Source organism: Photorhabdus akhurstii (assembly GCF_018448925.1).
In the GTDB taxonomy this organism is placed as follows: Bacteria; Pseudomonadota; Gammaproteobacteria; order Enterobacterales; family Enterobacteriaceae; genus Photorhabdus; species Photorhabdus akhurstii.
This window is the reverse complement of sequence record NZ_RCWE01000006.1, coordinates 1-115,343: the sequence shown is the minus strand read 5'-3', so window position 1 is coordinate 115,343 and position 115,343 is coordinate 1. Positions and strand designations below refer to the sequence as shown.

99 protein-coding genes and 5 pseudogenes (1 of these 104 running past the window's edge) are annotated in these 115,343 nt (G+C 40.3%); 37 read left to right on the top strand and 67 right to left on the bottom strand.

Translation table 11 applies throughout. The features are described 5' to 3' along the window. Positions 1–1,004: the 3' portion of a glycosyltransferase family 9 protein gene (locus EAE93_RS09800; protein ID WP_214039584.1), read on the top strand. It extends 82 nt beyond the left edge of the window; the window shows 1,004 of its 1,086 coding nt (coding positions 83–1,086); its start codon lies beyond the left edge, outside the window; its stop codon occupies positions 1,002–1,004. A gap of 111 nt (positions 1,005–1,115) precedes the next feature. On the opposite strand, the gene EAE93_RS09795 is transcribed toward EAE93_RS09800, so the two are convergent. Beyond that, positions 1,116–2,117 (bottom strand): glycosyltransferase family 8 protein, encoded by a 1,002-nt coding sequence (locus tag EAE93_RS09795; protein WP_214039583.1) that lies wholly within the window; start codon positions 2,115–2,117, stop codon positions 1,116–1,118. Positions 2,118–2,298: 181 nt separating this feature from the next. On the opposite strand from EAE93_RS09795, the gene EAE93_RS09790 reads away from it, so the two are divergent. Further along, positions 2,299–3,258 (top strand): polysaccharide deacetylase family protein, encoded by a 960-nt coding sequence (locus EAE93_RS09790; RefSeq protein WP_214039582.1) that lies wholly within the window; start codon positions 2,299–2,301, stop codon positions 3,256–3,258. 376 nt (positions 3,259–3,634) lie between these two features. Here EAE93_RS09790 and rfaC read toward each other — a convergent pair whose 3' ends face one another. Genes rfaC through rfaD form a run of 3 tightly spaced genes read right to left on the bottom strand, consistent with a single transcriptional unit; the run spans position 3,635 to position 6,598 of the window. After that, a complete protein-coding gene (gene rfaC / locus EAE93_RS09785) occupies positions 3,635–4,600 on the bottom strand; it encodes a lipopolysaccharide heptosyltransferase RfaC (protein WP_110085732.1) in 966 nt (321 codons plus the stop codon). Next, positions 4,600–5,649, bottom strand: a complete 1,050-nt coding sequence (gene rfaF / locus EAE93_RS09780; RefSeq protein WP_040149776.1) for an ADP-heptose--LPS heptosyltransferase RfaF — start codon at positions 5,647–5,649, stop codon at positions 4,600–4,602. The genes rfaC and rfaF overlap by 1 nt, the downstream gene beginning before the upstream one ends. Before the next feature lie 10 nt (positions 5,650–5,659). Further along, on the bottom strand, positions 5,660–6,598 hold the full coding sequence (gene rfaD, locus EAE93_RS09775; RefSeq protein WP_040149775.1) for an ADP-glyceromanno-heptose 6-epimerase: 939 nt from the start codon (positions 6,596–6,598) through the stop codon (positions 5,660–5,662). Positions 6,599–6,831: 233 nt separating this feature from the next. On the opposite strand from rfaD, the gene kbl reads away from it, so the two are divergent. Both kbl and tdh read left to right on the top strand, forming a co-directional pair. After that, the gene (gene kbl / locus EAE93_RS09770; RefSeq protein ID WP_214039581.1) at positions 6,832–8,028 is read left to right on the top strand and encodes a glycine C-acetyltransferase; all 1,197 of its coding nucleotides are present in this window, start codon (positions 6,832–6,834) and stop codon (positions 8,026–8,028) included. Between the two features lie 9 nt (positions 8,029–8,037). Next, positions 8,038–9,063: an L-threonine 3-dehydrogenase gene (gene tdh / locus EAE93_RS09765; RefSeq protein ID WP_040149772.1), complete on the top strand. Its 1,026-nt coding sequence runs from the start codon at positions 8,038–8,040 to the stop codon at positions 9,061–9,063. Between the two features lie 100 nt (positions 9,064–9,163). Here the strand turns inward: tdh and EAE93_RS09760 are convergent, their stop codons facing one another. Together EAE93_RS09760 and envC are read right to left on the bottom strand one after the other, a co-directional pair. After that, positions 9,164–10,072: a divergent polysaccharide deacetylase family protein gene (locus tag EAE93_RS09760; RefSeq protein WP_250150968.1), complete on the bottom strand. Its 909-nt coding sequence runs from the start codon at positions 10,070–10,072 to the stop codon at positions 9,164–9,166. A 5-nt stretch (positions 10,073–10,077) separates the two neighbouring features. After that, entirely contained in the window at positions 10,078–11,385 is a 1,308-nt protein-coding gene (gene envC / locus EAE93_RS09755; protein WP_214039580.1) for a murein hydrolase activator EnvC, read from the bottom strand. A 356-nt stretch (positions 11,386–11,741) separates the two neighbouring features. Here envC and EAE93_RS09750 point away from each other — a divergent pair, with 356 nt between their 5' ends. From EAE93_RS09750 to cysE, 4 genes are all read left to right on the top strand, one after another. Next, the gene (locus EAE93_RS09750; RefSeq protein WP_036811242.1) at positions 11,742–12,179 is read left to right on the top strand and encodes a rhodanese-like domain-containing protein; all 438 of its coding nucleotides are present in this window, start codon (positions 11,742–11,744) and stop codon (positions 12,177–12,179) included. Positions 12,180–12,248: 69 nt separating this feature from the next. Then, positions 12,249–12,725: a protein-export chaperone SecB gene (secB, locus tag EAE93_RS09745; protein ID WP_036811245.1), complete on the top strand. Its 477-nt coding sequence runs from the start codon at positions 12,249–12,251 to the stop codon at positions 12,723–12,725. Next, positions 12,725–13,747, top strand: coding sequence for an NAD(P)H-dependent glycerol-3-phosphate dehydrogenase (gene gpsA, locus EAE93_RS09740; protein WP_040149767.1), 1,023 nt, complete (start codon positions 12,725–12,727; stop codon positions 13,745–13,747). The genes secB and gpsA overlap by 1 nt, the downstream gene beginning before the upstream one ends. A gap of 44 nt (positions 13,748–13,791) precedes the next feature. Then, positions 13,792–14,613, top strand: coding sequence for a serine O-acetyltransferase (gene cysE / locus EAE93_RS09735; protein ID WP_036811250.1), 822 nt, complete (start codon positions 13,792–13,794; stop codon positions 14,611–14,613). A 79-nt stretch (positions 14,614–14,692) separates the two neighbouring features. On the opposite strand, the gene EAE93_RS09730 is transcribed toward cysE, so the two are convergent. From EAE93_RS09730 to EAE93_RS09655, 18 genes and pseudogenes are all read right to left on the bottom strand, one after another. Continuing rightward, entirely contained in the window at positions 14,693–15,391 is a 699-nt protein-coding gene (locus tag EAE93_RS09730; protein WP_214039579.1) for a class I SAM-dependent methyltransferase, read from the bottom strand. A 553-nt stretch (positions 15,392–15,944) separates the two neighbouring features. Continuing rightward, positions 15,945–16,433, bottom strand: coding sequence for a tRNA (uridine(34)/cytosine(34)/5-carboxymethylaminomethyluridine(34)-2'-O)-methyltransferase TrmL (trmL, locus tag EAE93_RS09725; protein ID WP_214039578.1), 489 nt, complete (start codon positions 16,431–16,433; stop codon positions 15,945–15,947). Positions 16,434–16,629: 196 nt separating this feature from the next. Then, positions 16,630–17,328 carry a class I SAM-dependent methyltransferase gene (locus EAE93_RS09720; RefSeq protein WP_214039577.1) on the bottom strand — a complete coding sequence of 233 codons (699 nt, stop codon included), beginning with the start codon at positions 17,326–17,328 and terminating at the stop codon, positions 16,630–16,632. Positions 17,329–17,929: 601 nt separating this feature from the next. Further along, entirely contained in the window at positions 17,930–18,958 is a 1,029-nt protein-coding gene (galE, locus tag EAE93_RS09715; protein WP_214039576.1) for a UDP-glucose 4-epimerase GalE, read from the bottom strand. A 724-nt stretch (positions 18,959–19,682) separates the two neighbouring features. Then, the gene (locus tag EAE93_RS09710) at positions 19,683–20,774 is read right to left on the bottom strand and encodes a glycosyltransferase (protein WP_110091476.1); all 1,092 of its coding nucleotides are present in this window, start codon (positions 20,772–20,774) and stop codon (positions 19,683–19,685) included. 15 nt (positions 20,775–20,789) lie between these two features. Beyond that, entirely contained in the window at positions 20,790–21,830 is a 1,041-nt protein-coding gene (locus EAE93_RS09705) for an EpsG family protein (RefSeq protein ID WP_110091477.1), read from the bottom strand. 217 nt (positions 21,831–22,047) lie between these two features. Further along, positions 22,048–22,831, bottom strand: a pseudogene (locus EAE93_RS09700) (IS30 family transposase). Between the two features lie 105 nt (positions 22,832–22,936). Beyond that, complete coding sequence (locus EAE93_RS09695; RefSeq protein WP_110091478.1) at positions 22,937–24,067, bottom strand: glycosyltransferase family 4 protein; 1,131 nt, start codon at positions 24,065–24,067, stop codon at positions 22,937–22,939. Between the two features lie 516 nt (positions 24,068–24,583). Next, positions 24,584–24,682 (bottom strand): hypothetical protein, encoded by a 99-nt coding sequence (locus EAE93_RS25060; protein ID WP_269468831.1) that lies wholly within the window; start codon positions 24,680–24,682, stop codon positions 24,584–24,586. Positions 24,683–24,755: 73 nt separating this feature from the next. Continuing rightward, entirely contained in the window at positions 24,756–24,905 is a 150-nt protein-coding gene (locus EAE93_RS25055) for a GDP-mannose 4,6-dehydratase (protein ID WP_258152052.1), read from the bottom strand. Between the two features lie 20 nt (positions 24,906–24,925). Then, positions 24,926–25,888 carry a glucosamine inositolphosphorylceramide transferase family protein gene (locus EAE93_RS09685; protein WP_105397481.1) on the bottom strand — a complete coding sequence of 321 codons (963 nt, stop codon included), beginning with the start codon at positions 25,886–25,888 and terminating at the stop codon, positions 24,926–24,928. A gap of 310 nt (positions 25,889–26,198) precedes the next feature. After that, the gene (locus EAE93_RS09680; protein WP_105397482.1) at positions 26,199–27,011 is read right to left on the bottom strand and encodes a LicD family protein; all 813 of its coding nucleotides are present in this window, start codon (positions 27,009–27,011) and stop codon (positions 26,199–26,201) included. Between the two features lie 9 nt (positions 27,012–27,020). Next, on the bottom strand, positions 27,021–28,226 hold the full coding sequence (locus EAE93_RS09675; protein ID WP_105397483.1) for an oligosaccharide flippase family protein: 1,206 nt from the start codon (positions 28,224–28,226) through the stop codon (positions 27,021–27,023). Positions 28,227–28,382: 156 nt separating this feature from the next. Continuing rightward, positions 28,383–28,615, bottom strand: a pseudogene (locus EAE93_RS24485) (transposase); the annotation flags it as partial. A 13-nt stretch (positions 28,616–28,628) separates the two neighbouring features. Beyond that, the gene (locus EAE93_RS09670; RefSeq protein WP_146110569.1) at positions 28,629–28,790 is read right to left on the bottom strand and encodes a transposase family protein; all 162 of its coding nucleotides are present in this window, start codon (positions 28,788–28,790) and stop codon (positions 28,629–28,631) included. A 363-nt stretch (positions 28,791–29,153) separates the two neighbouring features. Then, a complete protein-coding gene (locus EAE93_RS09665; RefSeq protein ID WP_105397484.1) occupies positions 29,154–29,543 on the bottom strand; it encodes a ParB N-terminal domain-containing protein in 390 nt (129 codons plus the stop codon). Positions 29,544–29,556: 13 nt separating this feature from the next. Beyond that, entirely contained in the window at positions 29,557–31,356 is a 1,800-nt protein-coding gene (locus tag EAE93_RS09660; protein WP_105397485.1) for an aminotransferase class I/II-fold pyridoxal phosphate-dependent enzyme, read from the bottom strand. Between the two features lie 50 nt (positions 31,357–31,406). Then, entirely contained in the window at positions 31,407–32,339 is a 933-nt protein-coding gene (locus EAE93_RS09655; RefSeq protein ID WP_105397486.1) for an ornithine cyclodeaminase, read from the bottom strand. A 240-nt stretch (positions 32,340–32,579) separates the two neighbouring features. Between EAE93_RS09655 and EAE93_RS09650 the strand changes: the two are divergent. Beyond that, positions 32,580–33,232, top strand: a pseudogene (locus EAE93_RS09650) (IS6 family transposase). 844 nt (positions 33,233–34,076) lie between these two features. Here the strand turns inward: EAE93_RS09650 and EAE93_RS09645 are convergent. The 17 genes from EAE93_RS09645 to cpxR all read right to left on the bottom strand — a co-directional run bounded on the left by EAE93_RS09645 (position 34,077) and on the right by cpxR (position 53,604). Beyond that, on the bottom strand, positions 34,077–35,036 hold the full coding sequence (locus tag EAE93_RS09645; RefSeq protein ID WP_214039575.1) for a DMT family transporter: 960 nt from the start codon (positions 35,034–35,036) through the stop codon (positions 34,077–34,079). Between the two features lie 213 nt (positions 35,037–35,249). Continuing rightward, positions 35,250–37,124, bottom strand: a complete 1,875-nt coding sequence (locus tag EAE93_RS09640) for a polysaccharide biosynthesis protein (protein ID WP_214039574.1) — start codon at positions 37,122–37,124, stop codon at positions 35,250–35,252. Between the two features lie 9 nt (positions 37,125–37,133). Further along, on the bottom strand, positions 37,134–37,745 hold the full coding sequence (locus EAE93_RS09635; RefSeq protein ID WP_214039573.1) for a sugar transferase: 612 nt from the start codon (positions 37,743–37,745) through the stop codon (positions 37,134–37,136). Beyond that, entirely contained in the window at positions 37,746–38,903 is a 1,158-nt protein-coding gene (locus EAE93_RS09630; protein WP_214039572.1) for a DegT/DnrJ/EryC1/StrS family aminotransferase, read from the bottom strand. Positions 38,904–38,913: 10 nt separating this feature from the next. Beyond that, the gene (locus EAE93_RS09625; protein WP_214039571.1) at positions 38,914–39,924 is read right to left on the bottom strand and encodes a glycosyltransferase family 2 protein; all 1,011 of its coding nucleotides are present in this window, start codon (positions 39,922–39,924) and stop codon (positions 38,914–38,916) included. Positions 39,925–40,100: 176 nt separating this feature from the next. After that, positions 40,101–41,291, bottom strand: coding sequence for a glycosyltransferase family 4 protein (locus EAE93_RS09620; protein ID WP_250150967.1), 1,191 nt, complete (start codon positions 41,289–41,291; stop codon positions 40,101–40,103). 44 nt (positions 41,292–41,335) lie between these two features. Further along, entirely contained in the window at positions 41,336–42,406 is a 1,071-nt protein-coding gene (gene wecB / locus EAE93_RS09615) for a non-hydrolyzing UDP-N-acetylglucosamine 2-epimerase (RefSeq protein WP_110085748.1), read from the bottom strand. Positions 42,407–42,411: 5 nt separating this feature from the next. Further along, positions 42,412–43,500, bottom strand: a complete 1,089-nt coding sequence (locus tag EAE93_RS09610; protein ID WP_250150966.1) for a glycosyltransferase — start codon at positions 43,498–43,500, stop codon at positions 42,412–42,414. A gap of 11 nt (positions 43,501–43,511) precedes the next feature. Continuing rightward, a complete protein-coding gene (locus EAE93_RS24475; protein ID WP_250150965.1) occupies positions 43,512–44,057 on the bottom strand; it encodes a hypothetical protein in 546 nt (181 codons plus the stop codon). Positions 44,058–44,730: 673 nt separating this feature from the next. Then, positions 44,731–45,843: a D-glucuronyl C5-epimerase family protein gene (locus EAE93_RS09600; protein ID WP_214039567.1), complete on the bottom strand. Its 1,113-nt coding sequence runs from the start codon at positions 45,841–45,843 to the stop codon at positions 44,731–44,733. A gap of 1 nt (position 45,844) precedes the next feature. Further along, positions 45,845–47,068 carry a lipopolysaccharide biosynthesis protein gene (locus EAE93_RS09595; RefSeq protein ID WP_036780947.1) on the bottom strand — a complete coding sequence of 408 codons (1,224 nt, stop codon included), beginning with the start codon at positions 47,066–47,068 and terminating at the stop codon, positions 45,845–45,847. A gap of 5 nt (positions 47,069–47,073) precedes the next feature. Continuing rightward, positions 47,074–48,144 carry a DegT/DnrJ/EryC1/StrS family aminotransferase gene (locus tag EAE93_RS09590; protein ID WP_214039566.1) on the bottom strand — a complete coding sequence of 357 codons (1,071 nt, stop codon included), beginning with the start codon at positions 48,142–48,144 and terminating at the stop codon, positions 47,074–47,076. Positions 48,145–48,158: 14 nt separating this feature from the next. After that, the gene (locus EAE93_RS09585; RefSeq protein ID WP_250150964.1) at positions 48,159–48,746 is read right to left on the bottom strand and encodes an acyltransferase; all 588 of its coding nucleotides are present in this window, start codon (positions 48,744–48,746) and stop codon (positions 48,159–48,161) included. 18 nt (positions 48,747–48,764) lie between these two features. After that, positions 48,765–49,814 (bottom strand): Gfo/Idh/MocA family protein, encoded by a 1,050-nt coding sequence (locus EAE93_RS09580; RefSeq protein ID WP_214039565.1) that lies wholly within the window; start codon positions 49,812–49,814, stop codon positions 48,765–48,767. Between the two features lie 14 nt (positions 49,815–49,828). Next, positions 49,829–51,139: a nucleotide sugar dehydrogenase gene (locus EAE93_RS09575; protein ID WP_214039564.1), complete on the bottom strand. Its 1,311-nt coding sequence runs from the start codon at positions 51,137–51,139 to the stop codon at positions 49,829–49,831. Positions 51,140–51,541: 402 nt separating this feature from the next. After that, positions 51,542–52,912: an envelope stress sensor histidine kinase CpxA gene (gene cpxA / locus EAE93_RS09570; RefSeq protein WP_214039563.1), complete on the bottom strand. Its 1,371-nt coding sequence runs from the start codon at positions 52,910–52,912 to the stop codon at positions 51,542–51,544. Then, positions 52,909–53,604 carry an envelope stress response regulator transcription factor CpxR gene (cpxR, locus tag EAE93_RS09565; protein WP_036780962.1) on the bottom strand — a complete coding sequence of 232 codons (696 nt, stop codon included), beginning with the start codon at positions 53,602–53,604 and terminating at the stop codon, positions 52,909–52,911. Before cpxR ends, cpxA begins: the two co-directional genes overlap by 4 nt. Before the next feature lie 157 nt (positions 53,605–53,761). Between cpxR and cpxP the strand changes: the two genes are divergently transcribed. Then, the gene (gene cpxP, locus EAE93_RS09560; protein WP_036811327.1) at positions 53,762–54,253 is read left to right on the top strand and encodes a cell-envelope stress modulator CpxP; all 492 of its coding nucleotides are present in this window, start codon (positions 53,762–53,764) and stop codon (positions 54,251–54,253) included. A gap of 219 nt (positions 54,254–54,472) precedes the next feature. Here the strand turns inward: cpxP and EAE93_RS09555 are convergent, their stop codons facing one another. From EAE93_RS09555 to EAE93_RS09530, 6 genes and pseudogenes are all read right to left on the bottom strand, one after another. Then, a complete protein-coding gene (locus EAE93_RS09555) occupies positions 54,473–55,456 on the bottom strand; it encodes a phage integrase (protein ID WP_214039562.1) in 984 nt (327 codons plus the stop codon). A gap of 66 nt (positions 55,457–55,522) precedes the next feature. Next, complete coding sequence (locus EAE93_RS09550) at positions 55,523–55,789, bottom strand: helix-turn-helix domain-containing protein (RefSeq protein ID WP_036811439.1); 267 nt, start codon at positions 55,787–55,789, stop codon at positions 55,523–55,525. A gap of 296 nt (positions 55,790–56,085) precedes the next feature. Continuing rightward, complete coding sequence (locus tag EAE93_RS09545; protein ID WP_214039561.1) at positions 56,086–56,358, bottom strand: type II toxin-antitoxin system RelE/ParE family toxin; 273 nt, start codon at positions 56,356–56,358, stop codon at positions 56,086–56,088. Further along, entirely contained in the window at positions 56,351–56,593 is a 243-nt protein-coding gene (locus EAE93_RS09540) for a type II toxin-antitoxin system ParD family antitoxin (RefSeq protein WP_036780161.1), read from the bottom strand. Before EAE93_RS09540 ends, EAE93_RS09545 begins: the two co-directional genes overlap by 8 nt. A 341-nt stretch (positions 56,594–56,934) precedes the next feature. Continuing rightward, positions 56,935–57,293, bottom strand: a pseudogene (locus tag EAE93_RS09535) (tyrosine-type recombinase/integrase); the annotation flags it as partial. Then, positions 57,178–57,502, bottom strand: a pseudogene (locus EAE93_RS09530) (transposase); the annotation flags it as partial. The pseudogenes EAE93_RS09535 and EAE93_RS09530, both read right to left, overlap by 116 nt. Before the next feature lie 72 nt (positions 57,503–57,574). On the opposite strand from EAE93_RS09530, the gene EAE93_RS09525 reads away from it, so the two are divergent. Next, positions 57,575–57,853 carry a hypothetical protein gene (locus EAE93_RS09525; RefSeq protein WP_040148767.1) on the top strand — a complete coding sequence of 93 codons (279 nt, stop codon included), beginning with the start codon at positions 57,575–57,577 and terminating at the stop codon, positions 57,851–57,853. An 85-nt stretch (positions 57,854–57,938) separates the two neighbouring features. Then, positions 57,939–58,166: a hypothetical protein gene (locus tag EAE93_RS09520; protein ID WP_052739627.1), complete on the top strand. Its 228-nt coding sequence runs from the start codon at positions 57,939–57,941 to the stop codon at positions 58,164–58,166. Positions 58,167–58,393: 227 nt separating this feature from the next. On the opposite strand, the gene EAE93_RS09515 is transcribed toward EAE93_RS09520, so the two are convergent. Continuing rightward, a complete protein-coding gene (locus EAE93_RS09515) occupies positions 58,394–58,597 on the bottom strand; it encodes a hypothetical protein (RefSeq protein ID WP_036814561.1) in 204 nt (67 codons plus the stop codon). 505 nt (positions 58,598–59,102) lie between these two features. Between EAE93_RS09515 and EAE93_RS09510 the strand changes: the two genes are divergently transcribed. From EAE93_RS09510 to EAE93_RS09485, 6 genes are all read left to right on the top strand, one after another. After that, positions 59,103–59,777 carry a CDP-alcohol phosphatidyltransferase family protein gene (locus EAE93_RS09510; RefSeq protein ID WP_036780157.1) on the top strand — a complete coding sequence of 225 codons (675 nt, stop codon included), beginning with the start codon at positions 59,103–59,105 and terminating at the stop codon, positions 59,775–59,777. After that, entirely contained in the window at positions 59,770–60,411 is a 642-nt protein-coding gene (locus EAE93_RS09505) for a lysophospholipid acyltransferase family protein (protein ID WP_036780155.1), read from the top strand. Before EAE93_RS09510 ends, EAE93_RS09505 begins: the two co-directional genes overlap by 8 nt. Beyond that, positions 60,408–61,352: a phosphatidate cytidylyltransferase gene (locus EAE93_RS09500; protein WP_181150209.1), complete on the top strand. Its 945-nt coding sequence runs from the start codon at positions 60,408–60,410 to the stop codon at positions 61,350–61,352. Before EAE93_RS09505 ends, EAE93_RS09500 begins: the two co-directional genes overlap by 4 nt. A gap of 93 nt (positions 61,353–61,445) precedes the next feature. Continuing rightward, positions 61,446–61,748 (top strand): hypothetical protein, encoded by a 303-nt coding sequence (locus EAE93_RS24470; RefSeq protein WP_040148769.1) that lies wholly within the window; start codon positions 61,446–61,448, stop codon positions 61,746–61,748. 96 nt (positions 61,749–61,844) lie between these two features. After that, the gene (pfkA, locus tag EAE93_RS09490) at positions 61,845–62,816 is read left to right on the top strand and encodes a 6-phosphofructokinase (protein ID WP_036814555.1); all 972 of its coding nucleotides are present in this window, start codon (positions 61,845–61,847) and stop codon (positions 62,814–62,816) included. 171 nt (positions 62,817–62,987) lie between these two features. Then, entirely contained in the window at positions 62,988–63,983 is a 996-nt protein-coding gene (locus tag EAE93_RS09485; protein ID WP_040148770.1) for a sulfate ABC transporter substrate-binding protein, read from the top strand. Positions 63,984–64,035: 52 nt separating this feature from the next. Here the strand turns inward: EAE93_RS09485 and tpiA are convergent, their stop codons facing one another. Both tpiA and EAE93_RS09475 read right to left on the bottom strand, forming a co-directional pair. Continuing rightward, entirely contained in the window at positions 64,036–64,803 is a 768-nt protein-coding gene (tpiA, locus tag EAE93_RS09480) for a triose-phosphate isomerase (RefSeq protein ID WP_214039560.1), read from the bottom strand. Between the two features lie 121 nt (positions 64,804–64,924). After that, positions 64,925–65,533 (bottom strand): DUF1454 family protein, encoded by a 609-nt coding sequence (locus EAE93_RS09475; RefSeq protein WP_214039559.1) that lies wholly within the window; start codon positions 65,531–65,533, stop codon positions 64,925–64,927. Between the two features lie 61 nt (positions 65,534–65,594). On the opposite strand from EAE93_RS09475, the gene EAE93_RS09470 reads away from it, so the two are divergent. Then, positions 65,595–66,029, top strand: a complete 435-nt coding sequence (locus tag EAE93_RS09470; RefSeq protein ID WP_036814548.1) for a DUF805 domain-containing protein — start codon at positions 65,595–65,597, stop codon at positions 66,027–66,029. Between the two features lie 2 nt (positions 66,030–66,031). Here the strand turns inward: EAE93_RS09470 and fpr are convergent, their stop codons facing one another. Beyond that, positions 66,032–66,778, bottom strand: coding sequence for a ferredoxin--NADP(+) reductase (gene fpr, locus EAE93_RS09465; protein ID WP_036814547.1), 747 nt, complete (start codon positions 66,776–66,778; stop codon positions 66,032–66,034). Between the two features lie 334 nt (positions 66,779–67,112). Between fpr and emrD the strand changes: the two genes are divergently transcribed. Continuing rightward, positions 67,113–68,297 (top strand): multidrug efflux MFS transporter EmrD, encoded by a 1,185-nt coding sequence (gene emrD, locus EAE93_RS09460; RefSeq protein WP_214039558.1) that lies wholly within the window; start codon positions 67,113–67,115, stop codon positions 68,295–68,297. Positions 68,298–68,356: 59 nt separating this feature from the next. On the opposite strand, the gene glpK is transcribed toward emrD, so the two are convergent. Both glpK and EAE93_RS09450 read right to left on the bottom strand, forming a co-directional pair. Next, the gene (glpK, locus tag EAE93_RS09455; protein ID WP_036780134.1) at positions 68,357–69,880 is read right to left on the bottom strand and encodes a glycerol kinase GlpK; all 1,524 of its coding nucleotides are present in this window, start codon (positions 69,878–69,880) and stop codon (positions 68,357–68,359) included. 30 nt (positions 69,881–69,910) lie between these two features. Continuing rightward, positions 69,911–70,741 (bottom strand): MIP/aquaporin family protein, encoded by an 831-nt coding sequence (locus EAE93_RS09450; RefSeq protein ID WP_046397084.1) that lies wholly within the window; start codon positions 70,739–70,741, stop codon positions 69,911–69,913. 303 nt (positions 70,742–71,044) lie between these two features. Here EAE93_RS09450 and zapB point away from each other — a divergent pair, with 303 nt between their 5' ends. Further along, positions 71,045–71,287: a septal ring assembly protein ZapB gene (gene zapB, locus EAE93_RS09445; protein WP_036780129.1), complete on the top strand. Its 243-nt coding sequence runs from the start codon at positions 71,045–71,047 to the stop codon at positions 71,285–71,287. 67 nt (positions 71,288–71,354) lie between these two features. On the opposite strand, the gene rraA is transcribed toward zapB, so the two are convergent. The 7 genes from rraA to priA form a co-directional block, all read right to left on the bottom strand. Then, entirely contained in the window at positions 71,355–71,864 is a 510-nt protein-coding gene (gene rraA, locus EAE93_RS09440) for a ribonuclease E activity regulator RraA (protein WP_036780127.1), read from the bottom strand. A gap of 146 nt (positions 71,865–72,010) precedes the next feature. Then, the gene (locus EAE93_RS09435) at positions 72,011–72,928 is read right to left on the bottom strand and encodes a 1,4-dihydroxy-2-naphthoate polyprenyltransferase (RefSeq protein ID WP_036814570.1); all 918 of its coding nucleotides are present in this window, start codon (positions 72,926–72,928) and stop codon (positions 72,011–72,013) included. A gap of 95 nt (positions 72,929–73,023) precedes the next feature. After that, positions 73,024–74,355, bottom strand: coding sequence for an HslU--HslV peptidase ATPase subunit (gene hslU, locus EAE93_RS09430; protein WP_110085780.1), 1,332 nt, complete (start codon positions 74,353–74,355; stop codon positions 73,024–73,026). An 11-nt stretch (positions 74,356–74,366) separates the two neighbouring features. Then, a complete protein-coding gene (gene hslV, locus EAE93_RS09425) occupies positions 74,367–74,897 on the bottom strand; it encodes an ATP-dependent protease subunit HslV (protein WP_036780122.1) in 531 nt (176 codons plus the stop codon). 124 nt (positions 74,898–75,021) lie between these two features. After that, positions 75,022–75,849: a cell division protein FtsN gene (gene ftsN / locus EAE93_RS09420; RefSeq protein WP_036814541.1), complete on the bottom strand. Its 828-nt coding sequence runs from the start codon at positions 75,847–75,849 to the stop codon at positions 75,022–75,024. A gap of 69 nt (positions 75,850–75,918) precedes the next feature. Continuing rightward, positions 75,919–76,947 (bottom strand): DNA-binding transcriptional regulator CytR, encoded by a 1,029-nt coding sequence (gene cytR, locus EAE93_RS09415; RefSeq protein WP_046397081.1) that lies wholly within the window; start codon positions 76,945–76,947, stop codon positions 75,919–75,921. A 326-nt stretch (positions 76,948–77,273) separates the two neighbouring features. After that, positions 77,274–79,472: a primosomal protein N' gene (gene priA / locus EAE93_RS09410; protein WP_040148778.1), complete on the bottom strand. Its 2,199-nt coding sequence runs from the start codon at positions 79,470–79,472 to the stop codon at positions 77,274–77,276. A 220-nt stretch (positions 79,473–79,692) separates the two neighbouring features. Between priA and rpmE the strand changes: the two genes are divergently transcribed. Next, a complete protein-coding gene (gene rpmE / locus EAE93_RS09405) occupies positions 79,693–79,908 on the top strand; it encodes a 50S ribosomal protein L31 (RefSeq protein ID WP_036780114.1) in 216 nt (71 codons plus the stop codon). Positions 79,909–80,036: 128 nt separating this feature from the next. Here the strand turns inward: rpmE and metJ are convergent, their stop codons facing one another. Further along, positions 80,037–80,354 (bottom strand): met regulon transcriptional regulator MetJ, encoded by a 318-nt coding sequence (gene metJ, locus EAE93_RS09400; RefSeq protein ID WP_036780112.1) that lies wholly within the window; start codon positions 80,352–80,354, stop codon positions 80,037–80,039. Between the two features lie 298 nt (positions 80,355–80,652). Here metJ and metB point away from each other — a divergent pair, with 298 nt between their 5' ends. From metB to tcbA, 4 genes are all read left to right on the top strand, one after another. Beyond that, positions 80,653–81,813, top strand: coding sequence for a cystathionine gamma-synthase (gene metB / locus EAE93_RS09395; RefSeq protein WP_040148779.1), 1,161 nt, complete (start codon positions 80,653–80,655; stop codon positions 81,811–81,813). A gap of 2 nt (positions 81,814–81,815) precedes the next feature. Beyond that, a complete protein-coding gene (locus EAE93_RS09390) occupies positions 81,816–84,251 on the top strand; it encodes a bifunctional aspartate kinase/homoserine dehydrogenase II (RefSeq protein WP_040148780.1) in 2,436 nt (811 codons plus the stop codon). Between the two features lie 381 nt (positions 84,252–84,632). Then, positions 84,633–85,517, top strand: coding sequence for a methylenetetrahydrofolate reductase (metF, locus tag EAE93_RS09385; RefSeq protein WP_036780106.1), 885 nt, complete (start codon positions 84,633–84,635; stop codon positions 85,515–85,517). Between the two features lie 644 nt (positions 85,518–86,161). Further along, positions 86,162–93,676, top strand: coding sequence for an insecticidal toxin complex protein TcbA (gene tcbA / locus EAE93_RS09380; protein ID WP_214039557.1), 7,515 nt, complete (start codon positions 86,162–86,164; stop codon positions 93,674–93,676). Positions 93,677–95,224: 1,548 nt separating this feature from the next. Here tcbA and EAE93_RS09375 read toward each other — a convergent pair. Further along, positions 95,225–95,494: a type II toxin-antitoxin system TacA family antitoxin gene (locus EAE93_RS09375; RefSeq protein WP_052739647.1), complete on the bottom strand. Its 270-nt coding sequence runs from the start codon at positions 95,492–95,494 to the stop codon at positions 95,225–95,227. A gap of 477 nt (positions 95,495–95,971) precedes the next feature. Here EAE93_RS09375 and EAE93_RS09370 point away from each other — a divergent pair, with 477 nt between their 5' ends. Beyond that, entirely contained in the window at positions 95,972–96,751 is a 780-nt protein-coding gene (locus EAE93_RS09370) for a hypothetical protein (protein ID WP_250150963.1), read from the top strand. A gap of 2 nt (positions 96,752–96,753) precedes the next feature. Then, the gene (locus tag EAE93_RS09365; RefSeq protein ID WP_214039555.1) at positions 96,754–97,149 is read left to right on the top strand and encodes a type III secretion system chaperone; all 396 of its coding nucleotides are present in this window, start codon (positions 96,754–96,756) and stop codon (positions 97,147–97,149) included. Positions 97,150–97,443: 294 nt separating this feature from the next. On the opposite strand, the gene EAE93_RS09360 is transcribed toward EAE93_RS09365, so the two are convergent. The 3 genes from EAE93_RS09360 to argE all read right to left on the bottom strand — a co-directional run bounded on the left by EAE93_RS09360 (position 97,444) and on the right by argE (position 102,405). Further along, positions 97,444–98,022: a YolA family protein gene (locus EAE93_RS09360; protein ID WP_036814526.1), complete on the bottom strand. Its 579-nt coding sequence runs from the start codon at positions 98,020–98,022 to the stop codon at positions 97,444–97,446. A 307-nt stretch (positions 98,023–98,329) separates the two neighbouring features. Continuing rightward, entirely contained in the window at positions 98,330–100,966 is a 2,637-nt protein-coding gene (ppc, locus tag EAE93_RS09355; RefSeq protein ID WP_214039554.1) for a phosphoenolpyruvate carboxylase, read from the bottom strand. A 281-nt stretch (positions 100,967–101,247) separates the two neighbouring features. Continuing rightward, positions 101,248–102,405 carry an acetylornithine deacetylase gene (gene argE, locus EAE93_RS09350; RefSeq protein WP_110085785.1) on the bottom strand — a complete coding sequence of 386 codons (1,158 nt, stop codon included), beginning with the start codon at positions 102,403–102,405 and terminating at the stop codon, positions 101,248–101,250. 101 nt (positions 102,406–102,506) lie between these two features. Here argE and argC point away from each other — a divergent pair, with 101 nt between their 5' ends. The 5 genes from argC (at position 102,507) to oxyR (ending at position 108,180) form a co-directional block, all read left to right on the top strand. Continuing rightward, positions 102,507–103,511: an N-acetyl-gamma-glutamyl-phosphate reductase gene (argC, locus tag EAE93_RS09345; RefSeq protein ID WP_036782564.1), complete on the top strand. Its 1,005-nt coding sequence runs from the start codon at positions 102,507–102,509 to the stop codon at positions 103,509–103,511. Positions 103,512–103,536: 25 nt separating this feature from the next. Beyond that, entirely contained in the window at positions 103,537–104,310 is a 774-nt protein-coding gene (argB, locus tag EAE93_RS09340) for an acetylglutamate kinase (RefSeq protein WP_036782567.1), read from the top strand. A gap of 68 nt (positions 104,311–104,378) precedes the next feature. Continuing rightward, the gene (locus tag EAE93_RS09335; RefSeq protein WP_036782569.1) at positions 104,379–105,593 is read left to right on the top strand and encodes an argininosuccinate synthase; all 1,215 of its coding nucleotides are present in this window, start codon (positions 104,379–104,381) and stop codon (positions 105,591–105,593) included. A gap of 152 nt (positions 105,594–105,745) precedes the next feature. Beyond that, positions 105,746–107,125, top strand: coding sequence for an argininosuccinate lyase (argH, locus tag EAE93_RS09330; protein ID WP_214039553.1), 1,380 nt, complete (start codon positions 105,746–105,748; stop codon positions 107,123–107,125). Positions 107,126–107,274: 149 nt separating this feature from the next. Next, the gene (oxyR, locus tag EAE93_RS09325) at positions 107,275–108,180 is read left to right on the top strand and encodes a DNA-binding transcriptional regulator OxyR (protein WP_036782575.1); all 906 of its coding nucleotides are present in this window, start codon (positions 107,275–107,277) and stop codon (positions 108,178–108,180) included. On the opposite strand, the gene sthA is transcribed toward oxyR, so the two are convergent. Further along, on the bottom strand, positions 108,172–109,569 hold the full coding sequence (gene sthA, locus EAE93_RS09320) for a Si-specific NAD(P)(+) transhydrogenase (RefSeq protein WP_036782578.1): 1,398 nt from the start codon (positions 109,567–109,569) through the stop codon (positions 108,172–108,174). The genes oxyR and sthA overlap by 9 nt on opposite strands. A 391-nt stretch (positions 109,570–109,960) precedes the next feature. Between sthA and fabR the strand changes: the two genes are divergently transcribed. Continuing rightward, entirely contained in the window at positions 109,961–110,605 is a 645-nt protein-coding gene (gene fabR / locus EAE93_RS09315; RefSeq protein ID WP_036782581.1) for an HTH-type transcriptional repressor FabR, read from the top strand. A gap of 23 nt (positions 110,606–110,628) precedes the next feature. Then, positions 110,629–111,000, top strand: coding sequence for a YijD family membrane protein (locus EAE93_RS09310; RefSeq protein WP_036782597.1), 372 nt, complete (start codon positions 110,629–110,631; stop codon positions 110,998–111,000). Between the two features lie 64 nt (positions 111,001–111,064). On the opposite strand, the gene trmA is transcribed toward EAE93_RS09310, so the two are convergent. After that, positions 111,065–112,165: a tRNA (uridine(54)-C5)-methyltransferase TrmA gene (gene trmA / locus EAE93_RS09305; RefSeq protein ID WP_040148786.1), complete on the bottom strand. Its 1,101-nt coding sequence runs from the start codon at positions 112,163–112,165 to the stop codon at positions 111,065–111,067. 181 nt (positions 112,166–112,346) lie between these two features. Between trmA and btuB the strand changes: the two genes are divergently transcribed. Together btuB and murI are read left to right on the top strand one after the other, a co-directional pair. After that, positions 112,347–114,206, top strand: coding sequence for a TonB-dependent vitamin B12 receptor BtuB (gene btuB / locus EAE93_RS09300; protein ID WP_040148787.1), 1,860 nt, complete (start codon positions 112,347–112,349; stop codon positions 114,204–114,206). Beyond that, positions 114,151–115,014 carry a glutamate racemase gene (murI, locus tag EAE93_RS09295; RefSeq protein ID WP_036814513.1) on the top strand — a complete coding sequence of 288 codons (864 nt, stop codon included), beginning with the start codon at positions 114,151–114,153 and terminating at the stop codon, positions 115,012–115,014. The genes btuB and murI overlap by 56 nt, the downstream gene beginning before the upstream one ends. The last annotated feature ends 329 nt before the right edge of the window (positions 115,015–115,343 follow it).

Below are 115,343 nucleotides of genomic sequence, written 5' to 3'. Positions count from 1 at the left end.
TAAAATTATTTGTCGATAAAATCAGAAGAGATAACTTTATATCATCAGACATCAAAAAAGTTTTATTTTTGCGAGATGATGATAAGATTGGTGATATGATTGTATCCACGCCTGTTTTTAGAGAATTGGATAAAAAAGGGATAAAGCTCCATGTATTATCAGGGAAAGCGAACTACTGTGTGATTGAGAGTAATCCATATATTGGCAGAGTATATTTTTATCCCCAAAAAACTTTTGCTATTATAAAATTAGCATTTTCCTTAAGAAAGGAAAACTTTGATCTGATCATTGATATGGGTGAACAGATACCCATTATCTATCTTTTATTCATAAGAATAATTAATGCTAAATATGTTATTGGATTTAATAAAGAAAATATTAACACTTATAGTAAGAGCATTAAATATTTGGAATATAACTCTCATATTACAGAAAGATATAAACTTCTTTTGCACGCTATGGATATTAATCAATATAATATGAGATATGATATTCATATTCCAGAGGATACAATTGAAAAAGTAAATAACTTTTTATTAGGGTTATTAGATGGTATTACCGTAGTTATTAATCCGTTTGCCGCGGAAAGGAGAAGAGATATATCTAGAGAGCAATTAGTTGGTATTGTTGATTATTTCAAAGGTCTAGATAGTAAAGTTAATATTATTCTTATTGGTAAATTTGATAAGTTAAAATCGCTTTCTTATTTGAATGGATGTATCTGTAACCCTTTTGGTGATTTTTTAAGTGCTGTGGAAATAATAAAGAGTGCTGATTTAATAATCTCTCCGGATACATCAATAGTCCATGTGGCAGCTGCTTATGAAAAAAATACAATTGCATTGTATGGTAATGATCTTCATGGTAAATTTGTAAATAATGATGTTTGGGGGCCTGGAAATAAAAATGCAGTCCAACTCATTAGTAAAAATGGGAAAATAAGTGATATCCCATTGTCTGATATCTACATAGCGATAACGGATAAGATACTATCAATCCATTAGATATTATAATATTGCATACATATTGGATTTCCATTTATTGGGATTATTTAATAAAGATATAGTAATAAAAGCACTGATGACTTTATCAGCGCTTTTATAGAGACAAGATATCTATAATTTTATTTTATAGTATCGGTACTTTGCATAATATTTTAGAAAATGGATAATCATTTTATTTTTGGCGTAAAATTTATAAGCTGCTCTTAATTGTACTATATTTTTAGTTTCTAAAATATAAGGTGAGTTTTTCCAGGGAGAATAGGCTGTGGCTTTTATGTAGAGTTTTGAACACGGTAATTCTGAATACCATGGGAACCAGGGCTTCTTATCACCAGCAAAATGTAAGAATACAATTTTATCTGTATTTAATATGTTTGAATTTACTTCTTGCGAGTTTACTAAACAATTGTATTTGTCATCTAAACATTCTATCTCGTTGGACAAGCAACCATTTATAGCATCTTGATCGGGGAAATCAAATTCTCTAGTATCATTTAAAACAAAATTAATGATTTTTTTAGTTAATTGCTTTTCTATCCAGGGTTTATTATTAAAAACAAGAACTCCTGAATTGAAATAACTCTTATCTTTTAGACCTAAAAATTCAATTCTTGATTTTGCCGAAGAATAGCAATCTCTGACAGCTTTTAATGTACTGTTGCTTGATTTTATGAATAGGTCTTCTATATTATTTATACATATGACATCACTGTCAACGTATAGAGAGTAGTCATTATTAGAAAAGTAAGGACATAATATTCTGAAAAAGGCAGCGATTGAGTATTTACTATCGAATTCCTTATTGTTAAGTATAGTATCCTTTAATTCATGAATGATTATTTTTATTTTTTTATCTTTAACCCATTCTTCAATGGAGTATTGGTAATTTAATAAATCATCAGAAGAAATAAAGTGATATACAAAACTAATGTTTCTGTTATTCTCAATTATTGAGGCAGTAGTCGTTATTGCATGCCTTAAATAATCATTGGTTACGCCAAAGAAGACATCAAAATGTTCCACAGAGGGATCAAATTTATCGCCTGGGAAAGCAAAATTTGTTACTTTACAGTCACCGAAACCGAAATTAATAATATTCTCTGATATTTCCATATGTTGCTTAATAGTAAGTGTATTATGAGCTGAAATAACATCTATATTGTTGATTTAACAATGCGAAGCATGAAATTTAATTAAGATATAGAGCTACTATACGTATGATAAGATAATTGCACTATTTTATAGATCTGCGTACTATAAAGCCATCATTTTATTCTATTGTGGGCATATTCTGATGACTCGACCTGCATTTATTATCACTATTGATACTGAGGGCGATGACCTGTGGCAAAATCACGGTCAGATCTCGACAAAAAATACCCATTATTTACCAAGATTTCAGCATTTATGTGAGCATTTTGGTTTTAAGCCAGTTTGGTTGACGAACTATGAAATGGCAATGGATGATTTATACATTGAATTTGCCAAAGATATTATTGCCAGAGGGCAGGGGGAGATTGGTATGCATTTACATGCCTGGAATAACCCACCACTTGTTCCTCTTACAGACGATGACATGCGTTATAAACCTTATCTGATTGAATTTCCAAAAGAACAAGTTAGAGCCAAAGTTGATCTCATGACTAAGTTATTGGAAGACAAACTACAGGTTAAAATGTTAAGCCATCGGGCAGGTCGTTGGGCATTTAATGAATATTATGCTGAATTGCTGGTGGAATATGGTTATCAAGTCGATTGTTCAGTAACGCCACGGGTTAATTGGCGTTTCACCAAAGGCGATCCTAATGGCAACGGTGGAACTGATTATCGTTACTTTCCATCTTATGCCTATTTTATGGACTTGCAGAATATTGCTAAAGAGGGGGATTCTTCTTTGCTGGAAGTCCCTATGAGTATTCAATATAAACATCCTCCGTTGATGAATTTCCTTAAACAAAAATATGACAGCTTACGTGGGAAACAGCGTTCTCCCTCTGTTAACTGGCTAAGGCCAAAGGGGGGAAATTTGGAACAAATGAAAAAAGTGGTTCAACAGACATTAGCAGAAGGCTGTGATTATGTTGAATTTATGCTGCATTCATCTGAATTTATGCCTGGAGGTAGCCCGACATTTAAAAATGAAGAACAGATTGAATTACTTTATCAGGATCTAGAGGCACTATTTAACTACTTACAGCCACAGGTTAAAGGAATGACATTGGCTGAATATTATCAATTTAAAAAGTCATCGTGATTAATAAAATAGCATTAACATAAAGATATTAATAGAGATTCACTTAATTTTGGGCAGATAATACTGCCTAAATTAGGTTAAGTGTTAAATATATTATTTTGTTTAAATTAGTGTTCATTTTGTTAATAAGATTAAGTTGAAAGAAATTTTTTTATAGTATAATTTACGATAAAAATAGTTAAATGATATATTTGCTATCATTATATTAATGGAAGAATATGGCTTGAAATTATTTTAATTTATTATAAATCGCTTATTTTAGCGTTTGAATAGGAAAATAGATAATATGGGATAGGGTTTATAGCAAATTATCTGTTTTCAGTTAACAAATAAAAAATCAGGCGTTTACCAGAAACGCCTCAGATTTAATCATTAATCAGCCAATATTTTTTTGAAGATGAGCTAATACTTTCGATGGCATAATACTTTTGATATTCCCATCCTCCGCTTTTAACGATATTTGTTCTTTGCCATAGCCACCAATTAGTCCTGGATCTGTCGGACCAAACAACGTGATATTAGGGCGATCCAATGCAGCAGTGAGGTGGCTCAGGCCAGTATCAACAGAAACAACCGCTTTTGCACCGGCCAACTCTTGGGCTACTTGTGCTAAAGTCAGCTTTGGTAGTACTTCCACGTGAGGGAAGTTTTCTGCCAGTCTCAGCGCACGTTGGTATTCATGTTCTGCGCCCCAAGGGAGCTTAATGCGTACACCTGTCGGCTGAATTTCAGTAATAAGTTGTCGCCAATGGCTTTCCGGCCAATGTTTTTCATCGCGAGTTGTAGCATGAAGAAAAACCAGATAATTGCTCTGGTTTTCTGGGGGCTGATTCAGAAAATGACGGGCAATCCCATAATCGCCCTGTGCTGCCGGTTTGGTATAACCCAGGCTGACAGCAAACAGTTCCCGGATACGTTCTACGGCGTGCTGTTGCTTGCTGACTGCATGACAACAATCATAAAAAAAACTTGCTAATGGCTCACGGATACTTCTGCGGTCGTAACCATGTTTAGGGCCATAAGCTAATCGAGTGACTAAAAATGCGCTTTTCAATAACCCTTGGGCATCGATGATGGCATCATATTGATGTAATTTTAATTTTTCTCTGAATAAACGGCGTTCTGTACGAATTTCTGGACTAAACCAGTTTTTACGCCAGCGGCGAATAGCAACAGGAATAATGTGATCAACAGTGCTGTGCCAGCCAGGGATTTGGGCAAAACCTTCCTCTACTACCCAATCAAAACGGACGTCAGGTAAGCTTTTTTCTGCATCCGTCAGTGCAGGGAGCGAGTGGAGGACGTCGCCCATAGAAGAAGTTTTAACCAGTAAAACCCGCATTAACTCTGGTTCTCCGCTTGTAATAATTTTTCCAGGGAAGCTATCACCTGCTCTGGTTGGATATCAATCAGACTCTGATGATAGCCATGTGCGCTGTCGCCTTTTCTGACTTTGTGATAACCAGTAATAAGACGGATAATTTCCGCTTTATCGGATAATGGTGGAGTAAAATCTGGGCTACTTGGGCCGTAAAGTGCAACCAGAGGGCGATTAAGCGCTGCGGCGACATGCATTAAACCAGAATCGTTGGTCACAATAGCATCACAGGCGGCGATAATATTGACTGCCTGTTCAAGAGAGGTTTGTCCAGCAAGATTAATACAGTGTTCACGAGCTTCTTCCGTCAGTGACTTGCGGATATCCTCTCCACCTTCGTGATCTTTGGCTGAGCCAAATAGCAGAATTTGATAGCCCTTTTGAGTAATAAGCTGTTGAGCTAACGCGGCATAGTGATAATGCGGCCAGCGTTTCGCCGGGCCAAATTCTGCGCCGGGGCAGAAACCGATGATGGGCCGATGATCAGAAATATTGAATGCCGCGGTGGATTCAGCAATATCTTCATCACTGACATCTAGTTGAGGCCAAAGTAATGGTTGAGGCAGGTCTGCCGCACTACTGAGTTTTGCATCGTAAGCCAATGCGGCATAGCGTTGAACCATTAATGGGAAGGCTTCTTTATTCAATGTGCGAATATCATTGAGTAATCCATATCTCATTTCACCGCGCCACCCAGTGCGCAGAGGAATATTGGCGAAAAAAGGCACCAAGGCAGATTTGAAAGAATTTGGTAGCACATAAGCGCGATTATATTTACGTTCACGCAGGGCGACCCCTAAACGACGGCGTTCGCCTAGTGCTAATGCGCCATGACCTAACGGCATAGCCAATGCTTGATTGACCTCCGGCATTTTGTCCAGCAGTGGGCGGCACCAGGCTGGGGCCATCACATCAATTTCTGCATTAGGATGCAAAGCCTTTAATGTCCGGTAAAGGCTCTGCGACATCATCATGTCACCCACCCACGAAGGGCCGATCACCAATATTTTCATAGCGAGTAGATTATTTATCCTGATTAAGCCAATGCATATATTCCGTTACTCCTTCGGCAACGGTTTTGAATGGCTTATCATAACCCGCCGCCCGAAGTTTAGTCAGATCTGCTTGCGTGAAACGCTGATAACGGCCTTTCAAATGTTCAGGGAAATCAATACGCTCAACAGGCAGTGATTTATCTTTATGGAATTCAACAACCGCATCTGCAACCGCCTGGAAAGACTCAGCACGACCCGTTCCACAGTTATAAATCCCGGAAACGCCGTTTTTCCAGAACCAAAGATTAACCGCCGCGGCATCACCGACATAGATAAAATCACGTTGAAAGCCTTCACTGCCAGCGAAGAGTTTTGGGTTTTGTCCCTGATTGATTTGATTATTCAAATGAAAGGCGACACTCGCCATACTCCCTTTGTGCCCTTCACGTGGTCCATATACATTGAAATAACGGAAACCACAAATTTGTGAATCAGCTTGAGGCAAGATCTCCCGGACGTATTGGTCGAATAGAAACTTAGAGTAACCATAAACGTTGAGTGGTTTCTCATACTGACGCTCTTCGATAAAATTATCAGTGCGGCCGCCATAGGTTGCTGCTGAGGAGGCGTACAGGAAAGGAGTGCCGCGTTCAAGGCAATAGTGCAGCAATTCTTTGGAATATTGATAGTTATTATCCATCATATATTTGCCATCCCACTCGGTTGTGGATGAGCAAGCGCCTTCATGGAAAATAGCGTCAATATCACCGAAATCATCACCGGCCAGAATACTGGCAATAAACTCTTCCTTGTCCATGTAATCAGCAATATCCAAGTCAACCAGATTGGTGAACTTAGTACCATCTTTTAGATTATCTACGATCAGAATATCTTTATATCCTTCGTCATTTAGTGCTTTGACAATATTGCTGCCAATAAATCCAGCACCGCCAGTGACAATAATCATCCGACTCACCTCTACAATCGGGTTAATGAAGCAAATTGCGTCTATAATAACATCTAACATCCATGACGACAGCAGCTTAAGCAGGGGAATATACTGAAATATCATGGTAATTCAGGTCGCATGACGTGACGGATACAGCAAAGTTAATATTATCTGCCTGATAGTGTCGTCAGTAGCCTGATCAATGAGTAAAATATCTAACGACCCTTCATTTATAAATCAGGAGAAAATAAATGTCAGCATCATTTTATCAGCAAATTAATGAACAATTAGAACAAGCCCATTCGGAAGGGTTGTTCAAAAATGAACGTATCATCACTTCTGCACAAAATGCTGACATTGCTGTAGCCGATGGCAGCCACGTTATTAACTTCTGTGCAAATAACTATTTAGGTTTGGCTAATCACCCTGAGCTGATTGCCGCTGCTAAAGCTGGGATGGATAGCCACGGTTTTGGTATGGCCTCTGTTCGTTTTATTTGTGGAACTCAGGATACTCATAAAGAGCTGGAGAAAAAGCTGGCAGAATTTTTGGGTATGGAAGATGCCATTCTTTATTCTTCTTGTTTTGATGCTAATGGTGGTTTATTTGAAACGTTGTTTGGGCCGGAAGATGCCATTATCTCTGATGCGTTGAACCACGCTTCTATTATTGATGGTGTCCGTTTATGTAAAGCGAAGCGTTATCGCTATGCTAATAATGATATGCAGGAACTGAGAGCACAGTTAAAACAAGCCAAAGCAGATAATGCACGTCATATTGTGATTGCAACCGATGGTGTGTTCTCGATGGATGGTGTGATTGCTGATTTGAAATCTATCTGTGATCTGGCTGATGAATTTGATGCCCTGGTCATGGTGGATGACTCCCATGCTGTGGGTTTTGTTGGTGCTCATGGCCGTGGTACCCATGAATATTGTGACGTTATGGATCGTATTGACATCATTACCGGCACTTTAGGTAAAGCATTAGGTGGTGCTTCCGGTGGCTATACCGCGGCACGTAAAGAAGTTGTTGAGTGGCTGCGCCAACGTTCACGCCCATATCTGTTCTCTAACTCACTGGCTCCGGCGATTGTAGCGGCATCCATTAAGGTGCTGGATATGCTGAAAGAGGGGGATGCATTGCGTGATCGTCTGTGGAAGAACGCTAATCTGTTCCGTGAAAAAATGACCGCAGCAGGTTTCACGTTAGCAGGGGCTGACCACGCTATTATTCCTGTCATGTTAGGCGATGCAAAATTGGCACAGGAGTTTGCCGCAGAATTATTGAAAGAAGGCATTTATGTTACCGGTTTCTTCTATCCGGTAGTCCCTAAAAATCAGGCCCGTATCCGCACGCAAATGTCAGCCGCGCATACGGAAGAGCAAATTGAACGTGCAGTTGCGGCGTTCACGCGAATTGGTAAGCAATTGAGCGTAATTGCATAAGGCATCTCTATGAAAGCATTGTCAAAGTTAAAACCAGAAGAAGGCATCTGGATGACCGATGTGCCCGAGCCGGAGTTGGGGCACAATGATGTGATGATAAAAATCCGTAAAACAGCGATTTGTGGTACGGATGTGCACATCTATAACTGGGATGATTGGTCACAAAAAACAATTCCTGTACCAATGGTTGTTGGTCATGAATATGTTGGTGAAGTTGTCGCTATTGGTCAGGAAGTAAAGGGTTTTAAGATTGGTGACCGGGTGTCTGGCGAAGGACATATCACTTGTGGTTACTGTCGTAACTGTCGTGGTGGCCGTACTCACTTATGCCGTAATACCATTGGCGTAGGGGTAAACCGCCCTGGTTGTTTTGCTCAATACTTGGTTATTCCTGCATTTAATGCGTTCAAAATTCCAGATAACATCTCTGATGAGCTGGCTTCTATTTTTGACCCATTTGGCAATGCTGTTCATACCGCGCTTTCGTTTGATCTGGTTGGCGAAGATGTGCTGGTTTCTGGTGCAGGCCCAATTGGTATTATGGCTGCGGCAGTGTGTAAACATGTTGGCGCGCGTCATGTTGTTATCACAGACGTTAACGAGTATCGCCTTGAGCTGGCACGTAAAATGGGTGTCACCCGTGCGGTGAACGTCAGTCAGGAAAATCTGACCGATGTCATGGCGGAATTGGGCATGACGGAAGGTTTTGATGTTGGTTTGGAAATGTCCGGCGCTCCGGCAGCATTTCGTACCTTATTAAATACCATGAATCACGGCGGCCGTGTTGCACTGTTGGGCATTCCGCCATCAGATATGGCAATTGATTGGAATCAGGTAATTTTCAAGGGCTTGTTTATCAAAGGTATTTATGGCCGTGAAATGTTTGAGACCTGGTATAAAATGGCTACATTGATTCAGTCTGGTTTGGATCTGACGCCCATTATCACTCACCGGTTCTCTATTGATGATTTCCAGAAAGGCTTTGACATCATGCGTTCAGGGCAGTCTGGTAAAGTTATTCTGAATTGGGATTAACCGATCGAATCAGTTATCACTAAAATTAATAGGCGCTTTTAGTTCTTGAGCGCCTATTTGAAGTATTAGAAGATAATTGGCTATTTCTTAAAATGAATTTCTATTCTGTTTTATCCTGAGACTTATCTCCGGTCAGTTTCTGGATATATCGGCTCACCGTGTTCACAATAGGATTATCAACCAGAGTATCGCCAATAACTGCCAGATAATCTTGGCTGGTAACCGTGACGGGTGCCTCTTTTATTTCACACAGCTTGCCCCATTTACGTTGGTTATCACCAACAGGTTTACCACTTAACAACCTACTTGGGCTGACTAACTCAATATCGGCTGGCAGCGTTGGCAGCATCTGTTGTAATGCGCGAATGGTTGTTGAATGAGGATGACCGATAGCAATAGCGGAACCATTTTTACGAGCAATGGAAATCGCCCGATTTAGCTGATGGCGAGTTTCCGCTTCTGATTGCACATCATCAAGGAAAACATTACGGCGGATAACGCGAACAGGCGTGCCTTGCGCTGCCTTTGTTGCCTGAGAATTGCCAATCGTCACGCTGTCGAGAAAATAGAGATTATAACGAGACAATGAGCGCATCACTTTCTGCATGCCCGGCAAGCTCGAAGTCATAGCGCTACCCATATGGTTATTGATTCCTACAGCATAAGGGACTTTTTGTATTGCACGCTGGATGATGCGGTCAATTTCTTCACTGCTCATGGTTGGCTGGAGAGTATCCGGTTCTAGCAGTTGTTTACTTAAAGGCGCCATTGGCAGATGGATTAAGATCTCCCGCCCTTGTTTATAGGCTTTTTCAGCCATTTCCCTGCCATGCGGTGAATCCGGCAGAATGGCGATAGAAACCGCAACAGGCATCTGCAATATTTTGTTTTCGTTATGAGGACGGTAACCAAAATCATCAATAACAATTGCCAGACGGGCTGCACTGGCTTGTAGGCTCAAGAGAAGCAGAGCGGTAATACCAATTTTTGTGAACCTGTGTTGTCTCAACTGATTCATCTCCCAAGCCACGGTTGTGGGTTTACCGCTCTTCCTTGGCGGCGGATTTCAAAATAGAGTGCGGATTGTTGCTGACCGCCACTGTTACCGACCAACGCAATAGGTTGTCCGGCCCGAACTTGCTGGCCGACCTTGACCAGAGCGCTCTGATTATAGCCATAGAGACTCATATCACCTTTACCGTGCTCTATCACGACAACCAGCCCATAGCCTTGTAACCAGTCAGCCAGCAGTACCCGGCCATCGGATATTGCTTTAACTTCAGTACCTTCTTGCGCAGAAATCACCATGCCTTTCCAGCGCAATTCACCTTGTAAGGCTTCGCCAAACTCATGTATCACTTTACCGTGGACAGGCCAGATTGCCTGACCCGCCGGACGGCCAAGGCCACCTGTACGCGCCATCAATGCGCGTTCATCTTCAGTGGGTTTATAGCTGGAACCTTTTTGCTGCGCTTGCTTCTGTTTCGCTGCAATCTGAGCACGAACACGGGCAGCTTCTCTGGCTTCTCGTTCAGCACGTGCTTTCGCTTCCCGTTCTGCTTTAGCAATTTTATCTCGCAGACGGGTTTCATTTTGTTTTAGTTCAGCGAGATTTTTTTGGTCTTGCTTTAAGGAAGATTCCAGCTCAGTTAGGGTTTTCTGCCGAGCATTACGGGCTACTTCCATTTGCTGCTTTTGCTGTTGTTGTTCAGTTAGAACTTGTTTTTGCTCTTCCTGTTTCTGTTGCTCAAGTTTTTTTTGTTCAGTTAAATCAACGGTGGTTTGTTCAAGTTTAACAATGGTGTCCTGACGGGCTTGATTAAGGTAGCTATAGTAAGCGAGTATGCGCTCACCTCTCTTTCCCTCTTCTCCGCTGAACATGAGTTCAAGCCCTTGATGTTGCCCTTGACGAAATGCAGCATCCAATTGGCGCGCCAGCATATCTCGTTGCGCGTTTTGTTGTTTTTCCAGTTTTTTGATGTTGGAGACGAGAGCAGCAATCTCTTTATTCAGCTTACTGAGTTGAGTTTGAGTGTTGTGTAGGGATTGACCAATTGTGGAAATGGTATTTTCCTGATCTTTTAATTGATTTAGCAAAGAACTACGTTTTTGCTGCTGTTGTTGTACACTTTTCTCTTTCTCCGCGATGTCTTGTTGGAGATCTTTGAGCTGATTTTTATTGGCGATAATTTGATTTGCAAAGGTATTGAAGCTGAAAATAACAAATAGGAAAGCATAGAACAACGAGGCACAGATATTATTCCGCCGTGAGTTCTGATTGCGCCGATAATTACGGCTATGTATTTCCTTGTTGTCAGCCATTTCTGTAAATATACCTTGCTACTGTATGCGCTAGATTATTTCATGATGAACAAAGAGTTACCAGATGCTACGCTGATTTTTTACACTTTCAGATAATGCTGTCTTAACATCGAAATCGAATAGTAATAAACATACTAGCCTATTTATTGCTGAAATTCCTGTATGCATCCAGTGTGACAGGGCAGATGCAGGTAAGGTACTTAAAATGCTTCATTTTCAGGATATTTTTATTTTTTCTCGAAACTCTCCGCAAAATTTGCATTGAGCTTATGCTATTTGGCTGTAATTGACGCAACACAAAGGTATACTCTGGAACCTTAGAAATTTGTTATTAACCAACGGGAGTTTTTGTCCCCATGCTGCAAGAAATCATGCAATTTATTAACCAGCATATGACCTTAAGCCTCATCTGGATTGCGCTGCTGGTTGCCGTTATTGTGACTACATCGAGAGGTTTCTTCTCTAAAACCAAAGAGATAACTCGTGCTCAAGCTATTAATCTGATCAACAAAGAAGAAGCCATCGTCGTGGATTTACGTTCCCGTGAAGATTTCCGCAAAGGGCATATTATTGGTTCAGTAAACCTGACTCCCTCTGAAATTAAAGACAACAATTTTGCTGAGTTGGAAAAACATAAAAAGCAGCCTGTAATTGTTGTTTCTGCGAATGGTATTGAATCTCGTACTCCGGCAGAGAATCTTATTCGGGCCGGTTTTGAGCGCGTATGTTCCTTGAAAGAGGGTTTGGCGGGTTGGACAGGCGAAAACTTGCCATTGGCGCGTGGTAAAAAGTAATCATTTTGGGCGTGAATGGAGACATTCACATAAAAAATTTAATAAGGACATCTAAAGGTAACAATTATTATGTCAGAACAAAGCAATACAGAAATGGCTTTCCAGATCCAACGTATCTACACCAAAGATATCTCTTTTGAAGCACCGAACGCACCGCAAGTGTTTCAGCAGGAATGGCAGCCGGAAGTAAAACTGGATCTGGATACCGCTTCCAGTGAGTTGGCTCAAGGGGTTTATGAAGTTGTTCTGCGTGTGACTGTAACGGCGACTTTGGGAGAAGAGACGGCATTCCTGTGTGAAGTACAGCAAGGGGGTATCTTTTCTATTGAAGGTATCGAAGGAACTCAGCTGGCTCACTGCTTGGGTGCATACTGTCCGAATATCCTGTTCCCATATGCTCGTGAATGCATCACTAACTTGGTTAGTCGTGGTACCTTCCCACAACTGAATCTGGCTCCAGTAAACTTTGATGCCCTGTTCATGAACTACCTGCAACAGCAGGCCGAACAGTCTCAGGGCGGTGAACAAACTGAACAGGAAGCTTAATGAATAGTACTGTTTCTATGACAGTGATCGGTGCCGGTTCATACGGCACCTCATTAGCCATTACGCTGGCTCGTAATGGCCATAATGTTGTACTTTGGGGGCACAACCCAGAACATATCCGGGCATTGCAACAGGCGCGTTGTAATCAGGCATTTCTGCCGGATGTTTCCTTTCCTGATAGTTTATTGCTTGAAACAGACCTGATAAAAGCATTAACAGCAAGCCGTAACATTCTTATTGTGATACCGAGCCATGTGTTTGGTGAGGTATTAAAGCAGGTAAAACCTCATCTACGGTCTGATTCACGTATCGTCTGGGCAACTAAAGGTCTGGAAGCGGATACCGGTCGGTTATTACAAGATGTGGCCCGTGAGATATTGGGCAATGAAATACCGCTAGCGGTGCTTTCTGGCCCAACATTTGCTAAAGAATTAGCGGCTGGTTTACCCACTGCGATTGCTATTTCCGCGACGGAATCTGCTTTTAGCGACGAACTCCAACAATTATTCCACTGTGGCAAAAGTTTTCGGGTTTATAAAAATACTGATTTTATTGGCGTTCAACTTGGTGGTGCCGTAAAAAACGTGATTGCCATTGGCGCGGGGATATCTGATGGTATGGGTTTCGGTGCTAATGCTCGTACTGCCTTGATTACGCGTGGATTGGCGGAAATGAGTCGCCTTGGTATAGCGCTTGGCGCTGATCCTTCTACCTTTATGGGCATGGCGGGATTGGGCGATTTGGTCTTAACTTGTACTGATAACCAATCACGCAACCGTCGCTTTGGCATGATGCTGGGGCAGGGAATTAGCGTTGAAGAAGCCCAGGATCAGATTGGACAGGTTGTTGAAGGTTATCGCAATACCAAAGAAGTACGTGCGTTGGCTAATCGTGCCAATGTCGAAATGCCGATTGCAGAACAAATTTATCAGATACTCTATTGCAATAAAAATGTGAAAGAAGCTGCTCAGGCATTATTAGGAAGAGCCAGAAAGGATGAGAGCGATGATGTGCGCTCTTAAATAAAAATCTAATGAAATAGGTTCTAAATGTGAGAGTAAAAAATATGTCGCTAGAAGAATTGGACGAAGTTTGGAAGAACATAAAAACAGAAGCGAGAGCACTGGCTGAATGTGAACCGATGTTGGCCAGTTTCTTTCATGCAACATTACTCAAGCATGAAAATCTGGGCAGTGCCTTAAGTTATATGCTGGCTAATAAGCTGGCTACGCCGATTATGCCGGCTATTGCTGTTAGAGAGATTGTAGAAGAGGCTTATCGTTCAGATCAGAAGATGATTGTCTCTGCTGCCCGCGACATCATAGCAGTACGTCTACGTGATCCTGCTGTAGATAAATACTCAACTCCTCTGCTGTACCTCAAGGGATTTCATGCTCTACAAGCCTATCGCATTGCCCACTGGATTTGGGGAGAAGGGCGTAAGGCATTGGCTATTTATCTGCAAAACCAAATCTCGATGTCTTTTGGCGTTGATATTCACCCGGCGGCAAAGATTGGTTGTGGCATTATGCTTGACCATGCTACAGGCATAGTGATTGGTGAAACGGCAGTAGTGGAAAATGACGTTTCTATCCTGCAATCCGTCACTCTTGGTGGTACTGGTAAAACAGGGGGTGATCGTCATCCGAAAGTTAGGGAAGGGGTGATGATTGGCGCAGGTTCGAAAATATTGGGTAATATCGAAATTGGCCGAGGGGCGAAAATTGGCGCAGGTTCGGTTGTATTGCGCTCTGTTCCACCACACACAACAGCCGCTGGGGTGCCTGCCCGTATCGTCGGTAAACCTGAAAGTGAAAAGCCATCATTGGATATGAACCAACACTTTAATGGTATCAACAATGGCTTTGAGTATGGTGATGGAATTTGACTTTTCGAAATATAGATATTAGTAATCATTATCATATTTTCACATATTAAATGTGGAAATATGATTTTGTATGCTTAAATTATTTCCTTGCTACACCTATTATAATATAGTGCCAATGTTTAGGAACGACTTTATTTAGAATTTTATTATCTAACACCCCTAAAAATCTTCTTTGAAACTCATTCCTGCCAAACGTAGCAATGAAGCCTAACGTTGTATAATCAACATTTGAAAATGCTGATAGATAATCTGTCATTTCCCTGGCGGTAATATAGCCCCAGGTATTTCCCCAGTTAACATAATTTTTCCTGAGAAATTTATGTAATGGTGATGCAACCAGATTTTCTGCAAACCAAAGCTCACCGCCTTCTTTTAATGAATGAAAGATCTGATTAATAGCTTCTTTTTGTGCTATTTTATTGAAATTATAACCGACAGCACCTAATACTGACTTAAACATAACAATATCGAAATGGTTCTTATATTTGATATCCGATGCGTTTAATTTATCATATTGAATACTCTTTTCTATATGATAACGTTCATGTTTCTCCAGTGCTTTTGGCGTGGGGCCATCTAAATCAGTACATAAGACATTTGCTCCATTTAATGCTGCCCATAATGATAGCCCACCATCTCTACTACCTAACTCTAGAATATTAGCTGATTTTAAGTCTAATCCAGAATGATCTTGCCAATATTTTAAGGAATAACTCCAGTTATATATGTCCCATTCTATGACATCATGGAGAAATTCTTTTGAACTTTTTGCTTTCATAGCGTAACCAATATATATCAATGAAAATGAGTTACCTTAATGCTAACTTTATTAAATTATTATGATCTAAATAGTCGATCACTTGAGGGAAGCAACCCCGATTAAGTTATATGAATCGATTTTCAAAGAGAAAAAATTCCTCAATAGGGTTAAGTTATACTAATCATAGCACCTACGTCCTGTGATAAATGATGATTTAGCGCAAAAACTTGTTCAGAAAACCCAGGAGAAAAACTATGTCCTTGATGTCTTACTGCTTTCCTAACGATACATCATGGTCATTCTGCCACTTACATCGTCAAAGCCTGTTGTACTCTGTCCATCTTCTGTCGGATGTGATATTGGAATATTGAGCTGATAACTATCATGGTCGTACCATGCTTTATCTATCTGAGGAACATGACGAAAAGGGTTGTTTGGTTCTCACCGTGGGTCTGGTGCAGAGAGGTTCCTATACTGAATTTCTGTGACCCACGCAAAGAGGAAAAAATTGCCGTGATATAGTCAATAACACGTTGAACCATTACAGAAGTGTGTAGCGATTATTGGCACACTATTTTCTAATGATAGCGCCCTGATAATCTAATTGCCGCCAAGCTTCAAAAACAACAACGGCAACTGAATTGGAAAGATTCATACTGCGACTGTTTGCTAGCATTGGGATACGAATTTTTTGTTGTGGTGGCATATTATCCAATACATAAGGTGGTAACCCTCGGGTTTCCGGCCCAAACATTAAATAATCCCCTGCTTGATAACTTACAGCACTATGTGCCGGAGTTCCTTTTGTTGTGAGAGCAAACAAACGAGCAGAAGACACTCCTGTTAATCCTTCATTCTCTAAAAAAGTAAAATAATCATGATGTTGTTTAACATTGGCGAACTCATGATAATCCAGCCCGGCTCGACGTAGCCTTTTATCATCCCAGGTAAACCCCAGAGGCTGAATCAGATGCAATTGAAATCCGGTGTTAGCACAAAGACGAATAATATTACCGGTATTAGGTGGGATTTCAGGTTCAAATAAGACGATATTTAGCATAATGCCCCCTAGAAACAAGGGGCACAGGTTAGCAGAAATCAGGAAGGGATGCAGGGGGATCTTCATCGATATTCCTATTTATCTGTTGGAAGATCTTTCCTTGTTGGGGGGATCGATTGATTGTCAGTAAACTTAAAAGTGAAAAAACATCACTGGATATAATCTAACATACTAAATTCTTTAGAGATTCTCTGGATTATTTTTTTGCCACTCCGATTATAATATAGTGCCAATGTTTAGGAACGACCTTATTTAGAACTTTATTATCTAAAATCCCTAAAAATTTTCTTTGAGATTCATTCCTGCCAAACGTAGCAAGGAAACCTAAAGTTGTATAATTAACATTTGAAAATGCTGATAGATACTCGGTCATTTCGTTGACAGTAACATAGCCCCAAGCATTTCCCCAATTAACATAATTTTTTCTGAGAAATTTATGCAATGGTGATGCAACCAAATTTTCTGCAAACCAAAATTCACCCCCTTCTTTCAATGAATGGAAAATCTGATTAATCGCCTTTTTTTGTGCTGACTTATTTGAATTATAACCAATACCACCTAATACTGATTTAAACATAACAATATCAAAGTGGTTTCTATATTTAATATCTAATGCACTTAATTTACCATATCGAATTCTATTTTCTATATTATAACGCTTATGTTTCTCCTGCGCTTTTGAAGTAGGGCCATTTAAATCCGTACATAAAACATTACCTCCATTTAATGCTGCCCACAGTGATAATCCACCATTTCGGCTTCCTAGTTCTAGAATATTAGCTGACTTTAATTCTAGGCTAGAATAGTCCTGCCAATATTCTAAAGCATGACTCCAATTACATATATCCCACTCTATTACATCATTGAGTAGCTCTCTTGAGTTTTCTGTTTTCATAAAAAAATGACCAATAAACTAATTATTTTGATAATACTTTTATAGTGAATTATTAAGATCTAGTGATACATTATTTTTTGATGACGGTATTCTAGCAAAAGATTACCGGAGGGCTTGCTTAGCAAGAATTTCAGATAGATAGGCTGTGCTCATCGATGCTTTTGTTTCAATCTTCTGCTTAAATATTTTAGGGTTATTCAGTACATCCACTGCAATATGTTTTATCCGAGATGACAATTTCCCTGAGTTACTGAGCTGAATTGGGAGCGCCTGACGGTTTTTCCATCTGTGGCACCCCCTGAGCTTTTCGTCAGTTCACGGCAAAATCCATCCATTCATGAAACACTTTTGAAGCCGCCTGACACTGATATAGCTAACATATGGGCTACGGTGTTATGAGTTAAAATACCCTGTTCAAATTCACTGTATTGCTTTAACTTCGATGCTCAACCCCACAATCATCAATTTCTTCCCAGCTTTTGGCACCAGCAATAACGTCACAATTGTTAACAACAGAATATCTGTCAGCTTATAATTATTTGCTGATCTGACTAGGATTATGAGTAACCGAGTGGTTGCTAAATCAATCGTAAAAAGACTTTTAGCGTTTCTCCTCTGAATGGAAACCATGAGGGTTATTCTTCTGCCAATTCCAACTATCACGCATCATATCGTCAATATTGCGCGTTGCTTGCCAGCCAAGGATATTCCGAGCTCTGGATGGATCAGACCAACACTCAGCAATATCCCCAAGACGTCTATCTGTAATTTTATATGGAATATCTTTACTTGATGCCTTTTCAAAAGAATGAAGTAGTTCAAGTACAGAATAACCAGCACCTGTTCCCAAATTAAAAACTTCATAGGATTGCTGTTTATCCAGATAGTCAATGGCGGCAATATGGCCTTCAGCCAAATCCATCACATGAATATAGTCACGAACACCGGTACCATCTTTGGTTGGATAATCGTTGCCATACACGGATAAACATTCCAGACGACCAATGGCAACCTGAGTGATATAAGGTAATAGATTATTGGGAATACCATTAGGGTCTTCACCAATCATACCTGATGGGTGTGCACCAACAGGGTTGAAATATCTTAAACTGGTGATTTTGAAACTTGGCTCGGCTGCGGCAAAATCTTTCAGAATCTGCTCGACCATCAGCTTGGAGGTGCCATAAGGGTTGGTGGTACTACCTACTTTAGCATTTTCCGTGAGTGGTACAAATTCAGGATCGCCATAAACAGTTGCAGATGAACTGAAAATCAGTTGATGTACGCCGTTGGCATGCATAGCCTGCAATAGAACTAGAGTACCAGTAACATTGTTCTGATAATATTCAAGTGGCTTTCTGGTGGATTCACCAACCGCTTTTAATCCAGCAAAATGAATTACAGATTTTATTTTGTTTTCTTGGAAGATTTGATTCAGTAAATCTAAATCAAGAATATCACCTTGATAAAATTTCACTGATTTGCCAGTAAGTTTTTCAACTCGGAGAAGAGATTCTGGTGATGAGTTACACAGATTATCAATAGCAACAACATCAGCTCCTTTTTCCAGAAGCGCTAATACTGTGTGTGAACCGATATAGCCGGCTCCGCCGGTGATTAAGATTGACATAAGTAGGATAAAAGATTAGGAGTAAATTTTTAGGTACCTGTTTATAGCACTTTCTATGTTAAAAATCTTCATTTGTAAATTTTTTCTTTTCTACTCTCATATTTTTCTTTATTTCAGGATTTAGGATGGCACTGTTGCAAATAGCGCTAAGATCTGAGCAATACTCACGCTGCATACTGATTTTTAGGGAAAGCACTGAAAGGGTTACGAGAACATGAAGTGCCCAATATTCATTCTCAATACTGATAAGGCTTTCATCTATGGTAAAGCGCTCAATCGACTGAAATATGAAAGGAAATATCCTGTGCATACGTTGAAAACAGCCTATGCAATGAGGTGATGCGGGCATTACGCAGGGGTTTAACCATCTTTATAGGCGAAGTCCGTCTGACGAATCAGGTATTTGGTCTTTAAAAGTGAATTTCCCCAATAATGTGTAATCGATCATCCTGTTTGTAACAGTGCCGCTAGAAAGCTCCTTAGGTGGTTATACACTAAAAGCAATATGTGCTACGTGCTCTTTGAATTCTACTTTTACCCTCTATGAAAAATGGGAAGATTACTGAATCAAATTGGTTTGATTAAATGACGTTCGTGATCTTACCTTGATACTCGTTTATCTGTTTCAGGAAGCAGATTTAATACCAGATTATTTATTTTAATCAACTGCCTTCATTCTGTGATTTAATACCAATAAAGGCATAAAAAATAAATTTTAAATTCACTATTTTTTTTCATATAGTTTTAACCATTGAAGAGATATTTTTTCTATAGAAAAATTATTTTTGATATGATTCCTTGCTTCTAATCCTAGTTGGTACTTTTTATCTTTGTTTATTTCTATACTTTTTTCCATAGCGTCGGCTAATCTTTTTGAATCTTGTATTGGCACTAAGGAACCATATTTATTAAGAACAAATTTTACCCCGCCGCAATTGGTTGCAACGATATATCGTTGACAAGCCATAGCTTCTGCTATAACTAACGGACATCCTTCATATTTAGAAGATAAAACAAATGTATCACAAGCACTCATTAAGGCTGGAATATCATTTCTAGCACCTAAAAAGTGTACGTTTTTTATTATATTAAGTTTGGTTGCTAGTCTTATGAGTTTATCAATAAGTGGGCCATTACCTGCAATAATTAAATATGATAATGGTTTTCTTTCTAAAAGAATTGAAAATGCATATAGTAAGTTTGGATAGTCTTTGGGGTCATGTAATCGACCAACAGATAAAAATAATTGTATATTATCAGGGATATCTAACTCTCTCCGTATATTTCTTCTTGATTCCTCTGAAAAAAAGAACTTATTAGTATTAATTCCATTAGAGACACTAATAATTTGGTTTTCCTTCATTGCCTTTTTCTTTATAAAAGAATCTACAGCAGCTTGGCTAACATTTGTATTTAGATCTGAGAGCCAATTAGTTATACGGTATATAAACATTCTAAGTGAGCCCCCTTCATTTGTACTGTGAGCAGTACATATTAATTGGGGGAATTTAGTAAGTAAGCGCATGCATCTTGAAAATATGTTTGCATGAAACATGTGTGAGTGTAATACATCTATATCTTCTTTTTTTATTATTTTTTTAACTTTCCATAGGGCGTGTATAAATCCCCAAGGCGTTTTTTTCATTCTTATTTCATAAATAAATATTTTATCAGAAATTGGTTTAGTAATTGTAGGGCCTGTTAGAGAGATAATTATTATTGATTGGTTATTCACTAGAAATGTATCAGCGAGATCGCAGAGTTGTTTTTCTGCTCCCCCCATACCAAGCCCTGTTGTAATTAAAGCAATTTTCATTATTACCTCTAATATTTATAAGATTGTCATTATTAAGTTGTTATAAGGCACCCAACAACATTGAGCCCAAGGAGAATAAAATAACCAAGTATATAATATTATGCTATTTAATATTGCTAATGTTAATACGAAAAATAATCTTTGATTAGGTTTTAGTAAATCTGAAAAAACGGATAACACAAGCACATCAAAAATAATAAAATATAAACCAAATCTATCAACTAAAGTGGAGAAAAATATACCGATAATTAATGATGATATTATCAATATTGCCATCATATCTAGAATTCTTATTGATATTTTTATTTTGTTTTTAAATGGTTTTCTATATATAAAATAAAGAGCACATGGGAACATGTGTATCAAGGTTCGTATAGTACTTCCTGATGAACTTAATTCTCCAGATAAATATATATTTTGAGGTGATATTAAATAAAATGAAATAGTTATAAATATTGATAGAATTATGACATAAAATAGAAAAAATAAAGTGGAATTTGATTTTTTTAAATATATAAAAGGTAATAATATCAATAGCATAATTGCTGATTTGTGAAAAAGAATACTTAATAATATAAAAAACAAAAAATGTATTTTTTGATTATTTTTTAATAAGGAGTTAAAGGCAAATAATGAAAATGCAATGGCAACTGATTGCCTGGTGTATCCCATTGATACTGCTAATATTGTATAAGGATACAATATTAGAGCAGGTAGCCAGATGCTTTTGAAGTTTTTTGAGAAAAAGTAAACTGATAAGCAAAAGATAGATGCACATATGAAGTTTACAAAATAAACACCCCCTAGTCCGAATGCTTCGGACGTATAATTCAATATGCTATATAGAGGGTCTGATACAAATAGAGCTTCTCTAAATGGTAATTGAACAATTTTTTTGTACATGTTTAGATAGTTGAACCAATCTACACCTATTTCCTGGCGTAATCCTATAAAAAAAGTAAGAAATAGAGAAAAGATAAGTAAGTCTCTTTTGTTTTTAGAGAAAGAAAGATTTTTAATTATTATTAACATCCATATGTATGAATAAATTGCCATGTCTTACCTTGTTTGGGTTTTTATTAAATTAACTGGGCTGTTTTGTTTCTTAGAATAGATATGGTGTTTAACCCGGTGTCCTTTTACATGTGATTAAATTTATAAAATATTTATGTAATACAATGAATCGCATCATTCAAATCGGTAAAAATTATGCCTATTTGGACACCTTCTTAATATTAATAAACGGTAGATTCACATAATAAGTTCAACATCGTTAATCTGGAAGTAAACATGTCCGTGTTCCCTTAGATAATTCATTCGGAGTTTTCCTTCCCCGAATTTTTCGGGGACGATGCGATGATTTCGTGATCTGCAAACTCCAAATCATTATCGAATGTGATGGTCTTAACCATTTATTTTAACAAGAATAATACTTCCACTGCCGCTTTTGCTATCAAGCTTAACGATAATTGTATGCAGCGTTGTTCTATGGTCAACGAGTGTTAATAATACATTTTTCTATCTTTCCCTATTATCGTATTTCCTTCCCAGTCGACAATATGTTATTTTTTATCGATTAGTTATGGGGTTTCATCAATATTGACCCGACTTTTAATTTTCCCTCTTCTTTCATCGCGACCATAGCGTTTGCGATAGGGATTTTCTGGCAATTCGGAGATGTTGCTACAAATCACCCTCTCTATTTTATCTTTATAAATCAGTCCATAAATTGTCTCATGATGCAAAGATATCCCTTATGTTGTTTCAGGTAATCAGCCACCTGTTCAGGACTTAATTCTTTCTAAATTAACCGTTTTATCCATTTCTTTACTTCCGGTGTGATTTTAACAGCTTTCTTAGCAAAATGACGACAAGTCAAGATCTTCAAATGAGCATGTTCAGGGTAGTGTGTCTGGACTTCTTGATTTCTCTTCAATTCTCTGCAGATGGCAGACGGGCCTCGCTTAAGTGACTCAGCAATGAAAAGCTATGAGAAACCTGCTTTTTAAGCTGGAAATCGGGTATCTTTCTGTTTCGGTCAGTTGTGTATAGGCCATAGCGCGTTTTCCTTTGGCGAGAAAGATGCCTACTATAGCAACTGACCGCTCTTCTGAAAAATTGCACTTATTAGTCGAATCCGTCTGTAGTTAAAGCTTATTTTTTTATAGTATTCTCAATATTTTCATTAAGTTATAGTTAACTTTGTGACAATCATATTTTATTTTAGCAATATGATAACTTTCTTGCCCCATTTTCTCTATGAGATCGGGATTTTCTATGAAAAAAATCATTTTTTCAGCTAGGTCTTTTGCAGACCATGGGGAAACTAGAAAGCCATTTTTTCCTTCATGAACGGTTTCCTTGCATCCAGGTACATTAGTAGTAATTATAGGCCGACCAATAGCCATAGCTTCCTGAGTACTTCTTGGTATGCCCTCTCTGTAGTATGATGGTAATACAAAAACATCACTATTACTCAGCCATTCATTTACATTTGTTACAAATCCAGGATAATTTATTATTCCTGTATTCTTTAATTCTTCTAATTGCTCCAGTTTTATTCCTCCTGGATTTTCTGAATCGATTGCTCCTAATACATTAAACGTAGTTTCAGGGTATTTTATTTTTATTATTTTTGCTGCATTAATATACTCGAAAATACCTTTTTCTCTTAATAATCTGGCAATGAAAATAAAAGATATATTATTGTTTTTATTGATAGGAGTGTAAGGGTAGTCATTTAAATCTAAGCCGATTCCTCCTAGAATAAAAGTTTTAACATTGATATTATTTTTTTTGATTAAATCAGTTTCATCATCTTTATTTAATAGGATTAAGCCATTTATTCTAGGGAATGTTATTTTATAGAGTAATATCTGTATTCTTCTTAAGAATATTTTTTTCCAATCTTTACCTTCTTTTTGTGAGGTGAAGCAAAAGCCCAATCCTTCTAGCATAGCGAATATGTTAGGTATCTTAGCTAATTTGGCAGCCCATGAACCATATATAGAAGGCTTTGAAAAATAAGATAAAACTATATCTGGTTTAATATCTTTAATTTTATTTGATAATTTTATAGTATTTTTTATATCTGAGAAAGGGTTTAATCCCGAGCGGCTTAAAATATAATCAACAGGTGTGGCCCCTAGTTTTTTAATCTTATCTTTCTGTTTTTCATTATAATCTATAGCAAAACAAAATACTTCATGATTAGATTTTGACATTTCTTTTATTAATGTTTCCCTGAAATTAATCATAGAATCTGCTGTTGTTCCTATAAGTATTATTCTCATTTGACGCCTTATTTAATCCTGGTTTTAGATGGTTTTTTATTTATACTCAACTGAATGAAAATGTAGTATTTAAAATTTGAAAATTATCATCAACCTAGCAAGAAAATTTATTTAACTCTTATCGGGGAATGGACATAAAAACGATAGATAGAATTGTTGAATATGTCAGTTAGCAACATACAAAATAGGCAACATAACATATATAATATAAGGTTTATCCTTATTGAACAATAGATATTGTTTGAGTTTAGACTTATGACTCAGAAAAATCGATTTATCACCCCATATGGGGATTAAAACGCCTGAATTCTTGCTCGCTTAAAAAAAGTAAGTTAGACTCCTCAAGTTATAACATGTCGCTATCATTATTATGCCGAAATTATCATGTAATTGACCCACTGTACGCAGAAATATTTCTGTTCGTTTGGTAGAAGATGGCAAGACGTGTTTTCCACGTACCCAAATAGAAGCAATCAGGTGGTGTTGAAATCGGATAAAATCGAGTCTTCTTTTAGGTCAATTTATTCTTATTACTTCAAAGAACTTTAATATTCCTAATGTGTCAACATCAGCTGCATATTCTAGAGACTCAAATGAAATAGCAATATGAAACATTACTCCTAGATTGTAAATTTTATCGGGCTCGATCTATTTTACCAGTCTGATAATATTCGAACTCTCATTTGAATCAACCATAATATAAATTTATCTTTTTGTTTTTGCAAAAAGAATCAATACGTATTGTATTGAAAGATAATGCACGCTTGATTAGGCTGTTAACAGTGTATCCTTTTTCTAAAAGTAACTTTGTAAGATAAGAACCATCTTGAACGGTAATACCTACAATTAGTGTAATTTTTATGGCCTCACCTTAATACAATTAGCTTGTCCTAACTTTGTTTTAATTTTACATTGTCGCAACTTTGTTTTAATTTTATAAACTAGTTTGATAAAAAATGAAAATAAATTAAACTTTAATCTTTTAGAATCTATTACTATATAGTTTTCTGAAAAATTTAGAGTATGAATTCCATCTTTATAACTTCCAATTATAGGTTCAATTTTTTTTATTAACTCTTCCGAAAATTCACTTTCTCCTATTGAGCTAATTTTTTTTACAAAAATGGCACTGCCATAATTATGATCAAAACCTTCTTGAGTGAAAAAGAATATGCCATTTTGAGAATAAAGTGGTGACCCCGCTCCTCTTGCATATTGATTACATAGTTTTAGATTTGGGGAAATTTGTTTCCAATTATCAAACAAATCTGTACTCATATGAAGAATTATATTATTATCTAAGTCAGTAGAATATAAATAATATTTCCCATTTGAGCATATTATTGAGTTATCAGTTAATTTCATTCCAGAAACAAGTGTATGTACTTTTTTCCACTTATTAGGGAAATTTACACATTCAAATAAAGAGACTTCACTTAATTCATGGGATTCTGGTATTAAAAATAATTTGCCGTCATTTTCAAAACAAAACGGATAAGATAAGTGGCATTGGATATCGTTTAATCCCATTAGCGGTATATCGTCTAATTCTTTAAGATCATTATCTAGGACTCTGCATCTGATGTTTCCTTTAGAGTTTAATAATCCTAGTGATTCGTAGAAAATATATACTGAATCATTATGTTCTAAAACAAATGGGTCTGCTTGAACAGTATTATATTTTTTAAACCAAAAAATATCTGAATGCAATATACAATCAGCGATATTATTTTCATCAGATTGTTTTCTTTTAATTGTTCCTATATTCCACTCCTCTATATAGAATAATTTCTTTACTACTTTGTTAAATTTATCAAGCATATTATCATTTTCTCTAAATTTGTTATAATAATATTATTTTGTAAATAACTCTGGGATTTTTTATAATAGCTATTATCATTGATTTTTTACTTATCTAATAAATGATTCTTTGAAAAAATAGAAAATATATTCCTATTTTATTAGGCTTTGCGCACAACCAACATGGTTCGAAACCAAATTATAAGATTTTATTAACAAATAACTATCATGTGTATTGGAAAAAGCAGCTACAAGGGTTAGTGGTAAGCTCTGGCCGTCAAGCACCTAAATTAGGATGGTCTCTCACAGAGATCTAATTATTTTATGACTATTATAACTCGATATGGTGATGATGCCTGACACGTTTGCTAGCAGGTGGTAATTCCATATAATCATCTCCATACATTTTCGATAGATATAAATCAATTTTATTAGGGCATTTATATGGTTTTCCTTCGAACAAAATTTCTCTCAGTGGAAAAATATCATCATATTTAAAATAGGCTGTGGAAAAAGGCGTTTCAATACCGGTTCCAAGCAAGTATTTTTTTCTTCTTTTCGACATTATAGAAGATAGCTTACTTACAAGATAAAGAAGGATACTTTTACTAAATAACAATGAAAACGACTTCGAAATTATTTTTTTTCCTAATGTTAAATTCGAATATTTTGATTTAATTTTTACATTTATAAATTGGGCTAACAAACGCTCAAAAAACATTCTAATAAATTTATTTTCTGAGTATCGATCACAAGGAAAAATATCTAAGGATAGCCCATGATGTGATCGTTCATCATAATAAGAGTACGTAATTTCAATTTCCTCTATTATTTTTGTTCTATTTAATCTCACCTTACAAGGTATATTAAAATCAACATAGTATTGATCAGTAAAAGCTGTCTGCAAGAAAAAATGCTTCTTATTTATATCATTAGAGAAAACTTTCAAAAATTTATTAAAGGCAACTCTCTCCATATAAATATCAATATCATCATCCCAAGGGATAAATCCACCATGCCTTTTTGCGCCTAATAATGTCCCTGCACCTATCCAATAATCAATATTATTTTCTCTGCAAATTCTATCAACTTCCTTTAAAATCGATAACATACTTAATTGAGCTTCCCTTAATATAGTACTCATACTAATTACCTATTTATATAAGAAATAATAAAGTCGAATTAATAACATGCTCCAATCACATATAAGATATGTAATACATACAGTTATAGCTGTGATCGGGAAAACGCCAAAATAAAGGAACAACAACATTAAAATTTGTAACAATCCAGAAACAACCACACTAAAATTAGCAATTTTTGCTAGTCCCAAGGGCATAAGAGCAGGGTAACCGAAAAGCATACCAAAAATGCTTGCAATTATTATTAGCATGAAAATATCTAATACAGGCTTGGCGAGATCATACCCTTTACCGTATATAATCCTTATTATAGAGTCTCCCCAACACCATCCGATAGTCACTCCCAAAGTTATCAATAAGCCAAAAGCAATAACTATTTGATAAAATAATTTATAGTTTTTCGTTCTTACCATATAAGGGGTTAATGCTGTGAGTACGGGACCAAAAACTTGTATACCTGCTTTGTAAAGCTGTTCTGCTACACCATAAATTGCAACTTGAGATAAGCTTCCACCAAATGTTCCTAAAAATACACTACATCCAGATGAATAAAGAGAAACACAAGCTCGAGAAAAGAAGAATTCTAAACTATAAAAAAACTGCTTATAAATTAGTTTCTTTGATGTTATTGTTAAAGTTACTTTCCAGGATGCTAGTATAAGGAAACTGATTAATGTTATTACAAACGCTTGGAAAGCCAGAATCCATCCATAATATACATAATCATGTGGGCTGCGAATTATAAAATATACTCCCCCGAAACTAAGCAATCTTACAACAATAACAATTAAACTATATATATATATTTTTTCTAAGCCTTGAAAAATCCAATATGGATTAAAGGCATTAAAAAATACACATATCAATAACCCCATAACTAATTCTTTAGGAAAAGAATTTTTTGACGCAATTAATATAGTAAGAATAAATAAAATAGCGATTAAAGCAAGGCCAATTTTTATTATAGAAGTTTGATATAGAAATACTCCTAACCATTTTTTACTGTTCCGACCCTCTGCTATTTTTTTTGATATTGATAAATTAAATCCAAAATCAGTTATGATCATTGCCACTTGAGTCAAAGATAGCGAAAATATTATAATACCAAAGAAAACATCCCCTACAACTCGGCTTAGGTAGGGAAATTGCAATAATGGTACAATATAGCTAAATATCTGAGAAATAGCTAGTCCACTAATATTTCTTTTTAATGACATATTATTTAGAGAACCTCTCTTTATTCTCGTCTTCAATAAAATTGCTCTTATTAAATGTGAATATCACTTGAATTTTGAATTTAGGTTTATTGACTTAAGAAAACAGATTGATTAACCCATTTCGGGAGTAGGGTGGGATTCCATTTTATCTTTAATTTAACCAAAGATAAGTTGACTACGAAGTTCGCCTGGCCAAGTTGCTTTTCGGCGTTTGGCCGTCTGACTATCTTTACATACAGGTATCTTGTTTAATCATATTTATATAATCCGATTAAAGAGTACTATCTGTCTGTGCCGCACCATCTGGGTCTTTGAGTGGTAACGCATCTTCCCGAAAGGTTAACATCCAACACCCAATGCAACTCATTTTCAACCGCCTGGTATCTTCTTCTTATTTATTGCTTAATCGAATTGCAACTCACGAAATTCCTGAATAGATTTCCACTCCGAAACCTTACTCAATACCGCTGCGAAGACCAAAAAAATGACATCTATCAATTCATGTTTTTTGTTGATGTCAGAACGAGGGGGAGCTATTCCATTGATATAATTAAGAATACTCATTATCAAAATCACTTTTTTATGGAATAACGTGATCTTATCCGTGTTAATGAGAAAAAGTGCTATAAAAAGCCAGAATGTGATTTTTATTTAATCATAATAATCCTGCTAAAAATGTGAGGTTCAGCCCTATCCTTCAGATGGCGATTCACAGTACTTTCATAAATACGCAATGCTTGAGCAATCATCTGGACAGTCGCTTTCGGAAACCAAAAGGACGGCTTTGATGCAGTTGCGTACCAGTCCGTCGCGAGTTGTGTTACGCATCGATTCAAGGGACTGTTTTTGTGATGGGCGGACGGATGAATCTTGATAGTCGTCAGCATGATGAAATTTGAGTAATGAATCAAGCATCTTCAATGATAATTAGTATAGAAAAGAAATAGGTATGGAAATTTCATTAGGATATGGTGTAATAATATGCTTTGTTGTTTTATGAGGAAAAATTTTTTTTTGTAAGATGTATTCTAGAGTTATTTCTTTATTTATTATGAAGTCATTTCTCCATGAGGTAACTTGGACGTTATCGTTACTATAAGATAATAGTATAGAGGGAATTCGTTTTAGTCCTAATCGTTTTGCAACTTCATAACGGTGATGTCCATCCATAATAGCAAACGTGCTATATTCAAGAATAAGAGGAACTCTCCAAAATCCCTCTTGTTTTATTTTTTCTTCAAGCCAATTAACTCGTTCTACTATATGTTCTTCTGTTACTTGAATAATATCAATACTGATAAGTTCTAATCTATACACAGATAGAGTCCTTTCATTGTTTTATTTCTTTAAGACAATCAATTAGGTATTGGTTATCGTAGGAATTTCTTACAGCTAATCTAATATAATTTCCGTTATTAAAACCTTTTTTACCGGAGCAATCTTTAGCTAAGATATTATGCTCATTACATAAAGTTAAAATAATTTCAGATGATTTATTTTCCAATACTTCACATAAAATATAGTTAGCTTGAGATTTTATAGGGCGTAAGAAAGGTATTTGTGATAACTGTTCAAACAATATATTTCTTTCTTTAATAATATTATAGCAAGCTTGCTGATAGGTTTTTTCATATTTTCCGATTATTTGGAGAAAAAACTCGCCAAGTGAATTAATATTCCATACTGGGATGTCTTTTTTAATTCTATTTATTAAGTCGATATTGGATGATGCAATAATACCTAATCGAATTCCTGGTACTCCATAACTTTTACTGATGCTTTTTATTACAATAAGTCCTTCGTAGCTATTTAGTAATTCTTCTGAAAGAAGGCTGGATTGTAGGCCGTCTTCTGCAAAATCAACAAACGATTCATCCACAATAAATATTTTTTGTTCTTTTTTGAACCATTTAATGAGTTCTAGGACGTCTGAATGTGAAATATAATTACCAGATGGATTATCTGGATTAATTAATATAATACCCTCTGATTTTTGTGCTAATTTAATGATATCTTGTTTAGTGTATTGGAAGTTTTTATTGGAAATTTTCTCTAATACGACATTATTAAATCTAGTTGAGTATTCTTCAAAAGTAGGTATAAATAATCCTAATTTTATATCTAGTTCGTCAGCAAGTTTATCAATTAATTCAGCGGCACCATTGCCAACAGCAATTTGGTCTGGATTACATTTGAATAATTTAGCTGCAAGCAATGATTGTACATTAGCTCCTGAAGGATACTCTCTTATAAGAGTATTGAAAGAGTTTTTCATTTCACCAATGAAAGTGTTGTTTGGAAAGTAAGGATTCACTAAATAACAAAAATCAATGATGTCATTATAGCGCCAGTATCCACCATATCGCTTGTTGAGTAGATTTAACTTTTCATCTTTGGGTGAAAAAATAACTTCAGCGTTATCTAGATCTTGGATATCATCTATTTCATACCATTTCTCATTATTTAATGGTAGTGCTTTTAGCTCTTGAGTATCTAATAAAGTTATTACTCTTAACACTTGTTCATAGTATTCATTTTTACCTAATGCTTTTGAATAAGCTTCAAGAAATGGTACATATGTATTTGTAAGAAATTCTTTAGAGAATTTATATATGTTAACTGTTTTATAATATTTATCCGTTTTATTAAAATTAAAATCTTTTTTAGAAATAAAATTTACAATATCAAATTCATCATTTATTTCTACAACAGTACCATCCATCCATGGTTGATATTTATCTACAACGGCCAAGTTAGGGAATTTATTTGATAGCAGATTGCCTATTATTTTATCTTCATAGATTAGATCACTTTCTAATAATATTGTATCATCTTCAATAAGTTTATTTTTAGCTAAAAAAATAGAGTAAATATTATTTGTTTTATCATAAATATTATTATCTATATAAATTATTTCTATTCCTCTATAATTATTACCTAAAAAAGATTTTAGATTTTCTTTTTCATATCCAATAACTAAAATTATACGAGATATATTATATTGAGAAAGTATATTTAAACTTCTTTCGATAAGAGTAAGATTATGTACTTTTACCATGCATTTGGTTTTATCTCTGGTATATTTACCAAGTCTGTTGCCCATTCCGGCGGCTGGAATTAATACTTGCATATTTTATCCTAAAGTAGATTAATTATTTTCTAAATGATGTGTTGAGAAGGTTAAAATTTAAAATCCAAACCTATTTTTTTATTTTCCGATAATTGAAGTATTTTGTTTGCAATGAAAAGATCATGAATAGACAATCCTATATTGTAGCATATTATTTTTTCTTTATTATTTTTTCTTCCAAGATTAGGATTAAGTATAACATCTGTGACTTCGGTTGATTTATTTTTGAATTTATCAAAATATTTGAAACAAGCAACGTGAGAAAAGTCATCAACATAAACTTTATCAAAAAATAAGTCACAATTAGAAAAGCCTCTAGTATGTATTGGTATTACTACACAGCCTTCATTAAATACTTCATTTTTCACAATATCTTTATCGAAATATGTTACTGATGATATTATCACATCACTATTTATTATACACTCTTCGTAACTTTCACAGATCTCAAACATTACTTTGTTGTTTATAAAATGTTTTTTAGAAAATTCAATGAAATCTATATGTTGATTTTTATATTTTTTTATTTTTATAATTAGCTTTCTATTATCAATGATACTAGATAATACTTTTAATGTTGCTTTTGCTTGAACACCTAATCCGATAAATGAAATGATTTCGAAGTTTTTTTTTGCAAACAACATGATAGAGTGTACTGCAACTGCTCCGGTTCTCATTGCAGTAATAAAATTACCATCTAATATTGCTTGAATGGAACCATCTTTCATATTATAAAGTGATATTTGACTATCTATAGCTGGTAACCTACTCGGATAACGATTAACAACTTTAATACCAGCTATATTTATAGATGGTAGTAGCGATGGCATAAAATTATAAAATATATCTTCTTGAGGTTTTAAACTAATTTTTGCAGGGAGAATGGATAATCTTTTTTGTTTTATTGATTCAGAAACCCATTCATAAACAGCTTTAGGTGATATATTTAAAGAAATAATATCCTTATTTGATAATAATTTCATTTTAAAATTCTCTATATAAAATATTTATGTATGATATTAATAAATAAAGTAATTATAAACACCCTGATTTTGAAATCAGATCAAAGTTAATGCTTTTAAGTTCTTTCTATTAATTTATAGATTGTTAACAATGAGATATTTTCTAGTTTAAAACGGCATTATTGCAAATAGCACTAAGATCTGAAAGTTCAGTATGCCGAGTGACCATTTTCTATTGAGGTGCCAGTATGAATCTTTTCCATGGTCATCATTTGTGCAGTACGTTGGTACTGCAAATATGGAATTAGTTACCGTGAATTTAAGGAAATGTTGGCTTCAATGTAGATCATACCACGCTGTATTGTTGGGTTCAGCGGTATGCCCCTGAAATGGAAAAATGCTTACGGTGGTATTGATGATATCCCAAATACCAACATGCTTGGCAACTCGATGAAGCTTACGTGAAGATTGCCGGTATCTCTATCGGGCGATTGATAATCACGGTAATACCATTGATTTTTACCTCTCACCTCGATTCGACGCAATACTCATGCTGCATACTGATTTTTAGGGAAAGTACTGAAAGGGTTACGGGAACATGAAGTACCCAACATTCTCAATACCGATACTGATAAGGTTTTCATCTATGGTAAAGCGTTCAATCGATGTCTTGTGCATGTTCAGCAACGACAAATCAAATATTTGAATAACGGGATTGAATGTGATCACTGTAAACTGAAACGTATTATATCTTTTAACCCGATGCTGGGTTTTAAATCGCTGAAAACGGCCTATGCAACGCTCAAAGGGATTGAGGTGATGCGGGCATTACGCAAAGGTCAAGCCTCTCCGTGGTATTTTAACCATCCTTGATAGGCGAAGTCCGTTTGGCGAATCAGGTATTTGCTCTTTAAAAGTGAATTTCCCTAATAATGCGTAATCGATCATCCTGTTTGCAACAGTGCCTAAAATAATGCCTTTCATATTAATTTGATCAAATAATATATTGTTTTGAAGTCTGGGTTAATTTTACGAGAACCACTAAATGAAACTATTTAATTTGCTTAACATGTGGAAATTTTCTTGTATTCGTTATTTATAGAAATGAAAAACCTGAATCAACCTCTTAAGAATCATTAGATAAAGCTACCGCACTAGGTTTTTGGCTCCTAGAGTGCCTGTAATATTCGGTAATCTTATCTATTGCACTGATTCTCCAACACTTTTGTCTGTCTTAACAAAAAGTAATGGGGGATAAGATTTTGTAACTAGTTGGGAGGAGATTAGACTGTAAACTGATTTGGGTCAAGCTTAACAGCCAACTTGTTTAACTAATTGGTAGAATAGGGTTAGCTGAAATCTGTATTACTGCTCATGGAATAGTGGTTAGATTTTACCAACAACGTACTATGATTTATTATTTTTCAACATGTTACACGATGTTCCATTCGCTTTGGGATGTGGAAGTATTTCCGTGGTATCCATCCGATAGTAAAGCTTAATTGTGACATCATGCTTATTTAGCATTGTGATTGGTGGGATAACGATGTGCTTAATTCTGTTATCTGTAATTTTTAAAGGTATTATGGTAAATGTAATATAAATAGTGTTATCGAAGAAGTCAGAGAAGGGAAGGAGGTGATTAAGGTCGGTGTGAGAATACTTGGCAATATATTATTGATGGTCAGCAGAGTCTTAGTGGTTTTCTTTAACTATAACATTAAAGCGAGCCTAAACTTGCTACGAATAGAATCGCGCTCATTTAAGCGTCAAAATCAATTTTTTGATGTTAAGTGGGTTTACCGCAGTCAGGAATGAACCGGTAGAGACTCCTACACATAGGAGCACTAGTTTTATAGAGATAGGCTCATCTACCAGCAAACAAGCAAAAATCACTGCCCAGATAGCATAGGTGATGTTTAAACTCATAGCGCGGATGGGTTGAAGCATGCAGATTGCTTTGTAGTAGAAGAGGTACGATAGCGTGGCGACCAGAGAGGTGAAAAATAATAAAGAGTATAATTCTATATTTGAGAATATATTTACAATACCAGGGAAAGAGTGAATGAATAATATGATAATAACTAAATAGCCCACTGAGGATGATAATTGCCTGATGAAGTAAGCAATATCAGCAGGTATATCTTTGTTCATACCGTAAGAGCTGATAACAACTTCGGAACTCCAGCCTAGCGCGCATATAAAAGCGAAGAGAAAACCTATCCAGCCAGATATTGTCTGAGTTGATGCCGAATAACCTAATATCATAGTGCATACAACGGCCAGTATTAATCCCAATATGCCGATAAGGTGAATACGATCTTTAAGCAGGAAAAAAGAAATGAGCGCCCCAATAGCAGGGTAAGTTGCCGAAATAGTGGCTGTGTAGCTAATACCAATGTATTGTATAGCTAAAATATAACAAGACATGCCAATTGGGCCGCCAAATATAGCCGCTAGTATAATTATGCCATTTTTCTTGTTTTTGGGGATAAGGCGTATCGCTCGGTATTTTCCTTTAACTATAAGATATATAAACATATATCCGCATGAAATCGTATCATTTAGGAAAGCAATAATGATAGGAATAAGGAAATAAGAGGAAAGAGTGTTGCTTTTTAATAAAGTAGCTAAAAGAACACCAGTGAGTCCCCAAAAAACACCGGAGAATAGTCCATAGGCATTGGCTGTTACTTTACGGTTGATGAATATAGCCATTTGGGTACTGTTTCATAAGTTTATAGACTCATGCTAAGAGGCTGGTTTCATAATTTCCAGATGTTTAATCATTCTCCTTTGTTGAGGGAATAAATGAAGGAAGTATAATGCATATGATATATCTAATAATGAGGTTTTTGTTAGCTTGTTATTTTAATTTTCTGAATTATATGATTTCCAGCCAGTTTCATGACATGAATGTATTTATAGATATTATTTTAGAAGATCGTAAATGTAATCTTTAGGATGGAAATCAATAGGAGCATTGATAAGGAGCTTCCTAATATTTTCAAAATCGTAATTTTCACAAGATGTTTTTAGGTCATTTAATAATGGGTTTAATTTATCCCAAGTCAGAAAAACTTCATTGGCTGTCATTATTCTTGGGTGATTGGTGCCAGAGACATTATCACCAATTAAGAGCTCTTCATAAAGTTTTTCACCGGGTCTTAATCCGGTAATTTTGATTTCGATATCGCCATGAGGATTGGTTTCATCTTTTACGGCCAGCCCAGAAAGATGGATCATTTTCCGGGCGAGATCATAAATTTTTACTGATTCGCCCATATCCAGAACAAAGACATCGCCATTATTGCCCATCGCTCCTGCCTGGATAACTAATTGGGCGGCTTCCGGGATTGTCATGAAGTAACGGGTAATGTCTTTGTGAGTGAGGGTTATCGGCCCACCACTTTTTATCTGTTTCTCGAATAGGGGGACAACGGAACCGGATGAACCAAGAACGTTACCAAAGCGAACCATTGAGAATTTTGTATGGCTGTTCTCTTTAGCAAAAGCTTGTAGTATTAGTTCGGCAAATCTTTTTGTTGCGCCCATTGTATTTGTCGGGCGGACGGCTTTATCGGTAGAGATTAATACAAATTTGTCAACTTTTTGGTTAACTGCGGCTTTAGCCAGTGAGAGGGTGCCAAAGATATTGTTATTAATGCCCTCTATGGTATTCATTTCTACTAGTGGAACATGTTTATATGCCGCAGCGTGGTATATGGTATTAATGTTAAATTTATTGATTATTCTGGCTATTTTATCTGAATCTTTTATATCACCTAAAATTGCAGTAATGGTTATATTCAGATCTCTATCTGAATTTATCTTTTGTAACTCTTTTTCTATTGAGTAAAGGCAATATTCGGTTAATTCAAATAAGACCAGTTGCGAAGGAGATTGAGTGATGATTTGCCGGCATAACTCTGATCCGATTGAACCACCGGCACCGGTAATAAGCACATTTTTGTTTTTAATGTTTTTACTGAGTAAACTTTGTAGTGGGTTAACTTGTTCTCTTCCTAGCAGATCGTTAATAGAAACTCGTTTCAGTGAGTTTATTTGCGCTTTTCCTTCAACCAGATCATTGAAGCTTGGGATGGTGAGGATTTCACAATGCTCTTTTTGGAGTCTTTCAAGTATTTTTTTTCTATTAGATATTGATGCACTGGGTATGGCTAATAATATTTTCTTTATATTATATTTTTCTACTAAAATTGTTATCTTCTCTGGAGAGAAGACATAAACCCCATGAATAGATAAATTGTGTAATTTAATATTGTCATCAATAAAAGCAATCGGATTGAATTCTCTATGTTCTCTTAATATGGGTAAGAGTTGCCGGCCAGATTCTCCGGCTCCATATATGATAACAGGCGCGCCTTTATATTTTATTAAATTACGTAGCGTTCTATAGACAAATCTTGTGCCGCAGAGTGAGATAACCAGAAAAGAAAAATAGATAATTGGTACAGTTCTGGGTAGAAATGCTTGCTGGTATAACGAAATTGCAGTCAATAATAGAGTAGATAGAAATGAACCAATAATGGCCCATTTCAATATACTCATGTTGACATATTTTAATATAGATCTGTAAAAACCAATTCTTAAGAAAATAAATAGCGTTAAAGGTATAGTGAATATAATAGTTAACCAATGTTGTAAGCTGTGGATGGGGACTTCTCTGTCAAGGCGTAGCCACATGCTTAGCCAGTATGAAATAATGATAATAAATATATCTACAATCAGAAGAACGATGGTTTTGATTAATCTATCTTGATTGAAAAACATTCTCTTGTTCATAATGATTAATTACCTAAACACTACTTTATAAATTGTTTTAAAAATGATCTTTAGGTCATAGAAAAATGACTTTTTATCAATATATTCTAAGTAGTACTTGGCTTTTATCGGCATAATAATATCGATATAAGCTTGATGAGGATCTTTATATTGGCTTAGTATCTGGTTTTCATCTATCATTTCTATGGAAGCCAAATCTGTTATGCCGGGTTTTACCGATAATATTTTGTTTCTGACATCATCTGGATATTTGTCCATAAATTGTGGTACTTCGGGTCTTGGCCCGACTAAGCTCATTTTTCCTCGAACAACATCAATCAGTTGAGCTAATTCATCAATTTTATATTTACGTATAAATTTTCCAGAGTGGGTAATACGCAGATCATTACCGATAGTAAGTTGTCCTTTTTGCTCCGATCCCGTCGTCATGCTCCTAAATTTGTGAATATAAAAATCTTGATTATATTGGCCCACTCGTTTTTGTCGGAAAAAAATAGGACCTTTTGAATCCATTTTTATCCAGATAGCAATAGTGATTAAAATAGGGAGTAATAGGATGAGTCCAATGAGAGAAGAAATAAAATCAAAAAGCCTTTTTATAGCTAAATAATATGTCATCATTTATGCCAAGATCTCTTTAATTGTTTTGATAACGTAGATTTGGTCTTCTTTTGTCATTTTTGTATATAAAGGGATGGATACAATTCTTTTAAAGTTTTCTTCTGCGATTGGGAAGTTGTTTTCATTAAGAGAATAGGTATTTTTCCAGATGGGTTGTTTATGTAGTGGGATAAAATGGACAGAGCAGCCTATATTTTTTTCTGCCATTTTTATGATAAAGTCATCCCGGGATATTTTAACCTCATCATTTAATCTTATGGTATATAGGTGCCAGGCGTGTTGGCTATTAGGTTCTTTAGGCTTAGTAGGTAAGATAATGGGCAGATCTTTTAATTCATCATCATAGAGTTTCGCCATCGCTTCTCTTTTCTTGTGGAAAGTGTTTATTTTCTGTAATTGATGGATGCCGATGGATGCACAAATATCGGGCATGTTATATTTATATCCTGGCTCAATCACTTCATAATACCAGGCAGGTATTTTAGATTGATATCTATCAAAGGCGTCTTTGCTAATGCCGTGGAGACGCATTATTTTTGCTCTTTTTATGATATCTGGATCTCTGGAGACTAGCATGCCGCCCTCTGCTGTCGTCATGGTTTTATTCGCGTAGAAGCTGAATACGGTGACATCGGTGTCTAGTGTGCCAATTTTCTTTCCCTTGTATAAAGTCGGAAATGAATGGGCGGCATCTTCAACTATTCGTAAATTAAATTTTTTAGCTAACGCAATAATGGCATCCATATCACAGGACAGACCCGCAAAGTGTACAGGCATAATTGCTTTAGTTTTGGCGGTTATGGCTTTTTCTATTGCTATTGGGTCAATATTCAGGCTGTCAGGTAAAGAGTCAACAAAAACAGGGTGAGCCCCTAAATAACGGACAACTTCTGCGGTTGCCGTAAAGGTATAGGTCGGAACGATGACTTCATCACCTGGCTGGATACCAATGGCTTCCAACGCTAAATGTAATCCCGCCGTAGCTGAATTTACAGAAATTGCTTCAACATCAGAACCCAAATATTGGGCAAAATCTTGTTCAAATCTTCTGGCTTTAGGCCCGGTGGTTATCCAACCCGTTTTAAGTGAGTCAATAACTTCATCAATTTCTTCTTGGCTGATTTCTGGGAGTGCGAAAGGGAGAAAAAAAGAGTTCATGATATAATCCTTATCTTTTGTTTTTTACGTGGAATTTCTTATTGAATATAATTTTCATTATTCCAATGAGATACCCTGATCCATAAGATAAATGTATGCACAAAAATATTAAGGGTAAAAAAATATAGTTTTTTTTATTTTTTAAGTTGGCTTTTATTGATACCAGTAAAGTTAAGAAGAAATAGATAAAAATACAACCTATATATAGATATAAAAATATTGAGCTAGTGAATGAGAGAACTAATCCTAGGATTAGCCCTAAGACAAAAATTGGTGGTATTAATTGCCGGAATGATGTTATTTTTTTTAATTTTAAATTGACTAGTGGTTTAAATAATCCGTATTGATAGAACATAGAACAGATTTTTTTAATTGAATCTCTGGGATAATAATCAATAATAATATCTGGGGAAAGATATATATTACCTCCATGCTTTACAATTCTGTTGTTAAATTCATCATCTTGGTTTCTAATTAAATCCTCATCAAACAGCCCTATTTTATCGAATATTGTTCTTTTGAAAAATCCGAAAGGTACTGTATCAACTCTTTTTATATCATTAATGCCAATTCGAAAATAGGAATTACCCATTCCAAAGCGAGTACTTAAGGAGTATGCAATATTATGGGCAATGGTTGTAGAATTACATGGTTTTGTATTAACAATTCCACCTATATTATCAGCGTCAAGTTCTTTTGATAAGTTATATAGTTTGGATAAGTAGTTACTGGGATAGCAGGAATGAGCATCGATTCTGGCTATATATTCCCCTGATGAGTTTTTTATACCAATATTCAGAACAGCAGAAACATGTTTATCAGGATTATATAGTAATTTTATGAACTCATATTTTTCAGTATAACTCTGAATTACCTTTAAAGTACTATCTGAGCTACAACCATCTATAAAAATAATCTCTAATTGCCCTGTAGGGTAATCTTGTTTTAGAAGTGATTCAATACACCCTTCTATATATTTTTCTTCATCTAATATAGGGCAAATAACTGATATATTTATCATGGTTGAATAATCACTCTATTTGGATAGTAATGATGGTTATTTAAATATAATCCCTATATTTTTTTCAAATCTTCCGGTTTTAGGTCGAGTGGTTATCCACCATTGTTTTAAGTGAGTCAATGACTTTAACAATTTTAGATTGCCCAATTTCAGGTAATCCAAAAGGAAGGAATTTATTATTCATGATTGATTATGGCCTTGATGAAATTGTCTGCTAATATGGAATAAGCGTGATTTTCTAATGCGTAAATTTTACCTTTTTGCCCCATTTGGTTTAATTCTTCAGTTGATAATTCACTGAGTTTTAATAAGGCTTGAGCAATGTCTTCTGGCTTGCCTGACTTAACGGTGATACCGCAATTCACTTCGGAAACAGGGTCATTACCGGCATCAATCGCACATAAAATGGGTTTGCCCGCCATCATATAATCGATAAGTTTATTAGGGCTGATGCCAAATCTGAATAATGATTGCTTTTGTAACCCTATATAGGCAATGTCAATTTTATTGAGTAGTGTCGGGATTTGAGTTTTAGGGATCGGCTCAAAGAAGATAACGTTATGTATTCCCAGTGATTCAGATTCTTTAATTAAATTCTCCTTTTCGAAGCCAGTGCCAACCAATAAAAAAGTAATGGGTTTATCATGAAGCAGTGAAGCTGTTTTGAGTAATCTTTCTAGTGCATTTGGCCGTCCGTGAGCGCCACAATAACATACAATTTTGTGCCCTTTATTTTTTTCAGCTGTGATTAACGTTTCAAGTAAGCTGTTTAATGGCGTGAGTTGATTTACCCAATCATCTATAACTACACCATTGGGAATAATATGTAATTTATTAAGACCTAATCCATGCGCTTTCGTATGTTCTTGTACGTTAGGAAGCATGGAAACAACCACATCCGCATATTTATAAGCTGCATTTTCAGCGAATTGACATAATTGAATAAAGGGATGTTTCGGTGACATGCCACCTAATTCTATGGGGGAAAGCGGCCATAAATCATGTAGTTCAAAGACCAATTTGGCATTAGCTTTTTGAGCAATACGTTTTGCCACCCAGATATCCATCGGATATGTACTTGAAGCAATGACAACATCAGGTCGATATTTTTTAACTAGATTGTGACTATCAAACCAAATTTGCCGTAAAAAAGAGAAAATATTTTTGACTCTGGGTAATCCATTTCCGCTATAGCTCGGGGTTGGATACCAGACATATTCTAATCCGTTAATATTTTCGGTGGTTTTTTTATTATCTATCAGCTTAGGTTGTTTTGTTCGGACATGAGAATAGGAGGCTGCGAGTAGGGCAATATTATGTCCAGATTTAATCCACTCTTGCCCTAAATGATATGGGCGAAATTCCATACCCAGGTCCGGCGAACCCGCATAATGGTTTATATAGACGATATTCATAGTAATTTTTCTAATTCGTCAGTAATTCTTGTCGCGGCGATACCGCCGCCATACATGGATTGAATAGAGGCCATATTAGTCCCTATCATGTCATGAACGGCCTGGGTTATTTTTTTATTTTCAGCTTCTGAAAGTTTATTTACGCCGGCTTCAATTAATTCTACCCATTCAGTTTGATCTCTCACGGTGATACAAGGTTTACGGAAGAAAAAAGCCTCTTTTTGTAGTCCGCCGCTATCGGTAATAATCAGAGCAGTGTTTTTGAGTAGCCAGATCATCTCTAAATATCCCACTGGCTCAATTAAATGGACGTCTAAATGTAAGCCGTATTGCGCTAACATTTTTTTAGTTCTTGGGTGAATTGGCATTATAACAATAGCAATTCTTTTATGTATGTCATTTAAGGCGTTTACAATTTCAGTTAAACGTGCCAGATTATCGGTATTTTCAGCACGATGGAGTGTGGTTAATATGAAGTTTTGTATGGAATCCAGCCCATCGGGTTTTTTGGCCATTTGGCTAAAATATAAAGCAGCATCTTCCATGACATCACCGACTTTTCTGATATGAACGGGCTTTGAGCCGAAGCCTTCTGCTTGTAGGTTATTGACGGCAATGTCTGTTGGACAGAATAGAATTGAACTCACATTATCGGTTAATATTCTGTTTATTTCTTCGGGCATCTGCATATTAAAACTGCGTAGACCGGCTTCAACATGGATAATCGGAATATGTAATTTAGATGCGGCTAGTGCGCCAGCTAAAGTCGAGTTTGTATCACCATATACCATGACGGCATCCGGTCTTTCTGTGATAAGTACTTTTTCAACTTCGATTAGCATCTTTCCGGTCATTTCGCCGTGCGAGCCGCCATGAATATTGAGGGTGTAATCCGGTTTGGGGATGGCTAATTCATTAAAAAATATATCAGACATATTAGTATCAAAATGTTGACCTGTATGAATGATAATTTCTTTAAATTTATTATGATTTTTTAAAGCGCGAGATACTGGGCTTGCTTTAATGAATTGCGGTCTGGCGCCTAATACGGTAATGATTTTTTTCATATCGATTAACGTCCAATGTGTTGGTAAAATTTGTTAAGTTTATTTTTTTCAATATCCCAATTGTATTTTTCATTGACTGCGATAAGCCCATTGCGACCCATCTCTTCCGCTATATCAGGGTTATTTGACAAGTAATCTATCGCATTAGCGATTTCTTTAGGATTTAATGGGTCGATACAAATGCCACAATGGTTTTTTACAACAATATCTTTCCATAATGTGAAATTTGAAGCGATGACCGGGATACCCGCACTCATATATTCGAATATCTTATTGGGTTGAGCATCAATATGATTGGGGAGTGGGTGATATAGAACGATACCCGCAATAGATTTAGATAAAAGTTCTTTGGTTTCTATGCGATTTAAAAATCCCAGTTCATCTATTTTGTGCCAATTTTTCATGTTTTTTATTTTATTCTCTAGCTCTTTATCCGAAAAATTGCCTGCGAGTTTCATTTTTGTATTCGTCGTGAGATGCGAGAGGGATTCAACTATTTCTGCTATGCCTCTAATGTCAGAAATGCCGCCGACATAGCAGACTTGTTTTTCTTTTTCATACCAGTTGGCGTTTTCATTATATAATTCACCTAATATGGGGTAATTATTAATGTCTATGGTATTGTTATTGAGTTTTAAGAATTTATCTCTTATTGATGGGGTGGCCGTAATAATTCCATCAAATTTAGGCGTAGAATATTTCTCGTAGAGGGAGAATAATTTAGAGATAATAACCCGGGTAAATTTATTTAAATAAGGTTTGCTAAAAATTTGTTTAGGGACATCTTCATGGGCATCAAAAATGACTATTTTACCTTTCTTTTTCAATTTTAATCCGATAGGGATGAGCTCTGGATCATGGAAATGATATAAGTCAGAGTCTAATTCTAATGCTTTTTTATAAACTTTATCGGTTGTTTTAAAGATTCTATTTAATCTACCGGGTAATACACCGACATCAATGATAGCAATGTTGTTCTTTACTTCATTACCTTTACCATCTGCGACAATAAGGGAGACCTCATGTTCTTTTTGTAAGGCAGAACACTCTTTTAGAAAAATACGGATGTCGAAACGCGAATGCACAGAGGTCATATGTGTAATTTTCATAAGGATATTTTGTTAGTTTTCGTCGGGAATAAAAATAATAATATGCTTAATGCCAGCAGCCCATAGGTCAGTAGCAGTGCTGTAATCGCTGAGTTTGATATTGTGTATACAAAGGGTAAATAGAGTGTCGTTGAAAATTCAAATGGAACTTTTTTTGAGCTCAGGTTCATGGCAAAGAGCAACATATTAAATATAAAAAAGTTTATGATTAAACCCAGTGTGCCGTATCTGGCGATGCCGTCTCCAATAAAGCCGGTATTCGCCGATCCTGATGTGCCATAATAGATCTGAGAAACTATTTGAGGCGCTTCTGTCGTAAATTCACTATTAGTGTTGTAAATATAGTCATAAAAGTAATAGGTGTTTAATGTGGGTGTGAAGAATACTCTGCGTAGCCAATGTATCAGTGGATCATAGAAATCGAAAACAAAATATAATATCCCGGCGGTCAGGAATAAATAGAGAATGATATTTATCACTGAGTTACTTATCGATCTTGTTCCTTTTATATAGAAGAATAGAACGATAACAGCGAGATTCATGAATGCTATGCTTTTTAATCCTGAAGAGCTGTAGATTAAATAGGAAATCATAATGCTTATTGTAATGAGGAGATATCTAATTGGACCTCGTATATAGAGTGATGCTAATAGTAACAATGGTGAAATAACATATCCCCCATTGGTGATGATGTACATAGTGAGTAGCGGTGTGCTGTCTTTAAAGTGCTGTCTCACGGAATAAACTTTAAATATATTAGGGGGTATTAGACTTAATCCAGGATTACTCATGACGAATAAGAGCACAATAATACCACATCCTATTATCAGTATTTTATATAAATCCCACGGAATTTTTAGTTTTGGCATCGTTATTCTATCTATTATCCGAAAGAACAATATAGATGAGAAAAATAATATGTTTATTGTGCATACGAAAATGATTGAGTTGATAGAAGCCGAATTAATCAGTGGGAATATAATTGATACCGGTATAATGTAAGTGATATAGATTAACCATAAAAAGACCATCACGGGATTTTTTTGGTTGTTGAGTAAAATGAGCGGTAAGAATGATATCCAACAGAAAAAAATACTTAAGTAACCTTGTGGGGTAATATTATAGCCTCTTACTTCATGAAATGTGTCTAATATAAGCACTGAATTCAGGTAGATAATAACCTGATAGATAAATATTTTCAGGATTATTTTAATATTATTTTGCATTTTTTCTGATAAAGAAGTAAATGAGTGATAATACTAAGATAGACAGGAAATACATAGTAATAAATTGATAATATGCCCAACTCATAGGGCCATGTTTTATGTAATAATACCCACTATTAATGACGGATTTATTCCAGTTATTATATAAATCTATTATTTCTTTATTTTTAAAATTTTGATTTCTCTCTATCAAATCTTTTAAAAGAAGGGTATGTATTCTATGATATTTAATGTTATTTGGATTACCAATTAAATCATAGCTGGACCATTCATTTTTTATGTCGAACTTAAATATATTATGACTGATTGATTGATATAATTTATCGGATATTCGGGTATTTTCATCTATATTTAAATAATTCTCAAAGGACTCAATACCATAAGTAGAGTAGATCATGCCGTTTAATACAAAAGCCAATTGGTCTGAATCGGCTTGAGGATCAACATATTCTTCAATCCAGGGCATATTGTCTAATGTTGTTAAACTGCCGCCTTTATGGATAGGTGTTAGTGATGATTGATAGAGTAATTTCGACGTTAGCAGATATTTATCATCGCCAAAATGGTCATAAGCCCTTAATAGGAGAATAATGGCATAAGCATCGGTTAATCCAGACCACCAGGGGGCAAAGAGTTTGTTGTTTTTATAGCCTTTATATGACCAATCGAAATCATATAAGTAATGATTTTCACCCTTAAATAATTTTATATTGTTTAATAACCAGTCGGCTGAAAACTTAAAATTAGCGATTAATTCGTTTTGACTGAATTTCGGTGGCGGTACATTCCAGCCGGGTAAGGATGAATCGGTTCGCCATAATATATTAACGTTATCTTTATTTAAGCCTAAAGAAGAGTATATCAGGCCATAGTGAACAACATAAAATGGGGATAAGAATGGTGCGGGAATATGGGGTGAGTGCGATAATGGAAAACCATTGCTATTAAATTCGCGTTGAGCAAATTTTCCTTTCATGACCAAACTTCTTATATTCCCGTTGAATTCATCTAATTCATAAGCATATTTATTGAATGTATAGCTGACAATCATCACGATAATGATATAGGGAATTATTTTTATTATATTTTTGCTTTTCTTCATTTTAACCTTCTTTACGTATGAAAGATAATTTTAAAATATAAGCCGTACTCGTCATATAAAGAATAAAACTTGTGAGTGAAAATAATAACAGGGTAAGATAAATATCGCCTAATAGATATCCAGTAAGGAGGGCGATTAATCTTAATATAATCGATATTGTTTGAATAAATAAATTGCTTTTCTGATGTTCATAAATGGATAAATATATCGATAACGATGAATATATTATTTGTCCGCATAAGTGCGGTATTAAACATAATAGATATTTACCTGATTCAAGCCATTCTTCACCGAAAATAAAGGTTATAATGGGTATGCCCGCGAAGTATGTCACTATAGCAAATAAAATAGCAATGAGCGTTAGGCAATAAAATGTTTTTTTTATCTTTAAAAAAGGTGATGTAATCGTGTCTTTTAAATATCCTTGTAATATAGACGAAACGGTTTGGGTTAATAGTGTAATTGGGGCGCCTGATATTCTCGATGCAATTAAATAAAACCCTGCGGATTTTAGCCCATAGGTGGACATGATAAATAATTGAGGTAGTTCATTACTCAATGTGTTAATGAGAGCCGCAGGAAAATCATAAGTTGGAAATTTATAATATTTGTGAGCAAGCAGTTTTACTTTTTTAAATTCATGTTTGTTGATAATTAAACGATATTTTGATCTTTTACTTAAAAATAGAACACCTAATGATTGACCTAATATTTGGCCTAATATGAGACTGCTTGCGCCTAAATGAGTAATGCCACCAATGATTTGAGTGCTAATCATGGCAACGGTTTGCGTTATTTTAGTGATAGAGAGAGCATGGTATTGCTTGTCTCTTATACTATTAAAACTGACTGCACGATAAAACCCATAGGTGATAATACCTAGGGGGATAAAGTATATATAATTTCCTATAATTATCTTTTCTGAGATATTAGATATTGCAATAACAGTGATAACTATCAAGCTAATGGTTATGGGAATAATGCAAGATAATGTGATTAGTGAATTAATTTCACGCTTTTTTCCTGATGCACTGATTGAAAATTCATAACGAAGACAAGCACCGACGGCAAAAACACTTAAAAGCGATGAAAATGAAGCATAAATACCTAATTCTTCAGGTGAAAATAGTCTGGTTAATACCGGTGTTGATAGCAGTAATAATATCTGGCTGAATAATGATGAGAGTAATAAGCCAGATATATTCCTCAATAATTTATAATTCATAGATTTTAAATTGAACTGGCAATTTTATTAATTAAATCTATGGATAAATAGGGGTGCATAGGCAAACTAATCACTTCTTGTGCGATTTCATCTCCTATAGGCAGGGTAATATTACTAGCCACCGCGGGTTGTTTATTCAGGGGAATGGGGTAATGAATGGCGGTGGGAATACCTTGTTCTTTTAATTTGTGTTGTAATTCATCGCGGTTTTTAACCCGGATAGTATATTGCGCATAGGCTGAGAGATTGTGGGGCTCAATATACGGCGTGGTCATGATGCCGATATTGTTCAACGCCTGATGATAGTTTTCTGCCACATTCTGACGTAATGCCATTTCTTCATCAAATATCTCCAGTTTGGGCAGTAAAATAGCCGCTTGCAGGGTATCTAAACGGCTGTTCACCCCGATTCGGATATGGTGGTATCGTCGGTCTTGTCCGTGTCGGGCAATTTGGCGAATAATTTTCGCCAGTTCTTTATCGTGGGTGAAAATAGCTCCACCGTCACCGTAACACCCTAACGGTTTGCTGGGGAAGAAACTGGTACAGGAAATTGTGGTCAGGTTACAGGAGCGTTTGCCTTTATAAGTGGCGCCGAAACTCTGGGCTGCATCTTCTATCACGGTAAGGTTATATTTTTCGGCGATGGCGTTGATTTCGTCAAAATCGGCACATTGACCAAATAAGGAAACCGGAATGATGGCTCTGGTTTTTGGGGTAATCGCCGCTTCAAGTTGCGCCGGATCTAAATTATACGTCGTGGGCTTGACGTCAACATAAACCGGAACTCCGCCCAGTAGCGCAACGGTTTCAGCGGTGGCAATGTAGGTAAAGCCCGGGGTAATCACTTCGTCGCCGGGTTTAATGCCAATCGCCATTAAGGCAATTTGTAGCGCATCGGTGCCATTGGCGCAGGTAATGCAATATGGCGCCCCGGTGTAGGCAATCAGCTTTGCTTCTAATTCGTCGACTTCGGGCCCTAAAATATATTTTCCATGTGCTAATACTTTCTGGATATTCGCGTCAATTTTATCTTTAATTTTAAGCTGCTGTGCTGCCAGATCGGTAAATTGCATGCCTTGGTCCTTGATTATTTAATTCGCACGACAATGTTGTTATTGAGCTGATAAATATGATGGGTGTGAGGACAGGTTGTTGTTGTTTGCCCGTGTAGCGGTAAATCTAATTGTTCGCCAAATTCACTCATCCAGCCAATTTGTTTGGCCGGTACACCCACCATCAGGGCATAATCGGGAACATCTTTATTCACTACCGCGCCGGCGCCAATAAAAGCATAGGCGCCAATGGTGGCGCCACAAACAATGGTACAGTTGGCGCCTAAGGTGGCGCCTTTTTTTACTCGCGTATTTTTATATTCACTTTTTCTTTCAATGAATGAGCGGGGATTATAGACATTGGTGAACACCATGCTGGGACCACAAAATACCCCGTCTTCCAGATGAACATTGTCATAAACCGAGACATTATTTTGTATTTTGCAGTGATTGCCGATAGTGACTTGATTGCCAATAAAGACATTTTGTCCTAAGGAGCAACCCTCGCCAATTTGGGCGCCAGAACAAACATGGGTGAAATGCCAGATACGGCTGTTTTTTCCGATTTGTGCCCCTTCATCAACGATGGCACTGGGATGTATCATCACGTGTTCTGCTGACATGAGACCTTTTCCATAGATTTAATAGGTTAAAGGTAAAGAAACGGTTTTATTATCTCTGGCGGATAAATAGGCGGCGATAAGCAGCTCTAAGGATTTTAAGCCTTCCCGGCCGTCGGTTATCGGTTTGGCTTCGCCCTTCATCACATCAATGACATTTTTATAATAAAGCGGATGACCAAATCCGTACACCGACGTGGTTTCGTAATTGGCGGCTTTGACTTGCTGGTCATACTCTTTTTCGTCAGCGAAATGCCATTCCTGGATTTCATTGACGGCTAAACCCCCCACTCTGACGGTGCCTTTTTCGCCTAAGATGGTGATGGAGCCTTCAAGATTCTGCGGATAAGTGCACATGGTAACGGCCATTGAGCCTAATGTGCCATCCCGCCAGCGGATATTGAGTACCCCGGTATCTTCCGTTTCGATATCTAAGTAGGTCGAGGTCATGGCCTGAACATCTTTGACCGGGCCGATTAACCATTCAATTAAATCCACATAGTGGCTTGCCTGATTCATGAAGGCGCCGCCATCAAATTCCCAGGTGCCGCGCCAGGCGGCCTGATCATAATAGGCTTGGGGACGGGTCCAGAAAACGTTGAGGTGGACCAGGTGGATTTTGCCAAACCGTTTTTCACTGACCGCCCGTTTCAGTAATTGCAGGGTGGCGTTTAAGCGGTTTTGTTTGACGACGAAGAGGTGTTTTCCGGCTTTATCCGCCGCTTTAACCATGTTTTCTCCCTCAGCCAGCCGGGTGGCCATCGGCTTTTCGGTGACGACATGAAAACCTTTATCAAAGCAGGCCATCGCCTGCGCTGGATGCAGGCCGGAGGGGGTGGTCAGGATAATGATATCGGCGGTGATGTTATCCAGCATCGTGTTTAAGTCGCTAAAACCTGGGACGCCGGTTTTTTCTACCGCCGTGTTTAATGCGTTTTGATCGTTATCACAGACGGCCACTAATTCGGCCGTTTCTTGATGTATTTCCAGAGAATTGAAATGATTTTTAGCGATCCGCCCACAGCCGACTAAAGCAAATCTTATCTTTCTGTCGTTGATAGTGCTCAGCATAATCTTATCCTAAGTTAAGCTTTGATAATGTTTCTGTGATGGGAGGCATATTTGCCACGAGTATCGACGACTAATTTGGCGTTATTGATGATCAATTCATAATCAAATTTATCGTGATCGGTGGCTAAAATAACGCAGTCGAAATCTTTGAGACTATTTTCAGTAAGAGGGTGGCTGATTAAATTAAAATGATGCTCCCGCATTTTCGGGAAGAGCGGGACATGCGGATCGGCATATTCAATATTGGCCCCTAATGCGCTTAATTTTTCCATAATATGCACGGAGGGACTTTCTCGCATATCATCCACATTCTTTTTATAGGCGATGCCGAGGATTAAAATGCGGCTGCCATTAATGGATTTATTAGCCTTGTTAAGGGCTAATACGGTTTTATTGACCACATAATCGGGCATGGAGGAATTGACTTCACCGGAGAGTTCAATAAAGCGGGTATTGATACCATATTCCCGGGCTTTCCAGGTTAAATAGAAGGGATCAATCGGAATACAGTGGCCGCCTAATCCGGGGCCGGGATAATAGGGAACGAAGCCGAAGGGTTTGGTTGCCGCGGCTCTAATCACTTCGTGGATATCAATCCCCATTTTATCGGCAACCAGTTTCATTTCGTTAACTAAGCCGATATTAACCGCCCGGTGGATATTCTCCAGCAGTTTTGTCATCTCGGCGGCTTTGGTTGAGCTGACAGGAACAACCTGGTCAATGGCGTGTTGATAAACAGCGATACCGGCTTTTAAGCAGTTTTCAGTATGACCGCCTATGACTTTAGGAATGGTGCGGGTTTCGAAATCGGGGTTGCCGGGATCTTCCCGTTCGGGTGAATAGACCAGAAAGATATCCTCACCCACCTTTAATCCGCTCTCTTCAACCCGGGGGAGTAACTCTTCTTCCGTGGTGCCCGGATAGGTGGTGCTTTCTAAGGAGAGGACTTGTCCGGCTCTTAAATACGGTTTTACCCTGTCGGTGGTGTTAATGACGAAACTGATATCGGGTTCACGGTATTTATTTAACGGTGTCGGGACACAAAGGATAATGGCATCGCATTGAGCGATTTTGGTGAAATCCGTGGTGGCTTCAAAACCGGTCTTGAGCGCGTGACTGATTTTGGTCGCGGGAATATGTTCAATGTAACTTTGGCCGTGATTTAATTTATCTGTTTTTTCTTTATCGATATCGAAACCAATGACTTTAAAACCGATATCGTTATATCTGAGCATTAACGGTAAGCCAACATAACCCAGGCCAACAATGGCAATGGTGGCGGTTTTATTATCAAATTTCTCGGTGAGAATGTTGAGTGAGGACATATTTTGCCTTTTAAGATGATGACTTAAAAAATAAAATTTATGAAAGTAAATTACATTTGGTTTTTAATAGGATGTTATCTATTTTCATAAGTTTTATTTGGCAGGTGAAACTTTAACAAGCTTTGCAAATAGATTTTGTAAGATATATTTCTGAAATAATAAATAAGGTAATAACAACGCTACCGCACTAGGTTATTGGCTCCCAGAACTCCATAGAATCTTATAATTTTATCTACAGTTTTGATTTTTCAGTGCTTTTGTCTGCTGTAATAGAAAAGCAATTAAAGATAAGTATTTTTAATGAATAACAGGGGAGGTTAAACCGTCAGACTCGCCGGGTCAAGCATAAATAAAATTTATTTATTTAATAAATTTTTAGAATAAGGTTAGCAAAAATCTGTATTATCGGCCATGAAGTGGTAGCCAAATAACCAAGCGTAAGCCGCCGAGTGGGCTGTCTTCAGCTCGTACCCAACCACGGTGCTGGTTAATCGCGGTTTCAACAATGGCTAAGCCAAGGCCAGTGCCGCCGGATTCCCGATCGCGGGCTTCGTCTGTACGGTAGAAAGGGCGGAATATGTGTTCGCGGTCTTCTGGGTTGACACCCGGACCGTCATCATCAACGGTAATGGTGATCCCTTGATTATCGGCGTGAAATGCGACCGCAATATGGTGGTGGGAGTAGCGCAAGGCATTACGCACGATATTTTCAAAAGCACTGCCAAGTGCTAATGGGTTGCAGTAAATTGCCCAAGAACTCGGTGGTAAAGTCGCTTCAAGGATTTTGTCCATCTGTTCGGCTTCGAAGCGGGCATTGTCAAGAATATCGTGCCATAAATCTGTCATTTTGATGTTTTCTCTCAACAGTTCATTTTTATGCTGACTGCGGGAGAGCACTAACAGATCGTTAATCATGCTGTCTAGCCGTTGGGCTTCTGTCTCAATTCTTTCCAGCTCTTTACTCTCGCCATGACGGCGGCGGAGTAATGCTGTGGCAAGCTGTAGGCGGGTGAGCGGTGTGCGTAGTTCGTGGGAGATATCGGAAATTAGCCGTTGTTGTGCGGTGACCATTCTTTCCAATACACTGATCATTTGGTTGAAACTGTTACCGGCGGCCAGAAACTCTTGTGGGCCAGCTTCCAGTTCTGGATGCTGACGTAGATTACCTTTAGCAACATCGTCGGCGGCATTTTTTAATTTGCGGGCAGGTTTAGCTAAACTCCATGCCAGCCATAATAGGAGGGGCGCACTGATTAACATAGTGGCGGTTAATAGTAATAGTGGCCGGTCAAACATCAGATTAATGAAATCCGATTGTGGGCTATTTGCTGGACGAACTAAATAAAGTTGATAATGATCTTCTCCATCTCGAATGGAAAAGGGTCCTAACATTTCAGAGCGGCCATATTTTTTCTTTTTCGGGTGATCGGCGTTATCTGATTGTCCAATAAAGTTGCGGACAACTTGCATTTCGCTTCTTTGTGCGCCAATCACTCTCCCTTCACTGGTGACCAGTATCAGGCGCTGGCCTGGGGGGGCCCATTTTTCAATCGCGCGGAATAAACGGCGCCACCAAAGTAAATCGTTAGCGGGATCTTGAGCTAATTCTGCTTCTATATGTTGTTCCAGCATAACTCCCTGCCGATATTCATTTTCCAGCAGAGAGGTTAGTTGTCTGGAATCCAGTTTCGGCACCATTAATACCAACATTAGGACTAACGCCAGAGTAAACCAGAAAATTGCGAAGATGCGTGCCGTTAAACTGTTTATCATGTCGCAGATACCATTAAATATCCTCGCCCACGTAAAGTCTTAAACCAGGGTAGTCCATCTTCCCGCTCAGGTAATTTACGGCGTAGGTTAGAGATATGCATATCAATTGCTCGGTCAAATGGAGTGAGTCGCTTACCTAATACTTCCTGGCTCAAATGTTCGCGGGAAACCACTTGACCTAAATGTTGAGTTAGTAAATAGAGCAAGGTAAATTCGGTACCGGTTAAATCGAGAATCTGATTAGCGAAGCTGGCTTCCTGTCGGCCGGGGTTCAATTGCAGGTTATCGACCTGAAGCGTAGGTAGGCCACTGTCTGTTTGTTGCTGCTCACTCCAGTTTGAGCGGCGAAGAATAGCACGTATACGCGCTACTAACTCACGATCATTAAATGGTTTGGCAAGATAGTCATCCGCCCCTAATTCTAGTCCCAGAACACGATCCAAATCACTTCCTCGCGCTGTCAGCATAATGACTGGAGTTTGATGGTGTAGACGCAGCTCTTTCAATGTCGTAATGCCATTTTTACGCGGCATCATAATATCGAGTAGTAGTAAGTCGATCGAATCGTCAAGGAATTTTAATGCCTGCTCTCCGTCATGAGCGATCACAACGTTAAATCCTTCCATTTCAAGTAATTCTTTTAATAGTGATGTCAGTTCACGGTCATCATCAACTAATAGGATTTTATGCATCGATTACTTCCTCCAAGAACAAAAATACGATAACAAACTTTGCTATTCCACGACTTTACGTTCTTTTACAAGCCTTTGACGCTAGTTTGCAGCCGCGTAGGTATAGTTGTCCACATTGGACCTAATAGCATCGTTCGGGGAAACGAGGAGTTGTTTAATGCGTAACATAGCAGCGTTAGTTTTAGCGTCAATGTTTGTTCTTGGCTCGACAGCATCTTTAGCTGGAACAGCAAGTACAATACACGCTGCTACGGTACCCGATAATTGTGCGCCTTGCGATTATAAAAATGTAGGAAACTATCATTATCGTAATAATGATGCTGGTGACAATGACCATATGTTCAGCGGTATCACTTTAACTGAGCAGCAGCGTCAACAGATGCGTGATTTGGTAGGGCAGAAACATCAACCACGTTCATCGATGTCGATGAGTCGCACAGAGCGAGAAGAGATGCGTAAGCTGGTCACTGCGAAGGATTTTGATGAGGTGGCAGTAAAAGCCCTGATTGAAAAGATGCTCAGATGTAATGTGGAACGTCAGGTAGAAATGGCCCGTATCCATCACCTGATATACCAACTGTTAACGCCTGAGCAACAAGCACAATTGGAACAGCATTATCGGCAGCGTATGTCCCAATTACCGAACTGATTTGTAATACCCATAGCAGCAAAGTAGTAGTAAATGAGAATTTTTCCTTGCCATAGACACCATCCCTGTCTTTCAGGCCCTTTTTAGGGCCTTTTTTTTCAGTCACTTACAACACATTTCTTTGTAAAACAACAACATAAAAAAGTATGAAGGGGTTAGAAAGTATACGAAAGTTTTTGAGTGTGGACGCTTGGTGGACGCTCGCCACACTCTCTAGCTTTATTCTACTTCTATCCCACCCTTAAGAGGGTTTAATGTAATAGCATGTTGCAGATAGTCCGGGGCAAGGTGTGCATAGACCATTGTTTGGATTATGCTGGCGTGCCCTAATATCTGCTGTAATGCAATTATATTCCCTCCATTCATCATGAAGTGGCTGGCAAAAGTGTGCCTGAGGACATGAGTTGCTTGTCCTTTAGGTAAGTCGGGCTTTACTACATGTAAGATCTTGCAGAAATTTATGTAGTCAACATTGAACAGCTTGCCCATTTTCTTTTTACCGCGAATTTCTTTCTCTAATTTGTCAGAAATGGGAACGATGCGTTGATCTCCATTTTTGGTATTTAGAAAAATTACACGGCCTTTTAATACCTGTTGAGCGGCCAGACTTTCCGCTTCCCCCCAGCGAGCGCCAGTGCTAAGGCAAAGTAAAGCCAGCTTTTTTTCCTCTTTATTTAGAGAATTAAGCAGTAGTTCTATCTCTGGTGTTGTGAGATAGGTCATAGCAACATTTTTCTCGCTTAATGGTTCTAATCCTTGTAGAGGATTTGTACCGGTAAATTCCTCAATTTTTATTAAGGTCGAGAACATACCGGATAGTCTGTACATATCTCGATTTACAGTTTTCGCGCTTATTCCATCAGCCAGCCGTTTTCCCCGATGTTCCATGATGACTCTCTTTGTGAGGTGACCTATTGTGGGGTTGTTAAGTTGTCTCATTGTTTTGGTGAGATGTCGCTTCTCTATTGCTCCATTGTCTGTGTTTTGTCCGTAATATAGCCACCAAATATTGATGAAATCACTAAGTTGTGTCTTATCATTCGTGGTGAATGGTTCACTATTGCTAGCCTGTGTGAGCGTGTAACGTTCAAAGGCAACTGCTTCACTTTTTCTATTAAATTTCCTACGGAGTCTTGTTCCTGTGCTGCCGTAGGGTCTTACATCCACTTCGTAGCGTCCATCATTGAGCTTCTTAATTGCCATAAGTAAGCCCTTCGATGAAACTGACAGATTGTGACCACAACTCGTCAGCATACGCATAACCAATATCTAGCCAATTTTCTGGCTTGAGTGGAATGAGGTTTCGTTCTCTGGCCCATTGTGCGCGATAGCCGGCGAGACTTGACCAGCTTCCGGTGCTGTAGTGTCAGTCATTAGCCACAGCGTATATTTTTTGAACTTAGGGTGTTGAGTTAATTTAGAAAGTGTGTTCCAGCCGGGTTCGTTATGTCCTCCCTCTAATTTTTTTAATGTGCTAAGGGGGAGCTGCATGATTTCACAGAATTGTGATTGACTCAGGTTCTCTGCATTACGCATGGCCTTTATTTAATTCTGATGATGAAAAATATAAATCACAGATATGGCACGCATCAGTATTTTTATTTCTAAACCGGTATTGCTTTAATGGCCTGTGTCGTTATGAATCATAATGTCTCCATTTTCCTCATTAACCCGGTCTAATCCCCCGCCAGGGCGTTATTTTCACTTCTCCTGCAATAAAATGTTTGTTCTCCAGAAATAAAAACAACAAAGCATTGCGATTAGCAATGGCAGCTCGCAGGGCGAGACAGCTACGCAGGCTTGATGCACAGCACAACGTAGCCCCCGTCCGTTCAAAGAAGATAACGGGGGTGATTCATCTGTTGATGAAGGATACGCGCAATCAGAATATCGGTATCCCGGATAGTATAGAAAACCGTGTGGCGGTGAAACTCAACCCGCATGACACTTGGGACAGATGGGTATTCCCTCCCTATATGTGGCATCTCAGCTAGCGTGTCAAAAAATGCTTCCAGTGCCTCCGTATAATGGTCAGCCTGAGCTTCACCTGTATAATCATAAATCCCAGCAAAATCTTCAGCAGCCTGATCCGTGAGCTTATACATTATGTCTGCGTTTCCGTTGTTCCGCTATATCCCGTAGGGTCAGCGAGCTTTCCCCACTTTCCAAGCCAGCAATAACCGCCTTGCGTACAATCTCATCGTAAGCTTCTTGTTGCTCCAGCAAACGCAGCGCTGAACGCATAACTTCACTGGCATTTCCATAACGGCCACTTTCAATCATGCGCTGTACGAACCCGTCAAGCTGTTCGCCCATACTAACAGTAGTAATTTTTCTCATATCTCACCGATGTATTAATAGTTAATACATCAAGTGTGCAGCAAATGAGGCTGCATTACCAATGTCCTGAAGCCCCGAAAAAAATCGGGGCTTATGTCGATGTGGTCAAGGGGTGGACAATTACTTAAATAAATCCTTTTATTACAATGTGTTATGTTTTAAAAACAAACACCATCCCGTCTTTTCCCCCGCCTTATGGCGGGATTTTTTTATCTGGCTAAGATTAATTCACTTTAAAATCAACCAGATAAAAGTTTTACAAGCAACTGTAAGTAGCGTGGAAATTTTCAAGTGTGGACACTAGTGTGGACACTTTTGAGTGCTACGGTTGCTTATGATTGCTAAATTTCCATGCCGCCATTCAGTGGGTTTAACGTGATTGCAAATAGTCGGGTGCCAGATGAGCATACGCCATAGTTTGTTGTATATTGGCATGACCGAGTATTTGTTGCAGTGCAACAATGTTTCCACCTTTCATCACAAAATGACTCGCGAATGTGTGGCGTAGAACGTGCGTTGCTTGTCCTTCTGGTAAATCAGGTTTTATTGACTTTAACTTTGTACGAAAGCTTTCGTAATCAACGTCAAATAATTCCCCTGACTTCTGTTTGATTTCCTTTTCTAACTCTTTTGATATCGGAATAGTTCTTTGTTTGCCATTTTTGGTTTTTAAAAATGTCACTCGACAACTTGGTATTTCGGGTTGTTGCTACCAAAAGACACTGTATTTGCACTTTCTGCAACCTACGAAAACGGGTATAACGGTGTCCGTGATGTTGCTTCGCATCCGCAAAACTGCGCTTTATCGCCTCCTTTCGTCGTTTGTAGATCTTTATTCCCCCACGGGGTTAATCGGTTTTCTCTGGCTTGCTTTTTACTGGCCTCCTAAATATGGCGGGTTATCATTTTTCAGGCTATTTTGCTAATATGACAACACAAATGGCAACATGCTTTAAGGCAATAATGAACTAAGGAGGATGAATGGAGACGATTCATTTTCGTATTGATGAAGAAACCAAGCGCTTAGCTATGCAAACTGCCAAACGCCATCAGACAGACTTAACAAAGTTAATGAGGCAAAAAGCCGAAGAGTTGGCGAATGAAGAACGTGAGTATCAAAAAAATACCCATGCTCACTGGTTAGAAGCGAAAATTGAGAAAGCAATTGACCGATGTGAAAATGGTTTGGCTCATTTTATTGATGATTCTGAAAGTCATCGCCGGATGGCTCTACTGTGTAATAAGTTGAGCAGGGGATAAAGTGATACGTATTTCATGGGAGGAAACCGCCCAAACTGACCGGGAGTAAATTTATCTCTACTTCTTTGAACAGGCTGGGCTGTTATTGGCTGGTAAAATTGATACAAAATTTTCGGAAATGGCTGAACTTCTGAAAGTTACCCCATATGCAAGCATAGGCATAAAGGCTCGTAACAGCCCAGATGAGCATTATAGAAAACTCATTGTCCTTCATTTTCCTTTTATCATGCTCTACCGTTACGATGAGGATATAGAAAATATAAAAATTCTCAGAATATTGCACATCTCCAGAAGAATAACCGGGCTTTTTTAAGTAAAAAACTTTGAGGTGAATCTAAAGAATATTCCAGCCAGATAACTGGGAGCATTTCTTTGTCTGACAGTAAACTGAGTTATAAAAAGCCTCTCGAAATACGAAGGGCTTTTGCTAAGGGTTTCAATTATACAGTAGATGAGATGTGGATAATTCATTTTAAAATCCCCTTATAATCAATGAATAATACCTTAAATAGTCCCACCCAGTATGCAGGGTTAGATTTGTTACTCTATTAACCCAATTGGTTCTCCAGTTTTGAGATCAATTTTCTGCCTGTTGCTTTGTGGCTCTTTTTTATAATCAGCGAGGGTTTTATTTGCTGTTTTAATTTTATCAGATGACTCTTTCTTGTTGCCATCGCTAAAGACGAAAAAATAAAGGCCAGAATAACGATCATTCGTTCCAGATTGGCTTGGCTTTGCATCCACAGCTCTTCAATTTGAGTCTTGATAAGGGTTTTATTCCTTCTATAACAACTACATAAGAAACACCATTTCTTGCACATTTTTGTGTTCACTGTTCGTTCATAAGAATGGTCTGTAATTAATTATGGCTGTTGGAATAGGCAGTAAGTGTGTTTTGTTTATTTGCTAGAAAATTGAATGGAATAAGTACAGTTAATCTCAAAACTGTATAAGGTGGTTTTATTCATATCTGAGATCCTTGAGCAATTCTGTAGTAAGCGATCTGATGTGGTGCTCTGGCTGTTGAGTCTTCTTCTTTGCAGTGAGAGTCGTGCTGTTTTCATGACAAATGGAAGCTGTTGCGAGTCAGCTCTGACAAGGCCCTTTAGCCTATTAATTGTCCGATTTGGTCGGGCGGTACTCTTTCCGATGGTTTTTTATTGTTGTTATTCTAACCAATCCTGTTTATCTTATTTCATTTAACTTAAGTAGATTTGATTGTTCATTTGTGCTCAAAAAGGGAAAGGATATGTCTGGTAACGAGGTAAAAGATCGGCGTCCGATCAAGACACGCAATGCAGTGTGGGCCAGTAAGATGGCTAAATGGTTGCAATGTAAAGGGGCGACACCAAATGGCATATCTGTTGCCAGCGTTGTTTTTGCTGTATTAGCTGGCGTGTGTTTTGCCGTGTGTTTTTTAGTCGAGTCTTTTTGGTTGACTTCACTTTTATTGATTATTGGCGCCTTGCTTATTCAAGGTCGGCTAATATGTAATTTATTGGATGGTATGGTTGCTGTTGAAGGGGGATTGAAGACGGCTGCTGGTTCTGTTTTTAACGATCTTCCAGATCGTATTGCTGATTCTTTTATTCTGATTGGGGTAGGGTATGGCTTAACACTTTTCCCGTTTGCAGTTTCTCTTGGCTGTATTGCGGCATTACTGGCTGTTTTGACGGCTTATATTCGCTTATTAGGGGGTACTTGTGGTTTGCCTCAACGCTTCCTGGGCCCAATGGCAAAACAACATCGGATGGCATTAATTACTGTTAGTTCAATTGTTGCCGCTTTTTTACCGCAGTTATGGAGCCAGTATCTTTTATTGGCGGTATTAGTCGTTATCACATTAGGTTGTCTTTGGACATGTATTCGGCGAACCAGAGTCATATTAAGTGAATTACAAGAGAAGGATGCTTGTAATGAATAAATCACAAGAAGTGACGTTGGTAAGTAAAGGTATGGGTTCTTTCCTGTCTGGGCTTTGCCGTTTGTTAACTGGGGTAAGAATTCGTTGGATTGGGTGTAAGCCATCGGTAGCTTCTCGAATTTATTATGCTAATCATTCGAGTCATTTGGATGGGTTAGTTATTTGGGCTGGTTTTCCTCGGGTATTACGTTCTCGGGTGCATCCTGTCGCTGCCCGTGATTATTGGAGTAAGACTTATCTGCGCAAATATTTTATCAATAAAGTTTTTCGGGCTGTGCTGATTGATCGTAGAGGTGAGGATTGTTTAAAGGGAAATACTCTTACGCCAATGGAGGATGTATTAAAACGAGGTGAGTCTTTAATTTTGTTCCCAGAGGGGACACGAGGAAGTGGGGAACAAATTAATAAGTTTAAAGGCGGTCTGTATTATTTAGCGAAGAAATATCCTGATGTTGAGCTTATTCCTGTTTATTTGGAAAATTTAAACAGAGTCTTGCCAAAAGGCTCGGCACTTGTTGTTCCTGTTATTTGTTCGGCAACATTTGGGCAACCTTTGGAAAAATTAGGTGCAAAAGAGGAAAAAGCTGACTTTTTACAGCGAGCTCGTCAGGCATTGGAGGCGTTAATATTATGACTATGCTTAATAATAAACTACTCCTGTTGTTGGGGGGTATGTTCGTGCCGTTAATTATTGCCAGTATTGTTGGTGCAATACTCTCTTCTAAATATTCAAGGGATAACAGTAATGCGACAATCGATAATCTGAATGCCCGCATCCGTGGTTGGTGGGGGATGTGTGTTATTTGTGTGTTGTCGGTGATTATTGGGCCAATCGGTTCAGTGTTATTATTTGCGAGTATGTCATTTTTTGCTTTACGGGAATTTTTCACTTTGACACCAACACGACGAAGTGACCATGAGGCGATGTTCTGGTGTTTCTTTATTTTCATGCCATTGCAATACGTTGCCGTTGGTATTGAGTGGTATGGCGTGTTTTCTATTTTCATTCCTGTTTATGTTTTCCTGTTTTTACCTGCTCGTATTGCATTGGCTGGGGATACAACGAACTTTCTGGAACGGACAGCTAAAATACAGTGGGGAATGTTAGTTGCTGTATTCTGTATTAGCCATGCGCCCGCTTTATTGATGTTGGATATTCCAGGTTATGAAGGGGAGAATGTCGAATTATTGCTGTTTTTAATGATTGTGGTGCAGATGTCGGATGTTTTGCAGTACGTATTTGGGAAATTGTTTGGCAAACATCCGATCGTGCCTAAGTTGAGCCCGAATAAAACAGTTGAAGGTTTTGCTGGGGGAATCTTGGCTTCCGTTTTGTTAGGAATGTCACTTTACTGGGTAACGCCATTTTCTCCGTGGGAGGCAGGTTTGATGTCGTTAGCAATTACGTTGATGGGTTTTATTGGTGGTTTGTGTATGTCAGCGATAAAACGTGATAGTGGCATTAAAGATTTCGGTGAAATGATTGAAGGGCATGGAGGGATGTTAGACAGGATCGACTCTTTATGCTTTGCGGCACCGGTATTTTTCCACCTAACGCGTTATTTCTATACCTGATGGAAAGACGCCAACGTAATGAATAAAGATTATGTTGAATCGGCACTGTGGTATGGATTGCCGCAGTGCTGGTTTCTGTGTTGTTGATGAGAGTTGGCTGAGGATGCAGCACTGAACAAAATTGCGGATGAACGTTTAAAAGATGCCGAATTTGTTAGCAAAAAACGTTGTAAGCCCTTGTCCAGTGTGAACGGGAATATTAAGGATAGGATTTCTCGGAGGTTGATTGATGATCTTAAGAGCTATAGCAGCATAATTAAATGGCTTTTTAGCCAATTTGATCTCAAAAAAGAGACTTATGTTAATACAGACTTGGTTTTTTTACCGTATTATATGAAAGTTGAATCAATTCAGCTTAATTGTTTCAGTACGCCAGGTGGTAATAGATTAAAGTGATAACAGGTTAAAAAGGCAGATTTCTCAGGCAAAGTGATCGCATACAGAGTCCGCCAGTGGGTTTGCAATTATTACATCTACAAGTCAGAGGTCATCATGAGCAATGGGATCAAAAGAATCGGTGTCTTAACGAGTGGCGGTGATGCGCCAGGTATGAATGCAGCTATTCGTGGTGTGGTTCGTGCAGGGTTAACCGAAGGGTTAGAGGTTTTCGGTGTTTATGATGGTTATCTTGGCTTGTATGAAAACCGCATGAAGAAACTCGACCGTTTCAGCGTATCCGACATGATTAACCGCGGTGGGACTTTCTTAGGCTCCGCTCGTTTCCCTGAGTTTAGAGATGAGAAGGTGCGGGCCATCGCTATTGAGAATATGAGAAGAAATGGTCTTGATGCATTGGTCGTCATTGGTGGTGATGGTTCTTATCTTGGGGCGAAGAAACTGACAGAAGCGGGTTTCCCCTGTATTGGTTTGCCGGGCACGATTGATAATGATGTGGCGGGTACGGACTATACCATCGGCTATTTCACTGCGCTGGAAACGGTGGTTGAAGCTATTGACCGTCTGCGTGACACTTCAACTTCCCACAAACGTATTTCCATTGTTGAAGTGATGGGGCGCTATTGCGGTGATCTCACTTTGTCAGCCGCCATTGCGGGAGGTTGTGAGTTTATTGTTCTGCCGGAAGTCTCATTTAGTTGTGATGAGCTTGTAGCTGAAATTAAAGCGGGTATCGATAAAGGCAAACGCCATGCCATTGTTGCAATTACCGAACATGTTTGTGATGTCTATGAACTGGCGAGACACATCGAAAAAGAGACGCATCATGAAACCCGTGCCACAGTCTTAGGCCATGTTCAGCGTGGTGGTTCCCCGGTTGCTTATGATCGTATTCTGGCTTCCCGTATGGGGGCGTATTCCATCCAATTATTGTTGGAAGGTTATGGTGGCCGTTGTGTTGGTATTCAGAACGAGAAACTTGTTCATCATGACATCATTGATGCAGTGCAGAATATGAAACGCGTGTTTAAACAGGATTGGTTGGAAACCGCGAAAAAGCTATATTGATCACGTCAATACCGGCAAATCTAAATCTGTTGCAGCCTCGTTGGAGGCTGTAATTTGTCTTTAGATATTCCTATGGCATATAAATAAATGCTTTTAATTATTTCTGAGTGATAACGCTTTCTGTCAGCCTTGGATTTCATAACAGCCAAAAACAGTGTGGGAGAGATTCAAGTGAGAGTCAGATGGCATATAGCATTGGCGTTACTGTTGGTTACCAGTAGCAGTGTATGGGCAAAAGATCTTCAACTTCTTAATGTGTCCTATGATCCAACCCGTGAGTTATATCAGCAATATAATCAGGCTTTTAGTGATTATTGGCAGCAGAAGACAGGGGATAAAGTGATAATCCGGCAATCTCATGGTGGCTCGGGTAAACAGGCAACTTCTGTTATTAATGGCCTTGAGGCGGATGTGGTGACATTGGCTTTGGCCTATGATGTGGATGCCATTGCGGAACGTGGCCGGATAGCGAAAGCATGGATTCAGCGCTTGCCAGAGAATTCAGCCCCTTATACTTCAACCATTGTTTTTTTAGTGCGGAAAGGTAATCCAAAACAGATTAAAGATTGGTCAGATCTGGTTCGTCCAGGTGTATCTGTTGTAACGCCTAATCCAAAAACATCAGGTGGCGCACGCTGGAATTATTTGGCCGCATGGGGTTATGGGTTGATTCATAACAATCAGGATCAGGACAAAGCGAAAGCGTTTGTTAAAACCCTTTACCAGCATGTTGAAGTGCTCGATTCTGGCGCAAGAGGAGCGACTAGTACTTTTGTTGAGCGTGGAATCGGTGATGTATTAATTGCCTGGGAGAATGAGGCATTATTGGCGATTAATGCGCTTGATAAAGATAAATTCGAAATTGTGACGCCTAGCCTTTCAATTCTGGCTGAGCCGACGGTTTCTGTTGTTGATAAGGTCGTTGATAAACGTCATAGCCGTGAGCTAGCAACAGAATATCTGCAATACCTTTACTCTCCCGTTGGACAGGAGATAGTGGCTAAAAACTATTATCGGCCACGTGATAAAACAGTTGCCGATAAGTATCGCTCTTCTTTTCCTGAGTTGGAATTATTTACTGTCGATAAAGTATTCGGTGGTTGGGGAAAAGCGCAAAAAGTGCATTTTGCGACGGGCGGTGTGTTTGATGAGATTATTCAGCGCTGAAAATGAATAGCCGCCGTAGGCATACGGCGGTCAATTATCGTTGAAATATGAATTAAGCTTTTTTCGCAGCAGCAGCGGCTTTTACAATAATAGCGAAAGCATCAGCTTTTAGAGAGGCACCGCCAACTAATGCGCCGTCAATGTCTGGCTGAGCGAATAGTTCAGCGGCATTATCCGCGTTCACAGAGCCACCGTACTGGATAATGAGCTGTTGTGCGATTACTTCGTCTCTTTTCGCAATATGATCACGAATGAATTTGTGCACAGCCTGAGCTTGTGCCGGTGTTGCTGATTTGCCTGTACCAATTGCCCAAACAGGTTCGTAAGCAATGACCGCGCCTTGGAATGCTTCTGCGCCCAATGTGTTCAGAACTGCATCAATTTGCCTTGCGCATACGGTTTCAGTCTGTCCGGCTTCATTTTCCTGTTCAGTTTCGCCGATGCACAAAACAGGGATTAGACCTTGTTGTTTAAGAATGGCGAATTTTTTCGCGATGAATTCGTCACTTTCTTGGTGGTAAGTACGGCGTTCAGAGTGGCCGATGATAATGTATTCTGCGCCAATGTCTTTCAACATTGTGGCGGAAGTTTCACCTGTAAATGCACCAGATAGGTTAACGTCAACATCCTGTGCGCCCAGAGCAATACGACTGCCAGCCAGCGCTTGTTTAGCCTGAGAGAGATAAAGTGCTGGTGGCGCGATAGCGACGTCACAGCCGGTAATACTGCTTAATTCTTTACGCAGGTCAGTGATAAGTTCGTTTACCATATGGGTACTGCCATTCAATTTCCAGTTACCCATCACCAATGGATGTCGCATGTTTTTTCCTCCAACCAGAGAAGTTTAAGTAGTGAGCTGAATTTAGGATCAATTCGGTAGATCAATGCTCCACAGTATAGTGATCATTACAAACAATAGCTTTTTTTATTCCTAAATTTGATTAGTTATCGGGTTCAGATAACCATAGCTTAATCGGTTCAATGGCGAAAGTAAGCGTTTTTTCGCTACTATTTACCACAATATAGCGAATGGCGCCGATGTTGTGGCTGTAAAATGGCGATTTTTTGCTGTTTCTGAGCAAGTTATTAATGTTCTCTTTGCTCTGTTCCTGTGAAATAGTCGGGTTAAAGTGGCGCATCAGAGCTATCATGTATTGTTCTGCCAGAATATGGTTTTTCTGTGTTTCTGTTTCGTTTTCTGATGGTAATAATGTCAGTTGCAGGCTTTTGATTTTTTCACTTCCCCGCTCAAGTACGGCGGAAGAATAAAGTTTTTCATTGATTCTGCTGGCAGCTCGTGTCAGTGGCAGGTAAATGTTTTTACTTATGATTACCCGATACTCGTGTAGTGGCAATGTTGGATTGCGGCGATTATATTTTTCGCGAAATCGCGGGATGGTTTCATCAAAAGAGGGAGCATTTGGTAGAAGATAGGTTGCTTGCACTGTGGGTCCAGTGGTTGTGGATTCATCAGCATTGGCTACCAACGGCAAACCGATGATGCTTGCCGCGAATATTATGGCTAGAAATTTATTAACGTCCGTTTTCATGTTGCCGCTCGCTTAGGTTAAACTGCGCTGAGAAACAGAATACACGATTGGAAAAGAATAGATGACATTACAACAATGGGGTTTTTCATTCAAAGGACGTATTGGGCGGCGTGAATTCTGGATTGGCATTGGTGTTTGCCTGGCCTTGATGTTTGTTATCCTGACTATTCAGGGAATGAATTCTTTAACTATGCACTATGCTGTTTTTGCCCTTGTCTTGGTGATGTATCCCGCAACGGCAATGATGGTTAAGCGCCTGCATGACCGAAATAAGCAGGGAGGGTGGTCGCTGCTTTTATTACTGGCGGGGGTGTTGATTGCTGTTGACTGGGGTGGTATGGCACCGTTCTGGCAATGGGGGATTGGCCGTTTTATCCCCACATTGATCATTGTAATGATGGTGCTTGATTGCGGTGTATTCCGTGGCACTGATGGACCAAATCGGTTTGGTGAAGCAACAGAGAAAGTGGATTTTATTTCTGCCAAAGATGACTGAAATTACCAATATTGCTCACTAGTAATATGCCCCGGTTTGCGGCGTAAGTGTTTTGTCATTCCACGCTGCTCTTTTAGCAGTTGTTGGGTATCTTTCACCATTTGAGGATTACCGCATAGCATAATATGGCTGTTGTCATTGTTCATCGTAAGCCCGACAGCGGCCTCAAGTTCGCCGTTCTCAATCAGTGCCGGGATACGGCCGGTCAGTGAGCCGGGGTTTTGTTCACGGCTGACGATAGTTTGAATGCGTAATTTGCCATTGAAACGCTCAACTAGTTGTTGCATTAAGGGCAGATAGCTTAAATCCTGTGTGAGCCTGACTGCATGCACCAATACGATGCTCTCAAATCTTTCCAGGTAGTCCCCTTGTTGAAGAATTGACAGATAAGGGCCAATGGCTGTTCCCGTTGAGAGCATCCATAATGTTTTGCAATCAGGTATTTCATCAAGAATAAAGAAACCTGCGGCTTGTTCTGTCACTAGTAGATCATCACCGGGTTGCAGTGCTGCTAATCGTGGACTAAGTTTGCCGTCAGGAACTGTCACTAAATAGAATTCAAGATTATTATCTGTCGGAGCGTTAACGTAAGAGTAGGCCCGTTGTACCCGTTCATCATCTATTTCCATCGCCAGTTTTGCAAACTGGCCCGCGGTAAATTCTTCAACCGGTGCATGCATCCTGATGCTAAATAAGGTATTCGTCCAGTGAATAACTTGTGTAACTTTTCCTGTAACCCAGTTTGCCATTGGAACTTATCTCCTATCCCGAAAGAAATCTCCGAACCGTTTGTTTTTACGTCGCTATTTTAGTCCTATAGAGATAAATACCATTATCGATTCTGTGTTATAGAAAAATTAACCATTATTTTATTAATACTTAGTTTTATATGTACATATTTGTTGCCAGATATGGCGTAATTAACTGTTATTTTTTCTACAAATAAAATTGTGCACTATCTCGCAAAATATTTTAAATTTGTTAAGTTAGTCACATTAGTGGAGTAAGAGAATACAGGCCATTTTTTACATAGCCTGGGGTTTCTTGTGACTTTATGAATTGTATAAACTTATTGTGAATGCGATGAGAAAATTAGAAAACTTTCATTTATTGCTGACATTGATTGCACTGGCTGCTGTAGGGCAGATGACACAGACAATCTATGTGCCTGTTATTGCAGATATTGCTAAAGACTTTAATGTGTCGACGGGTTCTGTACAACGTGTGATGGCCGCATATCTGTTTTCTTATGGGCTTTCGCAGCTTTTTTACGGCCCTCTTTCAGACCAGATTGGCCGGCGCCCGGTTATTCTGGCCGGTATGATCATTTTCCTGTTTGCGACTGTCTGTGCTTTATTTTCTCCTAATTTGGATGTGTTGGTTGTTGCCAGTGCTTTGCAGGGGTTGGGAACAGGAGTTGCAGGTGTGATGGCCAGAACGATGCCAAGGGATTTATATACTGGCACTGCGCTGCGTTATGCTAATAGTTTGTTGAATATGGGAATTTTAGTTAGCCCGTTACTTGCGCCGATGATTGGCGGTGTGGTCGCGCATTTCTTTGGTTGGCGTTCCTGTTATCTGTTTTTATTGCTTTTGTGTATTGGTGTCGTTTATTACGTGTTTTGTAAGTTGCCGGAAACCCGGCCACAGCAAACCGAAAAACGAAAAATGCTCACCTCTTTCCATCAACTGTTATCGAATAGCTGGTTTACTGCTTATTTGGTGATGTTAATTGGTGGTCTGTCAGGGATTGCGGTCTTTGAGGCTTGTAGTGGGGTGCTGATGGGAGGAGTGCTTGGGTTGAACAGTATTACCGTCAGTATTTTGTTTATTTTGCCTATTCCAGCGGCTTTCTTTGGCGCGTGGTATGCCGGGCGAGAAGGAAGAACTTTTTATAATTTGATGTGGCATTCGGTGGTTTGCTGTTTATTGGCCGGTGCATTGATGTGGTTGCCAGGATGGTTAGGTGTAATGAATATTTGGACGCTATTGGTGCCTGCCGCGCTCTTTTTCTTTGGTGCAGGAATGTTGTTTCCTCTGGCAACAACCGGGGCAATGGAACCATTTCCTTATCTGGCAGGTGCAGCAGGGGCGCTAGTCGGCGGTTTGCAGAATGTTGGCTCTGGCTTGGCAACTTGGTTATCTGCAATGCTGCCGCAAAATAATCAATTCAGCGTGGGTATGCTGATGTTTTTTACGTCAGTTTTGATCCTGCTTTGTTGGTTACCATTAGCGCATAGGATGCAGCATCACGGGCATGTCGTTTAATCAAACAATTAAAGAAAGGGGGCATTCATTCCCCCCTTTCACATTTTATTCAGAAAATCTTAGTTTTTATCTTCCCAATCTTGTGCGCGGGCAACTGCCTTTTTCCAGCCATTGTATTTGTAATTTCGTTCGGTGGTTTCAATGCCCGGACGGAACTCTTTTTCAATGGTGGCTTTGCTTTTCACTTCATCGAGATCTTTCCAGTAACCAACCGCTAATCCCGCGAGGAATGCTGCGCCCAATGCGGTGCTTTCACGCACCACAGGGCGTTCTACACGGGTGCCAAGGATATCTGATTGGAATTGCATCAGGAAATTATTGGCAACAGCACCGCCATCTACCCGCAGTGCTTGCAGCCGGGTGCCTGAATCAGCCTGCATGGCATCCAGGACATCGCGGGTCTGATAGGCGATGGATTCCAGCGTCGCACGAATGATGTGATTACTGTTGGTGCCGCGGGTCAGGCCAAAGATTGAGCCGCGGGCGTAGGGGTCCCAGTAGGGGGCGCCAAGGCCGGTAAAAGCGGGAACCACATATACGCCGTTACTATTTTTAACTTTGGTGGCAAAGTATTCGGAATCAGTAGCATCTGCAATAAGTTTCAGTTCATCACGTAGCCACTGAATAGAAGCACCACCAACGAAAACCGCACCTTCAAGTGCATAGTTCACTTCACCGCGGGGACCACAGGCAATGGTTGTCAGTAATCCATGATTGGAGCGAACAGCATCTGTACCTGTATTCATTAGCAGGAAACAGCCTGTTCCGTAGGTGTTTTTCGCCATACCCGGTTGGACACAAAGTTGACCATATAGAGCAGCTTGCTGGTCGCCTGCGATACCTGCTATAGGGATCCGGGTGCCGCCTTTACCGCCGATGTTGGTCTGACCATAAATCTCAGAAGATGAATGAACGGTAGGCAGTAGGGAGCGCGGGATTTGTAACTCATCAAGAATATGCTGATCCCATTCCAGATTGTGAATGTTGAACAGCATTGTTCGAGAGGCGTTTGTGAAATCGGTAACGTGAACTCGGCCTTGGGTCATTTTCCATACCAGCCAAGTATCCACAGTACCGAACAGTAGCTCACCTTTTTCAGCCCGTTCACGGGCGCCTGGGACATTATCTAAGATCCATTTTATTTTAGTGCCAGAGAAATAAGGGTCCACTACCAGCCCTGTATTCTGGCGAATATATTCTTCCAATCCCTCTTTTTGTTTTAGTTTAGTACATGCGTCCGCGGTACGGCGACATTGCCAAACGATGGCATTGTAGATAGGTTTACCGGTTTCTTTTTCCCAAATAATCGTCGTTTCACGTTGGTTGGTAATCCCAATACCGGCAATTTGATCAGAACTAATATCCGCTTTTGCCAATACTTCTACCAAAGTTGAGCTTTGGGTTGCCCAAATCTCCATTGGATCGTGTTCTACCCAACCCGGTTTAGGATAAATTTGCGCAAATTCTCTTTGAGAAATTGAGATAATATTGGCGTTGTGATCAAGAATTATCGCTCGGGAGCTGGTAGTTCCTTGATCAAGGGCGACAATATATTTTTTCTCAATCATATTTTCTGTTGTCATGATAATAACCTGTTCTGGTAATGCTCTACTCTAGGCTCTCTTTTTCTTCTGATCTTCAGTTTTATGAACATCAGATGGTAAATGGCGACCAATAAGTTTGCGGTAGCCAAATGCTCCCACAATACCGCCGATAATGGGTGCGGTCAGAGTAACCAGACAGTAAGGGATTTCACGTCCACCTGTCAGGGCAATATCTCCCCAACCCGCTAGATAAGCAATTAGTTTGGGACCAAAGTCACGGGCCGGATTCAGCGCGAAACCAGTTAATGGACCGAATGCGCCACCGATAACGGCAACTACAATACCAATCAGTAACGGAGCCATAGGACCGCGAGGAATACCGTTACCATCGTCAGTGAGTGACAGAATTAAACAGACCAGAATAGCGGCAATGATAATCTCTATCATAAAAGCCTGAGAAATAGACAGTGACGCCATTGGATAAGTAGAGAATACGCCCGCTGTAAACAAGCTTTCAGGAGTGCCGCGAACGATATTATGTACTTGTTCGTAATCAAGGAATACGCTGTAGTACATCATATAAATGAGAGCGGCAGCGATAAAGCCACCAATCATCTGGGCAATAATAAAAGGGATAACTTTTTTGCCATCAAAACGGGCAAACAACCATAAGGCAATTGTCACCGCTGGGTTAAGGTGAGCACCGGAAACACCTGCGGTAAGATAAACAGCCAACGCAACGCTCATGCCCCAAATAATACTGATTTCCCATAAACCTAATTGTGCGCCGGCAATACGTGCAGCGGCAACACAGCCTACGCCAAGGAAAACCAATAGTGCGGTACCAAGAAGCTCAGCGATACATTGTCCGGTTAATGTCGTGCTAGTGGTTTGGCTCATATGTTCTATCCTACGAAGAAGATTTTAGAGGGGTAGTTATTATTGTCGCCTTCCAGCATTGAAAGGAGGAAAGTGTAAATTTATCGTTAATGCGCGGAAACGAGAAATAGCGAAATTGAAATGTGTGTGTTGTGTCAACAAAATGAGCGAATCCGCATTTATCCGCTATTTTGCTAAAAACTAAAGTGTGAGACACTTTGGAGTTTTTATTTGGTAGTTATTTTTCATGTGTTGGGGATGTTGCTAGACAGGGGCGCGTTGGCTACATACAATCAGACAATTGCTTATAAGGGGGAACCGAGAATGTCATTTGAAGTTTTTGAAAAGCTGGAAGCCAAGGTTCAGCAGGCGATTGATACTATTACCCTGCTACAAATGGAAATTGAAGAATTAAAAGAAAAAAATCGATCTTTGTCTCAGGAAATTCAGAATGCCACCAGCAGCCGTGAGTCTCTGACTCATGAGAATGAGCAATTAAAGCAAGAGCAACAAGTATGGCAAGAACGTTTGCGTGCCTTGTTGGGCAAAATGGAAGATGTTCAGTAATTACAAATTTCCAACAAATAAAAAGGGCGATCTAAAAAATCGCCCTTAATTCTATTATACGTTGCCATCAGATGATCTCATCTTCTTCACTCTCATCAAGTCCCAGTGGCTCTTCGGACAAAATGATACCGGTGTTGTCGGCATACAAATAATCGCCAGAGAAGAAGGTGACACCACCGAAATTCACCCGGATATCGCTTGCGCCGGTTCCTTCATCACGACAGCCAGCAGGAATAGCGGCTATAGCTTGAATACCGAGGTCGAACTCTGCTAGCTGGTCAACCTGACGTACAGCACCGTAAACAACAATGCCTTCCCATCCATTTTGCACAGCGAGTTGTGCCAGCTCAGCGTCAATTAATGCTTGGCGTACAGAACCCCCACCATCTACCAGTAAAATGCGTCCATGACCGTTCTCTTCAAGCAGGTCGTAAAGTAACCCGTTGTCTTCAAAGCATTTAACCGTGATGATTTGACCACCAAATGAAGTACGCCCGCCAAAATTGGAGAACATAGGTTCTACCACATTTACTTCTTCTTGATAGATGTCACAAAGCTCGGAAGTATCATATTTCATAGGATTTACGTCTGGTTAAGGTATGGAACGGTAAGTATATCCCTTTCAGGTGGATGTTAGCAAAATCATCAATTATTAAATTGATATTGTTAACAGGTATAGAATGATTAAGTTCAACCTCCCCGGAAAAGCAGCACAAATACTGTTTAGTTAAAAATAAGACCAACTGAAAATAAAATATTAGTCAGTAATGCCGCTTTAACCATCTGTCCCAACATTGGACGCATTCCCTCTGGTGTGGGTTCATTAAGTACATACCACATATGTTTGAACAACCAAGGCAAAGCGAGCAGGAACAGCCAGCCTGACCAGCCAGACGAGTTTTGTACGGTGAATAATGCCAGGCAAAGTATTGCTGTGATTATTAAACAGCCGTGATAATAACGGGCTTTTGTAGGGCCGAGGCGGACAGCTAGGGTGTTTTTGCCATGCCGTTTGTCATCTTCGATATCACGCAAATTATTGATATTTAAAACAGCAGTAGAGAGGAGACCACTGGCTGTAGCCGGGAGTATGACAACCGAGTCAAAAAAACCTGCTTGAAGATAATAAGTACCGGCAACACTTAACCAGCCAAAGAAAATCAGGACTGAAATATCGCCAAGCCCCATATAGCCATAAGGCTTTGCGCCAACGGTATAGGTAATTGCGGCAATAATTGCTAGCAGGCCAAGTACCAGAAAACCGAATATATCGCCGGGTTCTTCACAGGCAACGGCAATCAAGGCGCCACCAGACAGGCAAGCTAGCAGGACAATAATCTTCAGCGCTTTTTTCATCTGTGAGGCGGTAATAATGCCTTTTTGCATACCACGTAGTGGCCCGATACGCTTTTCAGTATCACTACCTTTGATAACATCACCGTAATCATTGGCGAGATTGGACAGAATTTGCAGTATGGCTGCTGTTAATAGCGCCAGTAAAGCAACCGGTAGCTTGAAATGCCCTGTCCAGGCAGCGAGGGCTGAACCAGTAATAATGGCTGCAAGGGCGAGTGGCAGCGTTTTAGGACGCAAACTTTCCAGCCATGCTTGAGTTTGACTAATGGAGGTTGATGAGTTCATTTCTGCGTTCACTTACTCCTGTAAATTTATAAAAAACAAATGGGAGGCAAGCCTCCCATCATTAATTACAGTGGATCAGGAATCGTATACACCGATTATAAGATAAAACGGCTCAGATCTTCATCTGCAACCAGTTCATCTAGATGCTGTTTAACATAGTCGGCATCAATGTTAACTGACTGGCCTTGGCGTTCGCTGGCTTCGAAGGAGATATCTTCCATCAGCCGTTCAAGCACAGTATGCAGGCGACGAGCACCGATATTTTCGGTTGATTCATTTACTTGCCATGCTGATTCAGCGATTTTGCTGATGCCATCAGTCGTGAAACTGATATCCATTCCTTCTGTTGCCATAAGAGCTTTATATTGCTCTGTCAGAGATGCACTTGGTTCAGTCAGAATACGCTCAAAATCTTCTGTGGTTAATGCTTGTAGTTCCACGCGGATTGGCAAACGCCCTTGTAATTCAGGGATTAGATCGGAAGGGCTGGCAACCTGGAATGCACCTGAGGCGATAAACAGGATGTGGTCTGTTTTTACCATGCCGTGTTTAGTGGATACCGTACAGCCTTCCACCAGTGGTAACAGGTCACGCTGAACACCTTCACGGGAAACATCAGGGCCTGAAGTTTGACCACGTTTACAAATTTTGTCGATTTCATCAATGAAGACAATACCGTGTTGTTCAACGGCATCAATGGCCTGTTGTTTCAATTCTTCCGGGTTAACCAGTTTAGAGGCTTCTTCTTCGACCAGTAGTTTGAAAGCATCTTTGATTTTTAGCTTACGAGATTTGTGTTTCTGACCAGCAAGGTTCTGGAACATAGATTGCAGCTGGTTTGTCATCTCTTCCATGCCCGGAGGCGCCATGATCTCGACGCCTACCGGTGTGGTAGCAATATCAATCTCGATTTCTTTATCATCCAGTTGACCTTCGCGTAATTTTTTACGGAATGCCTGGCGTGCGGCCGATGGTTCGACTTGCGTCTCCGTTTGTCCCCAATTATTTTTTGCTGGTGGAATCAGGACATCAAGAATACGCTCTTCTGCCAGTTCTTCTGCCCGATAACGGTTTTGTTCAATAGATTGCAGGCGAACCATTTTAACCGCAGCATCGGTCAGATCACGGATGATAGAGTCGACTTCTTTACCAACATAGCCAACTTCGGTGAATTTTGTCGCTTCGACTTTGATAAACGGCGCATTTGCCAGTTTTGCCAAGCGACGGGCGATTTCGGTTTTACCTACCCCAGTCGGACCAATCATCAGGATATTTTTAGGCGTTACCTCGTAGCGCAGCGTTTCATCTAGCTGCATACGACGCCAGCGGTTACGGAGTGCGATAGCTACAGCGCGTTTCGCTTTGTCCTGACCAATAATGTGTTTGTCAAGTTCGCTGACAATTTCGCGTGGAGTCATTTCAGACATACTATCTACCCTTACGCTTTTGAAGGAAGTTCTTCGAAGTTGTGATTATGGTTGGTATAAATGCAGATATCACCGGCAATGGTTAGCGCTTTCTCTGCGATTTGTCTGGCACTGAGATCGGTATTTTCCAACATTGCCCGTGCGGCGGATTGGGCGTACGGACCACCGGAACCAATAGCAATCAGGTCATTTTCTGGTTGAATGACATCGCCGTTACCTGTAATGATTAGAGAGGTATTTTCATCTGCGACTGCTAGCAGTGCTTCCAGTTTGCGTAGCATGCGATCAGTGCGCCAGTCTTTAGCAAGCTCGACCGCTGCCTTGGTTAGATGCCCTTGGTGCATTTCAAGTTTACGTTCAAACAGTTCAAACAGAGTAAAAGCGTCTGCTGTACCGCCGGCAAAACCCGCGATTACTTTGTCATTATAGAGGCGGCGAACTTTACGGACATTGCCTTTCATGACGGTATTACCCATCGTTGCCTGTCCATCACCACCGATTACGACTTGGCCATTACGGCGAACACTTACGATTGTAGTCACGAGTAAGCCCTTGGTTACAAAAATAGATAAATGTGACGCACGGTACTTTCGACAGTGTATACGGCTATCGAAAATACCGTGTGCACGGTGTTTAGCAGTATAGATGGGGGAGAATTATAATTTTTCAACCCCCAGTAACACGGAGAATGCAACCTGATACGCCAACGCCTTTCAGGCGCTCCCGCATTTTTTCTGCGGTGTTTTTACTGTAGGGACCAAGAACAACACGATGCCAGCCATCTCCCGTTGTGATCTGGCTTTCAATGCCCGCAAATGCCAGATTGGCGCGTACTGATTCAGCTTGGTCCATATTGCGGAATGAACCACATTGTAAAATCATACGCTGTGCCTTTTCTACGGGCTTTGGTTTACTGTTCTCAGCCGGTGGTAGCGTTTGTGGCTGAACTGGCTGAGTCTGCATTGATTGTTGCGGTAACGTTTGTTGAGGCTGTGGTTGCGGTCTTGTTTCCAGCGGTTGTTGTGTTTCCGTTGATGGCTTGATGATCACTTGTGAACGCGGCACTTGAACACCATTGTATGGTACTTCTGGCAGCGAAGTCGCCGGTTGGCGCATATCCGCCTGCATTTGTTCAAGTAACTGCCGTTGCTCGGCGGTTAGCTGAGTTTGTGAATTGATTTGCCCTCCGGATGAAGGCTCACGTGGTGTCTCAATGCCAACGGGACGATTTTCCAATTCTTTGATATAGCGCCAGCGTTCTTCCGGTTTTGGCGGTAACCCACTGTTTTGCTGAGAATGTTTTGGCACTACTTCTGATTCGCTTTTCTGTTTATTGTGGGTAATAAAGTAAAGGCCACCAATAAAGATAATGACTAATGCTACCGCGACAGCCAGTGTTGCTTTTGGCAACCCTTGGGCTTGGTATTTTTTCTTATCGGTATTTTTACGGCGGGTGTTTGAACGCCCGCGACTCACATAATCTCGTTGTGCCACTGTCTAATTCGCTGAGTAATTTAAATAAAAGAAAATAAACGATATGTTACTTAACCTGCGGTTATTTGCCTAGCTTTTAGGCGAACAGGTGCTTTGCCGAATAATTAATTCTGATTCCAGTAACTGAGAACCGCCAGATGTTGTGTGGCCCTGAATTTGATCTAGCAACAGTAACATTGCTTTGTGACCAATTTGGTAACGGGGTTGGCCAACGGTTGTCAATGGCGGATCGCTGTACATGGCGAGACTTAAGTTATCAAACCCAATGATGGATAAATCTTCCGGTATTTTTAAGCCCATTCTTTTAGCCTGCCACATCACTCCAATCGCCATAACATCGCTGTGGCAGAAGATGGCTGTAGGGGGATCTAACAGAGAGAGTAGTTGTTCAGTCAATTTTGCGCCGCTTTCATGGGTAAAATTACCTTGGACAATATAATCTTCACGAATTGTCCCGCCAGAGCGACGCAGTGCTTGGATATATCCTTGAAGGCGATAGCGGCAAATCGGTATGTTTTCTGGGCCGGAGAGGCAAGCAATGCGTTTATGTCCCAATGTTTGCAGATAATGAGTGGCATTGAATGCGGCGGTCAGATTATCAATATGAATAGTCGGCAGCTCTAGCTCTGGTGCAAATTCGTTCGCCATTACCATAGGTGGTAGGTTTTTTTGCTCTTCTTTGCTGGCATCAAACGGGACATTAGAACCCAGTAACAACAGACCATCAATTTGTTTGGTGACAATCAGGTTAAGAAACGTGTGTTCCTGTTTTTGCTGATGTTGGCAATCACCGATTAAAACCAGATAGCCATGTTCTGCCGCTGTCTCTTCAATGCCGCAAATCACATCAGTGAAAAAGGGATCGCTGATATTTGGCACTATCACTAAAATAGTTTTTGACTCACCGCGTTTAAGATTACGGGATAAGTTATTTGGGCAATAACCCACAGCCAGTACAGCTTGTTCCACTTTTTGTCGGGTCTGGGAAGAAACCTTTTCTGGATTCATGAGTGTTCTTGATACTGTTGCGGTAGAAACGCCAGCCACTTCAGCGACATCTTTCATTGTTGCGGAGGTGCCATTCTTTTTCTGCTCCAAAACTCACTCCTCATTTCCTGACGGGTTAGTTAAATGATTGTCAATTTCTGGTTGCCGGGAAACCGTCAGTGACTTTAAGAAAAGTAATGACATGCGGTTTAAGGTTATGACAATGTTATTAAGGGATCATTCTAAACAGTTTGGCAAATTCATTTATTCCTTAGTTTGTAAAAAAGTGTGATATAAATCATTTATTCGATATGGCTCGCAAATTAGTGAATAATTTTTCATTGATTACTGATTGTCAGGTGCGATTTTTTAAATAGTAAATAAGAGTATGTTTAATCTGCTCAGGTTATGTGTTTTAAAATAGAGGCAATTAATCGCTAACTGTCTGTTGGATCAACATCGATATTCCATTTCACTTTTCGAATTTGCGGCAAAGTTGTTATTTGTGGATAAACCATCGCCATGATTTTTTGTAAAAAAATTCTGGATGGATGTTGAATTAATAGTTGCCAACGATAACGACCGCTTCTTTTTGACTGTAATGCAGGAACCGGACCCATGATCCATAAGTTATCATCCCGCAAAGGATGATGTTCGAAAAGTAGGCGCAATTGCTGTAAAAAAGCAGGTGCTTGCTGATTATCGTGATCTTCTGACCGCAAGATAATATGGCTGGTAAATGGCGGCAAAAACACACTTTTGCGCTCATCCATAGCTTGAATAGCGAAAGCATCGTAGCCTTTATTGAGCAAAATTTGCAGTAATGGATGGTCAGGATGATGAGTTTGAAGAACCACTTCTCCTCGTTTACCTGCTCGACCAGCCCGACCAGAAACTTGTGTATAAAGTTGTGCAAAACGTTCCGCTGCCCGAAAGTCTGCTGAAAACAGAGCACCATCAACATCGAGTAAAGCGACCAGTGTGACATCGGGAAAATGGTGTCCTTTTGCCAGCATTTGAGTGCCAATCAGTATACGGGCATTTCCAGTGTGAATGTCAGCCAGTTGTTGTTCCAGTGTTCCTTTGCGGCTGGTGGTATCTCTGTCAATGCGGGTAATGGGTACATCAGGAAATAGGGCTGAAATACCGTCTTCAAGCTGTTCTGTGCCAAGGCCGACAGGTTGGAGATGGGTAGAACCACATTGCGGGCACTGGCGGGGAACGGGGCGTTGGCTGTCACAATAATGGCAACGTAACTGACGGTGGTATTGATGCAGTGTGTAATAATGGTCACAGCGTTGACATTCTGCAATCCAGCCGCATTCGTGGCAGAGTAAGGCAGGTGAGTAACCGCGGCGGTTAAGGAAAAGTATGACCTGATTATTGGCTTGTAGATGCTCTTCAATACGCTTTATTAGTGGTTGAGATAACCCGACTTTAAGTGGTAAACCTTTTAAGTCCAACAGATGTTGAGTCGCTGGTTGTGCATGGCCTGCTCGTTTGGATAATGTCAGAGGGCGGTATTTGCCTTGTTGCACATTGTAAAGTGTTTCCAGTGCTGGAGTCGCAGAACCCATGATCACCGGGATATTCTCTTTTTTTGCTCTAAATACCGCTAGATCACGAGCATGATAACGCCAGCCTTCCTGTTGTTTATAAGAGCTGTCATGTTCTTCATCGATAATGATGATGCCAAGACCGGCGAAAGGGGTAAATAGGGCTGAGCGTGTACCGATGACAATTGCGTTCTCACCCTGTTGCGCCCGTAGCCATACAGCAAGGCGTTCACTGTCATTCAGGGCTGAATGAAGAACATCAACCGGTGCGTTGAAACGTTCACGGAAACGACGGATGGTTTGGGGTGTCAGGCCAATTTCTGGTACAAGTATCAGCGCTTGTTTACCTTGTGCCAAAATATTCTCCAGCACACTGAGATAAACTTCTGTTTTACCTGATCCGGTGATGCCCGCCAGTAACCAGGGAGAAAATTGCTGGTCTTCTGCGCGGATAGCTCCGACTGCTGTGGCTTGTTCGGTATTTAATTTCAGGCGTTCGCCGGTGATTTGGAAGTGATTTCGCCAGTTCTCAGATTCAGGTTGCACAGGGCATAAATCGATGAGTGACTTCTTTTTGAGCGACTGGAAAGCGCTTTCGCTCAGTTCCAGTTCTGTAATCTGGTGGCGATATATTGCCTTACGGCGTAGAGTTGCCAGTACCTGCTGCTGTTTTGGTGAGCGTTTCAGTTGAGCCAGCGGTAATTCAGCACCGGCTGGAGTAATGTGCCATTGCCATAATGGGGCTGGTTCCGCGGGTTTTCCCTGACGAAGTAGTACCGGCAGTGCATGGAATAGGACTTCACCGATGGGGTAATGGTAATAGCTGGATGCCCAGAGTAATAGTTGCCAAAGATTTTCTGAAAATAAGGAGCGAGTATCAAGAATAGATTCTATGGTTTTCAGTTGTTCTGCTGGAATATCACTGTTGTCAGCTATCCCGGTAACGATACCAATAGCTTTACGTTTGCCAAAAGGGACTGTTACTCGCATTCCTGCAACGGGTAATTGACTCTCCGGGGGCAACAGATAGTCAAAAGAGCGGGTAAGAGGGACAGGCAGAGCAACCTGAACGACGACCATAAAATTATTCCGTAAAATCAAAGGGTAAGTTAGAATATAATCAAAAATTGATTATAGAGTACCATAGGTGTTGAGTGGATTTCATTGCGAGATAGGCAGATCTTCTGTATGATCCGCCGCCTTTGGTATGGAAGATACCAAACTCATTTTATCAACACGACGTGTGGTGTCTGGCGGCAACAGGGCTGGATAGCGACACGGCCTTAACAGAGGTTATCCCATGAAAAAAGGTATTCATCCTAAATATGAAGAAGTTACTGCAACCTGCTCTTGCGGTAATGTAATGCAAATCAGATCTACCGTTGGTCACGCTCTGAACCTAGACGTATGCGGCCAATGCCACCCATTCTATACGGGTAAACAACGTGATGTTGCTACTGGTGGTCGTGTTGATCGCTTCAAGAAACGTTTCAACGTTCCAGGTGTCAGCAAGTAATTGCAGAATTGAGCCTGTCCGTAATAACAGGCCAATTGGTACTAACGCCCGGTGCTTTGCATCGGGCGTTTTGTATTTTAGCCATATAAAAAATCCCTGAATTTCTATGGGAGTTTTTTGCGCTACTATCAATATTCCCAAGTATCAGGATCAATACCTAATTCCCGCATGATCTTTTTGGCAGCCTCTGGGATTTCATCATTACGCTCTTTACGTAAATCAGCATCATCGGGTAGTGGTTGCCCAGTAAATGCGTGTAGGAATGCTTCACACAGCAATTCACTGTTGGTCGCGTGACGCAGGTTATTTACTTGGCGACGTGTGCGTTCGTCAGTGAGGATCCTCAACACTTTCAAAGGGATTGAAACTGTGATTTTCTTCACCTGTTCGCTTTTTTTGCCATGTTCAGCATAAGGGCTGACATATTCACCGTTCCACTCAGCCATGGGGTACCTTAAATAGTCGTGAAATCATAAAATTAAGCCAGATAACAACACCAGCTTTCGTTGTAACATATTGCCATTTTATCGTGATTTCCTTATCAATTATACAGTTATAGTATATGCGATAAACTAATGGCTATTAATAAATAAAGAACAAATAAAGCAGCATTAGTTATGATGAATAATTATCCCATTGCTTAATCTAACCGTAAAGAGGTTTAGATGTCTAGATGTATTGACGTCCATTGTGCTAGCGGATATTCTTCCCTGATTCAATTTATGACAGACAGTGGTAGCTGATATGACACGCAAACCGGCAACAATAGCAGTTCGCAATGGGCTGAATAATGATGAGCAGTATGGCTGTGTTGTTCCACCTATTTATCTTTCCAGTACATATAATTTTACTGATTTTAATCAGCCAAGGACGCATGATTATTCCCGCAGGAGTAATCCAGGCCGTGATATGGTGCAACGAGCGTTAGCTGAGCTGGAGGGGGGCGCGGGTGCTATCATGACCAGCAGTGGAATGTCAGCCATTCACCTGTTATGCACGGTTTTCCTTAAGCCCGGCGATCTGTTGATTGCTCCTCATGACTGTTATGGCGGCAGCTACCGCTTGTTTGATAGCCTGAGTCAACGCGGTGCTTATGAAGTGGCTTTTGTCGATCAGAGTGATGAACAGGCATTAAAGCAAGTATTGTCCAAAAAACCAAAGTTGGTCTTGATTGAAACGCCCAGTAATCCTTTGTTACGTATTGTCGATATTGCCCATATATGCCAACTTTCTCATGAGGTAGGTGCGACAGTTGTTGTTGATAACACTTTCCTGAGTCCGGTATTACAGAAGCCTCTGGCGTTGGGGGCAGATTTGGTTGTGCATTCCTGCACTAAATATCTTAACGGGCACTCTGATGTGATTGCCGGAGCCATTATTGCAAAGGATGAAGCGGTTGCAACGGAACTCGCTTGGTGGGCGAATAATATTGGTGTAACCGGCGCCGCGTTTGATAGTTACCTGCTGTTGCGTGGTATGCGTACTTTATCGCCACGGGTCTTGTTACAGCAAAAGAATGCATTGGAGATTGTCGATTATCTTCAACATCAACCGTTAGTGAAAAAACTTTTTTACCCGGCTTTGAAAGATCATCCAGGGCATGAAATTGCTTGTAAACAACAATTTGGTTTTGGCGCAATGATAAGCTTTGAGTTAGATGGTAATGAGCAGGCGATACGCTGTTTCTTGTCTGAGTTAAAGTTATTTACTTTGGCGGAATCATTGGGCGGGGTGGAAACCTTAATTTCCCATACTGCTACCATGACTCACGCTGGAATGTCAGCACAGGCAAGGGCGGAAGCGGGGATTACGGATTCACTATTGCGTGTTTCTGTGGGTATTGAAGATAGTCAGGATTTAATCGCTGATTTGGAAAATGCATTTCAAGCAGTAGTAAAGGAGTGACCATGAGTGCACTGGCAGTTGCAACGGCGGAAAATGGCCGCCAATTACATAAGTTTGGTGGAAGCAGTCTCGCGGATGTGAAATGTTATCAACGGGTAGCCAAGATTATGGCTAATTACAGCCAACCCGGTGACTTAATGGTGGTATCCGCGGCAGGCAGCACGACTAACCAGTTAATTAATTGGCTTAAACTGAGCCAGAACGACCGTATCTCTGCCCATCAGGTACAGCAGGTTCTGCGGCGTTATCAGCAGGATCTGATTAGAGGTTTGCTGCCTGAAACTGTTGCTGAAGAGCTGGTAAAGCGTTTTATTGCCGATCTTGAAAAACTAAGTGCATTACTGGATAAACCGGTTAGTGATGTGACTTACGCAGAAGTGGTGGGACACGGAGAGATCTGGTCCGCACGTTTGATGTCAGCGGTGCTTGAAGACCAGGGTATTCCTAGCGATTGGGTGGATGCCCGCCAGTTTTTACGCGCAGAGCGAGCGGCTCAACCACAAATCGACGTTACCCTTTCCCAGCCGTTGTTAAATCAGTTGTTAACTCAAAATCTAAATAAGCGACTGGTCGTGACCGGTTTTATCTCCAGTAATCATGATGGAGAAACGGTTTTATTGGGGCGGAATGGCAGTGACTATTCTGCAACTCAAGTCGGGGCTTTGGCAGGGGCGAGACGAGTAACCATCTGGAGTGATGTTGCCGGTGTTTACAGTGCTGATCCGAGAAAAGTTAAAGATGCCTGTTTGTTGCCGCTATTGCGTTTGGATGAAGCCAGCGAGCTTGCCCGTCTTGCCGCACCTGTGCTGCATACCCGTACTTTACAGCCTGTTTCCATCAGTGATATTGATTTGCTATTACGTTGCAGCTACCAGCCGGAACAAGGTTCAACGCGTATTGAAAGAGTTTTAGCTTCTGGAACTGGCGCAAAAATTGTTACTAGCCATGATGATGTTTGCCTGATTGAGTTGCACCTGGTTGCTCATCATGATTTTAAACAGATATACAAAGACATTGATCTGTTATTAAAACGGGAACAAATTCGTCCATTGGCAACAGGTATCCATCCAGACTGTAATTTGATTCAGCTCTGTTACACTTCCGAAGTGGTGAATAGTGCACTGGGTGTGCTGGAAGATGCTGCGCTTCCGGGGAGACTTTCCCTAAGAGAAGGTCTGGCGTTGGTGGCGCTGGTTGGGGCCGGTGTATGCAAGAATCCATTACATTGCCACCGTTTTTATCAGCAACTTAAAGATCAGCCGGTAGAATTTATCTGGCACGCGGAGGATGGCATTAGCCTTGTCGCGGTGCTGCGGACCAATCAGACTGAACATGTGATTCAGGGGCTGCATCAGAGTTTGTTCCGTGCTGAAAAGCGGATTGGTCTGATTTTGTTTGGTAAGGGTAATATTGGCTCCCGTTGGTTGGAGTTATTCGCTCGTGAGCAGAAAAATATTTCGGCTCGCAGTGATTTTGAATTTATTCTAGCCGGTGTGGTGGATAGTCGCCGGAGCTTACTGGACTATCAAGGAATTGATGCTAGCCGAGCATTAGCTTTTTTTGACGATGAAGCGACAGAATATGATGTTGATGCATTATTTCTGTGGATGCGAGCGCACCCTTATGACGATCTGGTGATCTTGGATGTGACCGCTAGTGAAGAACTAGCTCGATGTTACAGAGATTTCGCCAGCTATGGTTTCCATGTTATCAGCGCCAATAAAATTGCAGGTGCTTCCAGTAGCAGCGACTATCGCCTTATTCGCGACGCATTTGCCAAAACGGGTCGTCATTGGTTTTACAATGCGACAGTTGGCGCGGGCTTACCGATCAACCATACAGTGAGAGATTTACGGGAGAGTGGCGATACCATTTTGTCCATTAGCGGCATTTTCTCCGGTACATTATCTTGGCTATTTCTGCAATTTGATGGTTCAGTACCATTCAGTGATTTAGTCGAACAGGCGTGGCAACAGGGATTGACAGAACCTGATCCGCGTATTGATCTGTCTGGTCAGGATGTGATGCGCAAATTGATTATCCTTGCCCGTGAAGCAGGGTATGAGATTGAGCCAGAGCAGGTGCGTGTTGAGTCACTAGTTCCGAAAGAAGCAGCATCAGGTTCTATTGAACAGTTCTTTGATAATAGCGGTGCGATCAATGAACAAATGGTGCAACGATTAGCCGCAGCGCAGGAAATGGGCATGGTGCTGCGCTATGTTGCTCGTTTTAATGCGAATGGTAAGGCAAAAGTGGGTGTTGAGGCGGTGCGTCCTGATCACCCATTGGCTTCCTTGCTACCGTGTGACAACGTGTTTGCGATTGAGAGCCGTTGGTACCGCGATAATCCGTTAGTGATACGTGGGCCGGGGGCGGGTCGTGATGTGACCGCCGGAGCGATTCAGTCGGATCTTAACCGTTTGTCACAACGGCTTTAAGCTTTGCGACAGCCTCGCATTGGGCGGGGTTTACTGCGGATTTTTCTAACCTTCACTGATTGATCAAATGTGATTTCCTTCGCTTGATACTTGAGGTAGTGAGAGGGTGGATGTCCTGAACAGGGCATCTTTCCTCATTGCTGCTTTAGGCATCGATCTGTAAGCCGATATAAACAAAGTTAAAGATTGCTTGATGAATTTTTTTCCGATTCAGGGTGAATATTCCTCACCGATTTAACTCAACTTTGTTGTTGACTAAAAAATGCCGATCCCTCATCTTATTTAGACGTCTAAACGTATAGGTGTTTAGAAGTGTAAACAAGAATAACTGGCAAATTATTGAGATGGGAAATTATTCCGCTTGTTAACGAGGTGCAGGGTATGAGTTTTTTTCACGCAAATCAGCGAGAGGCGCTGAATCAGAATCTGGCTGAACTGGAAGGACAGATCCGTGTTTCATTTGAATTCTTTCCACCGCGTACAACCGAGATGGAAAAAACCCTGTGGAAATCCATTAATCGCCTGAGCACCCTCAAGCCTAAATTTGTTTCCGTAACTTATGGTGCTAACTCTGGCGAGCGTGATCGTACCCATAGCATAATCAAGGGAATAAAAGAGAAAACTGGCCTTGAAGCAGCTCCGCACCTTACCTGTATTGATGCTAGCCGTGATGAGTTATGCGAAATTGCCCGTGATTATTGGAAGAATGGTATTCGTCATATTGTGGCTTTACGGGGTGATTTACCGGAAAACGGTGAAAAACCCAAAATGTATGGGTCTGATCTGGTTGAATTACTTAAGAAAGAAGCTGATTTTGATATTTCCGTTGCTGCTTACCCAGAGGTTCATCCAGAAGCAAAAAGTTCTCAGGCTGATCTGATTAGCTTGAAACGAAAAATTGATGCGGGTGCGAACCGGGCTATTACCCAATTCTTCTTTGATGTGGAAAGTTACCTGCGTTTTCGTGACCGCTGTGTGGCTGCCGGGATTGATGTAGAAATCGTACCGGGAATTTTGCCGGTATCCAATTTCCGTCAGCTTAAACGTTTTGCTGTAATGACCAATGTGCGTATTCCTAGCTGGATGACCAGAATGTTTGATGGGTTGGATGATGATCCTGAAAGCGCTAATTTAGTTGGTGCTTCTATTGCAATGGATATGGTGAAGATTTTAAGCCGCGAAGGTGTGAAGGATTTTCATTTTTATACCTTGAACCGCGCGGAACTGAGTTATGCAATTTGTCATACTTTGGGTGTTCGTCCTTAATCATTGGCTCTTACTAAGGAAATTCCTTGGTAAGAGCGTGTTTTTTTATCTATTGCATTCTTACAAAGTATAAATTTTTATTTTCCATCTGGATAATTGAGGTTAATTTATTTTTGATATTTTATTTTATAAAGTTGAATAAATGGAAGAATTAGGATGGTAATTAATAAAATTTTGTTATTAATTAACTCATTAAAAATAAACTATAGTAAATGACGACGCTGGTTATAACGTCTTTATAATATATTTCACATGATTATCACTTTTTCAGTCTCTTTATTGGAAATAAAATTAACTAATTGTAGTCGTCAAATTTATCAGCTCGTATAAAATCCTGCATCTTGGTAAATATCAATGATTACCATATCATTTTTTAACACTCCAACGTAAAAAAATATGTTTGTGGCTCCCCCTTCTGGGCTGATAAATATATTTCCCATGCCTGATATCATTATGTGGCATTTTTTCGTATTCACTATTTCATACCAACCAAATTAGAGGATGAATCAGCCCTATGGGTGTTTTCAGGCGATATTATTTCAATAATATTCGTCCGTGTTTTTGATCCCTAACCTGTTAATACTGCACATTTGCAGTTGGTCTCTGTTTACCTGCTGCAATAACATTATCAATGAGAGATAATTATGCAAAACTCATTATCAAGCACTATCGATACTATTTGTCAGAAACTGCAATTAACTTGTCCGGCGGAAATTGCTTTGTATCCCTTTGATACTTTCCGGGAAAAAACTCGGGGAATGGTTAATTGGGGGGAAGCAAAACGGATTTATGAAATTGCACAAGCGGAACAGGATAGAAACCTACTTCATGAAAAACGTATTTTTGCCTATGCTAATCCGCTGCTGAAAAACGCTGTTCGGTTGGGTACCCGGCAAATGTTGGGTTTTATACAAGGTTATAGTGATCTGTTTGGTAATCGTGCTGATAACTATGCCGCGCCGGGCTCGGTTGCATCGATGTTCTCACCGGCGGCTTATTTGACGGAATTGTACCGTGAAGCCAAAAACTTGCATGACAGCAGCTCAATTTATTACCTAGATAAACGTCGCCCGGATTTAGCAAGCTTAATGCTCAGCCAGAAAAATATGGATGAGGAAATTTCAACGCTGGCTCTCTCTAATGAATTGTGCCTTGCCGGGATCGAAACAAAAACAGGAAAATCACAAGATGAAGTGATGGATATGTTGTCAACTTATCGTTTAAGTGGAGAGACACCTTATCATCACGCTTATGAAACTGTTCGTGAAATCGTTCATGAACGTGATCCAGGATTTCGTCATTTGTCACAGGCACCCATTGTTGCTGCTAAGCTCGATCCTGTGACTTTGTTGGGTATTAGCTCCCATATTTCGCCAGAACTGTATAACTTGCTGATTGAGGAGATCCCGGAAAAAGATGAAGCCGCGCTTGATACGCTTTATAAAACAAACTTTGGCGATATTACTACTGCTCAGTTAATGTCCCCAAGTTATCTGGCCCGGTATTATGGCGTCTCACCGGAAGATATTGCCTACGTGACGACTTCATTATCACATGTTGGATATAGCAGTGATATTCTGGTTATTCCGTTGGTCGATGGTGTGGGTAAGATGGAAGTAGTTCGTGTTACCCGAACACCATCGGATAATTATACCAGTCAGACGAATTATATTGAGCTGTATCCACAGGGTGGCGACAATTATTTGATCAAATACAATCTAAGCAATAGTTTTGGTTTGGATGATTTTTATCTGCAATATAAAGATGGTTCCGCTGATTGGACTGAGATTGCCCATAATCCCTATCCTGATATGGTCATAAATCAAAAGTATGAATCACAGGCGACAATCAAACGTAGTGACTCTGACAATATACTCAGTATAGGGTTACAAAGATGGCATAGCGGTAGTTATAATTTTGCCGCCGCCAATTTTAAAATTGACCAATACTCCCCGAAAGCTTTCCTGCTTAAAATGAATAAGGCTATTCGGTTGCTCAAAGCTACCGGCCTCTCTTTTGCTACGTTGGAGCGTATTGTTGATAGTGTTAATAGCACCAAATCCATCACGGTTGAGGTATTAAACAAGGTTTATCGGGTAAAATTCTATATTGATCGTTATGGCATCAGTGAAGAGACAGCCGCTATTTTGGCTAATATTAATATCTCTCAGCAAGCTGTTGGCAATCAGCTTAGCCAGTTTGAGCAACTATTTAATCACCCGCCGCTCAATGGTATTCGCTATGAAATCAGTGAGGACAACTCCAAACATCTTCCTAATCCTGATCTGAACCTTAAACCAGACAGTACCGGTGATGATCAACGCAAGGCGGTTTTAAAACGCGCGTTTCAGGTTAACGCCAGTGAGTTGTATCAGATGTTATTGATCACTGATCGTAAAGAAGACGGTGTTATCAAAAATAACTTAGAGAATTTGTCTGATCTGTATTTGGTTAGTTTGCTGGCCCAGATTCATAACCTGACTATTGCTGAATTGAACATTTTGTTGGTGATTTGTGGCTATGGCGACACCAACATTTATCAGATTACCGACGATAATTTAGCCAAAATAGTGGAAACATTGTTGTGGATCACTCAATGGTTGAAGACCCAAAAATGGACAGTTACCGACCTGTTTCTGATGACCACGGCCACTTACAGCACCACTTTAACGCCAGAAATTAGCAATCTGACGGCTACGTTGTCTTCAACTTTGCATGGCAAAGAGAGTCTGATTGGGGAAGATCTGAAAAGAGCAATGGCGCCTTGCTTCACTTCGGCTTTGCATTTGACTTCTCAAGAAGTTGCGTATGACCTGCTGTTGTGGATAGACCAGATTCAACCGGCACAAATAACTGTTGATGGGTTTTGGGAAGAAGTGCAAACAACACCAACCAGCTTGAAGGTGATTACCTTTGCTCAGGTGCTGGCACAATTGAGCCTGATCTATCGTCGTATTGGGTTAAGTGAAACGGAACTGTCACTGATCGTGACTCAATCTTCTCTGCTAGTGGCAGGCAAAAGCATACTGGATCACGGTCTGTTAACCCTGATGGCCTTGGAAGGTTTTCATACCTGGGTTAATGGCTTGGGGCAACATGCCTCCTTGATATTGGCGGCGTTGAAAGACGGAGCCTTGACAGTTACCGATGTAGCACAAGCTATGAATAAGGAGGAATCTCTCCTACAAATGGCAGCTAATCAGGTGGAGAAGGATCTAACAAAACTGACCAGTTGGACACAGATTGACGCTATTCTGCAATGGTTACAGATGTCTTCGGCCTTGGCGGTTTCTCCACTGGATCTGGCAGGGATGATGGCCCTGAAATATGGGATAGATCATAACTATGCTGCCTGGCAAGCTGCGGCGGCTGCGCTGATGGCTGATCATGCTAATCAGGCACAGAAAAAACTGGATGAGACGTTCAGTAAGGCATTATGTAACTATTATATTAATGCTGTTGTCGATAGTGCTGCTGGAGTACGTGATCGTAACGGTTTATATACCTATTTGCTGATTGATAATCAGGTTTCTGCCGATGTGATCACTTCACGTATTGCAGAAGCTATCGCCGGTATTCAACTGTACGTTAACCGGGCTTTAAACCGAGATGAAGGTCAGCTTGCATCGGACGTTAGTACCCGTCAGTTCTTCACTGACTGGGAACGTTACAATAAACGTTACAGTACTTGGGCTGGTGTCTCTGAACTGGTCTATTATCCAGAAAACTATGTTGATCCCACTCAGCGCATTGGGCAAACCAAAATGATGGATGCGCTGTTGCAATCCATCAACCAGAGCCAGCTAAATGCGGATACGGTGGAAGATGCTTTCAAAACTTATTTGACCAGCTTTGAGCAGGTAGCAAATCTGAAAGTAATTAGTGCTTACCACGATAATGTGAATGTGGATCAAGGATTAACTTATTTTATCGGTATCGACCAAGCAGCTCCGGGTACGTATTACTGGCGTAGTGTTGATCACAGCAAATGTGAAAATGGCAAGTTTGCCGCTAATGCTTGGGGTGAGTGGAATAAAATTACCTGTGCTGTCAATCCTTGGAAAAATATCATCCGTCCGGTTGTTTATATGTCCCGCTTATATCTGCTATGGCTGGAGCAGCAATCAAAGAAAAGTGATGATGGTAAAACCACGATTTATCAATATAACTTAAAACTGGCTCATATTCGTTACGACGGTAGTTGGAATACACCATTTACTTTTGATGTGACAGAAAAGGTAAAAAATTACACGTCGAGTACTGATGCTGCTGAATCTTTAGGGTTGTATTGTACTGGTTATCAAGGGGAAGACACTCTATTAGTTATGTTCTATTCGATGCAGAGTAGTTATAGCTCCTATACCGATAATAATGCGCCGGTCACTGGGCTATATATTTTCGCTGATATGTCATCAGACAATATGACGAATGCACAAGCAACTAACTATTGGAATAACAGTTATCCGCAATTTGATACTGTGATGGCAGATCCGGATAGCGACAATAAAAAAGTCATAACCAGAAGAGTTAATAACCGTTATGCGGAGGATTATGAAATTCCTTCCTCTGTGACAAGTAACAGTAATTATTCTTGGGGTGATCACAGTTTAACCATGCTTTATGGTGGTAGTGTTCCTAATATTACTTTTGAATCGGCGGCAGAAGATTTAAGGCTATCTACCAATATGGCATTGAGTATTATTCATAATGGATATGCGGGAACCCGCCGTATACAATGTAATCTTATGAAACAATACGCTTCATTAGGTGATAAATTTATAATTTATGATTCATCATTTGATGATGCAAACCGTTTTAATCTGGTGCCATTGTTTAAATTCGGAAAAGACGAGAACTCAGATGATAGTATTTGTATATATAATGAAAACCCTTCCTCTGAAGATAAGAAGTGGTATTTTTCTTCGAAAGATGACAATAAAACAGCGGATTATAATGGTGGAACTCAATGTATAGATGCTGGAACCAGTAACAAAGATTTTTATTATAATCTCCAGGAGATTGAAGTAATTAGTGTTACTGGTGGGTATTGGTCGAGTTATAAAATATCCAACCCGATTAATATCAATACGGGCATTGATAGTGCTAAAGTAAAAGTCACCGTAAAAGCGGGTGGTGACGATCAAATCTTTACTGCTGATAATAGTACCTATGTTCCTCAGCAACCGGCACCCAGTTTTGAGGAGATGATTTATCAGTTCAATAACCTGACAATAGATTGTAAGAATTTAAATTTCATCGACAATCAGGCACATATTGAGATTGATTTCACCGCTACGGCACAAGATGGCCGATTCTTGGGTGCAGAAACTTTTATTATCCCGGTAACTAAAAAAGTTCTCGGTACTGAGAACGTGATTGCGTTATATAGCGAAAATAACGGTGTTCAATATATGCAAATTGGCGCATATCGTACCCGTTTGAATACGTTATTCGCTCAACAGTTGGTTAGCCGTGCTAATCGTGGCATTGATGCAGTGCTCAGTATGGAAACTCAGAATATTCAGGAACCGCAATTAGGAGCGGGCACATATGTGCAGCTTGTGTTGGATAAATATGATGAGTCTATTCATGGCACTAATAAAAGCTTTGCTATTGAATATGTTGATATATTTAAAGAGAACGATAGTTTTGTGATTTATCAAGGAGAACTTAGCGAAACAAGTCAAACTGTTGTGAAAGTTTTCTTATCCTATTTTATAGAGGCGACTGGAAATAAGAACCACTTATGGGTACGTGCTAAATACCAAAAGGAAACGACTGATAAGATCTTGTTCGACCGTACTGATGAGAAAGATCCGCACGGTTGGTTTCTCAGCGACGATCACAAGACCTTTAGTGGTCTCTCTTCCGCACAGGCATTAAAGAACGACAGTGAACCGATGGATTTCTCTGGCGCCAATGCTCTCTATTTCTGGGAACTGTTCTATTACACGCCGATGATGATGGCTCATCGTTTGTTGCAGGAACAGAATTTTGATGCGGCGAACCATTGGTTCCGTTATGTCTGGAGTCCATCCGGTTATATCGTTGATGGTAAAATTGCTATCTACCACTGGAACGTGCGACCGCTGGAAGAAGACACCAGTTGGAATGCACAACAACTGGACTCCACCGATCCAGATGCTGTAGCCCAAGATGATCCGATGCACTACAAGGTGGCTACCTTTATGGCGACGTTGGATCTGCTAATGGCCCGTGGTGATGCTGCTTACCGCCAGTTAGAGCGTGATACGTTGGCTGAAGCTAAAATGTGGTATACACAGGCGCTTAATCTGTTGGGTGATGAGCCACAAGTGATGCTGAGTACGACTTGGGCTAATCCAACATTGGGTAATGCTGCTTCAAAAACCACACAGCAGGTTCGTCAGCAAGTGCTTACCCAGTTGCGTCTCAATAGCAGGGTAAAAACCCCGTTGCTAGGAACAGCCAATTCCCTGACCGCTTTATTCCTGCCGCAGGAAAATAGCAAGCTCAAAGGCTACTGGCGGACACTGGCGCAGCGTATGTTTAATTTACGTCATAATCTGTCGATTGACGGCCAGCCGCTCTCCTTGCCGCTGTATGCTAAACCGGCTGATCCAAAAGCTTTACTGAGTGCGGCGGTTTCAGCTTCTCAAGGGGGAGCCGACTTGCCGAAGGCGCCGCTGACTATTCACCGCTTCCCTCAAATGCTAGAAGGGGCACGGGGCTTGGTTAACCAGCTTATACAGTTCGGTAGTTCACTATTGGGGTACAGTGAGCGTCAGGATGCGGAAGCTATGAGTCAACTACTGCAAACCCAAGCCAGCGAGTTAATACTGACCAGTATTCGTATGCAGGATAACCAATTGGCAGAGCTGGATTCGGAAAAAACCGCCTTGCAAGTCTCTTTAGCTGGAGTGCAACAACGGTTTGACAGCTATAGCCAACTGTATGAGGAGAACATCAACGCAGGTGAGCAGCGAGCGCTGGCGTTACGCTCAGAATCTGCTATTGAGTCTCAGGGAGCGCAGATTTCCCGTATGGCAGGCGCGGGTGTTGATATGGCACCAAATATCTTCGGCCTGGCTGATGGCGGCATGCATTATGGTGCTATTGCCTATGCCATCGCTGACGGTATTGAGTTGAGTGCTTCTGCCAAGATGGTTGATGCGGAGAAAGTTGCTCAGTCGGAAATATATCGCCGTCGCCGTCAAGAATGGAAAATTCAGCGTGACAACGCACAAGCGGAGATTAACCAGTTAAACGCGCAACTGGAATCACTGTCTATTCGCCGTGAAGCCGCTGAAATGCAAAAAGAGTACCTGAAAACCCAGCAAGCTCAGGCGCAGGCACAACTTACTTTCTTAAGAAGCAAATTCAGTAATCAAGCGTTATATAGTTGGTTACGAGGGCGTTTGTCAGGTATTTATTTCCAGTTCTATGACTTGGCCGTATCACGTTGCCTGATGGCAGAGCAATCCTATCAATGGGAAGCTAATGATAATTCCATTAGCTTTGTCAAACCGGGTGCATGGCAAGGAACTTACGCCGGCTTATTGTGTGGAGAAGCTTTGATACAAAATCTGGCACAAATGGAAGAGGCATATCTGAAATGGGAATCTCGCGCTTTGGAAGTAGAACGCACGGTTTCATTGGCAGTGGTTTATGATTCACTGGAAGGTAATGATCGTTTTAATTTAGCGGAACAAATACCTGCATTATTGGATAAGGGGGAGGGAACAGCAGGAACTAAAGAAAATGGGTTATCATTGGCTAATGCTATCCTGTCAGCTTCGGTCAAATTGTCCGACTTGAAACTGGGAACGGATTATCCAGACAGTATCGTTGGTAGCAACAAGGTTCGTCGTATTAAGCAAATCAGTGTTTCGCTACCTGCATTGGTTGGGCCTTATCAGGATGTTCAGGCTATGCTCAGCTATGGTGGCAGTACTCAATTGCCGAAAGGTTGTTCAGCGTTGGCTGTGTCTCATGGTACCAATGATAGTGGTCAGTTCCAGTTGGATTTCAATGACGGCAAATACCTGCCATTTGAAGGTATTGCTCTTGATGATCAGGGTACACTGAATCTTCAATTTCCGAATGCTACCGACAAGCAGAAAGCAATATTGCAAACTATGAGCGATATTATTTTGCATATTCGTTATACCATCCGTTAATTAATTTCGCGATTATATAATACAGGCTCTCTTTTGGGGGAGCCTGATAGAAGCAATTTATGAGATATTTATAGAAGATAATTTTTTAAATTAACTTGAGGTTTTTATATTATTTAAGTTTAATCTATCTGTTTTCTGTTTTCTGTTTTCTGTTTTCTGTTTTCTGTTTTCTGTTTTCTTATTTTCTTAAAGGCGTGTAATGTAAAAAGGTGAGATCTCTTGTGATGATTTTGATTGGCCTGGAATGGGTCTTTTAGGACCTTAGCTTAAGGTTTGGTATAAATTGATAATTTCGATATCGTACCTGAAATGATCATTATTAATGATTAAACTAAAAAGAAGTTTTAGATTTTACGTACATGTATTCCTGTCTTGTGCCTGATTATAAATTAAAGGTTGTTTATGAAGAGTGTTGCGAAAAATAACTATTTTGTATAATATCCATTGGGTAGAGATAATTATGCTTATTTATATGATATTGTTTAAGTTACTTAGTTTGATTAATTTAATGAGTAATTGAGAGTATTTAAATGTGGAATAACTATTAATTATTGTATAAATGTGAGGAGAGTTGTAAGGCGATTTGGCGTGAAAATCTTTATATCTATTTTTCTGGAGACGTTTTTTCAATTCCAGAATAATATATGGTTATTATTACTTTTATGTCATAATTCAGGGAGGGAATTATTAAAAGCTGGGGTGGTTTTACTTTTAATGGTCAAGAATATAGACTTAATCATCTTGATGAATTCGAATTCACTTACATTCAAGAAAAAGAGTGTATTAAGCCGGAGAAGAGCTATAAATTTATTGTTGAATTTGGTCTACACTGTTTTACCCTGAAGCCTAATAAGCGCAAGGGTGAAACCCTTTCTAATTATCCCAGAGATCTCTATTACTTAGATTTTCTAGAAACACGTGTTTTTTGTTTTAAACGATACGTTATGTCTTTCTGCCTTCCAAATATAGTAAAAACGATAAACTCAAGAACTTGTTACAAGACAGGGAAAGGGAATTTTTTTACTATTGAATTCACTAATGACAATAGGGAAATTGTAGACTATGAAATCTATTTCAAAGTGTCACGAGAAAGCCGAGGGAAATTACGATTATTTGTAGAAAGTGCCTACGTCAGAGATAGTGATCACGGTACGATTCAGCCACAGAAGAAAAAAATAAATTTCTTTGTTATTGCCCACAATATTCAGGTTAGAAAACTTATAAAGTAAAAAACCTCACAATAATGAGAGGTTTTTTACTTTATAACTAAGAAAATTAACTGGGAACTCTTTATAACCGCTCTTGGGCTGGTAACCATTGGTTGGATGAGACGCCTAGCTTCCGCTATCCCGTTCATACGCCTTTTAAAGTATATAGTTAACACTGTATACGCCCTATATTCTACACATATATTGTAAAATATTCTTGTCCATTTCGTGCTAAATAGCTATATGGATATCGACTCAATGCAGATATGGATTTTTATTTTTTCTGGCAATATAGTTTGTGTTGGGTACGTTCTTAGTAGTTTGGATCAAGAAATTCTCTTCAAACACGTTTCACCTTGCGTACAGCATTTATTGCGTTTTGTAAAGCAGCATTGGGGGTAAAAGCGTCATTCAAAGCGGTTGTGAATGCCTGAAAATCCTGAACTGTCATTGTTATGCGAGAGTCTCTACCTAATAGCTCACGTGCTTTCTCTTTAGCTGCTGTGCGTACGAATGCAGCCATTGTTGTGCCCATTAAAGCCGCAGCGTGAGAAATAACTTCCCTTTCATCTGTGTCCATCTTTAAATCAAATCGAGTGATAGCAGTCATTACTATTCCTCTTTAAGTACGGTAAATTAACGTATACGGTATTTTGCTGCATAAAAATTGAGTAAACAAGTTTTAATATTGAGTTTGTATCCCCACACTACATTGTCATTGTTAGATTATCTCGGTTTAATAAGTAAAGTCCGCCATAAGCCTTCGTCCAGTATGAGCTGTTGTGGTTCAATAATCCTAGACACCTATCCCCGGATAATCCTTCTCCTCTGACATCTAAAACAGATAAAAATCGGGTCACTTTTTTACATAAGCAGGACAGGAAAAATACTAAGATGCCCTTAATTAATTCAATTTATGTTGGAAAAGGTTATGCCAATTTCATCCATCAGCGGTCATGTGCCACTTAGCCAAACGCAAGCTCCTCAGCACACCGTATCTTCTCCCCTACTCGAACAGGGCAACCGCTTGTTTGAACAGTCTGTCCGACGTGGCTCGCTGCATTTCCAGAGCTCGGATCTCAAGCACTTGATCGCCGAATTGCGCCAGTTGCAGAGTGCTCCCAACAGCGCGCAAGCCCAGCGGGTGCAAGATGCCATCCAGCACTGGGAGAACCACCACCCTAAAGAGGTAGCAGCCCGTAGCACCCGCCTTGCCGAGCTTAAACAGGCTCTGGCAGAACAAGGCGCTATGGTGCGCACTTTCCAGCCAAAGGTGATGACGACCGGTCCCCAAGCTATGTTGCAGCAGGCTATGCCAGCTTTACAGAAGATGGGAACTTACGCATGCACTGATGCTGGCACTTTCGTCAGCAAACAGAATCCTCATTATCAGCAAATCATGGAGAGATTGAAGTTATTCAATGACAACCCGGATCGTCTGAGGGGTAACAACCAAGCCAACATGATGTCCAACATGGCGGCTATCGCCGCTAAACAAGGCAACGTCAGTCTTAACCAACTGCAATCTATCGCCGCCCGTGTCGCCCAAGCCCAAGCGGGTTGCTGCACCACTTTAGCTTATTCTGCGGCAGCCGAACTGGTGAAGCACAATCAAGGTGACCAGCAGCGCATTGAGGTAGTCGCTCATCGTGGCTCTAAGGGGCATACCCAGACCCATTGCTTCGTGGTGGTCGGGCGCGATCCCAGCAGTGAACTCAGCAAACCCGAAACTTGGGGTAAGCAAGCACACGTCATCGATCCTTGGGCTGCTACCATAGGTGGTAGATTGCAAGGTACGCCGAGTAATCCTCCGATCGCTAACCTGTGGCCGCCGACTGAATCTGTGTTTGACAACCATAAAGAGTAACCATGTTCAATTCCTTATTATCAGAACTGTGCCGACGCCTTGGGCAGGCCGAAGAATCTCTACATTCGGAGGGACTCGATCTGCTGCTCGGCCCTTTTAGTTTGCATATCCGCCAACGCGATGAGTTGGTAACTTTGTTTATTCCGTTAGGTGATGTCGAACCTTGTTCGTTGGCTACACTGGCCGATTGGCCATCATTGCAACTGAGCCGTAGCGGTGAGGGTGAGACTCTGCTCTGGAGCCGTGAATGGTTGGAGAGGCTGGATGCTGAGTTGTTGGTCAACTTGGTCGAGCGGATGTTACAGCAAGCCAGGAACCTTACAGCTACGGTCCCTATCACTGAAAGCCAAGAATGGCCGACATTCAGTATTCAAGGGAGTTCTTGGCACAAAGTTTAGGCGAAAAACTTTAAGAGATTAATCAGGTGTGTTATTGCAAGCCACGAGCGATATTATTTTGTGCATTCGTTATACCACTCGCTGACTAGTAATGTTATTACTGGGTACAGGTTTTCCTACGGGGGAGCCTGACGGAAATAATTTGTGAGAAATTCACCGAGGTAAACTTTTAAATTAATTTTATATAATTTCCTAATTACGAAGTTAAACCATCGGCGTCGATACCTGTGCGTAAGAATGAACAAGGGCGGTTTCCCGCCCCTCTTAATAGACTCTTAAATGGATTTCAGCAGGTCAAAGAATGCTGATCTGCGTTGACATGGTATTTCGAGGCCAATTAGCAGAAGTGTTCTGGTAGCTGAAGATACCATTTTGGTAGCCATCGAGGCTGTATTCTTTCAGGAAGCCAACCACAATTTGGCCCGCAGCACATGGCCAATTGTATTGCCCGTTTGTAATGCACACTGGTGTAGAAGAGTACAGCGAGTATGGCAGTGTACCGCCGTTCATCCAAGCAAAGGAATTATATCCATAGCCAATTTCCAGAACGGCGGCGCGGAGCTGATATCCTCCGTGATTGCAGTTCGTCACCGGTAAGTTGGAAGTGTATTCCCATCCGCAATTCGTTGAGCCAACGGCATAGACCCACATATTGGTTAGCGGAGGCGCGGCAACGTAAGCTACCTCAGACTTAGTGTTGAGCTCCTTCTCTTCAGCTCGGATGGGGCTCTCAGGGTTAGGTAGTAGCTGGGATTGCGCTGCCAGGGCGTTTTGAGCAGTAGAGACCTCTTTCGGTTGCTCTGTTTGGGCATAGGCATTAATGCCAAACAAGGAAGCAAGAGATAACAGCATAGCAAGTTTATTTTTCTTCATTATTGAATTCTCTTAGAAATGGAAAAATCCAATTTTAGGGAAGTGAGCGAAAATCACATTATTAAATTTTATTTATGTAATGATCGAAATTTTTGCGGAGGTGATTGTTTGCTTGCTTATTTCACTGAGGAACAAAGGTGGATAAATGATAAGGAATTTTTCCTCAATTACGCTTCACTTGTGAGAAATAACCTCTTTTTTGTTGTCTATTGAGCACATTTTGTACTGGTTTGTTTGGGGAAGATTTCAGTACTGTGCTCAATAATGTCACTACAATCGCGCTGAGATTGTTTCCTCCTGACAGCGACTAACCTGTATTTCGCATTCCCGCTGCGATACCGGCAATGGTTACCATCAACGCTTGTTCAACCTGAGGATCGGGATGCTGCTGTTGACGGGAACGCAGTAATAGTTCTGCCTGTAAGACGTTTAATGGATCAGTGTAAACATTACGCAGGGCGATTGATTCTGCAATCCACGGTAGATCTGCCATCAGGTGTTCATCTTTGGAAATGGTTAATACCGTCTTAATATCTGCGGAAAGTTGCTCGCGCAGTTTCTGGCCTAACGGCCATAAGTTCTTATCTACCAGACGATGATCATAATATTCCGCCAGCCACAAGTCGGCTTTAGCGAAGACCATTTCCAACATACCAATGCGAGTGGTAAAGAAAGGCCAATTACGGCACATTTCTGCTAGTACATCCTGCTTCCCATCATTGACAACTTTTTGTAGCGCAGCACCAGCACCTAACCAGGCTGGCAACATTAGGCGATTCTGTGTCCAGGCGAAAATCCACGGGATAGCGCGTAAACTTTCCACGCCACCTGCCGGATGACGTTTGGCTGGGCGAGAACCTAAAGGCAGTCTAGCTAATTCCTGTTCTGGCGTTGCAGCGCGGAAATAAGGCACAAAATCGGGCTGTTCACGCACATAATCACGATACATCTTGCAGGAAACATCAGATAGGGTATCCATCACCTGATGCCATTCCAGTTTAGGCTCCGGTGGTGGTAGTAGGTTTGCTTCCAGAATTGCACTGGCATATAAGGCTAAGCTACTGATAGTGACCTGTGGCAGACCGAATTTAAAGCGGATCATTTCACCCTGTTCAGTTACACGTAGGCCGCCTTTTAAGCTTCCCGGTGGTTGGGAAAGCAGTGCTGCATGTGCTGGCGCACCGCCACGACCAATGGTGCCTCCGCGACCGTGGAACAAAGTCAGCGTAACGCCTTCTTTTTCACAAACTTTAATCAAGGCATCCTGTGCTCGGTATTGCGCCCATGCCGCAGCCATCACTCCGGCATCTTTCGCTGAATCAGAATAACCAATCATCACCATCTGCTTATCCTGAATCAGTTTGCGATACCACTTAATATCCATCAATTGCTGAATGACATTTTCAGCATTATTCAGGTCATCAAGGGTTTCGAATAGCGGTGCAACGGGTAAGGTGAACGGACAACCAGCTTCTTTCAGTAGTAAGTGAACTGCTAATACATCAGAAGGTACTTTTGCCATTGAGATAACGTAAGCGGCGATAGCGTCTTGCGGTGACTTTGCAATGACTTTACAGGTTGCGAAAACTTCTTGCGTTTCTGTGCTTGGTTGCCAGTTATGTGGGATCAATGGACGTTTTGAGTGTAGTTCATGCAGTAGGAAAGCCTGTTTTTCTTCTTCTGACCAACTGGCGTAGTTACCTAATTCCAGATATTGCGTTAATTCAGAAATGGCGGTTGTATGGCGGGTACTTTCTTGGCGCACATCAATGCGTACCAGCGACAGGCCAAAGCAGCGGATACGGCGCAAGATATCTAATAGCTGACCATTGGCAATGATTTCCATTCCGCAGGTTTTTAGTGACTGATAACAGGCGTAAAGTGGTTGCCAAAGTTGTTCATTATCCACCAGCAGATCAGTTGGTGGCAGAACTTGCTCTCCTTTCAGTTGTTTCTCCAAATAAGTCAATGTATTGCTGAGTTGTGCCCGCAATTTTTTAGCAATTTCTCGGTAAGGTTCCAGAATTTCATCACCACCTGCTAGCTTACGAACTTCGGGTGTACATTCAGACATGGATAGTTCAGAAACCAGAACCTGAATATCTTTCAGGAATAGATCGGCTGCTTTCCAGCGGCTAAGCAGTAATACATGATGAGTCACTTCAGCCGTTACATTTGGATTACCGTCGCGGTCGCCGCCCATCCAGGAAGTAAAGCGGATAGGTACCGCTTCAACCGGCAGGCTGTAATCGATTGACTCTTCCAGTTGTTCATTAAATTCACGCAGAAATGCCGGTACGCCCTCCCACAAGCTGTTTTCTACCATAGCGAAGCCCCACTTAGCTTCATCAATTGGAGTTGGGCGAATTTTACGGATTTCATCGGTATGCCATGACTGGGCAACTAATTGACGCAGACGACGCATAATGTTGTTACGCTCATAATCTGCCAGATCATCGTGATCGAGTTGCGATAGACAAGTGTTAACTGCCACCAGCTTGTGAATTAATGTACGACGCGCGATTTCAGTAGGGTGAGCTGTGAGGACCAGTTCAATAGACAGCTCATTGACCGCTTTTTTCAGATCGTCGTTATTGAAATTTTTTTCTTTTAACTGGGTGAATAATTTCGCTAACGCAACGGGATTACTGGCGGCTTCACCATGTGGGGAGATGCTGTGATACTGTTCTGCAACGTTTGTTAGGTTGAGAAATTGGTTGAAAGCGCGGGCAACTGGCAATAGTTCATCATTAGATAGGTTTTGCAAGGTAGATAATAGTTGCTGGCGATGTATTTCGTTGCCTGCGCGGGATGATTTGGATAATTTACGGATAGTCTCGACTTTATCGAGAATATCTTCTCCTAACGCTTCTTTGATTGTGTCTCCGAGCAGCTTACCTAGCATGCTGACATTACTACGCATTGCGGAATATTGTTGGTTCATATGACTCTTGGCCTTTATTGCTGGCAGAATGTTGGTTCTGTTCCTGTAGAAAAATTTTATTTAAGTGACGGAAAGTTGTTTTTTGTGTCGCCACAGTGTTGCATTTACCCTAAACCTTCATATTCATATCAGAAAATCATCAGTTTTGGCGAAATTTCTAAAATTTAATGGCAGGTCACGTTCCATAAGTATTACTTATGCGCAGGAGGCTTGGGGAAGGGGCTTTTGTTGCTAGTTATGATGCTTGAGTCCCCCTGACTTTTGGGGGACGAGTAAAACGATTAATTATTGCTTAGACAAAAATGATCTATTAACTGAGAAATTATCTTTCTGGTAGGTTCAATAAACGACATATCAATAAACTCATCCGGCTGATGTGCTTGTGCAATAGAACCTGGGCCAAGTACCAATGTGGGACATAATTCCTGAATGAATGGTGCTTCGGTACAGTAGTTGACCGTTTCAGCCTTGCGGCCTAGCAGTTTCTCTATCACATCAATCATTTTGTGATCGGTTGGGCATGCATAACCGGGAATAGGGGGATGTAATTCGTTGATAGTCAGACGGCCAGGCCAACGCTGCTTCACTGGTTCAAGGGCTTCATTTAACAGGTCGTTCAGATCCTGTAACGTTAGTCCCGGTAACGGGCGAATATCCATATGCAATTCACAATGGGCACAAATACGGTTTACTGCATCACCTCCGTGAATATAGCCGAAATTCATGGTTGGATATGGAATGGCAAATGCCGGGTTGTTATAGCGCTCTTTTAGCGTATTGCGTAGTTCAATCAAGTGCCCAATAGATTCGTGCATCAAATCAATGGCGTTTATACCACGGTCTGGATCACTGGAATGCCCGGATTGACCAACAATGCGAATAGCGTTCGATAAATGTCCTTTATGTGCGCAGATAGGATGCAATGAGGTCGGTTCACCGATAATAGCGAAATCTGGTCGAATAGTGGTACTTGCGGCGAAATAGCGGGCTCCCGCCATTGTTGTCTCTTCATCTGCGGTTGCCAGAATGTACAGCGGACGGGTTATTTTACTGACATCAATGTCTCGCAACGCATCAATAATAAAGGCGAAAAAGCCTTTCATGTCTGCTGTACCTAAACCATACAGTTTGTTATCTCGTTCTGTCAGGGTGAAGGGATCTTTAGCCCAAAGCCCTTCATCAAAGGGGACAGTATCAGTGTGCCCACATAGGAGTAATCCACCTGGGCCACTCCCCAGCGTCGCCAGTAGATTGTATTTTCCGTGGGTCTCGGGGACGGGTTGTATCTCAATCTCGAAACCAATTTCCTTTAACCAACTTGCCAGTAGGTTGATGAGAGATTCATTACTCTGGTCAATACTGATATCGGTGGCACTGATAGATGGCGTCGCGATTAGTTGCCGAAATAACTCAATAAATGGAGGTAATTTTATATTCACTGTTGACAGCCTTTATTCATGATAGTATCAATATTCATGCATTTTTTTTGAATAAAAATACACTATACTGTTTAGATACTGAGCACAAGGTAAGATATCCTATGTTGAATACGCTGGTTGTTGGTGCAAGTGGTTACACCGGAGCAGAACTGGCAGCATATCTGCATCGCCACCCGCATATAAATCTGGTTGGACTAATGGTTTCTGCTCAGAGCGTTGATGCAGATAAATGTTTCTCAGATTTACATCCACAGTATAAAGGCATTGTTGATCTGCCGCTGCAACCGCTGACTGATATTATTAATGTTGCTAAAGGGATTGATGTGGTTTTCCTTGCCACCGCCCATGAAGTCAGTCATGACATTGCGCCGTTATTTCTGGCGGCAGGTTGCATTGTGTTCGATCTCTCCGGTGCCTATCGCATACAAAATGCTCAGATTTATCAACAATACTACGGATTCAAACATAAGCATACTGAATGGTTAGCACAAGCAGTATATGGGCTTGCCGAATGGCAGGCTGAAAAGATCAAACAGGCTCAATTGGTTGCTGTACCGGGATGTTATCCAACAGTTTCTCAACTCTCTTTGAAGCCACTGTTGGAAAATAGTTTGCTAGATACCAGCCATTGGCCAGTGATTAATGCTACCAGTGGCGTGAGTGGCGCAGGTCGGAAAGCCAGTATGACTAACAGCTTCTGCGAAATCAGTTTGCAACCTTATGGAATATTTACTCACCGTCATCAACCGGAGATTGAGGAACATCTGGGAACTAAGGTGATTTTTACTCCGCATCTTGGCAATTTCGTGCGAGGTATTCTTGCCACAATTACCTGTAAATTGAAGTCAGGTGTTACCGCAGAACAGATAAATGAAGCTTATCAGCAAGCATACAAGGATAAGCCATTGGTGCGGCTCTACAACAAAGGGGTACCGGCACTGAAATCCGTTGTTGGGCTACCGTTCTGTGATATCGGTTTTGTTGTACAGGATGATCACCTGATTGTTGTGGGTACTGAGGATAATCTTTTGAAAGGTGCGGCAGCTCAGGCAGTTCAGTGTATGAATATACGTTTTGGGTTTGAAGAAACTCAGGCATTACTTTAATGATTGACATGAAGGAGTAAAGCAGATGGAACCTTTAGTCATAAAATTAGGTGGCGTGTTACTGGACAGTGAAGAAGCGTTGGAACGCGTGTTTACTGCATTGCAGGAATATCGACAAACGCATGAACGCCAGTTGGTTATTGTTCATGGTGGTGGCTGTCTGGTGGATGAGTTGATGCAGAAATTGCAGCTACCGATAGAGAAGAAACAAGGATTGCGGGTAACACCCGCTGATCAAATTGGGATGATTACGGGAGCGTTAGCGGGTATAGCCAATAAGACCTTGTTATCGTGGGCGACTAAATATCAACTTGCATCAGTTGGATTATATTTAGGAGATGGTAATGTGGTCAGGGTTTCCCAACTGAATGAAGAGTTGGGGCATGTGGGGAAAGCGATGCCGGGCGATGCTAAATTGCTGAAAACGCTACTGGATGCAGGTTATATACCCATTATTAGTTCCATTGGTGTAACTGATAAAGGGGAATTGATGAATGTGAATGCCGATCAGGCAGCAACGGCGATAGCTCAGACGCTAGGTGCTGATTTGGTATTACTCTCTGATGTTAGCGGTATTTTGGATGGTAAAGGGCAGAAGATCCCTGACATTAATGCTGAGAAGGCGGAACAACTTATTGTGCAGGGCATCATTACTGACGGCATGATTGTGAAGGTGAATGCAGCTCTAGATGCCGCTAGGACATTAGGTCGCCCGGTAGATATCGCTAGTTGGCGTCATGCAGATCAACTGACCGACCTGTTTAACGGTGTTCCCGTCGGTACTCGTATTCTGGCTTAAATTAAGTTTGATTAATTTTCGGCAAAGCTTTGCTGATGAATAACAACGGAATTTTAAAGGGTAACTTCATGCATACTAAAGATATTAAAAAGATCGTTCTTGCTTATTCTGGTGGTCTGGATACTTCTGCCATTATTCCTTGGCTGAAAGAGCATTATGATAATTGTGAAGTTGTTGCGTTTGTCGCCGATGTGGGACAAAGCCGTGAAGATCTGGAGGGCGTGGAGCAGAAAGCTTTGCGCTCTGGCGCATCAGAATGTCATGTTGTGGATTTGCGTGAGGAGTTCATTAAAGATTATGTTTATCCGGTACTGAAAACTGGCGCTCTGTATGAGGGTAGCTATTTGTTGGGCACTTCAATGGCACGACCAATTATTGCTAAAGCACAGGTTGAATTGGCATTGAAAGTGGGGGCGGATGCACTTGCTCATGGCGCAACAGGTAAGGGGAACGATCAGGTGCGGTTTGAAAGCACTTATACGGCATTAGCCCCTCAGCTAAAAGTCGTCGCGCCGTGGAGAGAGTGGGATTTGCGTTCCCGTGAGGCGTTGTTGGATTATCTGAAAGCGCGAGATATTCCAACCACTGCAACATTAGAGAAAATTTACAGCCGTGATGAGAATGCGTGGCATATCTCTACCGAAGGTGGCGTACTGGAAAGTACCTGGAATGCATCCAATAAAGATTGCTGGGTGTGGACAGTCGCTCCAGAAGAGGCGCCAGATGAAGCCGAATTGGTTAGTGTCACCATTGAGAAAGGCGAGGTTGTTGGGGTTAACGGCAAGGTGATGTCTCCATATCAATGTCTTGAAATGTTGAATGCTCTGGGAGCAAAACATGGTATTGGTCGGATTGATATCGTGGAAAACCGGCTGGTGGGAATGAAATCTCGTGGCTGTTATGAAACACCGGGAGGAACCATTATGATGGCCGCGTTGCGTGGTGTTGAACAACTGGTTCTGGATCGCGATAGCTTTAAATGGCGTCAGCAGCTTGGACTGGAGATGTCCTATGTTGTTTATGACGGACGTTGGTTTGCCCCACTACGTCACTCTATTCAGGCAGCCGCTGAGACGTTGGCTGAGGATGTTCGTGGTGAAGTGGTGCTGAAACTCTATAAAGGTCAGGTGACGGCGATCCAGAAGAGATCAACAAATAGTCTCTATTCTGAAGCATTTGCAACATTTGGTGAAGATGAGGTTTATGATCACAGTCATGCAGCAGGATTTATCCGTCTGTATTCTCTCCCTTCGCGTATTCGGGCATTAAATAGTAAAGAGTAATTTCATTGTTCGTAGTTATGGAGATAATGACCAGATCGTAAATTCATCCTTGTATTTGATTTCTCTAGTCTATTATCTCCATATTGAAAATAAAATTGCTGTTTATAAAAGGTCATCAATCACTCAGACATCAGATAATCAGGAACGAAAATATGGCACTCTGGGGCGGGCGTTTCAGTCAGAAAGCAGATCAACGGTTCAAACAATTTAACGATTCACTTCGCTTTGATTACCGGTTGGCGGAACAGGATATTACCGGTTCAGTTGCATGGTCGAAAGCGCTGGTAACGGTTGGTGTGTTGACCGTTGAGGAGCAACGAAAACTGGAGTTGGCATTAAATGAATTGCTGAATGAAGTTCAGGCTAATTCACAAACCATCTTGCAAAGTGATGCAGAAGATATCCATAGTTGGGTAGAAGGGCAATTGATCAGTAAAGTTGGTGATTTGGGTAAGAAGCTCCATACTGGCCGTAGTCGTAACGATCAGGTGGCAACCGATCTCAAACTTTGGTGTAAAGAATACATTTCACATCTCTATCAGGCAATTGTGGAGTTACAGCAGGCATTGGTGATTACCGCGGAGAATAATCAAGATGCGGTGATGCCGGGCTATACCCATCTGCAAAGAGCGCAGCCTATCACATTTGCTCACTGGTGTTTGGCATATGTAGAAATGCTGGTTCGTGATGAAAGTCGGTTACAGGATACTTTAAAGCGGCTGAATACCAGCCCGCTTGGGTGCGGTGCATTGGCTGGAACCGCTTATGATATTGACCGCGAACAATTGGCATCATGGCTAGGTTTTGCTTCAGCGACGCGTAACAGCCTGGATAGTGTTTCAGATCGTGACCATGTATTGGAACTGCTATCTAATGCCGGTATCAGTATGATCCATCTTTCCCGTTTTGCGGAAGACCTCATTTTCTTTAATAGCGGTGAAGCAGGATTTATTGAACTGTCAGATCGAGTCACTTCCGGTTCTTCCCTGATGCCACAGAAGAAAAACCCGGATGCGCTGGAGTTAATCCGTGGGAAATGTGGCCGGGTGCAGGGGGCATTGACCGGCATGATGATGACGTTGAAAGGTCTGCCGTTGGCCTATAATAAAGATATGCAGGAGGATAAAGAGGGGTTATTTGATGCGCTGGACACTTGGCTGGATTGTTTGCATATGGCAGCGTTGGTGTTAGATGGCATTCAGGTCAGGCGTTCACGTTGTGCAGAAGCAGCTAAACAGGGTTATGCTAATGCGACCGAATTAGCTGATTATTTGGTTGCAAAAGGTGTTCCATTCCGTGAAGCTCACCATATTGTTGGGGAAATTGTGATTATGGCGCTTGCTCAGGGTAAGGCACTGGAAGCGTTGTCATTGGCAGAGTTGCAGAAGTTCAGCAGTGCAATTACTGATGATGTATATGATATTTTGTCTCTGCAATCTTGTCTGGACAAACGACTTGCAAAGGGTGGCGTATCGCAAAAACAGGTCATGAAAGCGATTTCAGAGGCTAAACAGAGGCTAAAATTAAGTTAGTCATTATCAGCAGGGGAGATGAATCTATCCCCTGTAAAATAAATGCGATCTTTATATATAAGTTTTTAATGATTATCTGATAGTCTTTCCCTCACGTTGATATAATTATCTATTGGTATTTTCTATCATTTATATTAGTTGAGGTGGGAATGAATATCCGCGATCTGGAATATCTTGTGGCGCTTGCGGAGCATCGGCACTTTCGCCATGCTGCTGATTCTTGCCACGTCAGCCAGCCTACATTGAGCGGGCAAATTCGTAAGCTTGAGGATGATCTGGGTGTAATGTTATTGGAACGCACCAGCCGTAAAGTTTTGTTCACTCAACAAGGGATGTTATTAGTAGAACAGGCCAGAACGGTTCTCCGTGAGGTTAGAATTTTGCAGGAAATGGCGTCACTTCAAGGGGAAAACATGTCTGGTCCTCTGCATATTGGCCTGATCCCTACTATTGGCCCATATCTGTTGCCTCATATTATTCCTGGGCTTCATGGTTTGTTTCCTAAGTTGGAAATGTATTTGTATGAAGCCCAGACTCAAAGTTTGCTAGCCCAGTTAGATAGCGGCAAATTGGACATTGCGATTCTGGCAATGGGTAAGGAGACAAGAGCCTTCATTGAAGTGCCATTGTTTGAAGAACCCATGAAACTCGCTATCTATGATGGCCATCCTTGGGCAGAGCGAGAAAAAATTGCTATGGATGAATTGACGGGTGAAAAATTGCTGATGCTAGAAGATGGTCATTGCTTGCGTGATCAGGCTATGGGGTTCTGTTTTCAGGCTGGCGCGAAGGAAGATACCCATTTTCGTGCAACCAGTTTGGAAACTCTGCGTAATATGGTTGCTGCCGGTAGTGGAATAACCTTATTGCCTGATCTGGCAGTGCCACAAGAGAAAAAACGTGATGGTGTCTGTTATCTGGAGTGTAGCAACCCAGAGCCTAAGCGATCTGTTATTTTGATTTATCGTCCTGGTTCACCTCTGCGTGGTCGCTATGAGCAACTGGCAGAGGCTATTAGAGCTAGAATGGGCACTTATTACAGGCAATCAAAATAGCCGGTTCAGGCCATTTAGCGCTGCGACACGATAAGCTTCAGCCATAGTCGGATAGTTGAAAGTAGTATTGACGAAATATTCGATAGTATTACTTTCACCTTTCTGTTCCATAATCGCTTGGCCGATATGAATGATTTCAGCCGCACGTTCTCCGAAACAATGAATACCAAGAATCTCTTTTGTTTCTCTATGGAATAGTATTTTCAGGCTTCCTACGTTCATCCCCGCAATTTGTGCGCGTGCAAGATGTTTAAATTGTGCTCGTCCAACTTCATAAGGCACCTTCATTGCTGTTAATTGTTGTTCGGTTTTACCTACAGAGCTGATTTCAGGAATGGTATAGATACCCGTTGGAATATCTTCAATCAGATGAACTTCGGCGTTTCCTTTCGCCATTGCTTGAGCGGCAATTCGTCCTTGATCATAAGCAGCAGAGGCCAGGCTTGGATAACCGATAACATCTCCTACAGCGTAGATATTTTCATTGCTGGTTTGATAGATCTTATTAACTTTCAGTAAACCGCGGCTATCTGCTTCCAGACCAACGTTTTTCAGCCCTAGAGTATCAGTATTGCCTGTTCGGCCATTAGCATAAAGCAGACAGTCAGCTTTGACTTTTTTACCGGATTTGAGGTGAACGATAACACCGTCATCGACACCTTCAATTTTAGAATATTCTTCATTGTGGCGGATAACTATACCACTATTCCAGAAATGGTAAGAAAGTGCGTCTGACATCTCTTGATCAAGGAAAGCCAGTAAGTGGTTACGAGTGTTGATTAAATCAACTTTTACGCCTAATCCACGGAAGATTGAAGCATATTCGCAACCAATCACTCCGGCACCATAAATAATGACATGCCGTGGTTCATGATCCAGTTTCAGAATGGAATCGCTGTTATAAATACGGGAATGGGTGAAATCAACATCTGGTGGACAATATGGGCGAGAACCGGTTGCGATAATAATCTTATCTGCGCTTAAAATATCGTAGTTATCGTCGGCATAGCGCACACTCACCCGGTGATCATCAATGAATGTTGCTTCCCCGGAAAACATACGACACCCATTACGTTCGTAAAATCCTTGACGCATTCTAGTTTGCTGATTAATCACCATTTCAGCACGGCGTAAGATTTCAGCAAATGAAGAGCGAAGAATGCGGGAGTTATCACTGTACAGAGGGTTTTGGTTAAATTCGATAATACGGCTGACGGCGTGACGGAGGGCTTTGGACGGGATGGTACCCCAATGAGTACAACCACCACCAACATTATTATAGCGTTCGATAACCGCAACGCTTTTACCCTGCTTCACCAATCCCATTGCTGCTCCTTCTCCACCGGGACCAGAACCAATGACAATGGCGTCAAAATGAATATGTTGCATATGAGGAAAGACCTGTTTTTACACAAAATTACAACGCTATATTAACATTGGTTGACTTAATAGCCCAATCGTCATAAGGATTTTATATCTCATTTAGGGTGAATTGAACATAGTTTTGCCCGTTACGTTAATCTGGCGCAAGATTATAAAGCTTTTGGAAAATAAATAATTATCTAACGATCGAAGTGAATTAACTAAAGAGGGAATGCTCTCCTTAATGATTTTTTGACTACGTATAGTCGCCTTTATCATCCTAATATTTAATAAGAAAATGCGCTGAGAAAATGACATTGATCATTATAAATGACATGATGAGCACATCATTACGGCAAACGCGTTAAAATTTGGTATATTTCCTAACATGTAGTTCAGATAAAGAGTCAGGATTCGTGTGAGTAACGTTATCGGCATCAGAGCGAAACAGAAAGAAAAAACTCGTCGTTCACTGATTGAAGCTGCTTTCAGCCAGTTGAGTGCCGAAAGGAGTTTTACCAGCCTTAGCTTGCGTGAAGTCGCCCGTGAAGCAGGTATTGCACCAACTTCATTTTATCGTCATTTTCGTGATGTGGATGAGCTTGGGCTGACGATGGTAGATGAAAGTGGTTTGATGTTACGTCAGTTAATGAGGCAAGCCCGGCAACGTATTGCTAAAGGTGGCAGTGTCATCCGTACATCTGTTTCAACTTTTATGGAATTTATCGGTAATAATCCAAATGCATTCCGATTATTATTACGTGAACGTTCAGGGACCTCTGCTGAATTTCGTGCCGCTGTCGCACGGGAAATCCAACATTTTATTGCTGAACTGGCAGACTATTTAGAACAGGAAAGCTGTATGCCGAGGTATTTTACTGAGGTGCAGGCAGAGGCAATGGTAACAATAGTATTCAGTGCCGGTGCAGAAGCATTGGATATTGATTTGGAGAAAAGACAGCGTTTAGAAGAACGTTTAGTCTTGCAGCTACGGATGATTGCTAAAGGTGCATATTATTGGTATCGCAAAGAAATGAATCCACCGAACCCTAAACTTAAATAACTATGAAGGAGGAGAACGAAATGATGGAACAATATCGCCAGGACAAAAGTACATTGTTACTCGCTTTTATTGTCGGACTAGCAACGAATGGAACGTTTTCAGCAGTTTTTAGCTCAGTTGTTTCTTTTTCAGTTTTCCCATTGATAACACTGATTTTATCAATTTATTGTATCCATCAGCGCTATTTGAATTACTCAATGCCAGATGGGATGCCTAAGTTAGTTGTTGCTTGTTTCCTCTTAGGATTATTTAGTTATAGTGCGATTATTAGAGTTGAATACCCTGAAATTGGCTCTAATTTTCTACCCGCGGTAATAGGTACCGTACTGGTATTCTGGATTTACAGAAAGGTAAAAATTCGCAAAAACCAGGCAATTATAGAAAATAGTCATTAATTGATGCAAAACGCCGGAGAGATAACTATCTGCCGGCGTTTCTGTTTTATATGTTCGTTAAGTATCAGTTTGATTTTTCCAGCAGTACTCCACATTCCATATGGTGTGTATAAGGAAACTGATCAAACAGAGCCAGGTGGCTGATTTGATGCGTTTGGGTTAATGTTTCTAGATTATGGCAAAGGGTTTCCGGGTTACAGGAAATATAAAGGATCCGTGGATATGTCTGGACCATCTCAAGCGTTTTTTCATCAAGGCCGCTACGTGGTGGATCGACAAAAATAGTTTCACATTGATAGCTTTTTAAATTGATTCCTTGCAGGCGATTAAATTCGCGTTCACCATTCATTGCCTGGGTGAATTCCTCCGCTGACATGCGGATAATTTGTACATTATCAATCCCGTTGGCTGCAATATTGTATTGAGCGGCAGCTACGGATGGCTTGGCAATTTCTGTTGCCAATACTCGTTCAAAATTTTGAGCTAATGCCAGAGAGAAATTGCCATTACCACAATAAAGTTCAAGTAAATCACCTTTTGAACCCTTGGTAATATTAATTGCCCATTCAAGCATATGAATATTGACGCTAGCATTTGGTTGGGTGAAGCTGTTTTCCACCTGGCGATAAATCATTTTTCGGCCAGCGACAGATAAAACTTCATCAATATAATCATGATCCAATGTGATTTTGGTTTTAGCAGCTCTGCCAATTAATTCAATGTCAAACCCTTTATTTCTTAACGCCTCACGCAGTTTTAATGCTTGTTGTGTCCATTCATCACCCAATTTTTTGTGATAAAGCAAAGAAACAAGGATTTTATTACTGCACGTGGATAGATAATCAATTTGAAATAGCTTATGACGTAAGATCTGTTCAGATCTAATGGAGTCAATTAATTCTACCATCATTTTATTAATTAACTTACTAGCGACAGGGAATTGAACAAGACGAATACGTTGTTTCGTCTGTTGATCGAACATAATATGGTACAAATCATCCTGTTCATGCCAGATTCGAAATTCTGCTCGCATTCTGTAATGAGATTGTGGTGAGCGGAAAACTTCTGGCTCCGGGGGCTGGAAAGGCTCCATCATGTTTTTTAAGCGGCTGACCTTCTCCGTCAGTTGCTGCTCGTAGCTTTCCGTTGGCAGGAGATTTTGCATTATGTTTGTTCTCTTATATCTGTAGTAAGAAAAATTTTCGTGCGAAATTGTAGGGAAAGAGCAAAGGATGTCCAGTTTTCTTATTACTCATGCATAATCCTGTCTATGCTTACTATTATGAGTCAGTTTCACGCTTCATTGTAGTGTATCCTTCTGATAATAAATTGTGGGATATTTTCTCATGATAAATAAAAATCGGTTTTTATTATCCATTGTTTCAATCGTGGTGATTTCTAGTTGGAATCAAGTTTCCGCTATGGTGGAGTCGCAGGATTCATTGGTTGTGACGGCGAGTCGTTTTAAACAGCCAGTGTCAAGCATACTGGCTCCTTATACTGTTGTAACACGAGATGAAATTGATCATTGGCAGTCAAATAGTGTAGCCGATATTTTACGTCGTCTACCCGGTGTTGATATTGCCCAGCATGGCGGTATTGGACAGCTAAGCTCTTTGTTTATACGTGGCACTCATGCTAGTCATGTATTAGTACTGGTGGATGGGATACGTTTGAATCAAGCAGGTATCAGTGGCTCCTCTGATTTAAGCCAGATACCTGTATCATTGGTTCAGAAAATCGAATATATCCGCGGACCACGTTCCGCTGTTTATGGTTCTGATGCTATTGGTGGTGTTATTAATATCATCACTACCAGAGAGAAACTAGGCGCTAACCTTAACGTAGGTATCGGTTCACATGGTTATCAGACTTATGATGGCGCGACTCAGCAAAAGTTAGCTGAAAATACAGTCCTGACAGCAGCAGCTAACTATACCTATACTAAAGGATACGATGTTGTTGCTTATGGTAATACTGGTGGCTTTAGACAGCCTGATCGTGACGGTTTTATGAGCAAAATGCTTTGGTTGGGAGTCGATCAAAAATTTAATGAGCAAATCAGTGGGTTTATTCGAGCTTATGGCTATAACAATAAAACATCTTATGATGCGGATATTAATTGGAGTTATCCATATGCTAGACCGGATACCCGTGAACTTTATAGCCGCCACTATGATACGGGGATCAGATTTAACCGTGGGATCTACTCGTCCCAATTAATTGCAAGTTATAGTCATATAAAAGACTATAACTTTGACCCTAAATATGGGCGCTATGATAAGTCTGCTAGCCTTAATGATTCTGATCAATATAACCTGCAATGGGGAAATACGTTTCAGCTATATCAGGGTATGGTTAGTACAGGTGTGGATTTCCAAAAACAATCGATAGAAGCTGGGACCAGTTATATTCCGAAGAGTGAAACTGTACGTAATACAGGAATGTATCTGACAGCACAGCAACAACTAAAAGATTTTATTTTAGAAGGTGCAATTCGTTCAGATAAACATTCAGAAGCTGGTTGGAATACCACATGGCAAGCCAGTTTAGGTTGGGAATTTATTAAAAATTATCGTTTGATCACTTCTTATGGTACGGCATTTAAGGCTCCGACGCTTAGTCAGATGTATGGTTTTGGTGGTAATCATGATTTGAAACCGGAAGAAAGTAAACAATGGGAAGGTGGTATTGAAGGCGTCACAGGCCAGCTAAATTGGCGTCTGACTGTATATCGCAATGAGATTGAGCAATTGATCGATTATGCAAATAGCCGTTACTACAATATTGGTAAAGCAAAAATTAAAGGTGTTGAGTGGACTGGCTCAATGGACACAGGCATATTTCAGCATCAATTGACGGTACAATATATCGACCCTCGTAATAGTGAAACTAATGAAATTTTAGTTCGTCGTGCTAAGCAGCAAGTCAAATATCAACTTGACTGGCAGCTATATGATTTTGATTGGGGGTTAACTTATCAATATTTAGGGCGGCGTTATGACAACGATTTCAGTACATTCCCGGCTAAACGTGTGAAATTAGGTGGCGTCAGCTTTTGGGACTTAACGGTTTCATATCCAGTCACTTCTTATCTGACAATCCGTGCTAGAATAGCTAACCTGCTTGATAAAGATTACGAGACAGTTTATGGCTATCGCATTCCAGGACGCGAATACTATCTCACTGGGAGCTATAACTTCTGATTTAAATAAAGTCGCACGTCCGACAGTTTTAGTGTTTGATTCTGGGGTAGGCGGCTTATCTATTTACCAAGAGATCCGGCAATTATTGCCAGATCTCCACTATATATATGTTTTTGATAACGAAGCATTCCCTTATGGTGAAAAATCGGAAGAATTTATTGTTGAACGAGTTGTTCAAATTGTTGCGGCTGTTCAGCAAAAACATCCTCTGGCAATAGTGGTTATTGCATGTAACACGGCAAGTACAGTCAGTTTGCCTGCTCTACGTGAGCGGTTCAGTTTTCCGGTCGTTGGTGTGGTTCCAGCGATAAAACCCGCAGCAAAGTTAACTCGTAATGGTGTCGTTGGATTATTGGCGACTAGAGCAACAGTTAATCGCTCCTATACAAAGGAACTTATCGAAAAGTTTGCTACAGGTTGCAGGATTGAATCTATAGGCTCTGCTGAATTAGTAGAATTAGCTGAAGCTAAATTGCATGGTGGTAAGGTCTCTTCCGACATTTTAAAAAAGATACTGAAACCGTGGCTCGGAATGAAAGAACCACCTGACACAGTAGTATTGGGTTGTACTCATTTTCCACTATTAGCAGAAGAATTAGTTCAGATACTCCCTGATGGCACACACTTAATTGATTCTGGTGCCGCTATTGCCCGAAGAACGGCTTGGTTAGTTAAACATCAGAATAATCTTGTTTGTACTTCAGCAGATAGTCTTGCTTATTGTATGAAAGTGAATACTGATACTGATGCATTAATCCCCGTTTTGCAGGGATATGGATTCTCAAAACTGGAAAAATTGATAACTTAAGTTAAATTCGATGGAATAATCATCGGTCGTTAACTTTTTTCAAAATAATTATTGCCAGCGCCAGAGAACTCCCTATAATGCGCCACCACTGACCGACACAACGCTGATAAACATTGTGAGGTCAGGCAGAAGGAAAGCGAATAAGCGCTTGACTCTGCGGGCGAAAGGCGTAGTATACGCAGCCCGGCTGAACGAGAATGTTATTTTTTGATTCAGCCTGCTCTTTAACAATTAATCAGACAATCTGTGTGGGCACTCACAAGACCGTATCACAAAAAAATACGTTTTAAAGTCTTGAAGAGTGAACAACAGTTAATTCATTACGAACT

Bases quoted from the DNA above. Each gene is read 5' to 3' on its own strand.
- murI (WP_036814513.1), top strand. From the start codon at position 114,151: ATGGCTATCGCATTCCAGGACGCGAATACTATCTCACTGGGAGCTATA.
- EAE93_RS09310 (WP_036782597.1), top strand. From the start codon at position 110,629: ATGGAACAATATCGCCAGGACAAAAGTACATTGTTACTCGCTTTTATT.
- EAE93_RS09510 (WP_036780157.1), top strand. From the start codon at position 59,103: ATGTCTGGTAACGAGGTAAAAGATCGGCGTCCGATCAAGACACGCAAT.
- metJ (WP_036780112.1), bottom strand. From the start codon at position 80,354: ATGGCTGAGTGGAACGGTGAATATGTCAGCCCTTATGCTGAACATGGC.
- argB (WP_036782567.1), top strand. From the start codon at position 103,537: ATGGAACCTTTAGTCATAAAATTAGGTGGCGTGTTACTGGACAGTGAA.
- EAE93_RS09600 (WP_214039567.1), bottom strand. From the start codon at position 45,843: ATGAAGAAAAGCAAAAATATAATAAAAATAATTCCCTATATCATTATC.
- btuB (WP_040148787.1), top strand. From the start codon at position 112,347: ATGATAAATAAAAATCGGTTTTTATTATCCATTGTTTCAATCGTGGTG.
- EAE93_RS09695 (WP_110091478.1), bottom strand. From the start codon at position 24,067: ATGAGAATAATACTTATAGGAACAACAGCAGATTCTATGATTAATTTC.
- ppc (WP_214039554.1), bottom strand. From the start codon at position 100,966: ATGAACCAACAATATTCCGCAATGCGTAGTAATGTCAGCATGCTAGGT.
- rfaD (WP_040149775.1), bottom strand. From the start codon at position 6,598: ATGATTATTGTCACTGGCGGTGCTGGATTTATTGGCAGCAATATTGTC.
- EAE93_RS09365 (WP_214039555.1), top strand. From the start codon at position 96,754: ATGTTCAATTCCTTATTATCAGAACTGTGCCGACGCCTTGGGCAGGCC.
- EAE93_RS09550 (WP_036811439.1), bottom strand. From the start codon at position 55,789: ATGCGTAATGCAGAGAACCTGAGTCAATCACAATTCTGTGAAATCATG.
- pfkA (WP_036814555.1), top strand. From the start codon at position 61,845: ATGAGCAATGGGATCAAAAGAATCGGTGTCTTAACGAGTGGCGGTGAT.
- trmL (WP_214039578.1), bottom strand. From the start codon at position 16,433: ATGCTAAATATCGTCTTATTTGAACCTGAAATCCCACCTAATACCGGT.
- rraA (WP_036780127.1), bottom strand. From the start codon at position 71,864: ATGAAATATGATACTTCCGAGCTTTGTGACATCTATCAAGAAGAAGTA.
- metB (WP_040148779.1), top strand. From the start codon at position 80,653: ATGACACGCAAACCGGCAACAATAGCAGTTCGCAATGGGCTGAATAAT.
- rfaF (WP_040149776.1), bottom strand. From the start codon at position 5,649: ATGAAAATATTGGTGATCGGCCCTTCGTGGGTGGGTGACATGATGATG.
- EAE93_RS09450 (WP_046397084.1), bottom strand. From the start codon at position 70,741: ATGAGCCAAACCACTAGCACGACATTAACCGGACAATGTATCGCTGAG.
- cpxP (WP_036811327.1), top strand. From the start codon at position 53,762: ATGCGTAACATAGCAGCGTTAGTTTTAGCGTCAATGTTTGTTCTTGGC.
- rpmE (WP_036780114.1), top strand. From the start codon at position 79,693: ATGAAAAAAGGTATTCATCCTAAATATGAAGAAGTTACTGCAACCTGC.
- EAE93_RS09435 (WP_036814570.1), bottom strand. From the start codon at position 72,928: ATGAACTCATCAACCTCCATTAGTCAAACTCAAGCATGGCTGGAAAGT.
- metF (WP_036780106.1), top strand. From the start codon at position 84,633: ATGAGTTTTTTTCACGCAAATCAGCGAGAGGCGCTGAATCAGAATCTG.
- tpiA (WP_214039560.1), bottom strand. From the start codon at position 64,803: ATGCGACATCCATTGGTGATGGGTAACTGGAAATTGAATGGCAGTACC.
- secB (WP_036811245.1), top strand. From the start codon at position 12,249: ATGTCAGAACAAAGCAATACAGAAATGGCTTTCCAGATCCAACGTATC.
- EAE93_RS09670 (WP_146110569.1), bottom strand. From the start codon at position 28,790: ATGAGTATTCTTAATTATATCAATGGAATAGCTCCCCCTCGTTCTGAC.
- kbl (WP_214039581.1), top strand. From the start codon at position 6,832: ATGTCAGCATCATTTTATCAGCAAATTAATGAACAATTAGAACAAGCC.
- EAE93_RS09540 (WP_036780161.1), bottom strand. From the start codon at position 56,593: ATGAGAAAAATTACTACTGTTAGTATGGGCGAACAGCTTGACGGGTTC.
- envC (WP_214039580.1), bottom strand. From the start codon at position 11,385: ATGGCTGACAACAAGGAAATACATAGCCGTAATTATCGGCGCAATCAG.
- cysE (WP_036811250.1), top strand. From the start codon at position 13,792: ATGTCGCTAGAAGAATTGGACGAAGTTTGGAAGAACATAAAAACAGAA.
- EAE93_RS09335 (WP_036782569.1), top strand. From the start codon at position 104,379: ATGCATACTAAAGATATTAAAAAGATCGTTCTTGCTTATTCTGGTGGT.
- emrD (WP_214039558.1), top strand. From the start codon at position 67,113: ATGAGAAAATTAGAAAACTTTCATTTATTGCTGACATTGATTGCACTG.
- EAE93_RS09630 (WP_214039572.1), bottom strand. From the start codon at position 38,903: ATGAACTCTTTTTTTCTCCCTTTCGCACTCCCAGAAATCAGCCAAGAA.
- cpxR (WP_036780962.1), bottom strand. From the start codon at position 53,604: ATGCATAAAATCCTATTAGTTGATGATGACCGTGAACTGACATCACTA.
- EAE93_RS25060 (WP_269468831.1), bottom strand. From the start codon at position 24,682: ATGTTTCATATTGCTATTTCATTTGAGTCTCTAGAATATGCAGCTGAT.
- EAE93_RS09625 (WP_214039571.1), bottom strand. From the start codon at position 39,924: ATGATAAATATATCAGTTATTTGCCCTATATTAGATGAAGAAAAATAT.
- EAE93_RS09655 (WP_105397486.1), bottom strand. From the start codon at position 32,339: ATGAAATTATTATCAAATAAGGATATTATTTCTTTAAATATATCACCT.
- argC (WP_036782564.1), top strand. From the start codon at position 102,507: ATGTTGAATACGCTGGTTGTTGGTGCAAGTGGTTACACCGGAGCAGAA.
- EAE93_RS09685 (WP_105397481.1), bottom strand. From the start codon at position 25,888: ATGCTTGATAAATTTAACAAAGTAGTAAAGAAATTATTCTATATAGAG.
- EAE93_RS09360 (WP_036814526.1), bottom strand. From the start codon at position 98,022: ATGAAGAAAAATAAACTTGCTATGCTGTTATCTCTTGCTTCCTTGTTT.
- priA (WP_040148778.1), bottom strand. From the start codon at position 79,472: ATGGTCGTCGTTCAGGTTGCTCTGCCTGTCCCTCTTACCCGCTCTTTT.
- EAE93_RS09640 (WP_214039574.1), bottom strand. From the start codon at position 37,124: ATGAACAAGAGAATGTTTTTCAATCAAGATAGATTAATCAAAACCATC.
- zapB (WP_036780129.1), top strand. From the start codon at position 71,045: ATGTCATTTGAAGTTTTTGAAAAGCTGGAAGCCAAGGTTCAGCAGGCG.
- EAE93_RS09375 (WP_052739647.1), bottom strand. From the start codon at position 95,494: ATGACTGCTATCACTCGATTTGATTTAAAGATGGACACAGATGAAAGG.
- EAE93_RS24475 (WP_250150965.1), bottom strand. From the start codon at position 44,057: ATGAATCTCGCTGTTATCGTTCTATTCTTCTATATAAAAGGAACAAGA.
- wecB (WP_110085748.1), bottom strand. From the start codon at position 42,406: ATGAAAAAAATCATTACCGTATTAGGCGCCAGACCGCAATTCATTAAA.
- fpr (WP_036814547.1), bottom strand. From the start codon at position 66,778: ATGGCAAACTGGGTTACAGGAAAAGTTACACAAGTTATTCACTGGACG.
- EAE93_RS09610 (WP_250150966.1), bottom strand. From the start codon at position 43,500: ATGACCTCTGTGCATTCGCGTTTCGACATCCGTATTTTTCTAAAAGAG.
- oxyR (WP_036782575.1), top strand. From the start codon at position 107,275: ATGAATATCCGCGATCTGGAATATCTTGTGGCGCTTGCGGAGCATCGG.
- EAE93_RS09595 (WP_036780947.1), bottom strand. From the start codon at position 47,068: ATGAATTATAAATTATTGAGGAATATATCTGGCTTATTACTCTCATCA.
- EAE93_RS09660 (WP_105397485.1), bottom strand. From the start codon at position 31,356: ATGCAAGTATTAATTCCAGCCGCCGGAATGGGCAACAGACTTGGTAAA.
- EAE93_RS09545 (WP_214039561.1), bottom strand. From the start codon at position 56,358: ATGTATAAGCTCACGGATCAGGCTGCTGAAGATTTTGCTGGGATTTAT.
- EAE93_RS09710 (WP_110091476.1), bottom strand. From the start codon at position 20,774: ATGAAAATTGCTTTAATTACAACAGGGCTTGGTATGGGGGGAGCAGAA.
- EAE93_RS09790 (WP_214039582.1), top strand. From the start codon at position 2,299: ATGACTCGACCTGCATTTATTATCACTATTGATACTGAGGGCGATGAC.
- EAE93_RS09675 (WP_105397483.1), bottom strand. From the start codon at position 28,226: ATGTCATTAAAAAGAAATATTAGTGGACTAGCTATTTCTCAGATATTT.
- EAE93_RS09730 (WP_214039579.1), bottom strand. From the start codon at position 15,391: ATGAAAGCAAAAAGTTCAAAAGAATTTCTCCATGATGTCATAGAATGG.
- trmA (WP_040148786.1), bottom strand. From the start codon at position 112,165: ATGCAAAATCTCCTGCCAACGGAAAGCTACGAGCAGCAACTGACGGAG.
- EAE93_RS09645 (WP_214039575.1), bottom strand. From the start codon at position 35,036: ATGGCTATATTCATCAACCGTAAAGTAACAGCCAATGCCTATGGACTA.
- rfaC (WP_110085732.1), bottom strand. From the start codon at position 4,600: ATGCGGGTTTTACTGGTTAAAACTTCTTCTATGGGCGACGTCCTCCAC.
- EAE93_RS09635 (WP_214039573.1), bottom strand. From the start codon at position 37,745: ATGATGACATATTATTTAGCTATAAAAAGGCTTTTTGATTTTATTTCT.
- galE (WP_214039576.1), bottom strand. From the start codon at position 18,958: ATGTCAATCTTAATCACCGGCGGAGCCGGCTATATCGGTTCACACACA.
- EAE93_RS09475 (WP_214039559.1), bottom strand. From the start codon at position 65,533: ATGAAAACGGACGTTAATAAATTTCTAGCCATAATATTCGCGGCAAGC.
- gpsA (WP_040149767.1), top strand. From the start codon at position 12,725: ATGAATAGTACTGTTTCTATGACAGTGATCGGTGCCGGTTCATACGGC.
- EAE93_RS09525 (WP_040148767.1), top strand. From the start codon at position 57,575: ATGGAGACGATTCATTTTCGTATTGATGAAGAAACCAAGCGCTTAGCT.
- EAE93_RS09680 (WP_105397482.1), bottom strand. From the start codon at position 27,011: ATGAGTACTATATTAAGGGAAGCTCAATTAAGTATGTTATCGATTTTA.
- EAE93_RS09585 (WP_250150964.1), bottom strand. From the start codon at position 48,746: ATGTCAGCAGAACACGTGATGATACATCCCAGTGCCATCGTTGATGAA.
- EAE93_RS09720 (WP_214039577.1), bottom strand. From the start codon at position 17,328: ATGAAAACAGAAAACTCAAGAGAGCTACTCAATGATGTAATAGAGTGG.
- EAE93_RS09390 (WP_040148780.1), top strand. From the start codon at position 81,816: ATGAGTGCACTGGCAGTTGCAACGGCGGAAAATGGCCGCCAATTACAT.
- EAE93_RS09555 (WP_214039562.1), bottom strand. From the start codon at position 55,456: ATGGCAATTAAGAAGCTCAATGATGGACGCTACGAAGTGGATGTAAGA.
- tdh (WP_040149772.1), top strand. From the start codon at position 8,038: ATGAAAGCATTGTCAAAGTTAAAACCAGAAGAAGGCATCTGGATGACC.
- EAE93_RS09505 (WP_036780155.1), top strand. From the start codon at position 59,770: ATGAATAAATCACAAGAAGTGACGTTGGTAAGTAAAGGTATGGGTTCT.
- glpK (WP_036780134.1), bottom strand. From the start codon at position 69,880: ATGACAACAGAAAATATGATTGAGAAAAAATATATTGTCGCCCTTGAT.
- sthA (WP_036782578.1), bottom strand. From the start codon at position 109,569: ATGCAACATATTCATTTTGACGCCATTGTCATTGGTTCTGGTCCCGGT.
- EAE93_RS09750 (WP_036811242.1), top strand. From the start codon at position 11,742: ATGCTGCAAGAAATCATGCAATTTATTAACCAGCATATGACCTTAAGC.
- tcbA (WP_214039557.1), top strand. From the start codon at position 86,162: ATGCAAAACTCATTATCAAGCACTATCGATACTATTTGTCAGAAACTG.
- EAE93_RS09470 (WP_036814548.1), top strand. From the start codon at position 65,595: ATGACATTACAACAATGGGGTTTTTCATTCAAAGGACGTATTGGGCGG.
- EAE93_RS09575 (WP_214039564.1), bottom strand. From the start codon at position 51,139: ATGTCCTCACTCAACATTCTCACCGAGAAATTTGATAATAAAACCGCC.
- argH (WP_214039553.1), top strand. From the start codon at position 105,746: ATGGCACTCTGGGGCGGGCGTTTCAGTCAGAAAGCAGATCAACGGTTC.
- EAE93_RS09590 (WP_214039566.1), bottom strand. From the start codon at position 48,144: ATGCAATTTACCGATCTGGCAGCACAGCAGCTTAAAATTAAAGATAAA.
- EAE93_RS09580 (WP_214039565.1), bottom strand. From the start codon at position 49,814: ATGCTGAGCACTATCAACGACAGAAAGATAAGATTTGCTTTAGTCGGC.
- cpxA (WP_214039563.1), bottom strand. From the start codon at position 52,912: ATGATAAACAGTTTAACGGCACGCATCTTCGCAATTTTCTGGTTTACT.
- EAE93_RS09620 (WP_250150967.1), bottom strand. From the start codon at position 41,291: ATGGAATTTCGCCCATATCATTTAGGGCAAGAGTGGATTAAATCTGGA.
- EAE93_RS09705 (WP_110091477.1), bottom strand. From the start codon at position 21,830: ATGGCAATTTATTCATACATATGGATGTTAATAATAATTAAAAATCTT.
- EAE93_RS09500 (WP_181150209.1), top strand. From the start codon at position 60,408: ATGACTATGCTTAATAATAAACTACTCCTGTTGTTGGGGGGTATGTTC.
- EAE93_RS09795 (WP_214039583.1), bottom strand. From the start codon at position 2,117: ATGGAAATATCAGAGAATATTATTAATTTCGGTTTCGGTGACTGTAAA.
- hslU (WP_110085780.1), bottom strand. From the start codon at position 74,355: ATGTCTGAAATGACTCCACGCGAAATTGTCAGCGAACTTGACAAACAC.